The following is a 112,786-nucleotide window of genomic DNA, read 5'->3' on the forward strand; positions in this document are numbered from 1 at the left end:
ACCGCCACTTTCGCAGCAGGTTTGGCGGCGGCCGGCTTGGCCGCAGTCCTGGCAGCAGGCTTCGCAGCGGCAGTCTTGGCAGCAGGTTTTGCTGCTGGTTTCGCTGCTGCTTTGGCAGCAGGTTTGGCGGCTGCGGTTTTCGCCGGTGCAGCTTTGCTCGCGGCCGGTTTTGCAGCGGCTTTGGCAGGAGCGGCTTTCACTGCTGGCTTGGCTGCAGCAGGTTTGGCTGCGGTGGTTTTAGCCGCCGGTTTTGCCGCGCTCGCCGCCGGCTTCTTCGCTGCAGTTTTCGCCGCTGGTTTGGCAGCCGCTTTCACTGGCGCCTTGGCCGCTGGTTTGGTGGCGGTTTTCGCAACAGCAGGTTTCGCCGCAGCGGTCTTCGCCGGGGCTTTGCTTGCAGCAGGTTTAGCAGCGATTTTCTTCGCTGGTGCTGCTGCCGGTTTGGCCGAACGCGACGACAGAACTTTGCCCACTGCTTCCTGAACGCGGCCAACACCCTGGGCCAGTTTCAGGCTTTCCTGAGCATCGCGCTTGAGTTGCAGAATGTAGCTGCGGGTTTCGGACTGACGATCTTTCAAAGCGTCCAGCAGGTCCTCGAGTTCTTTCACGGAAGACTTGGCTTTGTTCTGAGCCTTGGCTTTGCCGGCAGTGGCGGCGTCCTGCAACTTGGTGCGCGATTTGTGCAGTTTTTCCTGCGCCTTGCCACGCTGTTTTTCCAGCTTGGCGAGCAGTTTTTCAGCATCAGCCAAGGCTTGCGAGCAAGCGTTTTCCAAATGCTCGAGCAGGCTGCCCGACAATTGTTGGAGTAAGTGCAACGGAGTATTTACAGGCTTCTTGGTGGCCGACATGGTTTACCTCCTGGCTGACGTGAGTGCGGCTCATACTAGACCTCTGCTGATACCGCCGCTAGGGCATGTTGACAGTATCTGCACCGTTGCGTTGCACCGCAGCCGAAATGTTCTGCGCCGAGGAAAAAGCAGTTCACCGATGCAGACGTTTGCACTGGCATAATCCCCCGCATCTCAGGTCGGAGAGTGCCCATGTCGCGCTACTTTATTTTGTCCCTCTGCGTGTTTTTTTCGGCGGCGTATGCCGATGAAAAAACCACGGCGAACGATGCTCATGATCTGGCTTACAGCCTCGGTGCCAGCCTCGGCGAACGACTGCGCCAAGAGGTGCCGCAGTTGCAGATCCAGGCGCTGATCGAAGGTTTGCAACAGGCATATCAGGGCAAGCCACTGGCGTTGAGTGAAGCGCGCATTGAACAGATTCTGGCCGACCATGAATCGCAAAATGCCGAGCAGGCTTCACGGCAGTCGAGCGATGCTGCGATGGAAAACGAGCAACGCTTTCTCAGCACAGAAAAAGCCAAACCGGGGGTGAAGGAACTGGCCGATGGCATCCTCCTGACTGAACTGGTTCCGGGCACTGGCGCCAAGGCCGGCCCGGACGGCAAAGTGCAGGTGCTGTATGTCGGCAAGCTGCCGGACGGCACCGTGTTCGATCAGAACACCCAGCCGCAATGGTTCAACCTCGACAGCGTGATTGCCGGTTGGCGCACCGCCTTGCAGAACATGCCGGTGGGGGCGAAATGGCGGCTGGTGATTCCATCGGATCAGGCCTATGGTGCCGACGGTGCCGGCGACCTGATTGCGCCGTTCACGCCTCTGGTTTTTGAAGTGGAGTTGCGTGGTGCGACGAGCTGATCAGGCATAAAAAAACGGTGCGCTTGCGGGCGCACCGTTTTTCATGAAGGACGTGGATCAGGCCTGAACCGAATATTCTTCCTTGTGTGCCGTGTGCAGCACTTCGATCAGGCAATCTTCAAGTTCGAAGCGCTCATGCAGCAAGCCGCCCAATTCCTTGAATTTCTCCGCAACGCATTTGCCTTCATCGCACAGATCATTGAACGCGAGCAGCTTCTCGGTAATGACGTCGATGCGCGGATAGATGGTCTCGGCGAGTTCCAGACCGCGCTTGTCGTTGAACGCCTTGGCTTCGCCAGTCAGCTGTTCATAGATTTCGAAGTGCCCCGCCGATACGTAATCGACCAGCACGCCGCAGAATTCCTGCAAAGGCTTGCGGCTCTCGGACAGCGACTCAGGCTGCGCACCGAGCTTGTCGTAGGCGCCGATCAGCTCTTCACGCTCCTGCAACCAGCGGTCGATCAGCAGATGAACCCCACCCCAACGTTCCTGAGCATTCTGACAACTTTCGAGCATGGCGATCTCTCTTCCCTTGTGGGTCATGCTGCTCTACACCCGCGCCCCTGTTCTGATTTGACTGGTGGACGATCGGGCAGAGCGTCATCGAGCAACATAAATCCAATGACACGTGCCGGCCAGATTATGCCCGCACGCCTATGGCTTCAAGGTACGCAGGAGATAAAGTTCATACAAGTGTTTAATCCCTGACCAGCATGTGGTGCGACGCTTCGTCGCTGACAGATCGTTGCAGAGCGCTCCAGGTCAGACGCAACAACTGATAAACCGCAAGGATCGACACGCCGACAAAAAACAGCAGGCTCCATTCCGGGATGCTCAAATCGAACAGTGTCCAGGAGATGTCCGCACAATCGGCGCCGCCGTTGAACATCCGTTGCAAGGCGCAGATCCACGGCAGGTCGCTGAACAGTGACTCCACGGTTGGCGAGCATTTGACCAGTTGCAGCATCGAGTCACTCTGGATCAACACCTGCCGCCACGCAGCGGTGGTTCCCCCCAGACTGGCGCCGAGTGCAAACAGCCAGTACCACCATAAGCCAACGCGCCGGGGGCCATGCACCGCCGCCACGCCGCAGCCAATGCACAGCAATGTGAGGAACAATCGCTGCACCAGGCACAGACTGCAAGGCGTCAGGCCGACCGCGTATTCGAGGTAATAGGAAGCTCCCAGAGCAAAGGCCCCCGCAATGAAAGCCATGAAGAATAAGGAGCGTGAGCAGGCCAACGACATGGCTTTTCCGTAACAGTAGAGACAGACGGTTACGGTAGAGGAAAGCGTGTCAGCCTTTCAAGGCAAGGGCCTGCCGACAGTTCACCACAGGTGTAGGGAAAACCCGACAGGCTCGATAGGAAACGGTGAAGCGCTTTGTAGGACTTTGTCTCTCGAGCGCAAAGAAGGGGAATTTTCGGTCATCGAAGTTCACGAGGGAGCATCCTCCCTCGCTTTTCAGACCTTCGCCGGGACTGGCAGAGGCGCCGCCAGCAGGCGCTCATCAAGCAGCCCCAGACCTTCCTGGAACAACTGATTGCTGCGCTCGGTATCGCCAAGCTGTGCAAGCAGACGGGCCAACTCCGCACAGGTCTCCGGATTGCGCTGCACGCGCAGACTGCTTTCCAGATAGTCACGGGCCTTGCCCCAAAGGCTGGTTTGCAGACACAGGCGTCCAAGGGTCAGCAGCAGGCTCGGATCGGCCGGGTGCTCCTTGAGCCAGCCTTCGGCCGTCTGCAACTGACGCGCAGGATCACTGCCACGAACCAGACCATAAAGCCGCGCCAGATGGCTGTCGTATTTGCGCTTGAGCGCTGCTCGCAGGACCTCTTCGGCCTCGACCTGAGCGCCCAGCTGGCGCAATTGCTCGGCATAGGCCAGTACCAAAGGTGCTTCCTGACGCTGCGCCGAAGTCAGCTGTTCCCACGCCCGCTTGAGCGATTGCAGACCCACCGTACCGTCTTCTTCACGATGCGCTGCCAGCGAGAGATTCTCACCCCAGGCGCGCCGTTCGAGCTCGGCCAGTTCTGCCGGCGGCAGCACTTTGTCCTTGCGCAACTCAGGCAGCAAACGAATCACCGCCGACCATTCGCCACGCTGCTGATGCAGACGTTGCAATTGACGCAACGTCTGCGCGCTGCGCGGATGCCGTTCATGCATTGCCTGCAAGGTCACCAGCGCACCGTCGGTGTCGCCACGGTCGGTTTGCAGTTGGGCGTGACTGAGGGCAATTGCCAATTCGGCTTGCGGCTGACGCTCCAGCGCGCGTTCGAGCAAACGATCACTTTCTTCGTACTGGCCCTGCTCGTTCGCCGCACGTGCGGCGCCGAGGTAATAAAGCAATGGTTGGCGCTCGGCTTCCGCCGCGCGGGTCAGATGCCGTTGCGCACTGGCCCAGCGACCTTCAGCCAGATCCAGCTGCCCGTGCTCGATCGCCACTTGCACGCGGCGGCTGCGATTGCGTCGCGACCACGGATTGACCACGCCGGTGGAGGTCATCACCAGCTCGACCAGCACCTTGATGCCCCAGAACAGCAGCCACAGCACCGCTATCACCGCCAAGGTCGCCCACAGGCTCGATTCGTAGCGGAAGCTCTTGTACGCCACCAGCACGTAACCGGAATGCTCGGCAATCGCCAGGCCCAGCGCTGCCGTCGCGGCGATGACCAGAAACACGATTACATAGAGGCGCTTCATGGGGTCGCCTCCTGCGCAGCATTGGCGGCCGGTTTGGCAAACGGTTTCACCGATTCCTCGGCATTGACGTTACGCCGCTCCAGATACCCCTGCACCGCACTCAAGGTGCCAGTCAGATCCGGCGTCTTGACGGTGACCGGTTCCTTGCTCAGCTCGGAGACCTGTTCCAGCATGACTTTGCTTTGCGGATTGTCCGGGTTGAAATTGCCCTTGAGCACATCGCGTGCCTCGGCCAGCGCCTGGGTGTACACCGCCGCCTGACCGTTGAGCGCCGCCCACTGCGCCTGCTCCAGCGCCAGACTCAGGGCCAGGCGCACCTGGCTCAGGCTTTGCCCGGCCAGCAGCGGTTTGACGTTTTTGTCAGCGTTGAAATCGATGCGGATATAGCGCGACACCTTGTCCCACCACTGCGCCCAGCGACCGGCGCCATCGCCATCGGCGGTCAGCCCCAGCAGGGACTCGCCGCGATCCTTGTACTCCGGCGCCAGCTCGGTGAGGTCGATGACCTGATCGCGCAGCGCGCCGAGACGCAGGAACAGCCCGGTGCGATCCGGCTGTTCGGTGCTGCGCAAGGCGACCAGGGTTTTCGCCACTTGCTCGCGCGCGGCGAAGGAACCCGGATCGTTCTGTTCACGCAGAATTTCATCGGCGCCCTGCACCAGTGCCTGGGCGCTGCTGATGTCCTGCAACGCTGAAAGGCGCAGGCTGGCCAGACGCAGCAAGTGCTCGGCCTCGGCCAGACGCCAGTCCTTGCGGCTGGCGCCGAGGACGGTTTCCAGACGTTGATTGAGGCGCTGCTGATCGCCCTGCAGTTGCGTGACCAGACGCTGGCGCTCGGCGAGCTCGTCAGCACCGGGCAGCTGCGCCAGGCGTTCGGTCAGACGCTGTTCGTTGAGCTTCAGACTCTGCGCCTGATCGTTCAGCGCCTGCACCTGACTCGACTGTTGCTGCGTGTTGTTCTGCAGGTGGCGCACCTGCCAGACACCCCAGCCGCCAATGGCGACACCGGCGGCGCCGAGCAGCAGGGCGACAATTGCCAGTCCATTGCCTCGGCGCGGCTCTTTGGCCGGTGGTGGAGTTTCAACCTGGGCATCGAGCGCAGGCTGGACGTCATCTTTTGGCAAGGCTGTTTCGCTCACGTATCCATCCTTTGCATTAGAAAACGGCACGGGACATTCCCGTAACGCCGTCAGCAAAGCCGCGGCACTCGCGCCGCGGCAATCCACAACTGTTTGAGCCCCGGCGGCACGTGCCAGCTCGGCGACCCTCGGGCTTGGAACAAACAACGGCAACTGCGCAATCTTCGGCCAGGCATCGCCGGCCATCTGCCGCAGGTGCTCGAAACCCTGTCCACTGCTGACCACCAGCCCGTTCAAGCGTTCCGCTTCGATCCGCCGTGGCAGCTCGTTCAGCGGATAGGCTGGCAGTTCACGGCGATACAACTCCAGATACTCGACACTAGCACCAAGCGCGCGCAGGCGCTCGGCGAGCAGTTCACGACCGCCCTCGCCGCGCAGGATCATCACCTGCGCGCCGGGCTGGCTCACCGCCTCGCGCAGACGCGGCAATTGCAGCAAAGCTTCACTGTCATCGCCGTCAACCGGAAAGCTCACATCGAGACCGTGTTCGCGAAGAATGCCTGCGGTCGCCGCGCCGACGCTGAACCACGGCATGCTCAATGGCGGCGCGCCTTCAGACTTGAGCAAGTCCACCGCGATCCGCGCCGCCGGTTTGCTGACCACGATCACTGCGCTGCAAGCGGGCAATCGCGAAATCGCTTGGCGAATAGTGTCAGAGACCGGCAGCGGAACAATGTCCAAAAGCGGCAGACAACTGCTGAAAATCCCGTGCCCGGCCAGCTGTTCGGCCAGCGCCGCGCAGTCGTCTGCCGGGCGCGTCAGCAGCAGGCGCCAGGCTGTCACTCGTGACCCGCCTCGCCGTAGACAGCTTTGAGAATGTCGTCAGCGCCTTGCTTGAGCAAGTCTTCAGCGACCTGCACACCCAAGGTTTCCGCGTCGGCACGCGGCGCCCGGGCTTCGGCACTGAGAAGCTTGCCACCGCTCGGCTCACCGACCAGACCGCGCAACCACAACTGCTCGCCTTCAAGCACGGCGTAGCAGGCGATCGGCACTTGGCAGCCGCCGTTCAAATGTTTGTTGAGGGCGCGTTCCGCATTCACCCGCGAAGCGGTATCGGCGTGATGCAAAGGCGCGAGCAAGGCGTGGATTTCGTGGTCGGCGCTGCGGCATTCGATGCCGACCGCGCCCTGGCCACCGGCCGGCAGGCTGTCATCGACACTGATCGCCGAAGTGATGCGATCTTCGAAACCCAGGCGGATCAGGCCGGCAGCGGCGAGGATGATCGCGTCGTACTCGCCGGCGTCGAGCTTGGCCAGACGGGTGTTGACGTTGCCACGCAGGAACCGGATCTGCAGATCCGGGCGACGCGCCAGCAATTGCGTCTGCCGACGCAGGCTCGAGGTGCCGACGATGGCACCGGCAGGCAGCCCTTCAAGACTGGCGTAGGTGTTGGAGACGAAAGCATCGCGCGGGTCTTCACGCTCGCAGATGCAAAACAGGCCCAAGCCTTGCGGGAAGTCCATCGGCACGTCTTTCATCGAATGCACGGCGATATCGGCTTCGTTTTCCAGCAGCGCGGTTTCCAGTTCCTTGACGAACAGACCCTTGCCGCCGATCTTCGACAGTGGCGAGTCGAGCAACTTGTCACCGCGACTGACCATGGGCACCAGCGTCACCAGCAGGCCCGGGTGGGCCGCCTCGAGACGGGCTTTGACGTATTCGGCCTGCCAGAGGGCCAGCGCACTTTTACGGGTGGCGATGCGGATTTCGCGAGGGGACATGGAACAATCCGTACTGAATAGATACGGCGGATAATAACAGCTCAGTCAATTTCACTTTGACCTGAATCAGAACCGGCGCGGCCTCCCTGGCCTGCCATGCCGGGTAAAAGAACTCGAAAGGCCCGGCGAAGACCGGGTCACAGCCCCTGCATCATCTTGCGCACACCGGCAACATGCCGCCGACTGACAATCAGCGCATCGCCATTGAGGCCTTTGAGGAACAACTGGAAATGTCCCAGTGGGGTGCGTTGCAAGCGCTCGATGCGGTCGCGAGCGACCAGCGCGTTGCGGTGGATACGCACAAAGCGTTCGCCGAATTCGTCTTCAAGGGCTTTGAGGGGTTCGTCGAGCAGCACCTCGCCGGCTTCGTGACGCAGGGTCACGTATTTGTGGTCGGCGATGAAGTAGACCACCTGATCCAGCGGAATCAGCTCGATGCCTTTACGGGTCCGTGCGCTGATGTGGCTGCGTGGGCCGTTGCCACTTTCGGCAGCGGGACGGGTCAGGGCCGAGAGTTGCGCCCGGTTGGGACGTTCAGCCCGCTTCAGGGCTTCATTCAAGTGTTCGGTTCGCACAGGTTTCACCACATAGCCCACGGCGCTGGCCTGCAGGGCTTCCACGGCAAATTCATCGGGACTGGTGCAAAACACCACGGCCGGCGGCGTCTCTCGTTCGCACAGTCGGGCAGCAACCTGCAGGCCATCGAGGCCCGGCATGCGGATATCGAGCAGCACGATATCCGGCTTGTGGCTGTCGATCAGCGCTAACGCCTCCTCGCCATTCGTGGCACTGGGCTCCAGGACTGTGTAACCCTCGAGCTCGCTCACCATACGGCTTAGGCGCTCGCGAGCCAGGGGTTCGTCATCAACGATCAGGACATTCATATTGCGCTGGATTCCTGCGTGAGTCTCGCACAAGGATAGCGTAGACAGGTGTAGTGACCTCCGTCACCGCGATCCACGCTAAGACTAGCCCGAGCGCCAAAAAGTGCCGTACGTCGGCCAGCAATATTTGCCAGCGTCCGGGTCGAACGGCTCAGAGCCCAGTGTTTCCTGCGTTTCTCGCGGTGGGTGACCGTTGTACAACTCACCCGCCCCCTCTTCTTATAGCCAGTGGCCGGACCTTTGCATGATCCGCATTCGCACCGACCCTTATGTCCACTGTAGACGTTCGTCGGAACGATATTGCTCAATCAAAAAATATCCTTTTGTAAATTCCTTGCAGACCGCGCCGGACATGCCTGACACATCCGCGAAAAAACGTATCGACCGGTGTCAGCGACAGGATTGGCAACCCTGTTATTATCCGCGCCAGCGTTTCACGCCATTTCTTCAAGCCGATACGAGCGAATTCATGAGCACTGACAAGACCAATCAGTCCTGGGGCGGCCGCTTCAGTGAACCCGTCGACGCCTTCGTCGCCCGCTTCACCGCCTCCGTCACTTTCGACCAGCGCCTGTATCGCCACGACATCATGGGCTCGATCGCCCACGCCACCATGCTGGCCAAGGTCGGCGTGCTGACCGATGCCGAGCGCGACAGCATCATCGATGGCCTGAAGACCATTCAGGGCGAAATCGAGGCCGGCCAGTTCGACTGGCGCGTCGACCTCGAAGACGTGCACATGAACATCGAAGCACGCCTGACCGACCGCATCGGCGTCACCGGTAAAAAGCTCCACACTGGGCGCAGCCGCAACGACCAGGTCGCCACCGATATCCGCCTGTGGCTGCGCGATGAAATCGACCTGATCCTCGCCGAGATCACCCGCCTGCAAAAAGGCCTGCTGGAGCAAGCCGAGCGTGAGGCCGCAAGCATCATGCCGGGCTTCACCCACTTGCAGACCGCGCAGCCGGTAACTTTCGGGCACCACATGCTGGCCTGGTTCGAAATGCTCAGCCGCGACTACGAGCGTCTGGTCGACTGCCGCAAGCGCACCAACCGCATGCCATTGGGCAGCGCCGCACTGGCCGGCACCACCTACCCGATCGACCGCGAATACACCGCGCAACTGCTCGGCTTCGACGCCGTCGGCGGCAACTCGCTGGACAACGTCTCCGATCGTGACTTCGCCATCGAATTCTGCTCGGCCGCAAGCATCGCGATGATGCACCTGTCGCGCTTCTCCGAAGAGCTGGTGCTGTGGACCAGCGCGCAGTTCCAGTTCATCGATCTGCCGGATCGTTTCTGCACTGGCAGCTCGATCATGCCGCAGAAGAAAAACCCTGACGTGCCCGAACTGGTACGCGGCAAGACCGGCCGCGTCTTCGGCGCGCTGATGGGCCTGCTGACCCTGATGAAGGGCCAGCCGCTGGCCTACAACAAGGACAATCAGGAAGACAAGGAGCCGCTGTTCGACGCCGCCGACACCCTGCGCGATTCGCTGCGCGCGTTTGCCGACATGATCCCGGCGATCAAGCCGAAACACGCGATCATGCGTGAAGCGGCACTGCGCGGTTTCTCCACTGCGACTGACCTGGCGGATTATCTGGTGCGCCGTGGCCTGCCGTTCCGTGATTGCCATGAAATCGTTGGCCACGCGGTGAAATACGGCGTCGACACCGGCAAGGATCTGGCCGAGATGAGCCTCGAAGAACTGCGTCAGTTCAGCGATCAGATCGAGCAGGACGTGTTTGCCGTGCTGACCCTGGAAGGCTCGGTGAATGCCCGCGATCATATCGGCGGGACTGCGCCGGCGCAGGTCAAGGCTGCGGTGGCGCGCGGTCAGGCCCTAATCGCCAGCCGCTAGAAGCATCGCGGGCAAGCCCGCTCCCACAGGGTTCTTCGTGGAACACAATTTTGCGTTCGACCCATAGCCCTGTGGGAGCTGGCTTGCCAGCGATGACTGACTTCTGAGCGCTACAAAATTCACTTCTTGGCAGCAATCATCGCCAAAAACGCCGGCATGGCCGCGTCTTTATCCGCCGCAATCTTCTGCACATGCGGATTCTGCTCTAACCGCTCCAGCAGCGCTTTCGCCTGCGGCATCTCGGCCAGCAGATCAATCCCGAACAGCTTCTGCCCGACCGCACAGGCCAGCGGCACGCTGTAGAGGAAATACAAATCGGCAATGCTCAGGCTGTCACCCGCCACATACGGGGCGAACTGGCCATGACGGCCCAGCGCGGCGAAGCCCAGCAGCAGCTCGGTCCGGGTTTTCTCTTTGATCGGCTCCGGCAATGTCATACCGAAAAACGCCTCGCCATAGCAGGCACGCCCCGGCAACTCGATGTACAACTCGATCTCCTTGGCAATCGCCAATACCTGCGCGCGCTCGAACGGATCGCTGGGCAGGAGCGGCGTGCCCTTTTGTGATTGTTCGAGGTATTCGAGAATGATCGCGGTTTCGTTGATATAACCGGCGTCGACACCCAGCACCGGGACCTTGCCGCGCGGGCTGATCGCCAGTGACTCCGGGGTTTGCGCCGGGTAGAACGTCACCTCTTCGAAGGGCAGGCCTTTTTCCAGCAGCGCCAGTTTGACCATGTTGTAGTAGTTGCTGACAGCAAATCCGTAGAGCTTGAACATCACAGAGCCTCCAGGCCGTGCGGGGTGGGCAGTGCCTGTTTATAGATCGCCGCGACGTTTCCCGCCAGCAGCATCACGCCGCTGAATGCGGGTAAACTGGCGCCTTTCCCTGAGGAGCCTGCCATGAGCGAGCCGACAGATATCGTCAACGATGACGACGAAGAAGCATTCACCGAAGCGACGCTGATCGAAGCCATCGAAAACCAGATCGAAAGCGACAACCCGCCGGCGGCCAAGGCGACATTGAACAAGCTGACCCTGGTCGGCATGGAACGTGAGGAGATCCTCAACCTCATGGCTCACGTGCTTGCCTATGAGATTGACGCGATGCTCGATGAAGACCGCGCGTTCAACACCGAATGGTATGAAGCAGCCTTGCGCGCATTGCCAGAGCTGCCACCGGAAAAGCTCTAAGATCAAAAGATCGCAGCCTTCGGCAGCTCCTGCACCAATCTCCTGTAGGAGCTGCCGAAGGCTGCGATCTTTTTTATGCGGACTACACTGGAATTCGCCTCAAGACAAAATCCCCTGATCCGAGCACTGGACATGCTGCACCAGCGGGTTCACCTTAGAGGCGCTGTCGTCCAATTCCTAGAAAGTCTGGAGTCCTTATGTCGCTTACCCCTGAGTTGGTTGCCGAACTGGAAGTCCTTGCACTCTTCAACCTGGACAGTTCCCAGGAAGGTCTGAAAATTCATCAGACCGCTGCCCCGAAACACATAGCCGCCGCCAAACGCCTCTTCGAAAAAGAACTAACCGACCAGCCCGATGGCGGTTATCTGACCAGCCTCGGCCGCGATGCCGCGCAAAACGTGCAGACCGTACTGACGATTCTGAGAGAGCAGGAAACCGCCTGACTTTTTCCGACTTTGCCCACGGAAACTCCTGCCACGGGATTTCCGCGGGCCAGCCTGATCACTGCCAATGAAAATCTGACGTCAAAAAACAAATTCAGCTTAAACCTCCTGCTGCGCAGAGGCTAAACTGCGGCCATTCCGAGACCCTCTACGTCCGAGCCTGCAAGCCGGTTTGAGCTGACATGACGCGCACCCACGAAATCCGCCCCGACCTGGACGAAGGCATCGACCGCAAGGTACTCAGCCAACTGCGCGCCCGTTTTCTCAAACTCAATGAAGGCCGCCTCGGCCGCGCCCTCGAAGGTTTGTCGACGCGCCAGCAAAGCGTGCTGACGCTGTTGCCGCTGTTCTTTCACGTCAATCATCCGTTGCTGCCCGGCTATGTCTCGGGCAGTACGCCGGCCGGTCTCTCGAATTATGAGCCGGACGCCAATGCGCTGACCGAGGCGCAGCGCCTGACCCGCTCGTTTTCTTACAAACCGCGCCATGGCAGCAACCCGCCGCGACCGATTCACGGTCTGTTCCTGATGGGCAGCCTCGGCACGCTGGCACAGGCCGATCAGAGCGACATGGATGTGTGGGTCTGCCATGCCCCAGATCTGAGCGAAAGCGAACTCGCCGAGCTACGCAAGAAATGCCAGTTGCTGGAAACCTGGGCCGCGAGCCAGGGTGCCGAGGCGCATTTCTTCCTGATCGACCCGGCGCGCTTCGTCAAAGGCGAACGTGATGCTCAGCTCAGTTCGGAAAACTGCGGCAGCACCCAGCACTATCTGCTGCTCGACGAGTTTTATCGCACGGCGATCTGGCTGGCCGGGCGCACGCCGATCTGGTGGCTGGTGCCAGTCTATGAAGAAACAGCCTACGACGCTTACACCCACACCCTGCTGTCCAAACGCTTTATTCGCGCCGATGAAACCCTCGATCTCGGGCCGATGGCGACCATTCCGCCCGGGGAATTCATCGGTGCCGGATTGTGGCAGTTGTTCAAAGGCATCGAGTCGCCCTACAAGTCGGTGCTCAAACTGCTGCTGACCGAGGTGTACGCCAGCGAACATCCGCAAGTGCAGTGCCTGAGCCTGCGCTTCAAGAAAGCCGTGTTCGCCAATCAGCTCGATCTCGATGAGCTTGACCCGTACATGGTCGTGTACCGGCGTATCGAGGAATACCTGCTCGCCCGCAACGAACCGGAGCGTCTTGAGCTGGTGCGCCGCGCGCTGTATCTGAAGGTCAACCGCAAGCTCACCGGCAACAGCCGCAGCCAGGGTTGGCAACGCGCACTGCTCGAACGCCTGGCCGGCGAGTGGCACTGGGATCAGCGGCAACTGGCGCTGCTCGACAGCCGCAGTCAGTGGAAAGTCCGCCAGGTCAGCGCCGAGCGCCGCGCGCTGGTCAACGAACTCAACTACAGCTATCGCTTCCTGACCCAGTTCGCCCGCAGCGAACAGACTGTCAGCCTGATCAACAAGCGCGACCTCAATGTGCTTGGCCGTCGACTCTACGCGGCATTCGAGCGCAAGGCCGACAAGGTCGAGTTCATCAATCCGGGCATCGCCCCGGACCTGGCCGAAGACACCCTGACCCTGGTGCAGTCGCCGAACAAAAAGGAGCCGGGGCAGACCCAGTGGGGTTTGTACAACGGCAGCCTGACGGCGCTGGAGTGGGAACACTTCGCGCCGATCAAGCGCAGTCGCGAGCTGCTTGAACTGCTGACCTGGTGCCACCGCAACGGCGTGATCGACAGCAGCACCCGCCTGGCCCTGCATCCGGGCACCAGCGACTTGAGCGAGTTCGAGCTGTTCAACCTGCTCGGCAGCCTGCAGCAGTGCATCGCCCTGCCCTTGTCCACCGTCGCCGAAGAGCCCTTGCTGCGCGCCGCCGTGCCCAGCGAAGTGCTGCTGCTGATCAACGTCGGCGTCGATCCGCTCAAGCATCACCGTGATCTGAACATTTTGATGACCACCGAGCGCACCGACTCGCTGAGCTATGCCGGTGTGCGCGAGAACCTGGTGCTGACCCTCGATCAGGTCACGCTCAACAGCTGGAACGAAGTGCTGGTCAATCGTTTCGACGGCCCGCATGCGCTGCTCGACTGCCTGCGCGATTACCTCAACAACCTGCCGCGCGGCCCCGTGCAGCCGTCGCTGAAAGTGCGCTGCTTCTGCCACAACCGCGCGCAATTCATTGCCCGCCGCGTCGAGGAAATCGTCGACACCGCGCAGACCCTGTTGCTCAGTGACTTGAATCATCGCTACCTGATTCAGGTGCAGCAGCACTATCACGTGCTGGAGCTGGTGCCGGGTCAGGTCAACCATGTCGCCCTCGCCACCCTGCCGGCGCTGCTCGATTATCTGGGCGAAGAACAACCGCGCTACAGCCCGCTGCACCTCGACCCGATGGCGCTGGAAGATCACGATCTGGCGCTGATCCTGCCGATGGGTCAGCCGGAGTGCATTCAGGTGTTCTATCGCATCAGCGAACAGCAGGCGGAGCTGTACGTGCTGGATGAATTCAATGCGCTGTGGCAACAACATCTGCCGTACCACGACGAGCAGAGTCTGCTGGTGCCGCTGCAACGTTTTCTGCAATCGATCCAGTACCGCCGTGAAGCGCAATTGCCGATGGACGGTGGCCCTGCGGGCAGCCCCGAGACTTTGTATTACCAGCTGTTGCCGTCAGGCCCGGGGCGCTCGCGCAGGGTCGAAACCCGACCAGCACCGCAGACCCCGGTGAACAAACCGTTCTACGACGTGCAGGCAATCATCGGCAAAGCCGCACCCGGCGAAGTGCAGGTCACCTTGTACTGCAATCAGCGGGAATTCAGCGAGCTGGAGCATGGCGACCAGTTGTTCAGCGTGGTCGCCCGGGAGATCGTCGAGCAGCGTCGCGAGACCGATCGTTATCGCTGCTACATCACCGACCTCGACCTGTCGGGTCTGCTCGGTGACGGGCACAGTTCAAGCAATCTGTATCTGCGCCACAAGGCAGACCTGGAGCGCTCGTTGAATGAAGCGCTCGAACAGGTTTGAAGCGGGGATTTATTCGGGAAAGGCGCCGCCGTTGACCGGTTGCGATTCCACTTCCAGCAAGGTCAGTTTCAGCGATTTGCCGCCCGGCGCCGGCCAATCGATATGCTGACCGACCTTCAGGCCCAGCAGCGCACTGCCGACCGGCGCCAGAATGGAAATTTTGCCTTCGTCGGCGTTGGCGTCCTTGGGATAGACCAGCGTCAGGTGGTAATCCTTGCCACTGCCTTCTTCGCGGCAATGCACGCGGGAATTCATGGTCACGACATCGGCGGGCACTTCATCGTGGCCGACCACGGTATCGGCGCGGTCCAGCTCGGTTTGCAGCGCAATCACGCCCGGCGCAGCCTGGTCTTTGTCGCTCAGGCTGTCGATCAGGCGCTCCAGACGTTGCACGTCCAGACGGGTAAGGGTGATGGAAGGTGCGGTCATGATCCAGGCAGACTCCTTTCTTCTGCACAAAAAAAGCAAAACCCCGCCAAAAAAGACGGGGTTTTCACCGTGCCTCGGTGGTTTGAGGCGTTCGCGGACACTATCACAGCTCAAAAAATATACAAGTCACGCCCTTTTTTGCCTGGGTGAAACCCTTGTGGCGAGGGGATTTATCCCCGTTCGGCTGCGCTGCAGCCGTATAGATTTTGGGGCCGCTACGCGACCCAACGGGGATAAATCCCCTCGCCACGATATCAACAGGCTTGGGATTTTCGTGCGGTAGCCTGCTGGCAAATCACCCGGCGCCGCTGATCATCCGCCGAGCGCCACTCGCGAATGTCCTCGACGTGGCGCGCACAGCCGAGACAGACTTTCTGCTCGTCCAGTCGACACACACCCGTGCAGGGCGAAGGCACCGCCGGGCTGACGTTGCTGTAGAGCGGTTTCGGCGGGCGAACAGGCGCGGCATCCGTCACGAATCACAGACCTTCGAAATCGAATTCGGCGCCAGCCTGCTGCTTTACGAGGCGCTGAAGCATTTCGCCCAATTGCTCTTCGCTCTTGTCGCACATCCAGCGCTCGCTTTCTTCGTCGTAGTCGAAGTGGAAACCACCGGACACGGCCGCCAGCCACAGCTGACGCAACGGCTCCTGGCGGCTGAAGATCAGCTGCGAGCCATTTTCGAACTTGACGGTCAAGACACCTGCCGAGCTCTCCAGGTCGATATCCAGGTCGCTGTCATCAAAGATATCTTCCAGCGTCTGCTGGGTAGCATCGACCAGATCGTGGAAACGGGCTTCGGACAAACTCATTGCGGCAACCTCAAAAATGTCTGATCAGGCTCAAGCGCCGAAAGATACGGACGCTGCCGACCGATTGCAAAGATTAACGACCAAGCACCTGTCGGCCCATCCAGCACCGCCCCCGTGGGAGCGAGCCTGCTCGCGAAAGCGGTGTGTCAGGCAACGAGCCTGTTGAATTTGCCGACGCCTTCGCGAGCAGGCTCGCTCCCACAGGGATGATGCGCATCACAGGAGCCCCGCCGGACGGGAACCCCCTCGCATAGGCAAGCTGCCGGGTGGCCGGTATACTCCGGCGCAATTAACGCATTTTCAAGGATTTCGCCATGAAGCGCCTGATCTCTTCCCTTGCTGCGCTCGTCGCGGTTGCCTGCCTCGTTTCGGCCTGTGGTCAAAAAGGCCCGCTGTACCTGCCGGATGACGATCAGGACCCGGCCGAACAAGCCCAGTCTTCGCAGAAGCAGCCATCCAAGGCTCACAAGCACGACGTTTACTAAGGGATCGCCATGGACGCTTTTAACTACCGTGGCGGGGAGCTGTTCGCGGAAGGTGTGGCGCTGTCCGCCATCGCCGACCGCTTCGGCACGCCCACCTATGTCTACTCGCGCGCGCACATCGAAGCGCAGTATCTGGCCTACGCCGATGCGCTGGCCGGCATGCCGCATCTGGTCTGCTTCGCGGTCAAAGCCAACTCCAACCTCGGTGTACTGAATGTCCTGGCCCGTCTCGGCGCCGGTTTCGACATCGTTTCCCGTGGCGAGCTGGAACGTGTACTGGCCGCTGGTGGCAGCGCCGACAAGATCGTTTTCTCCGGCGTCGGCAAGACCCGTGACGACATGCGCCGCGCCCTCGAAGTCGGCGTGCACTGCTTCAACGTCGAATCCACCGACGAGCTCGAGCGCCTGCAAGTAGTCGCCGCCGAGCTGGGTGTTCGCGCCCCGGTTTCGCTGCGCGTGAACCCGGACGTCGATGCCGGCACCCATCCGTACATTTCCACCGGTCTGAAAGAGAACAAGTTCGGCATCGCCATTGCCGATGCCGAAGACGTGTACGTGCGCGCCGCGCATCTGCCGAACCTGGAAGTAGTCGGTGTCGACTGCCACATCGGTTCGCAACTGACCACCCTGCCGCCATTCATTGACGCCCTCGATCGCTTGCTCGATCTGGTCGACCGTCTGGGCGATTGCGGCATTCACCTGCGCCACATCGATCTCGGTGGCGGCCTGGGCGTGCGTTACCGCGATGAGGAGCCGCCGCTGGCTGCCGACTACATCAAAGCCGTGCGCGAGCGTCTCGACGGGCGTGATCTGGCGCTGGTGTTCGAACCGGGTCGCTTCATCGTTGCCAATGGCGGCGTGTTGCTGACGCAGGTCGAATACCTCAAGCACACCGAGCACAAGGATTTCGCCATCGTCGACGCGGCGATGAACGACCTCATCCGTCCGGCGCTGTATCAGGCGTGGATGGACGTCACGGCGGTGAAACCGCGCGACAGCGCTGCACGCAAGTACGACATCGTCGGCCCGATCTGCGAAACCGGCGACTTCCTCGCCAAGGACCGCGAGCTGGCGCTGGAAGAAGGCGATCTGCTGGCGGTGCATTCGGCCGGCGCCTACGGTTTTGTGATGAGCTCCAACTACAACACCCGTGGCCGTGCCGCCGAGGTGCTGGTGGATGGTGATCAGGTTTTTGAAGTGCGTCGCCGCGAAACCGTGGCCGAGCTGTTTGCCGGCGAAAGCCTGCTGCCGGAGTAACCCATGCTGCTGCGTTTTACCAAAATGCACGGCCTGGGCAACGACTTCATGGTCCTCGACCTGGTCAGCCAGCACGCGCACATTCAGCCCAAACACGCCAAGCAATGGGGCGATCGCCACACCGGTATCGGTTTCGACCAGTTGCTGATCGTCGAAGCGCCGAGCAACCCGGACGTGGACTTTCGCTACCGGATCTTCAACTCCGACGGCTCGGAAGTGGAGCAGTGCGGCAACGGTGCGCGCTGCTTCGCCCGCTTCGTGCTCGACAAGCGCCTGACCGCCAAGCGGCAGATCCGCGTCGAGACCAAGGGCGGCATCATCGAACTGGACGTGCGTAACGACGGCCAGATCGGCGTCAACATGGGCGCGCCGCGCCTGGTGCCGGCAGACATTCCATTCCAGGCGCCGGCCCAGGCCAGCAGCTATCAGCTGGAAGTCGATGGCACCACGGTCGAACTGGCCGCCGTGTCGATGGGCAATCCCCATGCGGTCATTCGCGTGGACGACATCAACAGCGCACCGGTGCATGAACTGGGGCCGAAGATCGAACACCACCCGCGCTTTCCGGCGCGGGTCAATGTCGGCTTCCTTCAGGTCATCGATCGCCATCGCGCGCAACTGCGTGTTTGGGAGCGCGGCGCCGGGGAAACCCAGGCCTGCGGCACCGGCGCCTGTGCGGCGGCGGTGGCGGCCATCAGTCAGGGGTGGATGGATTCGCCGCTGTTGATCGACCTGCCCGGCGGGCGTCTGTCCATCGAGTGGGCCGGCCCGGGCGAACCGGTGTTGATGACCGGTCCGGCAGTGCGTGTATACGAAGGACAAGTGCGTCTTTGAGCGAGCAGAAATCATGACCGACAAGCCACAGGTACCCGCCCGACCAGCCGACGAATCAGCGTCCGAGAGCCTCGAGGCAGCCGCGGTTGCCGCCTACCTGGGGGCTCATCCGGACTTTTTCGTCGAGCACGAAGAGCTGCTGCCGTCGTTGCGCATCCCGCACCGACGCGGCGACACCGTGTCGCTGGTCGAACGGCAGATGACCATCCTGCGCGACCGCAACATCGAGATGCGCCATCGCCTTTCGCATCTGATGGACGTGGCCCGCGACAACGATCGCCTGTTTGAAAAGACCCGCCGCCTGATTCTCGCGCTGATGGATGCATCGACCCTGGAAGACGTGGTCATCAGCGTTGAGGACAGCCTGCGTCAGGATTTCCAGGTGCCTTTCGTCAGCCTGATCCTGCTCGGCGACAACCCGGCACCGGTCGGCCGCTGGGTGACTCACGCCGACGCGCAAACCGCGATCGGTGGCCTGCTCACCGAAGGCAAAAGCGTCAGCGGCAGCCTGCGTGAACATGAGCTGGATTTCCTCTTCGGCGAAGAACAGCGCCAGCAGATCGGCTCGACCGCCGTGGTTGCCATCAGCCATCAGGGCATTCACGGCATTCTGGCCATCGCCAGCCGTGACCCGCAGCACTACAAGAGCTCGGTCGGCACCCTGTTCCTGAGCTACATCGCCGAGGTCATGGGCCGCGTGCTGCCACGGGTCAACAGCTCGCTGCGCTCGGTACGCTGACCATGGAACGACAACTGGACGCTTACTGCGAACATCTGCGCAGTGAGCGACAGGTGTCGCCGCACACCCTGTCGGCTTATCGCCGCGACCTCGATAAAGTCCTTGGCTGGTGCATCAAGCAGAACATCGGCAGTTGGGCCGCGCTGGATATCCAGCGCCTGCGCAGCCTGATCGCCCGGTTGCATGCGCAAGGCCAGTCCTCGCGCAGCCTCGCCCGCCTGCTCTCGGCGGTGCGCGGGCTCTATCACTACTTGAATCGCGAAGGCCTGTGCGACCACGACCCGGCCACCGGCCTGGCCCCGCCGAAAGGCGAACGACGCCTGCCGAAAACCCTTGATACCGATCGCGCATTGCAGCTGCTGGAAGGTGCGGTCGAGGACGATTTTCTCGCCCGGCGCGATCAGGCGATTCTGGAGCTGTTCTATTCCTCTGGCCTGCGCCTGTCCGAGCTGACCGGGCTCAATCTCGATCAACTCGACCTCGCCGACGGCATGGTTCAGGTGCTCGGCAAGGGCAGCAAGACCCGGCTGCTGCCAGTCGGCGCCAAGGCCCGCGAAGCCCTCGAACACTGGTTGCCGCTACGCGCAATGACCAACCCGGCAGACGATGCCGTATTTGTCAGCCAGCAGGGCCGACGCCTTGGCCCGCGCGCGATTCAGGTGCGGGTCAAACTGGCTGGCGAGCGCGAACTGGGGCAGAACCTGCACCCGCACATGCTCCGGCACTCCTTCGCCAGCCATTTGCTCGAGTCCTCGCAGGATCTGCGCGCGGTGCAGGAATTGCTCGGCCACTCCGATATCAAAACCACACAGATCTATACCCACCTCGACTTCCAGCATCTGGCGGCGATCTACGACAGCGCCCATCCCCGGGCCAAACGCATGAAAGGCGATGATTCATGAGCATTCAGTTGATCACCTTCGACCTCGACGACACCCTGTGGGACACCGCTCCGGTGATCGCCAGCGCCGAAACCGTGTTGCGCGAATGGCTGAGCGAACATGCCTCGGGTCTGGGCGCGGTGCCGGTGGAGCATTTGTGGTCGATTCGCGAGCGTGTGCTGGCGGGCGAACCGGGGCTCAAGCACCGCATCAGCGCGCTGCGTCGACGTGTGCTGTTCCATGCGCTGGAAGAAGCCGGGTATGCCCACGGCGAGGCCTCGGAGCTGGCTGACAAGGCTTTTGAAGTGTTCCTGCATGCGCGGCATCAGATCGAGGTGTTCCCGGAGGTCGAGCCGCTGCTGGAGCTGCTCGCCAATCATTACGCCCTCGGCGTGGTCACCAATGGCAATGCCGACGTGCGTCGGCTGGGGCTGGCGGATTACTTCAAGTTCGCCTTGTGCGCCGAAGACATCGGCATCGCCAAACCGGATGCGCGGCTGTTTCATGAAGCGTTGCAGCGCGGCGGTGTAAGCCCCGCAGCGGCGGTGCATGTCGGCGATCATCCTGGCGATGACATTGCCGGCGCTCAGCAGGCAGGCTTGCGCGCGGTGTGGTTCAACCCGACGGGCAAGGTCTGGGAAGCGGAGCGCTTGCCGGATGCGGAAATTCGCAGCCTGACCGAATTGCCCGTCGTCCTCTCCCGCTGGAATGCCACCTCGAAATAATCCACAAACCCTGTGGGAGCGAGCCTGCTCGCGAATGCGGTGTGTCATTCAACATGTATGTCGGCTGACATGCCCTCTTCGCGAGCAGGCTCGCTCCCACAGAGGACTGCATTTGCTTTCAACGGATTTATTTCAGGCATAAAAAAGCCCGCAGCGACGGCGGGCTTTTTCAGCAAGCGAGCGACGCGCCTCAGATAGGGCGGCTGCCGTACTTGTTATCCGGCTTCTTGGGCGGATCGGCGACCACGTTGGCCTCCACTTCCTGCACCTTGCCGCCGCGCGCAAGGAATTCTTCCATGGCCTTGGCCAGGGCGTCACGCTCCTTGTTCTTGGCTTCGATGCTCGGCAACTCGTCGACCGAGACCGCAGCCTTGGCTTTGCCTTTGGCAGCCGGGGCCGGCGTGTCGTCACCGCCATCGTCTTCGGTAACGTCTTCCGCTGCCGCTTCCAGGCCTTCCTCGGCCTCGTCTTCGTCGCCTACTTCGAGGTCGTCGTTTTCCAGATCATCGTCGCTCATGTTCTACCTCATGACTTGCCAAAAGCAGATTAGTTATAGACCAGCTTTGGCGGCTGTCGAAGCCGCCGTTGAAAAATCTTCTGCCGCTGCCCGGCAGCGGCTCATGCCTGTTCACCGTGCAAGGTGGCGAGGACTTTACGGGCACCGCCATGATCACGGTGCTCGCCCAGATAAATCCCTTGCCAGGTACCCAGTGCCAGCCGCCCTGCCGCAACCGGCAGACTGATCTGGCAACCGAGCACGCTGGCCTTGAAGTGCGCCGGGAGATCATCCGGGCCTTCGTCGTTGTGCTCGTAGCCGTCTGTTCCTTGTGGGATCAGACGATTGAAAAATCGTTCGAAGTCGCGACGAACTGCCGGATCGGCGTTCTCGTTGATGGTCAACGATGCCGACGTGTGCTGCAGCCACAAATGCAACAGACCGACCCGACAGGTCTTGAGTTCAGGCAAGCCTGCGAGTAACTCGTCCGTCACCAGATGAAAGCCCCGGGGCCTTGCCCGCAGGGTTATCAGAGTCTGTTGCCACATACAGTTCTCCGCTCGTTCGGGGCGCATTCTAGCGTGCTCTGAAAAAAAACAAAGGCCCTAATATTCCTGCAGCGATGTAAGCGATTGCCCGCAGAAAAAGCCTCGTCGTAAAGACGACCAAAGCCGTAAGAAAAATCCTTTCAGCCGCACCTTGAATGACAAATCCCGGACAAAAAAATGCCCGGCGAACCGGGCAATTTTTTTACCGCGCGTACTTACAGGTTGTAGCCGCGTTCGTTGTGTTGTGCCAGATCGAGGCCGACCGACTCTTCTTCCTCGGTTACGCGCAGACCCATGACGGCGTCCAGCACCTTGAGGATGATGAAAGTCACGATCGCGGTGTAGATCACCGTGAAGCCGACGCCTTTGATCTGAATCCAGACCTGCGCGCCGATGTCAGTCACGGTGCCGAAGCCGCCCAGTGCCGGTGCGGCAAACACACCAGTGAGGATCGCGCCGAGGATACCGCCGATACCGTGCACGCCGAAGGCATCCAGGGAGTCGTCATAGCCGAGTTTGCGTTTCAGGGTGGTGGCGCAGAAGAAGCACACCACGCCTGCGGCCAGACCGATCACCAGTGCACCCATCGGGCCTACAGTGCCAGCGGCCGGAGTGATCGCGACCAGACCGGCGACCACGCCCGAAGCAATCCCCAGTGCGCTTGGCTTGCCGTGGGTGACCCACTCGGCAAACATCCAGCCCAGTGCCGCAGCGGCCGTGGCGATCTGGGTAACCAGCATGGCCATACCGGCAGTGCCGTTGGCGGCTGCAGCGGAACCGGCGTTGAAGCCGAACCAGCCGACCCACAGCATCGCCGCGCCCATCAGGGTGTAGCCGAGGTTATGCGGAGCCATCGGTGTGGTCGGGAAGCCTTTGCGCTTGCCCAGTACCAGGCACGCGACCAGGCCGGCGATACCGGCGTTGATGTGCACCACGGTGCCGCCAGCGAAGTCGAGCACGCCCCAGTCCCACATCAGGCCGCCGTTACCGGACCAGACCATGTGCGCGATCGGTGCATAAACCAGCGTGAACCAGATGCCCATGAAGATCAGCATCGCGGAGAACTTCATGCGCTCGGCGAACGCACCGACGATCAGCGCCGGGGTGATGATCGCGAAGGTCATCTGGAAGGTGATGAACACCGCCTCAGGGAACAGCGCCGCCGGGCCGGTGATGCTCGAAGGCGTGACACCAGCGAGGAACGCCTTGCCCATGCCGCCGAAGAACGAATTGAAGTTGACGACGCCCTGTTCCATGCCGGTGGTGTCGAAGGCAATGCTGTAGCCATAAATGACCCACAGGATGCTGATCAGGCCGGTAATGGCGAAGCACTGCATCAGCACGGAAAGAATGTTTTTCGAGCGAACCATACCGCCGTAGAACAGCGCCAGGCCGGGGATGGTCATGAACAGCACGAGCGCTGTCGAGGTGAGCATCCAGGCGGTGTCGCCGGAATTGAGGACTGGCGCTGCCACTTCGTCTGCCGCCATGGCGATGCCGGGCATTACGATGGACAACAGGGCGCCTAGCCCTGCGAATTTACGCAGAGTCATATTGTTTTCTCCTGGGGCGTTGGGTTTGTGGCGGCGCTTAGATCGCGTCGGTATCGGTTTCGCCGGTACGGATGCGGATCGCCTGTTCCAGATTGACCACGAAGATCTTGCCGTCACCGATCTTGCCGGTGTTGGCCGCTTTGGTTATCGCCTCGATAACCCGATCCAGGTCCTTGTCGTCGATGGCCACGTCGATTTTCACCTTGGGCAGAAAATCGACCACATATTCCGCGCCGCGATACAGCTCGGTGTGACCCTTCTGCCGGCCGAAGCCTTTGACTTCAGTGACGGTAATGCCCTGCACGCCGATTTCGGACAGCGACTCGCGCACGTCGTCCAACTTGAACGGCTTGATGATGGCAGTGACTAGCTTCATGAAACTCTCTCCCGAATTGGTGGACTTGCCCCAGGAAAACAAACCCGTCTCAAGTCTAAGCGCAGTGCCTGGCTTTGTAACGCATCGTTGACGCCAGCTAACCGCATCAGACGAAACTCCCCGCTTCGTCTGCCGCACTGCATTCGTCACAGCGACTGCATCAGTGCATGGGTCGAGGGTGACTAAGCAGAAACCTTGCCAGCTCGGCAAAAACCCTGCATTTCAATCGCTTGGCACCTGTTGCAAGCGCTCGGGCAGAAAAGCTTTTGCCGATACGCACAACAACGGTGCGCCACCGTCCGTCCCCCTGCGCGAAAAGCGTGCATCCGTGCAACGGGATTGACTATAGACACTGCGTGATACACTGCCGGCCATTGTTTCCAGGACATTTCCCATGCTCGCGCCCAAAGACTTCCTCGACGCCCTGAGCGGCACCGCCTCCCGCCTCTTCAACGGCGACACCCCGCTGCCGAAAGCCGAAATCGAAAGCCAGTTCAAAATGCTGCTGCAAAGTGCCTTCAGCAAACTTGATCTGGTCAGCCGGGAAGAGTTCGATAGTCAGATGGTAGTGCTGGCGCGTACTCGCGCCCGCCTCGAAAGCCTCGAAGCCAAGGTTGCCGAGATGGAAGCGAAGCTGACACCGCCCGCTGAATAATTCGCGTCCCCTGTAGGAGCTGCCGAAGGCTGCGATCTTTTGATCTTCAGCCCTTCAACCATCCCCGCAACGTCCTACAACCTGCACCACCGCCGTCCGATTGCGCCGAAAAGCCCAAGTTTCTAAGCTCATCCGATGCTGAATGTTCAGCACCGGGTTTGGCGACCTGGATCGAATTTGACGCAATGCAACTAAACTCACACAGAGGTTTTTTCTCTCAACGAGTTATGGCGGCTTTGCGTGGGAGACCTCAGGGTCTGCCGGTTTCGAATTCACCGGTTCGCCAACCCGCGCATAGCTGCCACCCTTTTCGTTTGGCGACGAACAGAAGCAGTTTTCTTCACTTGAATTCGAGAACTGAACCATGGACGAAAACTACCTGACACCTAGCATCTTCACCCGCCACAAACTCCCCCTCAACGCACTCCTCATTCAGAACCAACCCTGGTTCTGCGCCCGAGACCTGAGCCGCCTGCTGCACATCTACCTCAACGAACGCATGCTGCGAAAACTCGACCCCGACCAATACCAAACCCGCAAAACCCTGATCCACAACCAGATCGAAAACACCCTGCTGATCAGCGAATCAGGCATCTACGCCCTCCTCGTCTACCACTACTGTCCCGAATACCGAGCGCTGCGCGAATGGCTCACCCACCAAGTCATCCCCACCCTGCGCGACGCCCAACTCCCCAGCACAAGCGAACGCCCACATCTCAGCTTGCTCAGTTGGCCGGACATGACGTTGAGTTTGCTGCACTGGAATAACCAGCCGTGGATACGGTTGCAGGATGTACCACACATGGTGACGGAGCGAGAACAAGCAAACCGCACGGTTGTGAACTCATGGTGGAGAAAGGCTCTGCAATTGATCTGAATTTTTGCGCTGCAACCTCACCAACGGTCATTTCAGTGATACCACTGAAATGACCTGTTTTGTGTCTTCGTTAACTCGCCCCCCCTACTCCGAAATCCTCCACTCACAGAAGTAACGTCCTACAAAACGCGTCCCCCACGTCTGATTTCGCTGCCCCCTCTCTGCTGGCTATCTTCTGCGACCAGATCCAAACAGATGAAAACAATGAGAAGAAAAGGCAAAGCAACGGATCTTCGCAACCAGACATTCAGATCAAACTCGCGAAAGATCGCCTACAAATTCTTTATAAAGAACATTGCCCCGAGAATCCCAAATATTGATGCAGCAGCGGTCAAGTTTGAGCCAATTACCCCAGCAGCGATAAAGCAATACTTTCTCTGGGAGGGGCCAACAATTTTCCCTTGGGATGACGTTGCAGACTGGAAAAGTAAAGATGCGAAAGGTCTGGATTTGGCGATATGGTTCAAACAGATTCTTTGCGGCATGTGCTATGCGACCCCGCGCGCAAGCTCTATCTGCTTAAAGATTATTCTGTTGGAAGGGCATCCGGACAGGGCGCACCCGCTTCGCGGCAGGATCGCGCCGATTGCTCTGCTTGTCGCAGATCACTATGCGCGAGCGCTAGGATGCAAAGAAATCGAAATTCAGGATCCTGATCCGAATGTTGTCTTTTACTACCGGAAACTGGGGTTCGAATTCGACCATACCAACCGGCTTGTCATTTCTGTGAACGGTCAATAACATCGAAATCAACAACCCAATCGTACGAGGTGCGTATGAGCCCAAAAAAGCGAAAGGCAAAGCTTCTTCAGATTGTTGAACTACATCTCGAAGCACTCCGGTTGGCTGGGGATATGTCAGCCAACCAACGGCGATTTATTGAAGTTGCTGTTACGTGTGGGCCAGAGCTTGAGCCAAGCGGCCCGCTGGCCGGTAGAAGATCCTGAGTCAAAAATAAAAAGGCGTCCATAGGACGCCTTTTTTGTGTTTGGAGGAGTAGTCGCAGCGATTCTTTAGCTCCTGGCTTTGCAACCATGGGTTCAGAATCCGACGAGCTGGCCCGTCGTCACTACTTCAGAGAAACCAGCTTTCTCTGCTGCCAAAAATGCGGGGGAGCTTTTACTGGTGCCCAGTCCCAACGAATGCGCAGTTGCAGTCCTCGAGCGGGAGGATCCGTCAATGCCGAGCGAGAGTCAACGCTCCAATTCAGGCAAGCACTGACAGCCCATCGGGTCTTGATACGTCTTGTAAACCTCTATTTCAGCACTGAAACCCGGCTCAACTATCCTTCAAAAACCCGCAGGAAGCGGCCCCCGATTCAACTCAAGGAACGACCATGTCCCTCTCCATCGTCCACAGTCGCGCCCAGGTTGGCGTGGAAGCCCCCGCTGTTACCGTCGAAGTCCATCTGGCCAACGGTCTGCCGTCGCTGACCATGGTCGGCCTGCCTGAAGCGGCGGTGAAGGAGAGCAAGGATCGCGTACGCAGCGCGATCATCAATTCCGGACTGCAATTTCCGGCGCGGCGGATCACCTTGAATCTGGCGCCGGCGGACCTGCCCAAGGATGGCGGGCGGTTTGATCTGGCGATTGCCTTGGGGATTCTGTCGGCGAGTGTGCAGGTGCCCTGCCTGACCCTGGACGAGGTGGAATGTCTGGGTGAGTTGGCGCTGTCGGGTGCCGTGCGGCCGGTGCGTGGCGTGCTGCCGGCGGCACTGGCGGCGCGCAAGGCCGGACGGGCGTTGGTGGTGCCTCGGGCCAATGCGGAAGAGGCATGCCTGGCCTCGGGCCTCAAGGTGTTTGCCGTCGATCATTTGCTGGAAGCGGTGGCGCATTTCAATGGGCACACGCCGGTGGAGCCTTACGTTTCCGATGGTTTGATGCACGCTGCCAAGCCCTATCCCGACCTCAACGAAGTGCAGGGGCAAACAGCCGCAAAGCGCGCACTGCTGATTGCCGCAGCGGGAGCTCACAATTTGTTGTTCAGCGGGCCACCGGGAACCGGCAAGACATTACTGGCCAGTCGTCTGCCGGGTTTGCTGCCGCCGCTTTCCGAATGCGAGGCGCTGGAAGTGGCAGCGATTCAATCGGTCGCCAGCGGGGTGCCTCTGACTCACTGGCCGCAACGCCCCTTCCGCCAACCACACCATTCGGCTTCAGGGCCGGCATTGGTCGGTGGCAGCTCGAAACCGCAACCCGGCGAGATCACCCTCGCCCACCACGGCGTGCTGTTTCTCGATGAGTTGCCGGAGTTTGATCGCAAGGTGTTGGAAGTTTTACGCGAGCCTTTGGAGTCGGGACATATCGTCATCGCGCGGGCCAAGGATCGCGTACGTTTCCCCGCGCGATTTCAATTGGTTGCCGCGATGAATCCGTGCCCCTGTGGATATCTCGGCGAACCCAGCGGCAAATGCTCGTGCACACCGGATATGGTCCAACGCTATCGCAACAAGCTGTCAGGGCCGCTGCTGGATCGTATCGATCTGCACCTGACCGTGGCGCGGGAGGCAACCGCGTTGAATCCGGCAGCCAAGCCCGGCGAAAACAGCGCCAGCGCTGCGGCTTTGGTGGCCGAGGCTCGCGAACGACAGCAGAAGCGTCAGGGCTGTGCCAATGCGTTTCTCGATCTGCCGGGATTGAAGCGGCACTGCAAGTTATCCACAGCCGATGAGACATGGCTGGAATCAGCCTGTGAACGGCTGACGCTTTCGCTGCGCTCGGCCCATCGCCTGCTCAAGGTCGCCCGCACTCTGGCAGACCTCGAGCAAGTCGATGCAATCAAGCGCGAACACTTGGCCGAGGCACTGCAATACCGGCCGGCGACACCTTAATGCTCGGTCAGATCAACCAGCGGCGTCTGGCGCACTTCGGTGTCGCGCCCGGCCTGAATATCGGTCACACGCTTCAGGGCGTTATCCACCGCAGCTTTATCGGCCAGCAGGCTGTAGCTGATCTGGAACTGCTTGTGTTCTTTTGGGGCGATGGTCGGCACCAGATTCAACGGCCGCTGATAGCGACGGTTGTAGGAAAAACTGGTTCCCGGTTCCAGGCCGGTGACGTAGCCCTGCCCCTGGGTGTCGGTGTTTTTCCACAGCGAGAACACCGGCAACTGCTCGGTGTTGAAGCCTACGGATACGCCGAGACTACCGGCCTTGTTGTGCAACACGGTCAAGGTGTCGCCCTTGGCGTCGGCGTAAGGCACGACGTTGTAGACGGTTTCGTCGTAATCCTTGGTCGGCGCGCGATAGGTCTGCCAGTCGGGCAGATCACCCTTGGCCTTGTCGTTGAACGGCGACACCTGCTTCACCGGCGCAGCGAATTTTGCCCCTTGCTCAAGAAACGGTGTGCTGAAATTGCTGTGATACAGCGCCTGATATTCCTTCGCATAGTCGCCGTTGTTGGTCAGAGTGTCGTTAAGGGCGAAGCTTGCGCTGCCCGGTTCGGTGACCAGTTCGGTCGCTACCGAGAAATCGACTTTCTTGAATGCCTGCTCTTTCAGCTCGCCACGCAGCGTGATGGCATACGGCGGCTTCTCGTCGATGTGCAGAGTGACGGTGCTGGCCGGGATGTTGGCGGCGCGACCGTGCAAGGTCAGCAATTCGCCGTTATCCATGCCGGGATGGCCAACCCACTCGTAACCGCAACGGGTGACCAGCTCATTGAAGCCTTCCAGCCAGCCCAGACCACCGCGACCGTTGAGCTCGATGAACGCCGGGTTGACCACGTCCTTGACCGGCGAATCCCAGCCCATGCGCACGTCGCCCACCGAGGCCTGCAACACGTTCATGCCACGGGTCGGCACCACCGAGAGTTTCATCGTGCCGTTATCGATGTCGACGATGCTGACGCCCTCCTGACGACCGCCATGCAGAGTACGCAGGGTCACGGAAAACGGTTTGGCGGTTTTTACACCGAGTTGCTCGCTGGTGATCGTCCAGTTTTTTGCCGGAGTATTGGCGTCGAGCAGGACATAGTCCCAGGCCATTGCGTGAGAAGCGGCAGAGAATACGCCGAGGGCGACGAGGAGTTTGAGCGGGGTCATGGCAGCAGCCTTTATTGGAGTTGTGCCATTTTTATAGCGCTGCGGAAACGTTTCAGCAAGTGCAAAGAAGCGGTGGGAGAAAAGCATTCGCAAGCAGGCTCGCTCCCACTGGGGTTTCCGGATTTCACAACCTTTGTGAATCACACCGAAAACTGTGGGAGCGAGCCTGCTCGCGGTAGCTGTTTCAAAGACGCATCAACGGAAGCGATCAACCTCGGAACGCAGATCCGCCGCCAGCTTCTCCAGCTCTTTCGCGGTGACAGCCAGGTTCGACACAACCTCACGCTGCTCACTGTTGGCCAGTGCGATGCTCTGCAAATTGCTGCTCAACAGAGTCGCAGTGCTGCTCTGTTCCTGAGTGGCGGTGGTGATCGCGGCGAACTGCTGGCCTGCCGAACGGCTCTGCTCGTCGATCCGCGCCAGCGCCGAGGCGACATTGGCGTTGCGCGACAGGCCTTCCTGCATCAGCACATTGCCCTGTTCCATGGTGCTGATGGCGTTGCCGGTTTCCTGTTGGATGCTGTGGATCATGCTGGAGATTTCGTCGGTCGCCTGACGGGTACGCGAGGCGAGGCTGCGCACTTCGTCCGCGACCACGGCAAAACCGCGACCTTGTTCACCGGCACGAGCGGCTTCGATGGCAGCGTTGAGCGCCAACAGGTTGGTCTGCTCGGCGATCGAGGTGATCACACCGACAATGCCGCCGATTTCCTGAGAACGCTGCCCCAGCGTGTTGATCACGCTGGCGGTGCTGTTCAGCGCACCGGCGATCTGCTCCAGCGACGACGACGCTTCTTCCATCGAGCTTCGGCCGATCTGGGTTTGCTGAGCGTTTTCCTGCGCCAGGCGCTGGGTCGCGCCCATGTTGTCGGCGATGTTCAACGACGTCGCGCTGAACTCTTCCACGGCGCCGGCCATGCTGGTGATTTCGCCCGACTGTTGCTCCATGCCTTCGTAAGCACCACCGGACAAACCGGACAGCGCCTGCGCACGGCTATTGACCTCTTCCGAAGCGCGGCGGATGTGCTCGACCATGGTCGACAGCGCCTGGCTCATCTGGTTGAACGCGCGGGACAGCTGCCCGATTTCATCGTGGCTCGATACGTTCAGACGCACGCTCAGATCACCAGCACCCAAGGCCTCAGCCTGACGCACCAGATCGCCCAACGGCGCGAGTTTGCTGCGCAGCAGCCAGACCACGGAACCGACCGCAAGCAACATCGCCAGCAGGCTGCCGATCGCCAGTTGCGTACCGACGCTCCAGGTCACCGCGCGGATCTCGGCTTTCGGCATGCTCGCCACCACCGACCACGGACCACCTTCAAACGGCACGGCGATGCTGTAGAAGTCCTCGCCCTTGTCGCTCCAGAACTCACCCTTGCCCGGGGTTTTCACCAGGTTGTTGATGGTCGGGGCGGCTTGATCCAGGTTTTCGACGCCGGCAATCGGCACCAGCCATTTGTTCTGCTCGTCGAGCAGGGCCAGCGAGCCGGTCTTGCCAATGCGGAAGCGCTTGAGATTGGCGAACTGCGCGTTCTGCGCGTCGGTGTAATCGAAACCTACGTACAACACGGCGATGATCTTGCCGCCCGCATCGCGCACCGGTGTGTACTGCGACATGTAGTAGCGCTCGAACAGCAGCGAGCGACCGACATAACTCTGCCCCGCCATCAACTTCGCGTAGGCCGGGTTGGCATGATCGAGCACGGTGCCGATGGCACGGGTGCCGTCCTGCTTGCTGACGTTGGTGCTGACGCGAATGAAGTCTTCGCCGCTGCGCACGAATACCGTGGCCACACCGGCGGTCATCTGCTTGAACTCGTCAACTTCCTTGAAGTTGTTGTTCAGCACTTCGTTGCCCAGATGCAGACCCGGGGTCTGCACGCCGGCCACGGTCACTGGCTGATCAGGGTGCACACTCAGGCCACTGCCGAAGCGTTTTTCGAACAGACCGCTCAGGCGCAGGGTGCTTTCGCGCAGCGTACCGTGGAAGGTACTCAGTTGATCGGCCAGCAGCCGGGCCTCACTGGCCAGATGCTCTTCACGGGTGGCGAGGTTGGCGGAATCCAGCGAACGCAAGGCGAACACCGTACTGCCGCTGATGACTATCGCCAGTATCACAGCAAGGGCAAGACCCAGCTGCGAGGCGATCCGAGCACGAGGTTGAGACATGAACAGCTCCTGGCCGAGCCACCGAATCCTCCTTGATCGCGGTAATTGCCCGGAAAATATTCTAATAGTGGGGTGTAACGCGGAACCGGCACGACGGTTCCACATGCTCGTAGTCGGCGGTAAAACCGAATACTTGAGCGGATTGCGTGGGTATGGCGCAGTAGTGGCATTGTGCCGGCTCGAACGTTTCAGCTCAAGCGCTCTACCGCCGGCAATTGCATGGCGCGGACTTCGCCTTGGAGAAAATCGCTGAGGCGGCGCAAACGTTCACCTCCCGGACGCGGTTTCGGCCACACCAGGTAATAATTCAGGCCACTGGCGACGGCGGTCGGCCACGGCAGGCTCAAGCGCCCTTGCGCAACATCTTCGGCAACCATCAACAGATCACCCATCGAAACGCCATAGCCGCGCGCCGCGGCGATCATGCCCAGCTCCAGCGTATCGAACACTTGTCCGCCCTTGAGCGAGACCTGATCGGACAGGCCCATGCGCTCCAGCCAACTGCGCCAATCGCGGCGATCCGGGGTCGGGTGCAGCAGTTCGGCGGTCGCAAGACGCGCTACATCCCAAGGTTGGTCATTGAGCAGGTTCGGCGCTCCGACCGGAATCAATTCCTCGGGAAACAGCAGGCTCGCTTCCCAGTCCGGCGGGAAATGCCCGTCACTGAGCAACACCGCGCAATCGAACGGTTCGTTGTTGAAGTCCACCGAATCAATGTCCATCCACGCGCTGGTCAGTTGCACCTCATTGCCCGGCTGCAAATGGCGGAAGCGACTCAACCGCGCCAGCAGCCAACGCATGGTCAGGGTCGATGGCGCTTTCATGCGCAGGATGTCGTCCTCGGCGCGCAAGGTATTGCAGGCGCGCTCGAGGGCGGCGAAGCCTTCGCGGATACCGGGTAGCAGCAGCCGTGCCGATTCGGTCAGTTGCAGGTTGCGCCCGCTGCGATGAAACAGCCGGCAGGCGAAGTGTTCTTCAAGGGTGCGCATGTGCCGACTGACCGCGCTCTGGGTGATCGACAATTCTTCCGCCGCGCGGGTGAACGAGCTGTGTCGCGCTGCCGCTTCGAATGCGCGCAGGGCATACAACGGCGGAAGGCGTCGGGACATACAAAAAGCTCCAGTAGCGGGGATATAGCCAATCCGGCGGGTACGTTTCAGGATGAGTATTAATCATGCCACCCATCCTTTTTATCCCTTTGTGCAACGCCTGCCAAGCGCCGAGAATCGACGCTCTTCTGTTCCCTCTGAAATTTGGGTGGTGATGACCATGCGGCATCCTGTGCGTACCGAACTCTGGGCCATCCTGCGGCTGGCGGGGCCGCTGATTGCTTCGCAGTTGGCGCACATGCTGATGGTGCTGACCGATACTCTGATGATGGCGCGCCTGAGCCCCGAGGCGCTGGCCGGGGGCGGCCTCGGTGCGGCGAGCTACTCGTTCGTGTCGATTTTCTGCATCGGCGTTATTGCAGCGGTCGGCACTCTGGTGGCGATCCGTCAGGGTGCCGGCGACATCATCGGTGCCGCGCGCCTGACCCAGGCCGGGTTGTGGCTGGCCTGGCTGATGGCCCTCGGCGCCGGGCTGCTGTTGTGGAACCTCAAACCGGTGTTGCTGCTGTTCGGCCAGACCGAAACCAACGTCAACGCCGCCGGGCAATTCCTCATCGCCCTGCCCTTCGCCCTGCCCGGTTATCTGAGCTTCATGGCGCTGCGCGGCTTTACCAGTGCAATCGGCCGGGCGACGCCAGTGATGGTCATCAGCCTCGCCGGCACGGTGGCCAACTTCCTGCTCAACTACGCGCTGATTACCGGCATGTTCGGCCTGCCGCAGCTGGGTCTGACCGGCATCGGTCTGGTCACGGCGATTGTCGCCAACTGCATGGCACTGGCGCTGGCCTGGCATATCCGCCGGCATCCGGCCTATGACGCTTATCCGTTGCGCGCCGGTCTGTCGCGGCCGAACCGGCAATACCTGAAAGAACTCTGGCGCCTGGGCCTGCCGATTGGCGGCACCTATGCGGTGGAAGTCGGGCTGTTTGCCTTTGCCGCGTTGTGCATGGGCACCATGGGCAGTACGCAAATGGGTGCGCATCAGATCGCCCTGCAGATCGTGTCGGTGGCCTTCATGGTCCCGGCCGGGATGTCCTATGCCATCACCATGCGCGTCGGCCAACACTACGGCGCCGGGCAACTGGTCGATGCACGGATGTCCGGGCGTGTCGGTATCGCTTTCGGCGCCGTGGTGATGCTCGGCTTCGCCCTGGTGTTCTGGCTGTGGCCGAACCAGTTGGTCGGCCTGTTCCTGGACCATAATGACCCGGCGTTTGCCGAGGTGATCCGTCTGGCGGTGAGCCTGCTGGCAGTAGCGGCGTGGTTCGAGCTGTTCGACGGCACGCAGACGATTGCCATGGGCTGCATTCGTGGGCTCAAGGATGCCAAAACCACATTTCTGGTCGGACTGGCTTGCTATTGGCTGATTGGCGCACCGGCGGCGTGGTGGATGGCGTTCCATTTGAACTGGGGGCCGACGGGCGTCTGGTGGGGATTGGCGCTGGGCCTGGCGTGTGCGGCGGTGAGTTTGACGCTGGCATTCGAATGGAAGATGCAGCGGATGATTCGGCGCGAGCCGCAAGCTCAAGGTTTCAACATCCCACAGGCCGAATGAGGGTTTCCTTTGTGGGAGCGAGCCTGCTCGCGAAGACCGAGTGTCAGGCCCAGATCATCCAGCTGACATAACGCCTTCGCGAGCAGGCTCGCTCCCACGGGGATTTGCGCCGGCCGCAACAATTGTGATCAACCGACGATTTCCAGGGCCGGCTGCTGGTTCGATCCAGACGTCAGATATTCCACCAGCTCATCCAACGGCAACGGCCGGCTGATCAGATAACCCTGCACCTGATCGCAGCCGAACCCGCGCAACAACTCCAGTTGCTCCGGCGTCTCGACGCCCTCGGCGACCACTTCCAGATGCAGGTTGTGCGCGAGGTTGATCATCGCGTGCACCAGTTTGCGGTTCTCTTCGCGCTGTTCCATGCCGCCGACAAAACTCTTGTCGATCTTCAGCAAGGTGATCGGCAGGCTGTTGAGGTGCACGAACGACGAAAACCCGGTGCCGAAATCGTCCAGGGAGAAGCGCACACCGAGGCGGCCGAGCGCATCCATGGTCTGTTTGACCAGATCGCTGCGCCGCATTACCGCGGTTTCGGTCAGTTCGAATTCCAGCCACTGCGCCTCGACGCCGCGCTCGGCAATCAGACGGCTGAGTGTCGGCAGCAACTGGCTGTCCTGAAACTGGCGGAACGACAGGTTGATCGCCATGTGCAGCGCCGGCAGCCCCTGCTCGCGCAAGGCCTGCATATCGCGCAAGGCGCGAGAAATCACCCAGTAACCCAATGGCACGATCAGACCGCTCTGCTCGGCCAGCGGCACAAATTCACTCGGTGGCAACAGACCGCGCTCGCCATGACGCCAGCGCACCAGCGCTTCGAGGCCGACAATCTGGCCATCCTCAAGATTCAGGCGTGGCTGGTAATGCAGTTCCAGCTCATCGCGGCGCAAGGCCCGGCGCAGCTCGCTTTCGAGGTCGGCCATGCTTCGTGCGTTGCGGTTGATGCGTTCGTTGAAGATATGAAAAGTGCAGCCCTGTGTGCTCTTGGCCTGCTGCATGGCGATGTGCGCGTGCCACATCAATGGATCGGCCCCGCCATTGGCGCGGGCATGGGCGATGCCAAGGCTGGAGCCGATCAGCAGGCTCTCGCCGTCGACCCAATAAGGTTCGGCCAACGCCTCAGTGATGCGTTCGGCCATCCACTCGGCGCGTTGCGGCGCGCGGCGGGTATCGATCAGCAGAGCGAATTCATCGCTGCCCAGCCGTGCCAGTTGATCGCCGGCCTCCAGCTGACTTTTCAGCCGCGCGACGACCTGCAGAATCAGACGATCGCCGGCCTGATGCCCGAGGGCGTCGTTGGCATGGCGAAAATTGTCGAGATCGAGATGGCCGAGGGCGAGACCGCGCCCGTCGCCTTCGGCAAGACGCGCAGTAAGCAGAGTCTGAAAGCCCTGGCGATTGGCGATGCCGGTCAGCGGATCCTGTTCGGCGAGACGCTGGAGAGTGTTTTCCAGCACGCCGCGTTCGCGCACATGGCGCAGGCAACGCTGGAGCATGCCGGCGTCGAGGGCGTCGAATACCAGCCAGTCGCTGACACCGACCGGCGCAGTGGCCGGTTCGTGCTCCAGCAGCAGAACGGTCGGCAGGCTGCAACGACCGGGCGGCGGTTGCAACGCTGGCAGGGTCAGCAGTACCGCGTGGCGGTTGTCTTCGAACAGGCGGCTGACCGAATCCCAGTTCGGCGCGCTGATCAGCACCGCCGCGCTCCCCATCGGAGCCAGACACTCACGCAACAACGCTGTCCACGCTGGCTCTTCGGCCAGTAGCAGCAAACGCAAGGGTTCGACAGGCGTAGACAAGCTGACTCCCTAGACTCTGCAATGATGTAGGCGGGGCATTATGCCGGTGTGCTGAACAATGACCAATGCGTTGTCTGATGACAACGGCCTCGAAACGTTATTTTGTGTCACGAATGAGAACATTAGCCGCAAAATCCCCGCGCATCCTGCGTGAAAGTAACAAAACCGGCAAATTTGAATCGCGTGTTGCGTCACAAGTCGGACAGAGCAGCACAAATCGCTGAGCCTGTTAAAATGCCGGCCCATTTCGTCAACGACTCCCGAATTTTCGTATGTCCCGACTCAATCCCCGGCAGCAAGAAGCCGTGAACTACGTCGGCGGCCCTCTATTGGTGCTCGCCGGTGCTGGCTCCGGCAAGACCAGCGTGATCACGCGCAAGATCGCGCACCTGATTCAGAACTGCGGCATCCGCGCCCAGTACATCGTCGCCATGACCTTTACCAACAAGGCAGCGCGCGAAATGAAAGAGCGGGTCGGCACCCTGTTGCGTGCCGGCGAAGGACGCGGCCTGACCGTCTGCACCTTCCACAACCTGGGCTTGAACATTATCCGCAAGGAGCATGCGCGGCTGGGCTACAAACCCGGTTTCTCGATCTTCGACGAGACCGACGTCAAAGCCCTGATGACCGACATCATGCAGAAGGAATACGCAGGCGACGACGGCGTCGACGAGATCAAGAACATGATCGGCGCCTGGAAAAACGACCTGATCCTGCCCGCCCAGGCCCTGGAAAACGCGCGCAATCCCAAGGAACAGACCGCCGCGATCGTCTACACCCACTACCAGCGCACGCTCAAGGCGTTCAACGCGGTGGACTTCGATGACCTGATCCTGCTGCCAGTAAAGCTCCTCGAAGAACACGCCGACATTCTCGAAAAGTGGCAGAACAAGGTCCGTTACCTGCTCGTCGACGAATACCAGGACACCAACGCCAGTCAGTATCTGTTGGTGAAGATGCTCATCGGCAAGCGCAACCAGTTCACCGTGGTGGGCGACGATGACCAGTCGATCTATGCCTGGCGTGGCGCGCGCCCGGAAAACCTGATGCTGCTCAAGGACGACTACCCGTCCTTGAAAGTGGTCATGCTCGAGCAGAACTACCGCTCCACCAGCCGCATCCTGCGCTGCGCCAACGTGCTGATCTCGAACAATCCGCACGAATTCGAAAAACAGTTGTGGAGCGAGATGGGCCACGGCGACGAGATCCGCGTGATCCGCTGCCGCAACGAGGACGCCGAAGCCGAGCGCGTGGCCATGGAAATCCTCAGCCTGCACTTGCGCACCGACCGCCCGTACAGCGATTTCGCCATTCTCTATCGCGGTAACTACCAGGCCAAGCTGATCGAATTGAAGCTGCAGCACCACCAAGTGCCGTATCGCCTGAGCGGCGGCAACAGCTTCTTCGGTCGTCAGGAAGTGAAGGACCTGATGGCCTACTTCCGCCTGATCGTCAATCCGGATGACGACAACGCCTTCCTGCGCGTGATCAACGTGCCGCGTCGCGAGATCGGCTCGACCACCCTGGAAAAGCTCGGCAACTACGCCACCGAACGCAAGATCTCGATGTACGCCGCCACCGACGAAATTGGCCTGGGCGAACATCTCGACAGCCGCTTTACTGATCGCCTGGCGCGCTTCAAGCGCTTCATGGACAAGGTCCGCGAGCAGTGCGCCGGCGAAGATCCGATTTCGGCGCTGCGCAGCATGGTCATGGACATCGACTACGAGAACTGGCTGCGCACCAACAGCTCCAGCGACAAGGCGGCGGACTACCGCATGGGCAACGTCTGGTTCCTGATCGAGGCGTTGAAAAACACCCTCGAGAAAGACGAAGACGGCGAAATGACCGTCGAAGACGCCATCGGCAAACTGGTGCTGCGTGACATGCTCGAGCGCCAGCAGGAAGAAGAGGACGGTGCCGAAGGTGTGCAGATGATGACGCTGCATGCGTCCAAAGGGCTGGAATTTCCCTACGTGTTCATCATGGGCATGGAAGAGGAAATCCTCCCGCATCGTTCCAGCATCGAAGCCGACACCATCGAAGAAGAGCGTCGCCTGGCCTACGTGGGCATCACCCGCGCCCGCCAGACCCTGGCCTTCACCTTCGCAGCCAAGCGCAAGCAGTACGGCGAAATCATCGACTGCGCGCCGAGCCGCTTCCTCGATGAACTGCCGCCGGACGATCTGGCCTGGGAAGGCAACGACGACACCCCGACTGAAGTCAAAGCCGTGCGTGGCAATAGCGCATTGGCCGATATACGCGCGATGTTAAAGCGCTAGAATCGACTACTTTTTAATCTACCTTCGGCGCCCATCGCGCCAACAGAGGAAGCTGTTGTGGAAGCACTGCACAAAAAAATCCGCGAAGAAGGCATCGTGCTTTCCGATCAGGTCCTGAAAGTCGACGCTTTCCTGAACCACCAGATCGACCCGGCCCTGATGAAGCTCATCGGTGACGAATTCGCCGCGCTGTTCAAGGATTCCGGGATCACCAAGATCGTCACCATCGAGGCCTCAGGCATCGCCCCGGCGATCATGACCGGTCTGAACCTCGGCGTGCCGGTGATCTTCGCCCGCAAGCAACAGTCGCTGACCCTGACTGAAAACCTGCTCTCGGCGACCGTCTACTCGTTCACCAAGAAGACCGAAAGCACCGTGGCCATTTCCCCGCGCCACCTGACCAGCAGCGACCGCGTGCTGATCATCGACGATTTCCTGGCCAACGGTAAGGCCTCGCAAGCGCTGATCTCGATCATCAAACAGGCCGGCGCCACCGTCGCCGGTCTGGGCATCGTCATCGAAAAGTCGTTCCAGGGCGGCCGCGCCGAACTGGACTCGCAGGGCTACCGCGTTGAGTCGCTGGCCCGGGTGCAATCGCTGAAGGATGGCGTCGTTACCTTCATCGAGTAACCAGCGGCACCGAGTTTCCCCTGTGGGAGCGAGCCTGCTCGCGAATGCATTGTGTCAGTCACCCTGTTGAGTGAATGACACACCGCTTTCGCGAGCAGGCTCGCTCCCACAGTGGGTTCTGGTGTGGGCAGTTATTGCGCGGTAGCTTTGAGGCCTGTGAGCAGCAGGCGTTGGAAAAGGTCCTCCTTCAGGCCCTCCGGATTGGTCAGCTGCATCCGCTCAAGGTGTTCCGGGAACGTTGAGGCCTCCGGCGCATCCAGCGCTGCCTTGCCCAATTCCAGAATCTCAGTCAGCTTGAACTTGCTCTTCAGCCAGTTCAGCGCCCGCAGCAGATCACGTTCGATCGCGGTGAAATCACAGCCCAGCGGATACTCCGGAAACAGGTTCGGATGTCGCGCGGCAATCGCCTGCAAGCGTTGCGGTGTGTTATCGGCAAACCGTGGATCGATACGGAAATCCTTTGGCAGCTTGCCGACTTTCTGCGCCTGTTCGATCAGTCCCGGCTGGAAGCGAGAATCGCTGATGTTGAGCAGCGCTTCGATCACCGCTGCGTCGGATTTTCCGCGCAGGTCGGCGATGCCGTACTCGGTGACGACGATGTCGCGCAGGTGCCGCGGGATCGTGCAGTGGCCGTAGTCCCAGACGATATTGGAACTGACCTCGCCGCCCGATTCGCGCCAGCTGCGCAGGATCAACATCGATCGCGCGCCCTCCAGCGCATGGCCCTGAGCAACAAAGTTGTACTGGCCGCCAACCCCGCTGAGCACGCGTCCGTCTGCCAATTGATCAGCCACGCCGGCGCCGAGCAGAGTCATGGTGAACACGGTGTTGATGAAGCGCGCATCGATGCGCTGCAAGCGCTTGAGCTCTTCCTGGCCGTACAGCTCGTTGATGTAGCTGATACGGGTCATGTTGAATTCCAGCAGCTTGCTTTGCGGCAACTCGCGCAGCCGTTCATAAAAGCTGCGCGGCCCGAGGAAGAAGCCGCCGTGGACGCAGATACCGTCAGGCTGTGCCGCTTCATCTAGGCTGCCGGCGTTGGCCTGCTCTTGGGTCGGCACATCCGGATAGACCTTGCGCCGGATGATCCCGGCATCCGCCAAAACCAGCAGCCCGTTGACGAACATCTCGCTGCAACCGTAGAGGCCTTTGGCAAATGGCGCGGTGCCGCCCTCGCGCTGAATCAATTGCGCCCATTGGCTGAGGTTGATGTCATTGAGCACCGCCTGATAGCCGGCGTTATCGGCCTGCCGCGCGAGTAGCGCAGCAGTCAACGCATCCCCCATCGAGCCGATACCAATTTGCAATGTACCGCCATCGCGCACCAGCGCACTGGCGTGCAAGCCAATGAAATGATCCTGAAAGCCCACCGGCATATTCGGCGTGGAAAACAGCGTGCTGCTGTCCTTTTCGTCGATCAGCAGATCAAACGTGTCGATATCGACTTCCGCATCGCCGGGCATGTACGGCAGATCCGTATGGACCTGGCCGACCAGCACAATGGTCTCCCCCGCTTCGCGGCGCTTGGCGATCATCGGCAGCAGGTCGAGGGTGATGTCCGGGTTGCAGCTCAGGCTCAGACGATCGGGATGCTCACTGTTGCTGGCCAGCAGTTGCGCCACAAGGTTCAGGCCCGCCGCATTGATGTCGCGGGCAGCATGGCTGTAATTGCTGCTGACGTAATCCTGCTGCGCCGGCGCGCTGTTGAGCAGACTGCCCGTCTGCATGAAGAACTGTTGGATTCGGATGTTGGCGGGCAGGCTGTCATGCTGGAGATCGGCGAGAAAATCAAACTCCGGATAATCACCAAACACGCGTTCGACGAAAGGCTCGATAAAGCGCTTCTGCAACCCATCGCCCAGATTCGGCCGACCGAGGCACAGCGCGGTATAGATCGTCAGCTGCCGCTCGGGCAGGTCCTTGATGCGCCGGTATAGCGCGTTAACGAAGTGATTCGGCTTGCCCAACCCCAGCGGCAGGCCCATGTGGATGTGCGCAGGCAAACGCGCCAGCACGTCGTCCACCGCCTGTTCGATCGAACACAACTGCACCATCTGAAGCCTCCCGCCCGTTCTATTGATAGGGGTAGACCGAGATTGCCTTGAGTTTGCTGCAAAGGACAGTGTTTGGTTTGGAGGGATCAGGGCCTAAATGAATCGGAAACCAGAAACCACAGACACAAAAAAACCGTCCGAAGACGGTTTTTTTTCAAAGCCGGCGCTGATTACAGACCGGACATCTCTTTGATCGCGCCCTTGAGCTCTTCATCGGAGCAATCGGCGCAGGTGCCTTTTGGCGGCATGGCGTTGATGCCGGTGATGGCCTTGGCGAGGATGCCGTCAAGACCACCCTGATGATCGGCCCGCTCCTTCCAGGCTGCCTTGTCACCGATCTTCGGCGCGCCGAGCAGGCCCGTGCCGTGGCAAGCGTTGCAGTGTTTGGCGATCACGTCTTTAGGTGCCTTCGCCCCGCCGCCACCGCCAGCGGTAGCAGCCACTTCCATACCCTTGCATTCCTGCCCTTGAACACACACCTGGCCGACGGGCTCGAGGCGCTTGGCGATGTCGTCATTTGTCGCAGCTTGAGCGCTGACAGCCCAGAGGGCCAGTACGGTTGCTGGTGCGGCCAGCATTTTCATAATTAGGTTCACGCGTTCACCCTCAATGGTGGCTATTCACGCCTGCGGCCACGGTTCGCAGGCGGGCGCAAGTATAGCGGGTAGGCCGCTGTACTGAAACAACCCCATGGTTAGAGGGGTCTTGTTGCCCATCGGTAAAACGGTTCTGGGGCCTTTGCCGTATTGGCTTGGCGCCTTCTGCTTAGAAATTCGCTGGCGTGGCTGCGCTGATTAGTCGCGCCGGCACGTCAAAAGGATTACGGAAACGATGCGGCTTGGTACTTTCAAAATAGTAGCTGTCGCCGGCTTCGAGGATAAAAGTTTCCAGACCCACCACCAGTTCGAGGCGGCCTTCGACCAGAATTCCGGTTTCCTCGCCCTCGTGGGTGAGCATTTCTTCGCCAGTGTCGGCGCCCGGCGGATAGATTTCGTTGAGGAAGGCGATGGCGCGGCTCGGGTGGGCGCGGCCGACCAGTTTCATGGTCACGGCGCCGTCGGAGATGTCGATCAGCTCATTGGCCTTGTAGACGATCTGGGTCGGCTGGTCCTGCAGGATCTCTTCGGAAAAGAACTCGACCATCGACATGGGAATGCCGCCGAGCACCTTTCTCAGCGAACTGATCGATGGGCTGACGCTGTTCTTTTCGATCATCGAAATGGTGCTGTTGGTGACGCCCGCGCGTTTGGCGAGTTCACGCTGGGAAAGCCCTTTGAGCTTGCGGATCGATTGCAGTCGTTCACCGACGTCCAAGGCGGGAGCCTCCTGATGTTGTAAGAATATTGAGCGTTATCATGGCGACAGCGTTCAGTATTTACAACACTTGGCCCCCGCAGCGGCGTCAACCCTCGGAATAGAGCCTTGGCACACGTTTCAGGTTGCAGAAGATCTGATACGGGATGGTATCGGCCCACTTCGCCACATCGCTGGCGAGGATGTTTTTGCCCCACAGTTCGACGTTGGAACCGAGGCCCGCTTCCGGTATGTCGGTCAGGTCGATGCAGAGCATGTCCATCGACACACGCCCCAGCAGGCGGCTGAGTTTGCCGGCCACCAGCACCGGCGTGCCGGTCGGCGCCTGACGCGGGTAACCGTCGGCGTAACCCATGGCGACCACGCCGATGCGCATCGGCTTGTCGGTGATGAATCTGGCGCCATAACCGATCGGTTCGCCGGCCGGCAATTCACGCACGCTGATGACTTTCGATTCGAGGGTCATCACCGGTTGCAGGCGTTCGGCCACGGCGTTGACTTCTTCGAAGGGGGTCGCGCCGTAGAGCATGATGCCCGGGCGTACCCAGTCGCTTTGGATTTCTGGCCAACCGAGCACGGCTGGCGAGTTGCGTAGGCTGACTTCCGCCGCCAGACCCTGACGCGCCGCTTCGAACACCGCGACCTGCTCGGCGCTGCTTTGCGCATGCAGTTCATCGGCGCGGGCGAAGTGGCTCATCAACACGATTTTCGCGACTTTGCCGCTGGCCAGCAGACGTTGATAGGCCGCCGGATAATCTTTCGGATGCAGGCCGACGCGATGCATGCCGGAATCGAGCTTGAGCCACACCGTGATCGGTTTGCTCAGCACCGCCTGCTCGATCGCTTCGAGCTGCCACAGCGAATGCACCACGCACCAGAAATCATGCTCGACGATCAACGCCAGCTCGTCAGCTTCGAAGAAGCCTTCCAGCAGCAATACCGGTGCGCGAATCCCGGCGGAACGCAGCTCCAGTGCTTCTTCAATGCAGGCCACCGCAAACCCGTCAGCCTCGGCTTCCAGCGCCTGGGCGCAAAGCACCGCGCCATGGCCGTAGGCGTCCGCCTTGATCACGGCGAGCGCCTTGGCGCCGGTGACTTCGCGGGCAATTCGGTAGTTGTGGCGCAGGGCTTGAAGGTCGATCAGGGCACGGGCAGGACGCATGGCGGCAGACTTCTGGGCGGTCATGGGAAGAAAAACCGGCGCTGACTGACGACGCGAACCGTCAACAGCACCGGGAGAGGGATCTGTAAAACGTTATGGCAGCGCGGCGACGATGGATATCTCCACCAGAATGCTTGGCTTGGCCATCTTCGCTTCGACGGTGGCACGGGCCGGTGCGGCGCCTTTTGGCAGCCACTGGTCCCACACCGCGTTCATCCCGGCGAAGTGCGCTTCAATGTCGTTCAGGTAGATCGTCGCCGACAACAGATGCTGCTTGTCCGTCCCGGCCAGATCGAGCAGGCGCTCGATATTGGCGAGCACCTCGCGGGTCTGCTGTTCAATTCCGGCGTCAAAGTCGTCGCCGACCTGCCCGGCCAGATACACGGTGCCATTGTGGCTGACGATCTGACTCATGCGCTCATTGGTGAGCTGGCGCTGGATTGACATGTTTTGCGGACTCCTGGGTCTGGTTGCCGTAACGGGAAATATCGAGGCCTTCGGCGCTGATCTGCGGCTTTTTCTTCGCCATCAGGTCGGCGAGCAAACGGCCGGAACCGCAGGCCATGGTCCAGCCGAGCGTACCGTGACCGGTGTTGAGGAACAGGTTCTTGAACGGCGTGGCGCCAACGATCGGCGTACCGTCCGGCGTGGTCGGACGCAGGCCGGTCCAGAAACTCGCTTCGGCCAGATTGCCGCCCTGAGGATAAAGGTCGTTGACGATCATCTCCAGGGTTTCGCGCCGACGCGGGTTCAGCGACAGGTCAAAACCGGCGATCTCGGCCATGCCGCCGACGCGGATGCGGTTGTCGAAGCGGGTGATCGCGACCTTGTAGGTCTCGTCGAGAATGGTCGAGGTCGGCGCCATGTCCGGATTGGTGATCGGCACGGTCAGCGAGTAGCCCTTGAGCGGATACACCGGGGCCTTGATGCCCAGCGGCTTGAGCAACTGCGGCGAGTAGCTGCCCAGCGCCAGTACGTAGCGATCCGCAGTTTCCAGCTTGCCGTCGATCCACACACCGTTGATGCGGTCACCGGCGTAATCGAGCCTCTGGATGTCCTGGCCGAAACGGAATTCCACACCGAGCTTGCGCGCCATTTCGGCGAGACGGGTGGTGAAGATCTGGCAGTCGCCGGTCTGGTCATTGGGCAGACGCAGCGCGCCAGCGAGAATGTCAGTTACGCCTGCCAGAGCCGGTTCGACGCGGGCAATGCCGGCGCGGTCGAGGACTTCAAAGGGCACGCCGGATTCTTTCAGCACGGCGATGTCTTTGGCGGCGTTATCCAGTTGCGCCTGGGTGCGGAACAACTGCGTGGTGCCGAGGCTGCGGCCTTCGTAGGCGATACCGGTTTCGGCGCGCAATTCATCGAGGCAGTCGCGGCTGTACTCGGACAGACGCACCATGCGCTCCTTGTTCACCGCGTAACGGCTGGCGGTGCAGTTGCGCAGCATTTGCGCCATCCACAGGTATTGGTCGATATCAGCGGTGGCCTTGATCGCCAATGGCGCATGGCGTTGCAGCAACCACTTGATGGCCTTGAGCGGCACGCCCGGCGCGGCCCAGGGCGAGGCGTAACCCGGCGAGACCTGGCCGGCGTTGGCGAAACTGGTCTCCATGGCCGCAGCAGGCTGCCGGTCGACCACCACCACTTCAAACCCGGCACGGGCCAGATAGTAAGCACTGGCGGTACCGATGACGCCGCTACCCAAGACCATGACGCGCATTTTCAATCCCTCATCGCGGCTTTTCGCCGAACTGTTTGTTAGAGCAATGATGGGCGCAGTGTAAAAAAGAAATGCCAGTGCTTTTCACTATATAAGCGCCTATATTTGGCGACAATTCTCGGCAAAAACCCTTTTCACGGAGGCGCATCCCCTATGCGTACCAACACTCAGACCAAACGTGAGCTGGACAAGATCGACCGCAACATCCTGCGCATCCTCCAGGCGGACGGGCGGATTTCCTTTACCGAACTCGGGGAAAAGGTCGGCCTCTCGACCACGCCGTGCACCGAGCGCGTGCGGCGTCTGGAGCGCGAGGGGATCATCATGGGCTACAACGCCCGGCTCAATCCGCAGCATTTGAAGGGTAGCCTGCTGGTGTTCGTCGAGATAAGCCTCGACTACAAATCCGGTGACACATTCGAAGAGTTCCGACGCGCGGTGCTGAAGCTGCCGCATGTGCTGGAGTGCCATTTGGTGTCAGGGGATTTCGACTATCTGGTGAAAGCGCGGATTTCCGAGATGGCCTCGTACCGCAAACTGCTCGGCGACATTCTGTTGAAGCTGCCGCATGTGCGTGAATCGAAGAGCTATATCGTCATGGAAGAGGTGAAAGAGAGCCTTTGCCTGCCGATTCCGGACTGAAATCGGCGGCGTCCCCTTCGCGAGCAGGCTCGCTCCCACATTTGAAATGCAATCTCCTGTGGGAGCGAGCCTGCTCGCGAAGAAGTCGACTCGGTCTGAACTGAACGCAACGGCTAAACCAACACCTGCCGATTCGCCGCCATGTACTCGAAAATCTGCTTCTCGACCCGTGGATGTATCAACTCCACCGGCCGCCGCTCGTTCGGGCACGGCAGGGTCTTGGTCGTACCAAACAATCGACAGATCAGCGGCCGCTCTTCATACACCGTGCAGCCATTCGGCCCCAGGTGCACACAGTTGAGTTCTTCCAGCGCGGCATCCTGCTCGGCGCGGGATTTGCGCGGCAGCCGGGCCATTTCCTCGGGCGACGTGGTCACCGGGCCGCAGCAGTCGTGGCAGCCCGGCACGCAGTCGAACGTGGGGATCTGCTGACGCAGGGTGCGGATTTTCTGACTGTTGCAGCTCATCGAAACGGTGACCAAAGTGGCGGGCTGATGATTGTGCCGCAAAAGTCCGGATCCAGACACCGCAGGCCGACCGATGTTGCCCACGTTCGGGCGCGCGGCTTATGCTCCGTCAAATTTTCTCGACACTCAGCCGTTGGATGATGCCCATGACCGCCCGCGCCCCGACCACCGCGAGCCAACCCCACGTTGCCTCTTATTACGCCGCCAGCAGCCTGCCGCAGCCTGACCATCCCGTGCTGCAAGGCGAGGTGGTGGCGGATGTCTGCGTGGTCGGCGGTGGCTTTTCCGGGTTGAACACGGCGCTGGAACTGGCCGAACGCGGTTTCAGCGTAGTGTTGCTGGAAGCGCACCGGATCGGCTGGGGCGCCAGCGGTCGCAACGGCGGGCAGTTGATTCGCGGTGTCGGTCACGGCCTTGACCAGTTCGCCAATGTCATCGGTGCCGAGGGCGTGCGCGAGATGAAACTCATGGGCCTGGAAGCGGTGGAGATTGTCCGTCGGCGCGTTGAGCGTTTCGGCATTGCCTGCGACCTGACCTGGGGCTACTGCGACCTCGCCAACAAGCCTTCCGATCTCGACGGTTTTGCCGAAGATGCCGAAGAACTCCGCAGCCTGGGTTATCGCTACGAAACCCGTCTGTTGCAGGCCAGTGAAATGCACACCGTGGTCGGTTCCAAGCGCTATGTCGGCGGTTTGATCGACATGGGTTCCGGGCATCTGCACCCGCTGAATCTGGCGCTGGGCGAAGCGGCAGCGGCGCAGCAACTGGGCGTGCAATTGTTCGAGCAATCGGCAGTGACGCGCATCGATTACGGCCCCGAAGTGAAGGTGCACACGGCGCAGGGCTCGGTGCGGGCGAAGACCCTGGTGCTGGGCTGCAATGCCTATCTCAATGACTTGAACCCGCAACTGAGCGGCAAGGTCCTGCCCGCCGGCAGCTACATCATCGCCACCGAACCGCTGAGCGCAGAGCAGGCGCACAACCTGCTGCCGCAGAACATGGCGGTCTGCGACCAGCGGGTGGCGCTCGATTACTACCGGCTCTCGGCGGATCGACGTTTGTTGTTTGGTGGCGCCTGCCATTATTCAGGGCGCGATCCGAAAGACATCGGCGCCTATATGAAACCGAAGATGCTTGAAGTGTTCCCGCAACTGGCCGGGGTGAAAATCGATTATCAGTGGGGCGGGATGATCGGCATCGGTGCCAACCGCTTGCCGCAGATTGGCCGGCTCGCCGACCAGCCGAACGTGTATTACGCCCAGGCCTATTCAGGGCATGGGGTGAATGCCACACACCTGGCCGGCAAGCTGCTGGCCGAGGCGATCAGCGGGCAGCATGGCGGCGGCTTTGATCTGTTCGCCAAGGTGCCGCACATCACCTTCCCCGGCGGTAAGCACTTGCGCTCGCCGTTGTTGGCGTTGGGGATGTTGTGGCATCGGCTGAAAGAGTTGGTCTGACGAATCAGGATCGTTCCCACGCTCCGCGCGGGAATGCATCCAGTGACGCTCTGCGTCACAGCGGACGCAGAGCGTCCGGGCCGGCGTTCCCACGCAGAGCATGGGAACGCTCTGCGGTATTCATATCCGCCAGAACGGCTTCAACCCCTCCTCCCTTGCCTGCTCCCGCGTCAACCCGACATCCTTGAGCTGCTCCGGTGTCAGGCCGAGCAACGCCTTACGCGTGTGCAGACGATGCCAGAACAGATCCCAGCGACTGAGGCCGGACGGCGCGTTACGCAGCAGATTGCGCGCGTTGTCCTTTTGCCCTGCCGCCAGTTCCTGACTGTGTAACGTCAGCCGCACATCGCTCAAGCCGTTCATTTTCGTTGCTCCTGTTTACTTGGGTAGCCAGAGATTCCATGATGCGCGGGCGAGCAAAACCATTACAGACTCAAAGAACCAGTATTAAATCCATACAGATTTGCCGATTCGCCGACTGAATGATTGATTTTTGCCGCATCTGTACTGGTTTTCACCAAGACGCACCGAGGCCACCATGACTCTGTATGTAAACCTCGCCGAATTGCTCGGCACCCGCATCGAACAAGGCTTCTATCGTCCCGGCGACCGCTTGCCGTCGGTGCGCGCCTTGAGCGTCGAACACGGAGTCAGTCTGAGCACGGTGCAGCAGGCCTATCGCGTGCTTGAAGACAGCGGTCTGGCCACGCCAAAACCCAAGTCCGGCTATTTTGTCCCCGTCGGACGCGAGTTGCCGGAGCTGCCCGCAGTAGGCCGCCCCGCGCAACGGCCGGTAGAGATTTCGCAATGGGATCAGGTGCTGGAATTGATCCGCGCCGTACCGCGCAAGGACGTCGTGCAATTGGGACGTGGCATGCCCGATGTTGGCTCACCTACCATGAAGCCGCTGCTGCGCGGGCTGGCGCGAATCAGCCGCCGGCAGGACATGCCTGGTCTGTATTACGACAACATCCACGGCAACCTCGAACTGCGCGAACAGATCGCACGGCTGATGCTCGATTCCGGCTGTCAGTTGAGCGCCAGCGATCTGGTGATCACCACTGGCTGCCACGAAGCGCTGTCCACCAGCATCCATGCGATCTGCGAGCCGGGCGACATCGTCGCGGTGGACTCGCCGAGTTTTCACGGCGCCATGCAGACCCTCAAAGGCCTGGGCATGAAAGCCCTGGAAATCCCCACCGACCCGCTCACCGGGATCAGCCTCGACGCCCTGGAGCTGGCGCTGGAGCAGTGGCCGATCAAAGCCATTCAGCTCACCCCAAACTGCAACAACCCGCTCGGCTACGTCATGCCCGAGTCGCGCAAACGCGCGTTGTTGACGCTCGCCCAGCGTTTCGACGTGGCGATCATCGAAGATGATGTGTATGGCGAGCTGGCCTATACCTACCCGCGCCCGCGTACGATCAAATCCTTCGACGAAGACGGCCGCGTGTTGCTCTGCAGCTCGTTCTCCAAGACCCTGGCGCCAGGGCTGCGCATCGGCTGGGTGGCGCCGGGCCGATATCTGGAGCGAGTGCTGCACATGAAATACATCAGCACCGGCTCCACCGCGCCACAACCGCAGATCGCCATCGCCGAATTCATCAAGGCCGGCCATTTCGAGCCGCACTTGCGGCGTATGCGCATGCAGTACCAACGCAATCGTGACGCGATGATCGACTGGGTGACGCGCTATTTCCCGGCCGGCACCCGCGCCAGTCGCCCGCAGGGCAGCTTCATGCTCTGGGTGGAGCTGCCGGAAGGTTTCGACACGCTGAAACTGAATCGTGCGCTGCACGATCAGGGCGTACAGATTGCCGTTGGCAGCATCTTTTCCGCCTCGGGCAAGTACCGCAATTGTTTGCGGATGAACTACGCTGCCAAACCAACAGCGCAAATCGAAGAAGCGGTGCGCAAGGTCGGTGCTGCGGCAATCAAATTACTCGCCGAGACCGACTGACCTTTTTTGCGCGCCCGGCGTCCAAATTGCCGACCTCAGCCGCCAACCGGAACGACCCTACGTGAGCTTCAGACAGCCCCTACTCGCTTTACTGATACTCGCCTCGTTCCTCAGCGGCTGCGCCAGCCTTGATGTGCCGCGCGAACCAAGCCAGGCCCTGCCGGCGTCGGACTCCAGCTTCGGCCGTTCGATTCAGGCTCAGGCCGCACCCTACAAAGGGCAATCGGGGTTTCGCCTGCTCTCGGACAGTGGCGAGGCCTTTACCGCACGCGCCGAGCTGATTCGCCATGCCCAGGTCAGCCTCGATTTGCAGTACTACATCGTCCACGACGGCATCAGCACGCGAATGCTGGTGGAGGAAGTGTTGAAGGCTGCCGACCGTGGCGTGCGCGTGCGCATCCTGCTCGATGACACCACCAGCGACGGCCTCGACCAGATCATCGCCACCCTTGCGGCACATCCGCAGATCCAGATTCGTTTGTTCAATCCGTTGCACCTGGGACGCAGCACCGGCGTCACGCGTGCGGCCGGGCGACTGTTCAACCTGTCCGTGCAGCACCGGCGCATGCACAACAAACTGTGGCTGGCGGACAACAGCGCGGCTATCGTCGGCGGGCGCAATCTGGGCGATGAATATTTCGATGCCGAAGCCAACCTGAATTTCACCGACATCGACATGCTCAGCATCGGCCCGGTGGCCGAGCAGCTCGGGCACAGTTTCGACCAGTACTGGAACAGCGCGCTGAGCAAGCCGATCGACGAATTCCTCTCCAGCCAACCGACCGCCGCCGACCTGCAAAACACGCGCACGCGCCTGGAAGAGTCGCTGGAAGAAACCCGCAAGCAGAACCACGCGCTGTATCAGCAGTTGATGAAGTTCACCACCGACCCGCGCATGGACATCTGGCGCAGAGAGCTGATCTGGGCCTGGAACCAGGCCTTGTGGGATGCGCCGAGCAAGGTCCTGTCCAAGGGCGAACCCGATCCGCATCTGCTGCTGACCACGCAACTGGCGCCGGAACTGACCGGCGTCAGCAAAGAGCTGATCATGATTTCCGCCTACTTCGTGCCGGGTCAGCCAGGGCTGGTCTATCTGACCGGGCGCGCCGATGCCGGGGTCTCCGTGAGCCTGCTGACCAATTCACTGGAGGCCACTGACGTGCCGGCGGTGCATGGCGGTTACGCGCCCTATCGCAAGGCGTTGCTTGAACACGGGGTGAAACTTTATGAACTGCGCCGCCAGCCTGGGGATAACTACGGCAGCGGGCCGCGAGTGTTCTACAGCAAGTCGTTTCGCGGTTCGGATTCGAGTTTGCACAGCAAGGCGATGATCTTCGACCGGCGCAAATCGTTTATCGGCTCGTTCAATTTCGACCCGCGCTCGGTGCTGTGGAACACCGAGGTCGGCGTCCTGGTCGACAGCCCGGAACTGGCCGAGCATGTGCGCGCACTGGCACTGCAAGGCATGGCGCCAACCTTGAGTTATCAGGCGAAACTCGAGGACGGCAAGGTCGTCTGGGTCACCGAGGACAACGGCCAGATGCATACCCTGACCAAAGAACCGGGGAGCTGGTGGCGGCGCTTCAACTCATGGTTCAGCACCAGCGTCGGCCTGGAGCGGATGCTGTAAAAAGCAAAGATCGCAGCCTTCGACAGCTCCTACAGTTGGAAATGCGTTTGCCCTGTAGGAGCTGCCGAAGGCTGCGATCTTTTTATCTCAAGCAGTCTGGATTTTGCCGAAGGCACCCTGGCGCAACAACAGGATAACCAACCCGAAAGCCCCAGCCGCCATCAACAGTGGCAACGCATGCCCGTTGATCCACTGACTCCCCGCCCCCGCCGCCAACGGCCCGACCAGACAACCGACACCCCACAACTGGGCAATATGCGCATTGGCGCGCACCAGCGCATCGTCACGATAACGCTCGCCAATCAGAATCAGCGACAGGGTAAACAAGCCGCCAGCACTGGCGCCGAACAGCACCCAAAGCGGCCAGATCAGCAGCGTGTCGAGCAGCATTGGAATGGCCAGACTCGACAGCATTAACACTACCGCGCACCCGGCAAACAGCGTGCGCCGCGACAGGTAATCGGCCAACGCGCCGATCGGTAATTGCAGCAGCGCATCGCCGACCACCACGGTGCTGACCATGGCCAGCGCGATTTCGGCGGTGAACCCCTGTTGCAGACAGTACACCGGCAGCAGCGTCAGGATCATCGCCTCGAACGCGGCGAACAATGACACCGCCCAGGCAATCGCCGGCAGCTCACGGGCGAAGCCCCACAGATCACCAAACGTGACGCTGTTGGCCTCGCTGCTCGGCGCGCCGCTGCGCCCCAGCAGCAGGAAAGGCGAGAGCGTCAGCAGACCGGCCCCGACCCAGAAACCGTAATCATGCTCGGTACCCAGCGCACCCAGCAGCAACGGACCGGACAGCTGGCTCAGCGCATAGCTGCTGCCATACAGCGCCACCAGACGCCCGCGCCACTGCTCGACCACCAGCTGATTGATCCAGCTCTCGCCAAGAATGAACACGATGGTCAGGATCACACCGATCAACAACCGCAGCAGCAACCAGATCGGATAACTCGGCAGCAGCGCCAGCAGGCCGATCGACAATGCCCCGGCCCACAGGCACAGGCGCATCAGGTTCGCCGTGCCGAAATACGCAGCGAGATGGCTGGAGACCTTCGCCCCGAGCAGCACGCCGATTGCCGGCATGGCTGCCATCACACCGATGGCGAACGAGCCGTAGCCCCAGCCCTCCAGACGCAACGACACCAGCGGCATGCTGACCCCCAGGGCCAGACCGACACTCAAGACAGACGCCAACACGGCGAAATACGTCGCCCACCGCATGTTCCACGCTCCTGTGGATATTTTTATATGCACCACAAAATCACTGTGGGAGCGAGCCCCTGTGGCGAGGGGATTTATCCCCGTTGGGTCGCGCAGCGGCCCCAAAACCTGCAACCACGATGTACCAGGTACACCGCGTGCAATGGTTTAGCGACTGCTTCGCAGCCAAACGGGGATAAATCCCCTCACCACAGAGGCACGCTCCCACAGGGGATCTCTGTCTGGTTCGGGAGCCTGACTGAATCAGGCTCCTCTTAGCGGTTTACAGCTTGATCCACGTCGCCTTCAGCTCGGTGTACTTGTCGAAGGCGTGCAGCGATTTGTCGCGACCGTTGCCCGACTGCTTGAAGCCACCGAACGGCGCGGTCATGTCGCCACCATCGTACTGGTTGACCCACACGCTACCGGCGCGCAGGGCCTTGGCAGTCAGATGCGCCTTGGAGATGTCCTGGGTCCACACCGCTGCGGCCAGACCGTATGGCGTGTCGTTGGCAATCTGGATGGCTTCTTCGGCGCTGTCGAAAGCGATCACCGACAACACTGGGCCGAAAATCTCTTCCTGAGCAATCTTCATCGCATTGCTCACACCATCGAAAATGGTTGGCTCGACGTAAGTGCCACCGGTCTCCTGGAGGATGCGCTTGCCGCCGGCGACCAGTTTGGCGCCATCGCTATGGCCGGATTCGATGTACGACAGCACGGTGTTCATCTGCTGGGTATCGACCAGCGCACCGACGTTGGTCGCCGGGTCCAGCGGATTGCCGGGCCTCCAGGTTTTCAGCGCCTCGATCACCATCGGCAGGAATTTGTCCTTGATCGAGCGCTCGACCAGCAGACGCGAACCGGCGGTGCAGACTTCGCCCTGGTTGAAGGCGATGGCGCTGGCGGCGGATTCAGCGGCGGCCTGCAGATCCGGCGCATCGGCGAAGACGATGTTCGGGCTCTTGCCGCCGGCTTCCAGCCAGACGCGCTTCATGTTCGATTCGCCGGCGTAGACCATCAGTTGCTTGGCGATCTTGGTCGAGCCGGTGAAGACCAGCGTGTCGACATCATTATGCAGACCCAGCGCCTTGCCGACGGTGTGGCCATAGCCCGGCAGCACATTGAGCACGCCTTTCGGAATACCGGCTTCAATGGCCAGCGCAGCGATACGGATGGCGGTCAGCGGCGACTTTTCCGACGGCTTGAGGATCACCGAGTTACCGGTCGACAGCGCCGGGCCGAGTTTCCAGCAAGCCATCATCAGCGGGAAGTTCCACGGCACGATAGCGCCGACCACGCCCACCGGCTCGCGAGTCACCAAGCCCAGTTGATCATGTGGGGTCGCGGCGACTTCGTCGTAGATCTTGTCGATCGCTTCACCGCTCCAGCTCAGCGCCTGCGCCGCACCCGGCACGTCGATGTACAGCGAATCGCTGATCGGCTTGCCCATGTCGAGGGTTTCCAGCAGCGCGAGTTCTTCGGCGTGCTGTTTCAGCAGGCTGGCGAAGCGGATCATGGTGGCTTTGCGTTTGGTCGGCGCCAGGCGCGACCAGACGCCGGAGTTGAAGGTGGCGCGGGCGTTTTCTACAGCACGGTCAGCATCGGCGGCGTCGCAGCTGGCGATCTTGCCGAGCAAGCGGCCATCGACCGGGCTGATGCATTCGAAGGTTTCGCCGGAAACGGCGTCGGTGTATTCGCCATTCAGGAAGGCGCGGCCTTCGATTTTCAGATCGCGGGCGCGTTGTTCCCAGTCGGCACGAGTCAGGGTGGTCATTCGGGTGTCCTCCTCTTATTGAATACGAGCACCGCAAGCGCTGCGGCGCTGTTCAAGAATTCTGCCCGGCCAGCCTGCACTTTCGGCCCGAGGCACCCGCCACCCTAAACCAGCGACCGGGTTTGTTTCAATATATTTGACATAAGCTGGCCATACGGCCTTGCGGTGTTCATTTTAATAAACATAGACTTTGGCCCATTCCAGCCAACGCGCCGTCATTAACGGAGAAAACAACAATGAACATCCAGAACGTCGTCGACATCAGCCTCGCCAGCAGCGCAGCCGAGCGTTATCGCCCGGACCCGGCGAAAGTGCTCAAAGGCGACCCTGAGCAAGCGGTGTTTCATCAATACGACAGCCCTTGTGGGCAAATGGGCGTTGGTGTGTGGGAAGGCGCGGTGGGCCAGTGGACGGTGAATTACACCGAGAATGAGTACTGCGAGATTCTGCAGGGGGTTTCGGTATTGCGTGACAGCGATGGCAATGCCAAGACCTTGCGCGTTGGCGATCGCTTCGTGATCCCGGCGGGTTTTCGCGGCACCTGGGAAGTGCTGGAGGCTTGCCGCAAGGTTTATGTGATCTTTGAACAGAAGGCTTGAGATGTTTGCTGGCTGATCGGCCCTCATCGCTGGCAAGCCAGCTCCCACAGGTTTTGTGCATGACACAGGTTCTGTGAAGACCGGCAATCAATGTGGGAGCTGGCTTGCCAGCGATAAGGCCCAACCGGTCACCGCAGAATCCAAGGCAAAAAAAAGGCCCGTATCTCACGATACGGGCCTTTTTCGCAGTCAGGAAAAATCAATTACTTGATTTTGCCTTCCTTGTACATCACGTGCTTGCGAACAACCGGATCATATTTCTTGATCTCGATTTTGTCCGGGGTAGTACGCTTGTTCTTGTCGGTAGTGTAGAAGTGACCAGTACCGGCGCTCGAGATCAAACGAATCAATTCACGCATGATTAGCTCCCTTAAATCTTGCCATCGCGGCGAAGTTCGGCGAGCACGACAGTGATGCCACGCTTGTCGATGATACGCATGCCTTTGGCAGATACGCGCAGACGCACAAAACGTTTCTCTTCTTCAACCCAGAAGCGGTGATGCTGCAGGTTCGGCAGGAAACGACGACGGGTTTTGTTGTTTGCGTGGGAAATGTTATTCCCAGTCACCGGACCCTTACCGGTAACTTGACATACTCTCGACATGCCTCAGCCCTCTAAAACCACATGCCCAACCCGGCATGGGTTGGCCGCTTAATCTCTCAGTCATTTGGCGCCAGGCGCCGCGTTTCTTTAGAGGTCTTACCGGCTACACCTACAGTGAAGGAACCGGGCCCCTAGAAAAGAGCGCTGCTTTATACCAGAAAGACCGGGGTGCAACAACAATCGGTGTGCAATCAATCGGCAAAAGGGCGATTTTTTCCGCCGCAGACGCCTTGGACAAAGGCTGCGGCCAGTTTTGACCACTCGTCGCAGAAATCCCGTCCTACAGGCGATTCAGACTTTTCATCGGGCGGCCCACGCTCGAAACCGCGCAAGAGTGCGCCTGAAAATGCAAAAAGGGGATAGTCATTTGCAATTCAGAGCTCTAGGGTAGGACTTTTCCAGACTGCACTTGCAGATGGGCCTTCGATCTGTAAAGGAAACCGACCATGCGCCTCGCTGCCCTACCCCTGTTGCTCGCCCCGCTCCTGCTGACCCCCCTCGCCCAGGCCGCCGCGTTGAGCGTGTGCACCGAGGCCAGCCCTGAAGGGTTCGACGTGGTGCAGTACAACTCACTGACCACCACCAATGCTTCGGCTGACGTATTGATGAACCGCCTGGTGGATTTCGACACCGCCAGCGGCAAGGTCATTCCGAGCCTTGCCGACAGCTGGGAAGTCAGCACCGACGGCCTCACCTATGTGTTCAAACTGCACCCGCAGGTGAAATTTCACACAACCGATTACTTCAAGCCGAGCCGCGAGCTGAGTGCCGAAGACGTAAAATTCAGCTTCGACCGCATGCTCGACCCGGCCAACCCGTGGCACAAAGTCGCGCAGAGCGGCTTCCCCCATGCGCAGTCGATGCAACTGCCAAGCCTGATCAAGAAGATCGACGCCCTCGACCCGCTGACCGTGCGTTTCACGCTTGATCATCCGGATTCGACCTTCCTCGCGACCCTGAGCATGGGTTTCGCCTCGATCTATTCCGCCGAATACGCTGACAAACTGATGAAGGCCGGCGCCACCGACAAACTCAACAGCCAGCCGATCGGCACCGGCCCGTTCGTGTTCAATCGCTTCCAAAAAGATGCAGCGATTCGCTACAAGGCCAATCCGGACTATTTCCGTGGCAAGCCTGCCGTCGACCCGTTGATCTTCGCCATCACGCCGGACGCCAACGTGCGCCTGCAAAAGCTGCGGCGCAATGAATGCCAGATCGCCCTGTCGCCGAAACCATTGGATGTACAGGCCGCGCTGAAGGAACCGACGCTGAAAGTCGAAAAGACTGACGCGTTCATGACCGCTTTCGTGGGCATTAACAGCCAGCATCCGCCGCTGGACAAGCCGGAAGTGCGCCAGGCGATCAACCTCGCTTTCGACAAGGCCAACTACATCAAAGCCGTGTTCGAAGACACCGCCGAGGCAGCCAATGGGCCATACCCACCGAACACTTGGAGCTATGCCAAGAACCTGCCGGGCTATCCGCACGACGTGGCCAAGGCCAAGGCGCTGCTGGCCAAGGCCGGCTTGAAGGACGGCTTCCAGACCACGATCTGGACGCGGCCATCGGGCAGCCTGCTCAACCCGAACCCAAGCCTCGGCGCGCAGATGCTGCAGTCGGATCTGGCCGAGATCGGCATCCAGGCAGAAATTCGTGTGATCGAATGGGGCGAGCTGATTCGTCGCGCCAAGGCCGGCGAACATGATCTGCTGTTCATGGGCTGGGCCGGTGACAACGGCGACCCGGACAACTTCCTCACTCCGCAGTTTTCCTGCGCAGCAGTGAAGTCCGGGACCAACTTCGCGCGGTACTGCAACGCCGATCTGGACAAGCTGATCAGCGCCGGCAAGACCACCAGCGAGCAAGGCGTGCGCACCAAGCTGTATGAGCAGGCACAAGCGCAGATCCAGCAGCAGGCATTGTGGCTGCCACTGGCGCACCCGACGGCCTACGCTTTGACGCGCAAGGATGTTCAGGGTTATTCCGTCAGCCCGTTTGGCCGGCAGGATTATTCCAAGATCAGCCTCAAATAACCTGCCTGACACACCGGTGGATGGAAACAATCTGTGGGAGCGAGCCCGCTCGCGAAAGCGGTCTTTCAGCAAACAATGATGCTGACTGATAAAACGCCTTCGCGAGCAGGCTCGCTCCCACAAGGTCCAGAATCGGCGCCGAGAACTACATCCAACCACACTCCGCCATCGACAGCGGCTCGCCGTCGCCGACGATGAAGTGATCGAGCACTCGCACGTCAATCAGTTCCAGGGTTTTCTGCAGGCGCTTGGTCAGCAGCCGATCTGCCTGACTCGGATCGGTGTTGCCGGACGGATGGTTGTGACACAGGATCACCGCCGCCGCGTTATTGGCCAGCGCCCGCTTCACCACCTCCCGTGGGTGCACGCTGGTGTTGTCGATCGAGCCGCGAAACAGCGCCTCGAAATTAAGCACCTGATGCTTTGAATCGAGAAACAGGCAGCCGAACACCTCGTGCGGCTCATGCCGCAGCATCGCCTTGAGGTAATCGCGGACGACCTGAGGGTTCTCCAGTGCCGGTTTCTGTCGTGAGCGCTCGGCCAGATGGCGCTTGCTCATTTCCTGCGCGGCTTGCAGCTGCGCGAACTTGGCGGGGCCGAGGCCCAGTTGTTTGCTGAATGCGTCCTGATCGGCCTCGAGCAGCAAACGCAGGCCACCGAATTGCGTCAGCAGATGTCTGGCGAGGTCCACAGCGCTTTTTCCGGGCAATCCGGTGCGCAGAAAAATCGCCAACAACTCAGCGTCCGAAAGACTCCCTGCGCCGTGTTCCAACAGCCTTTCCCGAGGCCGTTCCGCCGCCGGCCAATCGCGAATACTCATAGCACCTCCTTGTCTGTGGGCGCCGCTGTTCCGTAGCGGTCGCTGTGATATCGTAGCCCATCTTTTTGGCGGTCGATTCAACCCTGGGGAGGGGTATCGCGCCGCCGTCATCAACGAAATGAAAGGCAGACCTATGCAGCGGCTGTATCGGAAACGCATCGTTCTGGGCGTCGGCGGCGGCATTGCGGCCTACAAGAGCGCCGATCTGGTTCGCCGCCTGATCGACCAGGGTGCCGAAGTGCGCGTGGTCATGACCCATGGCGGCGCCGAATTCATTACCCCGCTGACCATGCAGGCCCTGTCGGGCCACCCGGTTCACCTCGACTTGCTCGACCCTGCCGCCGAAGCCGCCATGGGTCATATCGAGCTGGCGAAATGGGCCGATCTGGTGCTGATCGCCCCGGCCACCGCCGACCTGATCGCCCGTCTGGCCCAAGGCATTGCCAACGATCTGCTGACCACGCTGGTGCTGGCCACTGATGCCGTGGTTGCCGTCGCACCAGCGATGAACCAGGCGATGTGGCGCGACCCGGCGACCCAGGCCAACCTGCAACTGTTGGAGAGCCGTGGCCTGAAGACTTTCGGCCCGGCCTCGGGCAGCCAGGCCTGCGGCGACGTCGGCATGGGCCGCATGATGGAAGCCACCGATCTGGCACTGCTCGCCGCCGATTGCTTCCAGCGCCAGGCCCTGACCGGCAAGCATGTGGTGATCACCGCCGGCCCGACTCAGGAAAACATCGACCCGGTGCGTTACATCACCAACCACAGCTCCGGCAAAATGGGTTTTGCCCTCGCCGAAGCAGCCGTGGAAGCCGGCGCCCGTGTGACGTTGATCAGCGGCCCGGTGCACCTGCCGACGCCGGATCGCGTGACGCGGATCGATGTGGTCAGCGCCCGCGACATGCTCGCCGCCTGCGAATCGGCCATGCCTTGCGATGTGTTCATCTCGTCGGCAGCGGTGGCGGACTACCGCCCGGAAGTAGTAGCTCCGCATAAACTCAAGAAAGATCCTACGAGCGGCGACGGCTTCGTCCTGCAAATGGTGCGTAACCCGGACATCCTGGCCACCATCGCGACCCGTCCCGACCGTCCGTTCAGTGTCGGCTTCGCCGCCGAAACCGAACACCTGCTCGACTACGCTGCACGCAAGCTGAAGGACAAGAATCTCGATCTGATCGTCGCCAACGACGTCGCCAACCCGAGCATCGGTTTCAACAGCGAAGAAAACGCCTGCAGCGTCATCGACCGTGAGCTGCAAGCCACGGTTTTCGCCCAGACCAGCAAGAGCAAGATCGCTCGCCAACTGGTCACTTTTATCGCCGAACGTCTGAACCAGGTTTAATTTACATGCACGCTTTGCAAGCCAAGATCCTCGATCCACGCATCGGCACCGAATTCCCGCTGCCGCAATACGCCACGCCGGGCTCCGCCGGCCTCGACCTGCGCGCCATGCTGGAACAGGACATCGTGATCAAACCGGGTGAAACCGTGCTGATTCCCACCGGCCTGTCGGTGTACATCGGCGACCCGAATCTCGCCGCGCTGATCCTGCCGCGCTCGGGCATGGGCCACAAACATGGCATCGTGCTGGGCAATCTGGTCGGCCTGATCGACTCCGATTACCAGGGCCCGCTGATGGTCTCCTGCTGGAACCGCGGCCAGAGCGACTTCACCATGACCGTCGGCGAACGCCTGGCGCAATTGGTGCTGGTACCGGTGGTGCAGGCGCATTTCGAAATGGTTGAAGAGTTTGTCGAGACCGAGCGCGGTACCGGCGGCTTTGGCCACACTGGCACCAAATAACCGGATAGAAATTATGGGGTGAGGGGATTTATCCCCGTTGGGCTGCGAAGCGGCCCCAAGATTTTGGGTCTGCTGCGCAGCCCATCGGGGATAAATCCCCTCGCCACAAAAAATGCGCTATATCGGCAGCAGGTTTTAACACCGTAAATCAAGGTTTTGCCGGCCGAAAGCCACGCCAGGCGAGGCGTCATGGCCCTTTCATAGCACGAACTCTCTGTGGAAAACGCCGTCATACCCTTCAGTTTGAGCCTGCCGTCGAATCATTCGCCGGTCTGTCCCGCCCTTTTCGAGATGGAGCATGTCCACAAATGAGCACCCCCGCCAAGATCGCCCCGACGCTGCCTGACAGCATTTTCCGCGCCTACGACATTCGTGGCACCGTGCCGGAATTCCTCAACGGTGAAACCGCCTACTGGATCGGTCGCGCCATCGGCTCGCAGAGCCTGGCCCAGGGCGAGCCGAACGTGTCGGTCGGTCGTGACGGTCGCCTGTCCGGCCCGGAGCTGGTCGCGGAACTCATTCGCGGCATCGCCGAGAGCGGTTGCCACGTCAGCGATGTCGGCCTGGTGCCAACGCCGGCACTGTACTACGCCGCCAACGTGCTGGCCGGCAAGTCCGGGGTGATGCTCACCGGTAGCCACAATCCGTCGAACTACAACGGCTTCAAAATCGTCATCGCCGGCGACACCCTCGCCAACGAACAGATTCAGGTGCTCCACGAGCGCATCAAGAACAACGACCTGAGCAGCGGCCAGGGCAGCGTCACCCAGGTCGAAATCCTCGACCGCTACAACACCGAAATCGTCCAGGACATCAAACTGGCCCGCCGCCTGAAAGTCGTGGTCGACTGCGGCAACGGCGCGGCCGGCGTGATCGCCCCGCAACTGATCGAAGCGCTGAACTGCGAAGTCATCCCGCTGTTCTGCGAAGTCGACGGCAACTTCCCGAACCATCACCCGGATCCGGGCAAACCGGAAAACCTCGTAGACCTGATTGCCAAAGTCAAAGAGACCAACGCCGATATCGGCCTGGCCTTCGACGGTGACGGCGACCGCGTTGGCGTGGTGACCAATACCGGCAGCATCGTCTACCCGGATCGCCTACTGATGCTGTTCGCTCGCGACGTAGTGGCGCGCAACCCGGACGCGGAAATCATCTTCGACGTCAAATGCACCCGTCGCCTGGTGCCATTGATCAAGGAATACGGTGGTCGGCCGCTAATGTGGAAGACCGGTCACTCGTTGATCAAAAAGAAAATGAAACAATCCGGCGCGCTGTTGGCCGGCGAAATGAGCGGGCACATCTTCTTCAAGGAGCGCTGGTTCGGTTTCGACGACGGCATTTACAGCGCCGCACGTCTGCTGGAGATCCTCAGCAAGGAAAAATCCACTGCTGAAGAGCTGTTTGCGACCTTTCCGAACGATATTTCCACGCCGGAAATCAATATCCATGTGACCGAAGAGAGCAAATTCAGCATCATTGATGCACTGCACGATGCTCAGTGGGGCGAAGGCGCCGACCTGACCACCATCGACGGCGTGCGTGTCGATTACGCCAAAGGCTGGGGCCTGGTGCGCGCGTCCAACACCACACCGGTGCTGGTGCTGCGCTTCGAGGCCGATGACGAGGCTGAATTGCAGCGCATCAAGGATGTGTTCCACGCCCAACTGAAACGCGTTGCACCTGATCTCCAACTACCGTTCTGATCCACCCGGAGCCCTGAATGACCCTCGAACGCGAAGCCGCCGCCAACACTGCCAAGGTCCTGTCCGAAGCGCTGCCTTACATCCGACGCTATGTCGGCAAGACCCTGGTGATCAAATACGGCGGCAACGCGATGGAAAGCGAGGAGCTGAAAACCGGCTTCGCCCGCGACATCGTGCTGATGAAAGCCGTGGGCATCAACCCGGTGGTCGTGCACGGTGGCGGCCCGCAGATCGGTGATCTGCTCAAGCGCCTGTCGATCGAAAGCCACTTCGTCGACGGCATGCGCGTTACCGACGCGGCGACCATGGACGTGGTGGAAATGGTCCTTGGCGGTCAGGTCAACAAGAGCATCGTCAACCTGATCAACCGCCATGGCGGCAGCGCCATCGGCCTGACCGGTAAGGATGCCGGGCTGATCCGGGCGAAGAAGCTCACCGTCTCCCGTCAGACCCCGGAGATGACCCAGCCGGAAATCATCGACATCGGCCATGTCGGCGAAGTCGTCGGCATCAATACCGAGCTGTTGAATCTGCTGGTCAAAGGCAACTTCATCCCGGTCATCGCGCCGATTGGCGTCGGTGAGAACGGCGAGTCGTACAACATCAACGCCGACCTGGTGGCGGGCAAGGTTGCCGAAGCACTGAAAGCTGAAAAGCTGATGCTGCTGACCAACATTGCCGGCCTGATGGACAAGTCGGGCACCGTGCTGACCGGCCTGAGCACGCAGCAGGTCGACGACCTGATCGCCGATGGCACGATCTACGGCGGCATGCTGCCGAAGATCCGCTGCGCACTGGAAGCGGTTCAGGGTGGCGTAGGTAGTTCGTTGATCATCGACGGTCGTGTGCCGAACGCGATTCTGCTGGAAATCTTCACTGATACTGGCGTGGGTACGCTGATCAGCAATCGCAAGCGTCCTTGATCGCTGATACACCGGAGATCGCAATCTGCGGCAGCGCCTGCAAATTTCGTTGATGCGAAATTTCTGTAGGAGCTGACGAAGGCTGCGATCTTTTTTGTGCGCGCAGGAAACGCCTGACTCGACACAGCGAAACGTCCGACATCCCTTCAGAACAAATCTCCATAGGATCTTCCCCTCATCCAACGGAGATCTTCCCATGCAAAAAAACAGCGTTCCTTACGGCAGTGACATTTCGGCTGGCACTTACGCCTGCGTGGACTGCGGCCGAGAGTATTCAGCCCCTTCGCAGACTTCGATGCCGCCCTGCCCTGACTTCACCGAAGCCTCTCACCCACTCAAGGGCTGGAAAGTGCTCACCGGCCAAGGAGATGCACCCCAGGATCCCTACCCAGCCGCCAGCGACAAATAACCGGAGCGGCGACTCATGCAGATCTCGTTCACGATCGACGCCGATGCTTTCGAGCAGGAACAAAAGGAACCGGTAAAAAAGACCTTGCGCATCGGCGACGCTGAAATCGCCCATGCCCTGGAGCGCATCGCCAAAGCCAGCCTGACCGAATACCTGAAAATGCTGGTTGAGGGCGGCATGCCCAGCCGGGCGGACGAAGCCAAACAGGATCGCCTGCTGTATCTGATTCAGAGTTACTTTGGGCAAACCCTGCCGACCGAATCGCAGATCTCGACGATCTTTCAACTGACACAGAGCCAAAGCAAAACCCTGCTGAAAAACACCGTTTCGCGTTTTCGCAACCAGCTCGACGACATCCTGCAGCACAGCATGCGCGCCGTAATCCAGTCCGCCGAGCATGCGCAAAACGTGTTTCTGGTGGTGATCAGCTCGGACGTGATCCGCGATGAATTGAACATGCTCATCACCCAGAACGAGCCGACCTTCAAACCCATCACCAAACGCAAGGGCAGCGCCGGGCAATTCGAGATCAGCGAAGATTCCCACGCATTGCTCTGTGCAACGCTGGGTCTGAATGCCGTTCAGTGACATCGTCGCGGTCAGTGGCTTGCTGCTGACCCTGACCACGTTCATGTTCAATCTGGCATGGCCGGCGCTTAATGCAGCGTTGGCTGAGGATGAATTTCAAAAAGGTTCGCAGGGCCGAAAGCGCAGTCGAGACAAGGTGATGGCTGCTTTCTGCTGGCAAGCAGTGCCACTGACGTGCGCGTTTGTGGCGCTGTTTTACGTCAACTTGCCGGCTGCGGTTAGCATCATCGACAGCAGCACGCTGGATTTGTGGGATTTCGATGTGGATCGCACGTTGTACGTGATGGTGGTTGTAGCGCTGCTGGTGTTTGCGCTGGTCAATGCGGGACTGGCGCTGAGACTGCTGATCAAATGGCAAAAACTGCGTAGACCACTGTAGGAGCTGCCGAAGGCTCGGGCCGCGATCGGACGATCTTTTGATCTTGATCCTGAAAAACAAGATCAAAAGATCGCAGCCTTCGGCAGCTCCTACAGGTGCGTATCACACGCCAAATTGGGCGCGGTACGCTTCCACGGCTGGGAGGTGTTGCTTGAGCTGCGGATCGTCGGCGAGGAACTCCAACACCTGATTCAGCGAGACGATGCTGATCACCGGAATGCCGAAGTCGCGCTCGACTTCCTGGATGGCCGACAATTCGCCGTTGCCACGCTCCTGGCGGTTCAGCGCGATCAGCACACCGGCGGCTTTGGCGCCGTCTTGAGAAGCGATGATCTGCATCACTTCACGAATGGCGGTGCCGGCGGTGATCACGTCGTCGATGATCAAGACTTCGCCAGTCAGCGGCGCGCCAACCAGGCTGCCGCCCTCGCCGTGGGCCTTGGCTTCCTTACGGTTGAAGCACCACGGCAGATCACGATCGTGATGCTCGGCCAGCGCAACGGCGGTCGTGGCCGCCAGCGGAATACCTTTATAAGCCGGGCCAAACAGAACGTCGAAGGGGATGCCGCTCTCGGTGATGGCCGCAGCGTAGAAACGTCCCAGCTGGGCAAGGGCCGAACCCGAATTGAACAGGCCGGCATTGAAGAAGTAGGGACTGGTGCGCCCGGACTTCAGGGTGAACTCACCGAAGCGCAAAACGCCGCGATCGATGGCAAAACGAATGAAATCGCGCTGATACGCTTGCATGAAAAAAACCCCAAATACCACGGATTTAGCTAATTAGCTTGACGCCGTGTATCATACACGCACGCGATTTTTGGGGCCATTTATGCGGATCATCAGTGTGAACGTCAATGGTATTCAGGCGGCAGTCGAGCGCGGTTTGCTCAGTTGGCTGCAAGCCCAGAATGCCGACGTCATCTGCCTGCAGGACACCCGTGCCTCCGCCTTTGAACTGGATGACCCAGCCTTCCAACTGGATGGCTACTTCCTTTATGCCTGCGATGCTGAAGTCCCTGCCCAAGGCGGCGTGGCTTTGTATTCGCGGTTGCAACCGAAGGCTGTCATCAGCGGTCTCGGTTTCGAGACGGCCGACCGCTACGGGCGCTACCTGCAAGCAGATTTCGACAAAGTCAGTATTGCCACCTTGCTGTTTCCTTCGGGGATGAACGGCGATGAGGACTTGAACCAGAAGTTCAAGCTCATGGACGATTTCGGCAAGTACCTGGACAAACAGCGACGCAAACGTCGCGAGTACATTTATTGTGGCTCGCTGTACGTTGCGCAGCAGAAACTCGACATCAAGAACTGGCGCGACAGCCAGCAATCTCCAGGCTTCCTGGCGCCGGAACGCGCCTGGATGGACGAGATTGTCGGCAACATGGGCTATGTCGATGCGCTGCGCGAAGTCAGCCGCGAAGGCGATCAGTACAGCTGGTGGCCGGATAACGAACAGGCCGAGATGCTCAATCTGGGCTGGCGTTTCGATTATCAGATCCTGACCCCGGGCCTGCGTCGCTCGGTGCGCAGTGCACGCCTGCCGCGTCAGCCACGGTTTTCGCAGCACGCGCCGCTGATCGTCGACTACGACTGGACGCTGACCATCTAAGCGTCGTATCGCAGCCAAAGAAAATGCCCGCATCGTGAGATGCGGGCATTTTTTATGCGCCGTGCTTCCTAAACCGCAGCGAAGAATGGCAAGGCCAGGTACAGCTTGATCACGATGACGTTAACGATATCGATGAAGAACGCTCCTACCATCGGCACCACCAGAAACGCGATTTGCGAAGGGCCATAGCGCTGCGTCACCGCTTGCATGTTGGCAATGGCCGTAGGCGTGGCACCCAGACCGAAGCCGCAATGTCCCGCGGCCAGCACTGCGGCATCGTAGTTGGCGCCCATCACCCGGAACGTTACGAAAATCGCGAACAGCGCCATGACCAGCGCCTGCACGGCCAGAATGATGAAGATCGGCAATGCCAACGCCGCCAGATCCCAAAGCTTCAGCGACATCAGCGCGATCGCCAGAAACAGCGAGAGGCTGACATTGCCGAGCACGGAAACTTCACGTTCGAACACCTGATACAAGCCAAGTGCTGACAGACTGTTGCGCAACACCACACCTACAAACAGCACGCAAACAAACGTCGGCAGTTCGAACGCAGTGCCATGCAGAACGCCATTCAGAAGGTTGCCCGCGAGCAGGCTGACGGCAATCAGCGCCAGCGTTTCGACGAACGAAAACGGCGTGATCGAGCGTTCCTTGTTTGGCTGCTCAAAACCTCTTGGCAGTCGCGGCGCTTGTTGCGGATTGCAACCCGGCACTTGCACGCGCTTGATCAGCAACCGGGCAACGGGCCCACCGATCAGACCACCCAGCACCAGACCGAACGTCGCTGAGGCCAGCGCCAGCTCTGAAGCCGACGCCAGGCCATATTTCTCGCTGAACACCGCGCCCCATGCCGCGCCAGTGCCGTGGCCGCCGGCCAGCGTGATCGAGCCCGTCAGCAAGCCCATCAAAGGGTCGAGCCCGAGCAGGGTTGCCAAGCCGATACCCATGGCATTTTGCACCACCAGCAAGCCAATGACCGCCAGCAGGAAGATACCGACTATGCGGCCGCCCTTCTTCAGACTGGCAAGGTCAGCACTCAAGCCAATGGTGGCAAAGAAAGCCAACATCAGGGGGGTTTGCAATGATGTATCGAAGCGCACTTCAATGTCGAAAGTGCGCAATATCAACAGGAGCACGGCAACCACCAGGCCACCCGCTACCGGTTCAGGAATATTGTAACTTCGCAGAAAGCCGACACGCGTAACAAGTCCGCGTCCGAGCAGCAGTACTAAAGAAGCGGCCACGAGCGTGCCGTAGAAATCGAGCTCAATCATGTGGATTATTCTTGGCTAAGTATTCACGAGGCGAGCGTTTACCTGGGCTCGACGGGTGAACCGGCTGATTTTCTCAACACTGATTACTGGGGAATTCAAGTGCCATCGATGGCTTGAACATATCGGAATGTTTCAACCGAAACATTACATCGGGCAACTTTAACAACCAGCTCGCGCCAATAACAAGAACGGGAATAAGCACTGGACCGATCAGTTGTGACCAAAGATGTAATAGAGGAACATCAGCAAATAAATGCCAAACCGCACATCGTTAACAGACTAGTCCTACAACAAAAACCAATTATTAAGTTGCACAAATAAAAATACCCCGATAAGTCGGGGTATTTTCATATTGCGACACAACAGACTTTCACTTGATCAATCGCCAGGTGAACGGATATCTGTATGGGAAACCTTCGTTGGCTTTGACCCCTGCAATGATCGTCAGGACCAGTGCGGCGATCGCCAACAAACCAAACAGGAAGAAACCAATGATCAGCAGCATGAGCAGGAAGCAGATCATTGAGGCTATCGCCACCGTGATCTGAAAATTCAGCGCCTCTTTGCCCTGTGCATCGATAAAAGGGTCTTTCTCGCGCTTCATCTGCCATAGGATCAACGGCCCGATCAGATTGCCGAACGGAATCCAGATCCCCAGCAAGGCGGACAGGTGACAGAACATTGCCCACTGGCGAACCTCCTGGCTCGGTTTGGGCAGCAACTCTTGCTCGTCACTCATCATGTCCTCCTTGTGGTCGAAAACCTCAGTCGGCCAGTGCAGCCTTCTGCAGTTCGAAGATCTCGGTCATGCCTTTCTTCGCCAGTTCCAGCATGGCGTTCAAGTCTTCAGGCTGGAACGGCGCGCCTTCAGCAGTGCCCTGCACTTCGATGAAACCGCCGGTGCTGGTCATCACTACGTTCAGGTCGGTTTCAGCAGCGGAATCTTCAAGATAGTCCAGATCCAGCACCGGCTCGCCCTGGTACATGCCCACCGAGACTGCACCGATCATCTGCTTGAGCGGGTCACCGCCTTTCAGGCCGCCGCGCTTCTTGATCACTTTCAGGGCATCGACCAGCGCAACCATGGCGCCGGTGATGGACGCGGTGCGAGTACCGCCATCGGCCTGGATCACGTCGCAATCGACATACAGGGTCACGTCGCCAAGCTTGGACATATCCAGCGCCGCGCGCAGGGAGCGGCCGATCAGACGCTGGATTTCGAGAGTACGACCGCCCTGCTTGCCACGGCTGGCCTCACGCTGGTTACGCTCACCGGTGGCGCGCGGCAGCATGCCGTACTCGGCAGTCAACCAGCCCTGGCCCTGGCCTTTGAGGAAGCGCGGCACGCCATTTTCGACGCTGACGGTGCAGATGACTTTGGTATCACCGAATTCGACCAGTACGGATCCCTCGGCGTGTTTGGTGTAGTTGCGGGTGATGCGGATCGAGCGGAGCTGATCGGCAGCGCGACCACTTGGACGTTTCATAGGGATACCTGTACTGAGGACGGAAAACTGCCGAGCATTATAGAGCCCTGCACCGCGAGTGGGCACTGGTTAAAACCGCCGGCCGACGACCGAAGCCCCTCAAGCGCGCATAACCGACGGGCTGCAGCGCTTTGTCACACCGTGTGTTTGGGCGCATTCGCCGCACTGCGCTACAATCCTGCGCCTTTGCTGCCAGTCGGCTTAAATTCATTGAAATCGCGCCTGCGAAACAGCGTTTCGCGCCGATCTGCATTGCGAGGTCACCGCCATGGTGCACAGCATGACCGCCTTCGCCCGCGTCGAGAAAGCCGGCGTTCAGGGCACCCTGAGCTGGGAACTGCGCTCGGTCAACAGCCGCTATCTGGAACCGCACCTGCGCTTGCCCGAATCGTTTCGCGACCTCGAAGGCGCCGTGCGTGAAGCACTGCGTCAGGGCCTGTCGCGGGGCAAACTGGAATGTACGCTGCGCTTCACCGAAGAAAGCACTGGCAAACCGCTGCAAGTGGACCGCGAGCGCGCCGCGCAACTGGTGGCCGCTGCGGAAACCGTTGCCGGTCTGATCAAGAATCCTGCTGCGCTGAATCCGCTGGAAGTGCTGGCCTGGCCCGGCGTGCTGGTGGCCGATGCGACCGACCCGCAAGCGCTGAACGCCGAAGCGCTGGCGCTGTTCAATCAGGGCTTGAAGGATCTTAAGGCTGGCCGCGAGCGCGAAGGCGCGGAGCTGGCTCGTCTGATCAACGACCGCCTGACCTCCATCGAAGAGGACGTGGTGACCCTGCGTGAACTGGTGCCGCAGATGCTCGCCACCCAGCGCCAGAAGGTCCTCGATCGCTTCGCCGACATGAAGGCCGAGCTCGACCCGCAGCGCCTGGAACAGGAAATGGTCATCCTCGCGCAAAAAAGCGACGTGGCCGAAGAACTGGATCGCCTGAGCACTCACATCATCGAAGTCCGCCGGGTGCTCAAGTCCGGTGGTGCCGCCGGGCGGCGTCTGGACTTCCTGATGCAGGAGCTCAACCGCGAAGCCAACACACTCGGCTCCAAAGCCTTCGACCCGCGCAGCACCCAGGCCGCCGTCAACCTCAAGGTGTTGATCGAGCAGATGCGCGAACAAGTGCAGAATATTGAGTAAGGCTACCCTGACATGACCCAACACACCGGCACCCTGTACATCATTTCCGCGCCATCGGGCGCGGGCAAGAGCAGTCTGGTCAAGGCGTTGACCGACGCCGACCCGGAGATCCGCGTTTCGGTCTCGCACACCACCCGCGCCATGCGCCCGGGCGAAGTGGATGGCGTGAACTACCATTTCGTGACCCGCGAAGAGTTCGTGAAGATGGGCGAGCACGGCGACTTTCTTGAACGCGCCGAGGTCTTCGGCAACTTCTACGGCACCTCGCAAAGCCGCCTGCAGCAGACGCTGGACGAAGGTCACGACCTGATTCTGGAAATCGACTGGCAAGGCGCCGAGCAAGTGCGCAAGCTGATGCCGCAAGCACGCTCGATCTTCATCCTGCCGCCATCGCTGCAAGCCCTGCACCAGCGCCTGACCAACCGCGGCCAGGACAGCGACGAGATCATCGACGGCCGCATGCGCGAAGCGGTCAGCGAGATGAGCCATTACGTCGATTACGATTACCTGATCATCAACGACGATTTCGCCCACGCGCTGGACGATCTGAAAGCGATTTTCCGCGCCAATCAGCTGCAACAGAAACGCCAGCAAGTGCGTTTCGGCAAATTGCTGGCTGAGTTGCTCGGCTAAAACAGCACTTCCCAAAATGCCTGCAAGCGCTTTACATTGGTGCTTGCAGCGCGTTGAAGGGTCTGGTCAAAAAATCAGCGCTTCCCTAATCGCTGGTGATTTTTTAAACTGCTCAGTCCGCTCGCCCAACCGGGCAGCGCGCATATTGCATTCGCTCCGAGGAATACCATGGCCCGCGTAACCGTTGAAGACTGCCTAGAACACGTGGAAAACCGCTTTGAGCTGGTCATGCTCTCTACCAAGCGTGCCCGTCAACTGGCCACCGGCGGCAAAGAGCCATTGGTGCAGTGGGAAAACGACAAGCCGACCGTTGTCGCGCTGCGTGAAATTGCTGAAGGCCTGATGAGCTACGAGTTCATCGCCGAGCAGGAAATCGTCCAGGATGAACCGCTGTTCGCAGCGTTCGAGGACGAGTCGAACGAGGCCGTCTAAGCCTATGCCTGGTCGACGTAGCACGGCGCGGGGTCACAGCTTTCGGCAGGAATCATCATGCCGAGCATAGACGCCCTCGCCGATCGCTTATCGACCTACCTCGGCAACGACCAGGTCAACCTGGTCCGCCGAGCGTATTTCTACGCCGAACAAGCCCATGACGGTCAACGCCGTCGCAGCGGCGAGGCGTATGTCACGCATCCTCTTGCCGTGGCCAATATTCTTGCCGACATGCACATGGACCATCAGAGCCTGATGGCCGCGATGCTGCATGACGTGATCGAAGACACCGGTATCGCCAAGGAAGCGCTGCAAGCGCAGTTTGGTGAAACCGTGGCCGAACTGGTCGACGGGGTCAGCAAACTGACCCAGATGAATTTCGAGACCAAGGCCGAAGCGCAGGCGGAAAACTTCCAGAAAATGGCCATGGCCATGGCGCGCGACATCCGGGTGATCCTGGTCAAGCTCGCCGACCGTCTGCACAACATGCGCACGCTGGAAGTGCTGTCCGGCGAAAAACGCCGGCGTATCGCCAAGGAAACCCTCGAGATCTACGCACCCATCGCCAACCGGCTGGGCATGCACGCGATCCGCATCGAATTCGAAGACCTCGGCTTCAAGGCCATGCACCCGATGCGTTCCGCGCGGATCTACCAGGCGGTCAAGCGCGCCCGGGGCAACCGCAAGGAAATCGTCAACAAGATCGAAGAGTCCCTCGGTCACTGCCTCGCCATCGACGGCATCCAGGGCGAAGTCAGCGGTCGCCAGAAACACCTCTACGGCATCTACAAGAAAATGCGCGGCAAGCGTCGGGCCTTCAACGAAATCATGGACGTTTACGCGTTCCGGATCATCGTCGACAAGGTCGATACCTGCTACCGCGTATTGGGTGCTGTGCATAATTTGTACAAACCGTTGCCAGGGCGCTTCAAGGATTACATCGCGATCCCCAAGGCCAACGGCTATCAGTCGCTGCACACCACGTTGTTCGGCATGCACGGTGTACCGATCGAGATCCAGATCCGCACCCGCGAAATGGAAGAAATGGCCAACAACGGCATCGCCGCCCATTGGCTGTACAAATCCAGCGGTGACGAGCAACCGAAAGGCACGCACGCCCGCGCTCGCCAGTGGGTCAAAGGCGTGCTGGAAATGCAGCAACGCGCCGGCAACTCGCTGGAATTCATCGAAAGCGTGAAGATCGACCTGTTCCCGGACGAGGTTTACGTGTTCACGCCCAAAGGCCGGATCATGGAGCTGCCAAAAGGCTCCACGGCGGTCGACTTTGCCTACGCAGTGCACACCGATGTCGGCAACAGCTGCATCGCCTGCCGGATCAACCGTCGTCTCGCGCCGCTGTCGGAACCGCTGCAAAGCGGCTCCACGGTCGAAATCGTCAGCGCCCCCGGCGCACGGCCGAACCCGGCGTGGCTCAACTTCGTGGTCACCGGCAAGGCACGCACACATATTCGTCATGCGCTGAAGCTGCAGCGCCGCTCCGAGTCCATCAGCCTCGGCGAACGCCTGCTGAACAAGGTGCTCAACGGTTTCGATAGCGCGCTGGAAAAGATTCCGGCGGAACGCGTCAAGGCGATGCTCACCGAGTACCGCCTCGAACTGATCGAAGACCTGCTCGAAGACATCGGCCTGGGCAACCGTATGGCGTACGTGGTCGCCCGTCGCCTGCTTGGCGAAGGCGAGCAGCTGCCGAGTCCGGAAGGTCCGCTGGCGATTCGCGGTACCGAAGGCCTGGTGCTCAGCTACGCCAAATGCTGCACGCCGATCCCGGGCGACCCGATTGTCGGGCACCTGTCGGCGGGCAAAGGCATGGTCGTGCACCTGGATAACTGCCGCAACATCAGCGAAATCAGGCACAACCCGGAAAAATGCATCCAGCTCTCGTGGGCCAAGGATGTCACCGGCGAATTCAACGTCGAGCTGCGCGTCGAGCTGGAACACCAGCGTGGCCTGATCGCCCTGCTGGCCAGCAGCGTCAACGCGGCCGACGGCAATATCGAGAAAATCAGCATGGACGAACGCGATGGTCGCATCAGCGTCGTGCAGTTGGTGGTCAGCGTCCACGACCGTGTGCACCTGGCCCGCGTGATCAAGAAACTGCGCGCCTTGACCGGGGTGATCCGCATCACCCGCATGCGCGCATAACCTGCCTATTACAAGGAGTCCTACATGACCAAAACCGTCATCACCAGCGACAAGGCCCCGGCCGCCATCGGTACTTACTCCCAGGCGATCAAGGCAGGCAACACCGTTTACATGTCGGGCCAGATTCCTCTGGACCCAAAAACCATGGAACTGGTTGAGGGCTTCGAAACCCAGACCGTCCAGGTCTTCGAGAACCTCAAAGCCGTGGCCGAAGCTGCCGGCGGTTCGTTCAAGGACATCGTCAAACTGAACATCTTCCTCACCGACCTGAGCCACTTCGCCAAGGTCAACGAGATCATGGGCAAGTACTTCGACCAGCCATACCCGGCCCGCGCCGCCATTGGCGTGGCCGCCCTGCCGAAGGGTGCGCAGGTTGAAATGGATGCCATTCTGGTCATCGAGTGATGCGCACGGCGCGGCCTTCACGCCGCGCCGACTGCTGCAAGAAAAGGTTTTGAAAGGATTTCACCATGCGCAAAGCGCTAGCTCTCTCGCTGCTCGCCCTGTTTCTCGGCGGCTGCGCCAGCGACCCTGCCGACCGTGACATCAGCGGCACCTGGATCAACCAGGTGGCGATCGATGCCGCCGCCAAGGGCGGTCCCCTGCGTGAAGCGCTGCAGGCTTACGGCCCGAATCTGGAGTGGGACGTCAACACCAAGGCCGGCCAGGCCCGCTATACCAACGGTTTTGAGAACGTCGAAGGACGGCTGCTGGGCGAAGAGTCCGGCGCCTGGAAAGTCGACTTCTATGGCAGCTCCGCCAGCGAACTGAAACGCGATGGCGGGCGCCTGCAGCAAGCTGCCAGCGACAACGAACCCGAACAAGTCTTCGATCGCGCACAGATCCCCGTGCCGGAAGGCGCGCCAATCGGTGCCAGCTTCGAACGCGCGCTCTACTCAGCATACCTGGGCGGCAACTGGATCATCGCCAGTGGCCAGGGTGAAGGCGGCACCGTGCAGTTCCAGGCCGACGGCCAGGTGACCGGCCTGCCGGGCGTTGACCGTTATGCCTTGTGTCTGGCCGGCGATTGCGCGTCGATGAGCAATGGCAACGACAGCATGTGGCTGCAACTCAATGGCCAGGGCAATAACTGGATCTTTGTGCGCAAGGGCAAGGAGCTGGAGATTTTGCAAGCAGTCAACGCTGCGCTGGCGGATGAGCAACCGCAGTTTGCCGCGGGTGAGCGCAAGTGGTTGCTGGAAAAACAGTAACCTGCTTCCGAAACCTCAGAAGATCAAATGTGGGAGCGAGCCTGCTCGCGAACGCGGTGGGTCAGTCGAACTGATAATGACTGACATACCGCATTCGCGAGCAGGCTCGCTCCCACAGTGGTTTTTGTGTTGCTGAAAATTCAGCACTTACCTTTAAGAATCGCTGCATAGCCTTCGCGGTAACTTGGATACTTCGGCACCCACCCCAACGCTTTCGCCCGCGCATTGCTGCAACGCTTGCTGCCGGTGCGCCGCACACTGGCGTCGTCCGCCCATTCAGTCACACCCAGGTACTCGCGCAACCAGCCCACCACTTCGGCCAATGGCGCAGGCGCGTCATCCACACCGATATAGAGCTCGTCCAGCTTGACGCCCTCGCGGTCTTTTTCCAGCAAGAACGCCAGCAGCCCCGCTGCATCATCGGCATGAATACGATTGCCATACAGCGGTGGCTCCGTAGCTACGCGATACCCGCGACGCACCTGAGTCAGCAGCCACTCGCGGCCCGGGCCGTAAATGCCGGTCAGGCGCAGCACGCTTGCCGGAATGCCGCTATTGAGCGCGACCTGCTCGGCTTCGAGCATCAAGCGACCTGAATATCCGGCCGCGACAGTCTCGGAGGTCTCATCCACCCATGCTCCATCCTGCTGGCCGTACACGCTGCTGCTGGACACGAAGATCAGCCGCTCAGGCACTTGCCCATAGTCACCCAGCCAGCTCAGCACATTCTGCAAACCCTGCACGTAAGCTTTGCGATAGCCCTCTTCGTCGTGATCGGTGGCCGCCGCGCAATACACCAGATAATCGACAGCGCCTACCGGCCAGGTCGCCGGACACTCTTCGCCGAACAGGTCGCCGGCGACGCCGATGACACCCTCCGGCAGCTTGGAAACGTCGCGGCGCAGGCCATGAACTTGCCAGCCAGCCGCCAGCAATTGCGTGGCCAAACGACTGCCGACATCACCACAACCGGCAATCAAAACAGAAGGCGCGGACATCAGAAAACTCCCATCAGAAAGGCACAGACTAGCTCTGGCGCAGGACGAACGGCTAGCAATGAAGGAAAAAAAGTTACTCTATTACTTTTGTTAACAAGAATTACTTGCAATAATGCACGCCACTTTTGTTCTCGGCCTCACGAGGCCTGGAAGAGCAACAACGTTTTTCTATCTCAGGTCCGGCCAGCATGACACGTAATCAAACTCCCGCTTCGCCAACCACTCGACCTCGCGCCTGGAGCGCCGTCGCGGCTCTGTTGCTCAGCCTGATGCTGGCACCGACCGCCGCCTTCGCCGACGCTCAAGCACCCGCCACCCCAGCCGCCACCGAGCAGAGCGCACCCGCTGCCGCTCCGGCTGCACCAGCCGCCACCGATCCGGTGCAGGCTGTCGACGCCGCCGACGCACCTGAAGCCCTCGAAGCCGACAACACCTTGGGCATGGCCCACGACCTTTCGCCGTGGGGTATGTACCAGAACGCCGACATCATCGTGAAAATCGTGATGATCGGTCTGGCCATCGCTTCGATCATCACCTGGACTATCTGGATCGCCAAAGGCTTCGAGCTGATGGGCGCCAAGCGTCGTCTGCGTGGCGAAATCGCTGCACTGAAAAAAGCCACCACCCTCAAGGAAGCCAGCGCCACGGCTGGCAAGGAAGGCACCCTCGCCAACCTGCTGGTGCATGACGCGCTTGAAGAGATGCGCCTGTCGGTCAACAGCCGCGAGAAAGAAGGCATCAAGGAACGCGTCAGCTTCCGCCTCGAGCGCCTCGTTGCTGCCTGCGGTCGCAACATGAGCAGCGGCACCGGCGTCCTCGCCACCATCGGTTCGACCGCACCGTTCGTAGGTCTGTTCGGTACCGTGTGGGGCATCATGAACTCGTTCATCGGCATCGCCAAAACCCAGACGACCAACCTTGCAGTTGTCGCACCGGGTATCGCTGAAGCGCTGCTGGCCACTGCACTGGGTCTGGTTGCGGCGATTCCTGCTGTGGTGATCTACAACGTCTTCGCCCGTTCCATCGCCGGTTACAAGGCGCAGGTCTCCGATGCCTCGGCAGAAGTCCTGTTGCTGGTCAGCCGCGATCTCGACCACCAGCCTGAGCGCAGCTCGCAGCCGCACATGGTTAAAGTGGGGTAATCGGCCATGGGCCTGCATTTGAAAGAAGGCGCAGACGACGATCTGGCCGAGAACCACGAAATCAACGTCACGCCGTTCATCGACGTGATGCTGGTGCTGTTGATCATATTCATGGTGGCCGCGCCGTTGGCCACTGTGGACATCAAAGTCGACCTGCCGGCCTCGACCGCCAAACCGGCGCCGCGGCCAGAGAAACCGGTGTTCCTCAGTGTGAAAGCGGACCAGCGCCTGTTCCTCGGTGACGACGAAGTGAAAGCCGAAACCCTCGGCGCTACCCTCGACGCCAAGACCCAGGGCAAGAAAGACACCACCATCTTCTTCCAGGCTGACAAAGGCGTGGATTACGGTGACCTGATGAGCGTGATGGACAGCCTGCGCGCCGCCGGTTACCTGAAGGTCGGTCTGGTCGGACTTGAGACGGCAGCCAAGAAATGATCACGACGCGCCATAAGCTGACGCGTTACAGCGGTAGCCTGGCCGTGGTGCTGGGCGTGCACGCGCTGGCCATCGCGCTGGCGCTGAACTGGACCGCCCGCCCGCCCATCGAATTGCCGCCGCAGGCAATGATGGTCGAGCTGGCCCCGTTGCCTGCCCCGCCACCGCCGGCTCCGCCGAAAGTCGTCACACCGCCGCAGCCACCGGCTCCGGTGGAAGAATTGCCGATTCCGAAACTGGCTGAAGCACCAAAAGCGGAAATCGCGGTACCCAAACCCAAGCCGAAGCCCAAGCCAAAACCGCCGAAGCCGGTCGAGAAAAAGCTGCCCGAGCCGCCGAAGGAGAAACCTTCCGAGGAGAAACCGGCCGATACCCAGCCGACCCAGGCACCGACGGAGAAATCCGCCCAGCCTGCACCAGGTCCGTCGCCGGCTCAGTTGGCGGCCAAGGCCAGTTGGCAAGGCACTCTGCTCGCGCATCTGCAGAAGTACAAGAAGTACCCGCAGAGTGCGCAGTCGCGGGGCAAGGAAGGCTTGAATCGTCTGCGTTTCGTGGTCGATGGCGAAGGTAATGTGCTGTCGTTCGAACTGGTGGGCCGCTCTGGCAACGCTGATCTGGACCGGGCCACCCTGGACATGATCCGCCGCGCGCAACCGCTGCCCAAGCCGCCGGCCGACATGCTCAACAACGGCTCGATCGAAATTGTTGCGCCGTTTGTTTATTCGCTGGAACGCCGCCGCTAAGCAACACCGCAATACCTGTGGGAGCTGGCTTGCCAGCTCCCACAAGGTTCTCCGCCAGCCGAGAGAACCAAGCCAAGAGGCACCGAAAGGTGCCTTTTGCATATCTGCCAGCGGCAAACCGACCTCGACCGGTGTCGCACTCAGCCCGCAGTCTGATAACGTGCGTCTATCGATTGCAGCCGGTATGCTTGGCGCGCATCTTCATGGACGCTTGCTATGACCCTCACAGAATTACGCTACATCGTTACCCTCGCCCAAGAGCAGCATTTCGGCCATGCCGCCGAGCGTTGCCACGTCAGTCAGCCGACGCTGTCGGTGGGCGTGAAAAAACTTGAAGACGAACTCGGTGTGCTGATTTTCGAGCGCAGCAAAAGCGCCGTGCGCCTGACCCCGGTCGGCGAGGGCATCGTCGCCCAGGCGCAGAAAGTCCTCGAACAAGCCCAGGGCATCCGTGAACTGGCCCAGGCCGGCAAGAACCAGCTGACCGCACCGCTGAAAGTCGGCGCCATCTACACCGTCGGCCCGTACCTGTTCCCGCATCTGATTCCACAACTGCACCGGGTCGCCCCGCAGATGCCGTTGTACATCGAAGAAAACTTTACCCACGTGCTGCGCGACAAACTGCGCAACGGCGAGCTCGACGCGATCATCATCGCCCTGCCGTTCAATGAAGCCGACGTGCTGACCCTGCCGCTTTACGACGAGCCGTTCTACGTGCTCATGCCGGCCCAGCATCCGTGGACCAAGAAAGAATCCATCGACGCCGGCCTGCTCAACGACAAGAGCCTGCTGCTGCTCGGTGAAGGTCACTGTTTCCGCGATCAGGTGCTCGAAGCCTGCCCGACCCTGACCAAAGGCAACGACGGCGCCAAGCACACCACGGTAGAATCCAGCTCGCTGGAAACCATTCGCCACATGGTCGCGTCCGGCCTGGGCATCTCGATCCTGCCGCTGTCGGCGGTGGACAGCCATCACTACGCCCCCGGCGTGATCGAAGTGCGCCCACTGACCGCGCCGGTGCCGTTCCGCACCGTGGCGATCGCCTGGCGCGCCAGCTTCCCACGGCCGAAAGCCATCGAGATCCTCGCCGACTCCATTCGCCTGTGCTCGGTGGCCAAGCCAGCGGCGCCGGTCACGGCCGGTTAAGCGAGCGTCATGACGGAGCTGTCGCAAGTGTCGGTGACGGCACTCAAGGGTGTCGGCGAAGCCATGGCCGAGAAACTGGCTAAGGTCGGCCTCGAGAGTCTGCAGGACGTGCTCTTCCACTTGCCGCTGCGTTATCAGGATCGCACCCGCGTGGTGCCGATCGGCGCATTGCGACCGGGGCAGGACGCCGTGGTCGAAGGCACCGTCAGCGGTGCCGACGTGGTCATGGGTCGCCGCCGCAGTCTGGTCGTGCGCTTGCAGGACGGCACCGGCGGGCTGAGCCTGCGCTTCTACCATTTCAGCAATGCGCAGAAAGAAGGCCTCAAGCGTGGCACGCGGGTTCGCTGCTACGGTGAAGCCCGGCCCGGCGCCTCAGGCCTGGAAATCTACCACCCCGAATACCGCGCCATCACCGGCGACGAACCGCCGCCAGTGGATGAAACCCTGACCCCGGTCTACCCGCTCACCGAAGGGCTGACCCAGCAGCGCCTGCGCCAGTTGTGCATGCAGACCTTGACGCTGCTCAAGCCGAGCACCCTGCCGGACTGGCTGCCGACCGAACTGGCCCGCGACTACCAACTGGCGCCGCTGGCCGACGCGATCCGTTACCTGCACAACCCGCCCGCCGATGCCGACGTCGATGAACTCGCCCTTGGCCATCACTGGGCGCAGCATCGCCTGGCTTTCGAAGAACTGCTCACGCATCAACTGTCGCAACAGCGTCTGCGCGAAAGCATGCGTTCACTGCGCGCGCCGGCGATGCCGAAAGCCACAAAGCTGCCACCGAAATATCTGAAAAACCTCGGCTTCAACCCGACCGGCGCGCAACAGCGCGTCGGCAACGAAATCGCCTACGACCTCAGTCAGCACGAACCGATGTTGCGCCTGATTCAGGGTGACGTTGGCGCGGGGAAGACCGTGGTTGCCGCCCTCGCCGCCCTGCAAGCGCTGGAGGCCGGTTACCAGGTTGCATTGATGGCGCCGACCGAGATCCTCGCCGAACAACACTTCATCACCTTCAAGCGCTGGCTCGAACCGCTGGGCATTGAAGTCGCGTGGCTGGCCGGCAAGCTCAAAGGCAAAAACCGCGTCGCCGCGCTGGAGCAGATCGCCAGCGGCACACCAATGGTGGTCGGCACCCACGCGCTGTTCCAGGACGAAGTGCAGTTCAAGAATCTGGCGCTGGTGATCATCGACGAACAGCACCGCTTCGGCGTGCAACAGCGTCTGGCGCTGCGGCAGAAAGGCGTTGGCGGGCGCATGTGCCCGCACCAACTGATCATGACCGCCACACCGATTCCACGGACGCTGGCGATGAGCGCCTACGCCGACCTCGACACCTCGATCCTCGATGAATTGCCGCCCGGGCGTACCCCGGTCAACACCGTGCTGGTCACCGACACCCGCCGCGTCGAAGTCATCGAACGGGTGCGCAGCGCCTGTGCCGAAGGTCGTCAGGCCTATTGGGTGTGTACGCTGATTGAAGAATCGGAAGAGCTGACCTGTCAGGCCGCCGAAACCACGTTCGAAGACCTCACTGCCGCCCTCGGCGAATTGAAAGTCGGGCTGATTCACGGCCGCATGAAACCGGTCGAAAAAGCTGCGGTGATGGCCGAGTTCAAGGCCGGCAACCTGCAACTGCTGGTGGCGACCACGGTGATCGAAGTCGGCGTCGACGTGCCCAACGCCAGCCTGATGATCATCGAAAACCCCGAGCGCCTCGGCCTCGCGCAGCTGCACCAGTTGCGCGGTCGCGTCGGCCGGGGCAGCGCCGCCAGCCATTGCGTACTGCTCTACCATCCGCCGCTGTCGCAGATCGGTCGCCAGCGCCTGGGCATCATGCGCGAGACCAACGACGGTTTCGTCATCGCCGAAAAGGACCTCGAACTGCGCGGCCCCGGGGAAATGCTCGGCACCCGCCAGACCGGCCTGCTGCAATTCAAGGTCGCCGACCTGATGCGCGACGCCGATTTATTGCCCGCCGTGCGCGATGCAGCCCAGGCTTTGCTGGAGCGCTGGCCGACCCACGTCAGCCCATTGCTTGACCGTTGGCTGCGGCATGGGCAGCAATACGGCCAAGTGTGAGCACCGTCGCAGTTTGTGCAGGATCGTTCCTACAGAGCTGGTTATACTCCTGCCATTGTTTCAAAAACGGATACAGACCATGACCGAAGCTGCTCTCGTCCCCGAATCTCCGCAAGCTCCGTCTGTTATTCGGCTGCTGCTCAACAAGCTGGGCGTTGCCTACGAAGAAGTGCTCGACCACCACGGCCTCAATGCCTCGCGCAAAGTGCAGGCCGTGTTGCTGGACGACGCCGTGGGCGCGTTGATGGTGCTGTTTCCACAGAGCCAGTTGCTGGATCTCAATCGCCTCGCCGAACTCACTGGTCGCCGACTCACAGCCGTGTCCACCGAACGCCTGGAAAAGATGCTCGGCAAACACAATCTGAGCCTGCTCCCAGGCCTGCCGGCGCTAACCAGTTCGCCGTGCCTCTACGAAGAAAGCCTGCTGCGCGAGCCGAAGCTGCTGATCAACTCCGGCGAGCCGGGCCTGCTGCTGGAAATCAGCAGCGAAGACTTCAAATCGATGCTGACCAAGGCCAGCGCCGCCAACTTCGGCGAAGCCCTGAGCAGCATCCGCCCGAACCTCGACCGCCCGGACGATGACCGCGAGGAAATCACCCAGGCCGTGCAGGCGTTCACCGCGCGGCGCATTCAGCAGCGTCTGGAAGCGACCATCGAGATTCCGCCGCTGGCCGAAACCGCGCAAAAAATCATCAAGCTGCGCGTTGACCCCAATGCCACCATCGACGACATCACCGGCGTGGTTGAAACCGACCCGGCGCTGGCCGCGCAAGTGGTGAGCTGGGCGGCGTCGCCGTACTACGCCTCGCCGGGCAAGATTCGTTCGGTGGAAGACGCGATCGTCCGCGTGCTGGGCTTCGATCTGGTGATCAACCTCGCGCTGGGCCTGGCCCTCGGCAAGACCCTGAGCCTGCCCAAAGACCACCCGCAACACACCACGCCGTACTGGCAGCAGTCGATCTACACCGCCGCCGTCATCGAAGGCCTGACCCGCGCCATGCCGCGCGCCCAGCGCCCGGAAGCCGGCCTGACGTATCTGGCCGGTCTGCTGCATAACTTCGGTTACCTGCTGCTGGCCCACGTGTTTCCGCCGCACTTCTCGCTGATCTGCCGCCACCTGGAGGTCAACCCGCACCTTTGCCACAGCTACATCGAGCAACACCTGCTCGGTATCAGCCGTGAACAGATCGGCTCGTGGCTGATGCGCTACTGGGACATGCCGGATGAACTGGCCACCGCCCTGCGCTTCCAGCACGACCCAAGCTACGACGGCGCCTACGCCGAATACCCGAACCTCGTCTGCCTGGCCGTACGCCTGCTACGCAGCCGCGGGATTGGCTCCGGGCCGGATGAAGATATTCCGGATGCCCTGCTTGAACGCGTCGGCCTGAGCCGTGACAAAGCCAACGATGTCGTCAGCAAAGTGCTTGAGGCTGAAGTGCTGCTGCGTGAACTGGCTTCGCAGTTCAGCCAGGCATAAACAATCCGCTCTCACGAGATCATTTCAAATCGGTGAGAGCGGGCTTTCATCAGTGCTTATCAAGAAAAGTAGCGCGCTATCCACCCGCCAACAGGAAGGCTAAGCTCGTCTTTATAAAGTTCACCGCAGATGGCAATTTTGCCTTGGGACGTGATCACTGCATCCAGGGCAGACGCCATTCGATCGGGCTGACTAAAAGCCAACCAGCCCTTATCAGTGTTGAATGACTTATCGAGCGTACCGGTGAGTAAGTAACGTGCGCACACTGCCTGCGTATCGTAAAAAATATCTCCGCTGCCACTTGTGCCGGCAACGATCAACTTACTGTCCTCCGCTCCGCCAAACGCGCAAGATTGCCACTGCTGACCTTTCTCAGGTGATAGCTTGGAATACAACGGTTTACCTTCGTTGAACACTAGATTCGGTGAGCCGTTCTCGTTGAGCACGACAATTACACCTGTACCCTCGGGAAAATTGTCTTCGAATTGACCTCCTACTATGGCAATCATCCCGTCCTTTGTTCTGACGGCAATATCGCGAAAACGGGGCATATAACGGGACGTAAGCACCACATCGGGAAATTCCTCGTCCCGCACTCCATCCTCTTTGAAACGCACAACATAGGTACCAAAGGTACCTGCATCAAAGTAATCGCCAATTACTACTAAACTACCGTCCGCCTGTGCAGCCACTCCACGCGCGGCATTATCACCAGCAATTCCCAACTCAACCCAGGTCGAACCGGTCTTGTTAAAGGTTTTGTCTAATGTTCCATCAGGATTGAGTCGTATAACCGAACCCTTGGTTTGCGAAGAAGAAGGATCGTAAGTAAAAGTAGCCAGGACAATTTTGCCGCCTGGCAACTCGATGCCGCGTACTCCAGAATTGTCGCCGCCCTGAACAACTGACACGGCATCCAGGCCCGCACTTCGCCGGGCAGTACGCAACGCTCCTCTGCTAAGAGTTGCGGGCACCGCACGGTCTGGAAGAACAAGGACTCCGCCCTTGCCAAACTTGTCGTTGAGACTGCCATCGTCCAGAAGTCGAACAACCAAAAGACCGTTTTCATTAGGTCGCCATGAGTACTCCAAGACGATCAGGAATCCGCCATCACTGAGTAGGCTGGAGCCTAAAATGCTAACAATGTGTTTCTCAGGAATCGTAATGCGCGCAAAACCCCGCTGTTCCACCCCGAAGCCGGTGCCTGCATCGAGTTGCCCTTTTTCAGTGAGTCGCACGATCACGAAGCCGCGGGGATAACCCGGCTCATTCGCCACCGCAACCAGCCTGCCATCGGGCAGAGAAACAATGGCATGGGGAGCGATGCTGGCGAATTCAGGGAAATCCCAAATGCGTGCTCCGTTGTTACCAAACTCAAGATCGGGCGTGCCAGACTTGGTAGTCATGATAGTTATTCTCCAACAGGTTCAGTCCCTTTACCGCTGGACCATCTCCTCATGAAGCACCAAGACGCCAGTAAAAGCACCTGTCACTTCTGACAGGTGCTTATGGTATTTAGAGACAAATGACCGACTTGGCGAGCCAGCGACCAATATCAGGCCTTATTCGGTTTAGCCTTGCGCGGCTTCAAATACTTCATCAAGCCCTGAAACCACATCACCAGCGCCGGATTGCCCTTGAGCTGGATCGACTTGTCCTGAATCCCCTGCATAAACGCCAACTGCTTGTTCTTCGCCTGCATTGTGGCAAAGCCATAACCGGCATCTTTAAACGCAATCGCAAACGCCGGCTCCGGCACCACGCCAGACTTGCTGGTGATGCGCTGATCCTTGACCACGAAATGCCGCGCCACTTTCCCGTCCAGCGTCTGCAGCTGAAACACCAGATCCTTGTCACCCAACTGCTGCTGGAACGCAGGATTTGTCCGGCTGGCCTTACCCATCAACAAACCCATCATCCACAGGAGAAAACGAAATTTCATGCGCACAGCCTCAAAAGGAAAATGAACGGCCGGGGCAGTGTAAGGGATTCGGACGATAACGCCAGTATCTCACACTGTTGGAAGAGGATGCAGACCATTTCCCGCACGATGACCACCAAGTCACGATTCAGCGCTCGCCCACTGATCGTTCCCCCGCTCCGCGTGGGAATGCATCCCGAGACGCTCCGCGTCTCACCACTCACCTTTCCTACACCTGTTGAAACACATCCCTGTAGGAGCCGGCGAAGCCTGCGATCTTTTGATCTTCCGGCCCGCGAATCCATGGGAAATTTCCTGCAAAGTGCGGGGCTGTCCATGAACTAGGCGAGCTTGAAGATCACCGATAGGCTTCCTGCGTCATCGGGTATTCGGTGACCGGATGTGCAAGTCCGAATTCGGGAGCAATTTCTTCTTACTCCAAGGGATTTACACCGATGACCAATTCAACTACCAGCACCGAGGACACCTCCCCCTACGAATCCTTCGATTCAAGAAAACTACATGAAGCCGCCAAACGCGCCCTTGATCACCACTTCGGCAAATCTGATCTCTCTCAGGCCCCACGCCGTGAAGGCTTGTTCAGCCTGAACCAGGACATCGACGCCGAAGCCCTCTTGGCCAACGCCTCGGAAGACCTGCTGTCCATCAGCATCATCGCTGCGGATCTTGCGGACGACATAGATGGCTCACGCCGCTCGGTTGCATTGGCATTGAGTAGGATGGCGGACGGGGTGAGATTGATGGTGGAAGGGACGCTCGACCAGATTGAAGTGCGAAGCGTGGCGGCCAAGTTTTAGTGAGATTCGCGGATGAAAAAGAGGGGGCGTTGAGTCCCCTTTCTCGATGATCCCTGTTTTACCACCGACAGCCTGTCTCTGGAGATGCATCCATGGTGATGTCTTGTTCAAATGAATACTTCTTTCCGGATTTGTAGTTCGTGTAAGTCATCCCGTAAATTCGAGCACCCTGGCTGACCATTTCATATTCGCCTGTCAGCGAGTCTTCGGTCACTTCTACCCAAGTTGTCGTGAACTGAGAAGGCCGCCCCTCTGCCATGACTTCCTCTTCGACACTCCGATAGACAAGGGGAAGGACCTTTCGGGACTTCGTGTACTTGACCCCTGCTCCGCTCCACCGTGAGACGATGTCGTAATAGGATCGAAACTCGAAATTGATGTTCTTGCCTTCCAACGAACGGAAGCAGGAAACCTCGGTGGTAACCTCACCTAGGGCGGTCAGCGGTATTAGAAGAAGCGCAGAAATAAACGCAAACGACGATTTCAAACCGATCATTCCTTAGCGACTTATGGGCAATTGAAAGTGCATTTCTGCGAACTTTACGGGAATAGGGCCCGAATCATTTCTTGGAGACTCCAGCACTGCGCTCACCCACCCTCGCCGGGATCTTCGAAACCTTCCCCGCTTCAGACATTCGCGATGCGTATTGCTTGTACGCCGCCACCGCCCGCTCTTTATCGTTCACGGCCCAATAACTGTCAGCGAGATTCAGGTAAGCAACCGTCCTGTTTGGGTGGTTGGCAATCACTGCATTGAGCAACTCAATCGACTCAGCGTAGTAACCCGCCTCGCCGAGCAGAAAACCGAGGTCGTTGGACCAGCCGGGACGCTGCGGGTAGTAGTACTTTGCGACGATATAGCTATCCGGGGGACAAGTGTCATGCGAGCCACCGCCCATCAACGCGTAGCTCATCGTATCCTTGAAGGAAGAGTCATCACCCTTTCGGTAGGCTGCCAGCGCCATATCCAGCAAATCAGCCGAATTGACGGTCATCAATTTCTTTCTAACGCCCTCAATACTGCCAGTACGAGCAACCTGCAGCTTCTGCAGCACTTCACGCCCATCGAAAGAAGCGAGAGTGATGGGGCCCAGTGTCTGCACCGGCAACTCCACTGCGCTAACAAGCGACCGGTCACAGGAGTCGTTATTCGCCACCTCCAGCAGAGCTTTCAGCTCAAACTGCTTTGAACCTCTGTTGAAGGCGAACAACAGGTTGAAGTTGTAAACCGCGTTATCTTCCTCGCTGGTTACCAGCGCGATGTAATCCCCAGCCTCAACGAACGGTTGCTTGACCACAGCTTCCTCAGCCTGTGGATCAATGACGGTCATGACGCCAGGGCGACCTTTGAGTACATGGACGCTGAAGACACCCTGAAGCGCAGACGAGTACTGACTCTTGATCAGAGGCAGCGCCTTCGACGTATCGAGCAAGATGTCCTCATCACGCGCTTGTTCCGGCGCAATCGACAATCGGTTAGAAACTTCGTCCGCATCACCCGCCAGCACAAACACCTTTTGCCGTGATGCATCACCCAGCAAGCTAGCCGGAATTTCCTTGAGGACTTGTGGGGCAGCGAGTGCGGGAGAACCCGGTACAGCGACACAACAAGTTAGAGCGCAGAGAACGCTCTGCAATACGCGTTTCACTTTCTTCAATCCTTGATTCAATCAAATGATGTCCAAATACGTCCCAATTGAGCCCCGATTAGGCACCGGGTTCAGGCGCGCCGCATTTCAGCTCTTTGATTTGCTCGTTCTTGATCGGAATCACACAAGCGAGGCGCTTTTCTCCGAGCCCACGAAGCTCCGTCAAACTGAGCGTCACGTGCAACCCATCGTCGGCAAACGCATGATCCTCAAACCCGGCATCGGCATAGTCCGTCCAAAAAGCCTTGCCCTCGAAATTGCAAAACCGCTTGGAAGACAGCACTCTCCAACCGCCGTTGGGCGCCAGTATCTGGACCGTCAGACATGGGCTGCCAAAGGTGCTGACATAACGTGCCACAATATCGCCGAAGCGCTGAGAGCCGGACAGGTACACCTTGTTGAGATCGACCACATTACCCGGCTCATCAGCGACGATTGTGTTCAGGTAGGCCGCACGCTCCAGACTCAGTCTGGCCATGCAGTTGTTAACCGTTGTGACATGCGCTGCCACCCCAGGCTCGATTTCCGTGGCTTCAAGTGGGCAGGTGGTGTCGCGCAGCTTGATCCAGGCGCGCTGGGACTCTCTGGCCATTGCGACCAGCGCCTTACCCTGCTCAGGGTCACGCCGTTGTTGAGTCTCAAACCGTCCCAGCAGTTTCTTGTAGCTGGCATTGAGTTGCGTGTCGGCTTCTTTGCGAGCTGCCTCCACACACCGATCGACCTGAGCACTCACGGTGATTTCTTTGCAGTCGTCCTCGGCCATCGCAAAAGAGGCAAACAGGCATCCAAAGGACAACGCGATAAAACGCGCAAACATGTTCAATTTTTCATTCCCTGAATGACGGATCGCTCAACTACGCGTTGTGGAGTTTTCTGCGCCTTGCCGTCGGCGCTCATCGCGTCGCGGTACTGGCTGTAATAGCGCTGCGCTTCGTCTTTGCGATCGAGACGCCAGAGTGAATCGGCGATGTTCAACATCAGTACCGTGCGTTTACCAACGGCCTCAACGCCGCGATAAAACTTCAGCGCCAGCTCATCGTTGCCGCCCTCGGCCAAGTAGAAAGCCAAGTCGTTAAAAGCTTGAACATTGCGCGCCGGTGGGTGACAAGCCATATAGGACTCTGGACTTATAGTGCGAAGATTGAATGCGAGTTCTTCCACGCGAGATTGCGGCATCTCAATATTTGAGACCTGCTTCAATAAGTCCTTTGGAGACGGCGTCTGCATGACGAGGTCAGGCGCATCCTCTTCCCCGGAAGTCCACCGATTGCCCTCCCACTTGCCGTAGCAAAACCTGGCTGCAGGCTGACTGAGCACGCAACCGGTCTCCATCGAAATGACCCCGCAACCAGTTTCCTCTGTTGGGATTTCTTCACCCTCCTGGCCAATGACAACGCCATACAGAGTCTGAAGGAGGAGCAATGTTTTCTTGTCGGGACTTAACCAAGCCTCATGCGTTTCAGTACCCACCGCGGGTACATAGAGGGGAAACGTTTTTCCATTGGCGGTAAACGAGGCAACCGCCGCCTCCGCAGCAGGCCTGCCCCATGTCTTGTCCTTCAATGTCACTAAGTGCCCGCCAACCCCCACGATCTGAATATTTTCAGACAAGGCATTGGCTGAAGCTGTCAGGCTCATGACAATCATCAACCACTTAAGGCTGCCCGCGAGAAGACGGTTCATCCACTCACTCCTCATCCATCGGCGACGATTCCACGTCGGTCATGCTCAGCAGCCGGAATTCGTTGTTCACAAATTCGTAGTAACGGTCCCGGTTGCCGCTTTCCAAAGCATTCCCCTGCGCATCTTCTTCGCCGTCGAGCGTGATGCCGGACACGATGATCAAACGGCTGTCGGGCTGGTAAACCATGCCGAACGTGCTGCCGTCGTAAGCATTCGGCAGACCGCCAACCACTTCACCGGTCTGGGCGTCCAGCACTTCGCCGCATATAGCGCTACCGCCACAGCCGAGCCTACGAAGGATGTAATGGCCGGCGAAGTTGACCTTGCCTTTCAGGGCTTGCACCCGTGCCTGATCCATCATTGGGCTGCTGTTTTCTTGGGGCACCAGCTTATGGTTGGGGCCGGTGAAAACTGGCGTGACGGTGTAATCCTTGAAGGTTGGATCGGCAGCGAATGCCATGGACGCGGCAGCCAATATCAAGCTGCCGAGAAGAACCGAAAATCCTTTCACGTAGTAACTCCGTAAATGCAGCGGGGACCGTCGGCTTACTCAGCCTGCCCTTCGTAACGCTGTGTCTGCGGGTCGAATTGCCACAGATGTGGCCGGGTCATGGCCTTTTCACCCTTGTAGCGAATCCGCCCGCGCTTGTCCCTGATGTAGGAGTAGATCTCGATGTCCTTGAACTCACCTCCCCCCTTGGCTGGGCCGTCCAGAACTTTGACCCCGGCGAAGTAACCGCCGCCCGAATACCTCAAATAACCACGGCACTGGATCAGGAAGGCGAATGTGCTATCCATTGATGAGCCAATGCCGACGCGGGAATTGAAGATGAAGTCTTCGATGCCATCGCCATTTAGATCGCCGCGAAAAACCACGTGGCCCGGATCGATAGAAAATTCTTTTCCATCGAGACTGGAAAGTATGTCTTCCGGATGTTCACTGCTCTGCGACCATTGCGATAAGAAATATTTTGAGTCAGCTTCCTGATTGCAAACATCTGCCGCCATAACCGCTATCGGCAACCAGCTCACACATAACACCAGCAATCGTTTCACTTCGTATCCTTCGAATTGATCAATTCCAACTCACCATCCCGATACAACACCTCACACCCCACCCACGCCGGATCAACCTGCGGCATCACCGCCGACGGCTTGCGCAATTCGCGTAGCAACGTCGAACCATGCGACAAGCGCCCGCCCATTCGCGCAATCACCGCCCGCGCGGTTTGGTAGTGTGCATGCCGCCCGGGATCGAGTGTGTCTTCGAGCAAAATATCCTCGCCCAGAATGCCCTGCACTTGCCCCGGATAAATCATGAACCCGGTGGCCTGCTCCGCACCTTCGCGACCGTCCTGCCAGAAGCTGCCGTCTCGGGTGCGAACATCGGGATGCGGTGCAAACCAGTGCTCGCGATCCGACAGCGGCATCGCGTGGTGCAGGCGGAAGAAGATGCGCATCAGGTTGTCGCGATACCACTCGCGTACTTGCAGGTAGTAACCGCGTAGGCCCGGCAGGCCGGTCGAATGCGCTAGGCGGATCAGCCCTGACCATTGCGGGAATGCTTGTAACGGCAGCTCAGTCGCCGTAGGTCGAGGCGTAGCGGGATCGGTTTCCCACGGCAATCGATGCGGGCTGTTTTGGAGGTTGTCGTACGCGGTCGGCGGGCGGCCCAGCCAGTCGCCGCCACTGCTGGCCAGCGCCGTGGCGATGCACAGATTGCCTTGCACCACGAACACGTAAAACCGGGTGAACCAGTCCGCAAGTTGTTGGCCATTGGCACTCTGGGCGAAGAGTTCGGCCAGCTCCCGATCAAAGCGCTGCAAGCCATTTTCAAGGCTCAGCAAATGGCTGCGAGCCTTGCGTTGCATGCGCAAAAACAGCGGCAACGAACGCAACATCTTCAGTGGCTGCCACGGCAAATGCGGCGTCGCACCACCGACTTCACCAGCGTAGTTATCGGCGCTGATGCCCCAGTCGGCCAGCCGGGCGAGGAACAGGTCGTTGTTGATGTAGGAAGCGCCGCCGAACACGGCGGTGAACGGCTCGTTGTCCTGCAACACCCGCGCATCCCAACGCGCCATGATCGCCGGGATACTTGCCGCTGCCCGGCGCTGGGCGTACTCCACAAAAACGCTCGGTTGCGGCGGCAGGATCTCGGCGATGTTGGCGGCAGTCAGGTGTCGGCGCCAGCCGTAGTCGCTGATCGGCCGGTATTGCAGCAGCCAGAGTTGCGAGCCATCCCAGGCCCATTCGACGTCGCCGGGCACGTAATGGAACACGCGCAACACGTCTTGCAGAAAGCGCCAGAGCAGGTCTTCGGTCAATCCATGGGACGGCGTGAACGTGCCGCTTCGCCACGCATCGCCGAGCCGCGAAAGCGTTGCTCGCGAAGGGCTGACGTGACCGTCGGCCAGCGATTCGAGATGGCCTTCAACCCACTCAAGTTCTACCGAGAGATGGCGCACGAACGCGATGCCGGAAACGACCGGCGTGATGAAGCGCTGCACCACCACTTCCTCGACGCCTTCGGCCGTCAGTTCGGCGATGCGTTTCGGCACGTTGGCGGTCGGCTCGCGCAGATAGGTGGTGCTCAAACCGGCATTCGCCGAATCGGCCTGATCCTCACCGTAACTGGAGGAGCGCACCGCCCAGGTCACATCAGGTTGGGCGGCGAGAAATGCCGGCAGACGCGGATCGCTGCAATCGTTGAGCGTCAGCGCCGCCGGCACCGCTTGCCGCGCCAGTTCGGCCAGGCGCAAACGCCCGCCCTTGGTGTGGGCGACAAACCCGCGCTCGCCCGACTCCAGCCACTCGGCGAATTCGGCGGGCGAGTCGATCCACGGGTAATGGCCCCAACCGGGTTTCAGGCTGATGGTCAGATCTGCGCGGGCGAGAATCGCCGACCACGCTGCCGCTTGCTCGATACCGAGCACAGCGTCCTGATCGCCCCAAACCACCTCGACCGGATCGGTGATCCACTCCAGCAGCGGCAACGCGGTGTCGGCGCGAATCAGATCCCAGTGCGGCACAAACGCACGGCAGCGCGCATAGCCGGCGCCCATGCGCTGGTACTGCGCGGGCGTCCAGGTCTGGTTAGAGAACTTGCGCGCGAACAGCGTGGGTTTGTTCGACAGCAGCCAGTGGATGGTCTTGCGGATCGGCAGCGGCGACATTAATGCCGGCAAGCGACGCTGCCACAAAAACGCCCCAACCGGCGCCAACAGAACACTACGCGAAAAGTGCCCGGGCCGACGTTGCAACGCGTGCAGCACCAGCAACGCGTTGACCCCGACCGCCATGATCGCGCTGCCCTGCTTCGTCATCGCCAGCAAGGTTTGCGCGTAGTCCGCCAGATCCTCGCAGGGCGGTTGCGGATTGGCGCCGAAGCCCGGCAACTCCAGTGGCACCAAGTCGTAGCGCTGAAAGTGCGGCAGCGCATCGTCCCACCAATCAGCGGCGCTGCCGTTGCCGGCCAGCAGGTACATCAACGGCTTGCTCATGAGCGATCCTCAGGTCAGATCGCGCAGAGCGGCGTCGAGAGTTGGATAACGGAATGTGTAGCCGGCCTCGGTCAAACGCTGCGGCACCACGCGCTGACCGTCGAAAAACAACTGCGCCATCTCCCCCGCCATTGCACGCACTGGCGCGGCGGGAATGTGCAACCACACCGGACGCTTGAGGACCTTGCCGGCCTGCTCGGCAAACGCTGCCTGACTGACCGTCTCGGGCGCGACCATGTTGTAGGTGCCACGCAGATTTTCGTCGTTGAAAGCCCGCGCGATCACCTGAAGCACATCGTCGCGATGCACCCAGCTCATGATCTGCCGACCGTCACCCATGCGCCCGCCGAAACCCAGGCGGAATGGCAGCAGCAACGGCGTCAACGCACCGCCGGGGCCGAACACCACGCCGAGACGCAGCACTACCTGACGCACGCCAAACTCGGTGGCCGGTTGCGCGGCGGCTTCCCAACGCGCGCAGAGTTCGGCCATGAAGCCGTCGCCCTTGCTGGCGTGTTCGTCGAGGCTTTCGCTGGCATCGCGCACGCCGTAGAAACCGATGGCCGAGGCTTGAATCCATAGCGAGGGTTTCTGCTTGGTGTTCTTCAGCCAGGTCATCAACGCTTCGGTGGTGCCGACTCGGCTGGCGAGCAGTTGTGCCTGACGCTTGGGAGTCCAGCGTGGGCCGGCGACAGGCGCGCCGGCGAGATTGATCACTACGTCGAAGGTGTCGTCGTGGCTGAGTTCGCTGAGCGAATGCACACAGCGGACGCGGCCATTGAATAGATTGGCCGCGTTCAACGGATCGCGCGTCAGTATGCTGACCGAGTGGCCGGCGTCGAGTAATTGATTGACCAAGGCTTCACCGATGAACCCGGTGCCGCCGGTGATTAGCACTCGCTTGTAGGCGCCATCGGCAAACGGGTTGGATTGGCTCGGTGCCTTTACTGAAGAAGCCTTTCGGCGGTCATGCCGATACAGCCAAAATAGCGGCGGCAACAACACCAGCAACGCAAATCCATCAAGCCACACGTGCGACCAGACCTGCTGTTGCGCCGAGAGCCACATGTCCTGCGGCGCCCATAACAGGATGCCGGCGATCAACCATCCCCAGACTGCCGGCACCTTGAGGCGATTGCCCAGATGCACCAATGCGAGCATATACAGCGAATAACTTTGCAGCGTCGCGCCGAACAGCGCGAGCCACCAGACTTGTTGTTCGTGGCCGGCAGCAGGTACGGCATCGGCGCCCCAGAACGACAGTTCGAGGACTTGCAGGTAGCCATCGAGCACGCCGGAGTCACCGGCCCAGGTCAGGGTAAAACCGGCGAGGATGTGCGTGATCGCAGCGGCATATAGCCAAAGCACCAACGCTGGGCGAAGCGAGGAAGAAGAGGCTGGCATTCCGTGTCCTGAGCGCGTTCCTTGGGGGTGGGGAGTTTAAAGGAAAATCGGGGGAGTCAGATGCTCAAGCGTTAAACGTTTTAGCGTGAGGGATTCAGACAAAACTTTTGCAAAAACCGCTTCAAACAGCCCCTCGAAATTCAAATGCAGTGGCTGGCTTTGATCGGCGCCGTGGCTGACGATCCCAATCGCCCCACGTTGAAGAGGCCCAGCTGATCACCTTTGTCAGCCGCCATTTGATAACAGGCTAACGCTCGAGATATATCCTTCGTTCCCAACTCCCCACCCTCAAAGGTAGAGGCCAGGTAATTCATCGCGTCCGTAGAGCCCATGATAATCGCTCGAATAACCTGCTCTTCTGCCTGCTTGGGATGAAGGCAAGGGCCGTTATAGTCAGTGGAGTTTCCCGAACAAAGAAACGTCGCATAGCCCATCGCACCCTTTGGTATTTTCGAAGCCGCTTTGAACAAAGCCTCAACCTTAGGGGTTTCCAACTGAGATGCCATTTGCGAAAGACTCAGGCTCGCCGCCGACAGGCTGGCCTGTGCATCACCTGACTCTGCAGCACACACAAAATTTTCCAGCGACGCTTCAATCAGCTCCGCAGTCAGCCGGTATTGCTCAAGAGACCCCAGCCCACCCAACGCTTCTGCACGCTGATAACAAAAGTTTTCGGCGCGGCTCATTCCCGGGTTATCCGTTGCGACAAGATCCTTTTCGCTGATCGACCAATCCTCAATCCCCTCAAGCACCCAGCACGCCTGACGAGAGAAGTTGAAAATCTTGATATTGCTGTTGCCCGCCCGTTTGTCCACAACGTTGACGTGACTGTCATCGACCTCTTCGATCTCGACTCCAGGTGTCTTGCCGGGTGTGATTGCAGCCATCAGCGGATAGGTGAAGGTTGTTCCACTGACACCCGAGGTCGAAGGCTCGAAGGTACTTCGATCCTTCCCCGCTACCGGTTTCAACACCAGCGACTTGACCGTCATCGCAGTGAGCCGACGTTGTGATTCGCTGTTGGCGGAAAACGCTGTCAGGAAAGGAGCGAACTCCTCCGAGGGGCAAGCGTCATTGGTCGGTGCCGTCGAAGCGCTCTTGTCGAATGCAAGAGCAGGGGCGATCTTCTCCAGATACGCCGAGCGCTCGCGACTCATTCTGGCGATACACGAGTTAACGGCAAACACATGCGCTGACATCCCAGTCTCGATTTCGAATGCCTCCAACGGACAATTCGCATCGCGCAATTTCAGCCACGCACGTTGCGACTCTTTAACCTTCGCCGCGTACTCCGCACCCAACGCCGGATTTGCCCGATAGTCAGACTCAAGCCGCGACATCAGTTGCTTGTAGCTGACATTCAACTGCGTATCGGCAGCCTTCTTCGCCGCCTCCGAGCACGGCACCATTTCCAGACTTGAGGTGACTTGGCTGCAGTCGTCCTGCGCATAGGCAGCTGAAGCCGGCAGCATTACGGCCAGCAGGGTTAAAACAAAACGGTTCACTGTGTTCATCTTTGAGTCATTCAGGTTTTGCGTTTGGTGAATCGGGTGATGCATTGCTTGGGTATGTTCATTTCCCAGTAAGTGCTGAGCAACGCTTTGCGTTTTTTGTCGACGCGCAGGTTAACGAAGCCATCGCCGCAGTCCGGCTACCACTCTTCGAACACACCGGTTTTGGTCCTTTTCAATGTCTGCTTTTGTCCGGTGCCAAAGCCAATTGGCGAGTACGCTCTATCGTCGCGCGAATTAGGCAGGCATCGGACCACTCACCGAAAACTGATTTATGCAATTTCGGGTCGGCCTGGCACTCCGCATCTCGAAATTTCATCCAGGCTCTTTGAGTTTCTCTCAGTGCTTTCTGACCGCTTTCGTCCAGCCGACTCATACGATCCCGAAATACAGAATTCAACAATGCATCCGCGTCAGGAACCATCAGATCAAGAACGCCATTTCCCGAGGGAAACCACTCAACGTCCGCCAATGCCTGTTCGCTCTCATTGTTCCAATTGTAGAGGCCGTTTTCTTCGATCTTCAGTGTGGCGGATCGCTGATGGTGATTCGTCGGATCGCTTTCGCTGACCTCTGAGCGATAAACAATTTCCAAATAGATAGGGTCGGTTGTGCGCTGAGGATCATTCAATAGCGTTTGCCGAACAATGGCCCGTTGCTTATTGCTCTCAGTGATCTCTATCGAAAAGCACGGATCCGGCCCAGGACGTTCTGCGAACGCCTTCCTCTCCAGGCATTGAGTACGAACCGCCATGGAAGGGGTATCCGAACCGCCACCCACATCAACGACTCTGACAAGCAACCGGACTTCCGGATCCTTGGAAAAGTCGGCCTGAAGGATGGTGGCAATCATCGTGCCCTCAGCCATGACCACAGGCGACAGTATTGAAAGTAAAAAAATGAGGCTGAATCTGAAAATCTGCATTCCTTGGCGTCCGTAAAAACTCAGTGATCCGTTCAATTCTGAACGGGCCTGCGACAGAAGATAGAGTCAGAACCGAAAAACGGGCCAGATCTATTTAAGTTCTCAACCAAATTCAAAGCGATCGAACGCAACCAATAAATCCGTCCACTTTGATTCGTCCCCTTTGATTATTAAAAAATTCAGATGAAAACAAATCCTTCCTCTACCTTAGAGCCTCACTCAACAAACTCAATAGTTTCAACCATCTTAATAACCTCCTTCAACGCAGAACCATTTAGATCATTCAAGTAGGCCACACTTCCACCTCCACAAAGTGCAGCAGATCCATGGGGGATGCAGAATCCAAACCCACGCGTTCGATCCTCTTCTTCACCATTTGTAACATCCTGAGATATCGCGGGACCTTCCCAGTTCTTCCCTTTTAATACATAAAAAGTATTATGCATGGACGTGTCAGCCTCAACATCTGGATCCAAACTCATTACCCATCCTTTGTCAGTCATTTTCCCACCCGAAAAGTTAGCAAAAGTTTGGGCATCGGCGGGATCCACACATCGTAATTTCAAATCGACTTCTATCGGCCGCCTAGAATTAGGCTTAATAATCTTCGAATAAAATAAGAGCGCAGGCACTTCTTCCTTATCCACCACATAATCACCTCCGTACAAATTATTCATTTTAAATTTGCACGCATTGATATCTGCAAATATGACCGACGACTTCACATTCGCTTCATTAGCGAACGAAACCGACGAAATTGAAAGAACCAAAATAATCAACCAAACCTTCATCACTGTCTCCTCGCCTTAAACAGATCTGGGAGCTTAAGAAAAAAGGGGACAGAAAAAAGGGAAAAATGGGACAGACCACGTTTTGTGGGTAATTACTCAAACCGTGGTCTGTTCCCATTCCCCTGCAACAGTTAAATAAGCTTCACTTAATAGCTAAGGAGCTGACATACCGCAAAGCAGCTTCCATAGTGAGCAATCCTTGACCCTGTAAACTGAATACCAAAGCAGGTGTCACACAACCAGTGTTCCGGACCCACTCCGCGGGACTTTCTTTCTCCAACTCATCAGAGATTTTCATCAGAGAATCCCCTCCTAGCTCTTGAACACACGTGCCAAACGCAGAAGAAAATAACTTCTTTGCATCGCCATCGTTCTCGAGAAACTTTTGATAGGTTAGATCACTCAGAGGCGTGGCAGGGCGTTGGTAAAAAACGTCACGCGTTATCGTTTTTTCAGCTGAAGCGACAACTTCTTCACGAGAAAACAAAAAGCTTCCATCCTTATAAGTGCCCACAACATTTCTGCTGTAGCAAACACTGGTTGATGGCTCACAGAAGTGATACTGAATTACCAAATTTCCGTCTATTACAGATAGACCATGCGATACATCCAGCCCCCCGCTATTGTTCATTTTTTTCGTTGGTACAAGACTGTTATTTTCAAGAACATCTTTTCCGCCAGAAGTGACCACGAGATCATAAAAATCAGGCCCGCCCTCGGACAACTTTATAACGTCTGCTTGCCCATCCCCCGTCACATCAGCATTAATGACAAGATAATCCCCTGCACTGACCCTAGCAGCGAAGCAAAAAATAAATAAGCCCAAAAACAAACTATCTAAAAATTTTTTCATTTTCCCATATCCTTGTAAATTGAGCTCGACGCTCAGCATAACTACTCGTGTACAGATTTATGACTTTCGTAATATCATTAACAAAGGATCCAGAGTCTCCCTTATCCGCAATATTATACAGCTCATTTTTTAACCAAAAATAGACTGCTGACCTAGCAGCATACTTTGGCTGCTCCAATAAAGCTGGATTATTTATAAAATTCAAATTTTCACCAGGCCAAAGCCCTGGGTACTTATTAGTAAAATCATTGTAGTTGTATCGCCCAGTTAACTGTTTCAGACCACGACCTCGATATTTCCAACCATCTCCACTTGCAATATTCCCATTACCTAGATCAGAGTTTCCAGTAATTCCATTATATGCTCTGTTGGCGATTTCAACTTGATTCGCACTTTGCACATTAGGTTTAAACCCATACAGATCAGCTTCGTCTGGCCTGTTTCTGAAATAAACAAATTTATCAATCAACACTTGAGGCCGGTATTTAAGCGACTCCACAAGAGCATAGCTATCGCCAACCTCGACGCGCACTTGTGCAAAAAAATGACTTAACCGTAGAGGGGTATCGAGTTTATACTCTGAAAGCCTTGGATTTAATTCATCCGCTAAAAGCTGCAATTGGGAGGAATCATCAGCACTTTTGAAAACCGCCTTAAGCATCGCCAAAGTAATAATCATAGAGCTTTGCGCTTTGGCGTTCGCAATGAATTCAACAGGGTGAAAATGCCAAATCATGCCGGTACTTATGGAAGCTTTTGCTCTCAACTCATCCCAAAAAACATAGTTATTTATTCTTTCTTTTTCATGCTTTAGAGTTTTGGGCGAATGTACCAGCTCTGTATCCAGTTTGCTCCACTTAGGTGCATCTGCCTTGTCTTTCCATTCGGTCGGATGATGGGCTACCAATTTTGACCACTGCATTCTCGTATCAGGATTTTTCAAAGCGTCAGTCAATTCATCCGGTTCGACTTCACCATTGCCGCTTTTATCGACCTTATTAAAAAGATCCTGAAAGAACTGAGGCATATCCTTATGATCAAGAAACCCATCCGCTGCTGCATTGGTTTCCTCTACAATCTTGAAACCAAGCTTTTCCCAGTCGTGTTGCGTGATAATCTGCGCGCCTGCTTTTTTTACCAGCCCGCTGACTGCCCCCTCTTTTTCGGCAACGGTGATTTCATAATACTCATCATTACCTTCTTTAATAATAGGTGCAATGTTCAAATCAACCGAGTGCTCTAGCTTCAACACTGAACTGCCAGTTACAGGAGATTTTTTCTTTAATTCACTTTCAGCGGGCAAATACAAGTACTGCTTGCCGACCTTCAACCCAGCCGTATTCTTCAGAAAATCTTGAACATCAGCCTCAGCGGTAAAAATTTCAACATGAACTTGGTGCTTACTCGCGACGCCTCCATCTTCGCCAGTCAGGTTTTCAGTCAATCCTAGATATCCTATCGGGTCACCAGCCTTGATCCCGCTATTGGCTGGCTCTACCGAATCAAAACTAGCAGGGATTACCTCCCAGGCAACGAACTCATTTTCTACAATTGCCCAGAAGCTGGGAGGGAGGTTGCCCGCCCCAGCCAAGCTACCACTGCTGGTACATTTCGCCATACTGCGAGTCGAACCAGAGACATTGAGGTTCAAAACGTCCTTGCTTTCGAATTCTACAATACTGCCCTGTGTAAGCTGCATCGTCCCCATTTTCGCGCCAGCAGGCTGACCATTCTGCGGTGAAGCGGGGTCCTGATAGAGATCCAGCTTTTTGACTGCAGTACCCTTCACCTTACCTTGCCAATATTTGGGCTTGGATCGCTCCGGGATCGGGTCTTCCAGCCATATACGAGCAGGTTTGGAGTTTTTGTAGGGCTCTCCATCTTTCAGATAGACGAACCAGACTTCTTGCCCGACTTCCCTCACCTTATGCGAATTTTTCTTCACACTACCCGACAAGATCTTTCCTTTGGCGTAGGTGAGGTTAACTACATCCTTCTGCTCTAAGATCTCGAGCTTCGTACCGGCGACTAATTTCCCTACATTCTCAACACTACTGGTTGCGGGAAAATCATCGTAAGCCTTGAAGTCACTAACCTTCATGGTTACTTTTGTTTTGGGTCTTTCGTTATCGGACAAGGGGTAACGTTTGAAGGGAAGCAAATGCATGTAAAGACTGAAAAAGGTCAGCTTGTTTTGTTTGCCCTTATTAGGCCCTTCCTCCGGATTCGGCGCAGATTTGTACTCATGCCGTACCAGACAGAACGAGTTGGAATACTTCAGTTTTTTCTCGTTATCACCGAACGTCGACTCCAGATAGTCTTCGTTAAGTCGATAGGCCACCACCTCGCCGTCGGCCATGCAGCGGATCGGTTCGTTCAAGATGCACTGGGGAGCGCTGGCATTGCTGATATGAATGCCACCATGCCAGAACTTATTACTGCCGAGGAGATAGTGACCCGAAGTTTCTTTTTCTAACGCCTTATATATTTCATCGGCACTCTCAAACTGCTTCCCATCCGCCTTTCTGAATGGGTATTGGAAACTCATGAGCGGCGACCCCGCTGGAGCAGGGGTCGGTGCAGGCGCGGGAGCAGGCGCCGGTTGCGCACCGCTTTTGTACTCTGCTTTCGGCCGCAAGTACTTGTCAGGCATCGGCCAGTAACCGCTACCGGCACCGTACTTTGCGGACTTCGGCCCAGTCGAGCTCTGTGAGCCGAAGAAGTTACCCTTGGTCCGGTGGACGTCCATATCCTCGATCACACCGGTATGGTGCATTCCTGTCCAAAGCGCAATATCACCCGGCTGAACACTGTTGAGGGGTATGACTTCGAAGTGCGTGGTGTCTGTCGCGAGTTGGCGTGTGGTGCGGTACGGAATGTTGTACCCCGCATCACCGAGCATGAGATTGAGTAAGTGAGAACAATCGATTTCCTTCCGGCCGTCACTGTCTTCGTCCGCAGTTCCACCCTTACCGTAACCGTATTCGTATCCGCTGCTGGGGTAGTTGACCCGCTGCTCGAGTAGTCCTGTGCTCATCGATAGCATCCTGCTTTAAAGGCAATGAATTGAATTATTTGCGGTAATGCCTTGGGTGCTTAGTCGTTCAACGCCTCTTGCACCTGCCTCATTGCCTTTCTTGTCGGCCTCTTGATAACAGGCCATCGCCCGGGGCAAATCACCAGAGACGATGGCGCCGGCCTCATAGGCGCCTCCTAGTTGAATCAGTGCATCCGGGGAGCCGAGCCGGGCAGAGTTCACAAGAGCGCCCAATGATTTTTCTGGACTGACACAGGCTCGTGTCTCTTCGTAATTGCCTTCGTCGCAATAGAAATCGGCAAGGGCGACCCCTGCTTCAGGCACGTTTATGGCAGCTGATTCCAGGAGCTGAAGGATCTTTCCATTTTCCAACCGTGGTGCTTGACCTGAAAGGCTGATCCCCGCCGCTGCGAAGGCCGCCTCTGCTGAGCCTTGATCTGCCCCATTCAAGTAACTATTCAGAGCGGAAATGTACAACTGGCTGGCAGAAGATGAGTCGGTATCAATACCCAGCTGGTTATACAATGCCCCTCTTTTTAATGCGCGCTGACCCGACGAGTTTTTTAACTTCGGGTATTGAGCATCAAGTACTGCCTCAAGCGACCAGTCTTCAATACGGGTCAATACCCAGCAGTCGTTATGTTTGAAAACAAAGATCTTCAGCACTTCACCGTTGTGATCGCGAACAATCACTTGGTTTGGCAACTGGACTTGCATGCTCAACTCAGACTTCGCGATGCTGTCCGGAGCAAGCATCACTAGCGACTGGAGGTCTAACACCTTCGACTTCCGCTCCAACACTCGCGGCTTCGAGTCGGTGACGGCTACCGTCTGCTCGATCACGGGCGAGGCAATAAACGCTTGCTGCACCTCCGGCTTGGCCGAGAATTCTTTTACGAAATCTGCGAAGTTATCACTCGGGCATTGCACTGTGCTCGATTGCGCAGCAAAGGCTCCTGAACACGCCCCGAACGCCAGCAGCGCCAGACATTTCAGCTTGAATTGACGCACTCGGTTGTTCTTTCTCATCACGAACTCATCACTCAGAAAACACAAAAAAAGCCTTCGGCTTAACCTTCTCAGGCGGCGAATTCGCCAACGCCTGATCCATCAAACTCCCCGCCTTATCCTTATCCGCCGCCCCCGGCAGCACCGGCGGTTTAATCCCGATCCCCGTGCCGGAGCCAGCCGAGCCACCGGCATTGATCTTGATCACCGGCCCAACCACCGTAACCCCACCGCCATCCAGCTTGATAAAGCTCCCTCCCCCAAGAATGGTCAGCTCCGTCCCCGCCTCGATAACAATCTTGTCCCCAGCCTTGAGGTGAATCTCTTTCCCCACACTGGTGAGCTGCGCAGTCCCCAACTTCACATGCTGGTTCTGCCCAACCGTCAGATGATCATCCAGCTTCGCTTCAATCTTGCGGTCGCTGATAGTGGTGCGGTGTTCTTCAGCCTTCAGCTCGGTGTAGGTGTTCTTCACCACCGTGTCGTGGCGTTCATTCCCGACCCGAATCTTCTGATCATGCTCTACGTTTTCATCCCAATCGCGCTGCGCATGAATGTAGATCTGCTCCGCGCCTTTTTTGTCTTCAATGCGCAGTTCGTTATACCCACCGCCACCTGGGGAGCTAAGCGTTTTGAACACGCTGCGAGTCTTGTTCGCCGGCAGTGCGTACGGCACCGGGTTTTCCTTGTGGTACAGGCAGCCGGTGACAAGCGGTTGGTCGGGGTCGCCTTCGAGGAAGGTGACGAGGACTTCCATGCCGATGCGCGGGATGCTGATAGCGCCGTAGCGGTCGCCGGCCCAGGAGCTGGAGACGCGTAGCCAGCAGCTGGTTTTGTCGTCGGCCAGGCCTTCGCGGTCCCAGTGGAATTGCACTTTGATGCGGCCGTATTGGTCGCAGTGGATTTCTTCGCCTTTGGGGCCGGTGACCATGGCGGTCTGGCTGCCGAGCACGCGTGGTTTGGGGTGTTCGAGGGCCGGGCGGTAGAACACGTCCCACGGGGTGGCGAGGAAGGTGTTGCGGTAGCCCTGGTGGAAGTCGTCCTTGTTGTCGGTGGTGTCGCTGGTCACGCCTTCTTCGAGGACTTGCGGCTGCTTGCCTTCGTGGAAGATTTCGGTGAGCAGCCACAGGTCGTTCCACTCGCTGCGCGGGTGGTCGGACATTTCCATGAAGTGACCGCTGACCAGTTTTGTCTGATCGCCACGACCTTCGGCCTGGCGGTAGTCGGCGCGGTGGCGTTCGAGGGCGCGCTGGCTGAGGAACTTGCCGCGCGCGCGGTCGATGAAGCGGCCCGGATAGTCGTAATCTTCGAGATCCGGCTCAGTGCTGTCGCCGTCCGGTTTGTATGCGGCTTCCATTCGCAGGCGCGGTTTTTCGAAATCGTAGTCGCGGCGCGTGGTGCGCGTGGTGCGGGTTTCCAGACGCAGTTTGAAGGCTTTGATCACCGGCTCGTCGGCGACCATGCCGCTACCCTGCACGTACGCAGTCGGCTGACCGAGATTCTGGAACACGGTCTGGTCGTCGCCGAAGACCAGCAGGTGGGCTTTTTCGCTGTGCTGGAAGTGGTAGTGAATGCCCTCTTCTTCGCACAGACGCTGGACGAAATGCAGGTCGGTTTCGTCGTACTGCACGCAGTAGTCGCGATCCGGGCACGGCTGGCTAAGCTGGAAGCTGTAGGCGTTGCTCTTGATGCCGTGCTCTTCGAGGATCAGCGCAATGATTTTCGGCGCGGACATCTGCTGGTAGATACGCTGGTTGGTGCGGTGATGCAGGTATTGCAGTTGCGGCACGATCGAGACTTTGTAGCGGGTCAGGCGCTTGCCGGCATCGCCCTGGGCGACGCGGTAGATCTGCCCGTGAATGCCCGAGCCCTGTGGATCGAATGCCAGAAACGCCTGCTTGTGCAGCAGTTGTTCAAGGTCCAGATCGGGGTTTTCGCTGACCAGTTCGAGGTCGAAGCGATACGCCTGGCTGATGCCTTCGGTGCCGGTGAAGGACAGCACTTGCAGGTCGCCGACGTAGTCTTCGACCTTGAGGCTGAAGTGGGTTTCGTTAGCTGAGTTGAACATCGTGTGCTCCCTGTTCGAATGTCATCCGTTACGCCCGAAGTCGCAGACGTTGCAGCCAGGACGAAGTGGCGCCCAAGGCGTCACGCAATTGTTGGGCAGTGATGGTGCGTTCTGCCGGGTTGAAGCTCAGCGCGGTTCGCAGCGCTTGCCAGCCGTGCTGGGGTAAATTCGCTGGGGCGCGCAGCTCGCGCTCCAGATGCTCGTCGCGGGCCTGGGTCGAGGGCAAGCGGCGGAACGGGTGTTTGCCGCCCGCCAGTTCATAGATCACGCAGGCCACGCCGTATACGTCCGCGCTGGCCGACAACGGTTGGCCCTCAAGCAGTTCGGGGGCGGCGTAGCCCGGGGTCCAGGCGTTGAAGCGCTCGCGGCTCAGGTGTGGCAGGCCGGGCAAGATGCCCTCCTCTGCCTGCCCCAGACCGAAGTCGAACAGGCGCAGGCCGTCTTCGCTGAGCATGACGTTGCTCGGTTTCAGGTCACCGTGCAGCACGCCGCGACCGTGGGCGTAGGCCAACGTGTCGAGCAGCGGCAGGACGATGTCGCGCAGTTCTTTCCACGGTAGGCCGAGGGGCCGTTCGCAGAGCAATTTGTCCAGGGTCAGGCCACGCATGTATTCCATGGTGATAAAGGCCCGCTGGCAGTCGGTGTCGACTTCAAAGGTGTGTGCACGCACGACGTTGTCGTGGCGCAGGCGTCGGGTCAGGGCGAACTCGCTGTAGAGCAAGGCACTGGCGTCCGGCGATTCGGCAAATTCTTCGCTGAGGATTTTCAGCGCAACGTAAGGGTCGGGATCGCCGAACTGCTCATGCAGCAGATCCCGCGCCCGGTAAACGGCGCCCATGCCACCGGCCCCGAGCAGACGCTCGAGGTGGTAGCGACCGGCGAGTACATCTGGCAGCGCACCGATGCTGGCCTTGGTCGGCGCCAGCAACGGTTCGGCCTGGTTGCCCTTCGCGAAGGCGAAGTAGGTCAGATTGTTGGCCTGCTCTTCGCTGATCAGCAGGTCATCGATGGGCGATTCGAGTTCACTCATTGGCGGATCACCACGGCAGTCAGGTTGTCCCGCGCAGCGCCACGCAGGGCGCCGTCGAACAAACGTTCCAGCGCCACGTGCGGCGCGCTGAGGCTGAGGGCGTTGCCGAGGGCATCGCTGCTCAGGCCCTGATACAAACCATCGCTGCAGAGCAAAAACACATCGCCCGGATAGACCTCGAGTTCCAGCACATCCAGGGTCAGTGTGTCGGCGGCGCCGACGGCTCGGGTGAGTGCCTGAGCCGCCGGGTGCGCTGCCGCCTGTTCGACGCTCATTTGCTGCTCGTCGATCAGTTGCTGTTGCAGCGAATGGTCCTTGGACAGCTGATACAGCCGCTGCCCGCGCCACATGTAGCAACGGCTGTCGCCGGCCCAGATGCAGGCCGCGCGATTGCCTTCCACCAGCAGCGCGACGACGGTGCTGCCCATGATGCTGTCGTGGCGTCCGGCAGTGACGGTCAACTCCTGCCCCAAGCGCCGGTTCAACCAGTGCAGGCACTGGCGGATGGCTTTGAGGCGTTCGTCGAAGTCCTCGTGTTGCGGCAACTCAGCCAGGCTGGCGACGATCAACTGGCTGGCGATGTCGCCACCCTGATGACCGCCCATGCCGTCCGCGACCACCCACAGCCCATGCTGCGGGGAATCGAGGAAGGCATCTTCGTTGCGCGCCCGCACCTTGCCCGGGTCGGTACGCGCCGCGCTGCGCCAGGGACTGGCCACCAGCATCAGAGCTGCACCGGCATACGGAAGGTGCGCAGTACGCCCATGTCGAACGGGTTCGGCGTGCGCTGGCTGGTCAGCAGGTAGTTGGCGCGCAGGCCGCCCACGTCGGCTTTCAGTACCAGCACGTCACGACCGTTCAGGTACTCGGTCTGCATCAGGTCGAACAGACGGAACAGCGACCATGGGCCGGAGTTCTTCTCGATACCGATCGGACGCCCGGCCATCTTGTCCATGACCAGGCTGGTGCGACCGTCTTCAGCATCGGTCGGCCACTTGAAGGTCATTGGCAGGATCGGGCCGTGACGGTATTCCATGGTCTTGTCGCCGAACTTGAATTCGGAACGGCTGACCGCCGGATCGAGGGTGTACGGCTCGAGCTTGAACTGCACGGTCGGCTCGGCCGGGTTGATCGAGAAGAAGCTCTGGCGAATGGTCTGCGCCGCCGCCATCTGATCGAGGTAGACCTTCGATACCGGCAGGCTGTGACCGTCGACGCTGCGCATGCGGTAGTTGCCCGGATCGCCGCTGACGAACGGACGCATGTAGCTGTCGAAGAAGCGGTCGACGGTACCTTGAGCACGGAAGAACTCGCGGAAGTCGCTGATCGCCACGTCGCTGGTGCTGCTGGCGCTGAACGGATAGCGCTTGCTGATGGTTTTGCCATACACGCTGTACAGCTCGTTCTGATAACGGCCGTTCAGGTATTGGTAGGCATCGTTGAGCACCAGGCGCCATGAGTCTTCGGCCAGCACGTTGAACCACACGCTCAGGGGACGTGGCAGACGACCGGAGGCATTGCGCAGGTTGGTCAGCGCATCACGCTGGCCGCTCATGCGCGTCTTGGCCATCTCGAACGCGGCTTGCTCCGGCGTGCTGGAACGGGCCAGACCGGCCAGTTGCAGTTGCAGGTCGTTGAGCGCGCTGAACGCTGGCGTCAGATCAGCGCCCGGGCCGTTGTTGTCGTCGAGCAGACGATGCAGCGGTTCGAAGCGGCGTTGCAGGGATTTCTTCGCGGTGTCCGGCAGGTTCTTCGCCACGTTCAGCGCCGAAGCCTTGTCGGCGGCAGCGGCGGCGAGTTTGCCGACCTTGCCCAGTTTGCCTTTCTGCCCGGCCAGCGCATCGGCGGCTTCGCCGGCTTCATCGACCGGATCAGCCGCGGCTTCGAAGCGGGTGTTTTCACGCACTTCGGTGAGCAGCGCGAGGACCGGCGAATTGGCCGAAGTCAGGCCCGCCAGTTGCTCGGCGCCTTCGCCAGCGTCGCTGATCGGTGGCAGTGCGACCTGGCCAACGGCTTCGCTCCAGTAGTTGGCGTAGTCGCGGAAGTACAGCTGCTCGAGCTCGACCATCAGGCGACGCAAGTCCATGTCGCTGATGCCCGCGCCTTCGCCCAAGACCCAGTTGTCACGCAGGATATCGGTGACCAGCGCGGCGCCCTGCACCGAGAAATACTGCTGATAACCCTGCTGGGTGTAGAAACCCGGGATCACGTATTCAGTGCCGATGAACAGCGAGCCCTGCGGGCCGAGGTGTTGGCTGAAGCGGTAGTCCGGCAGGTTGCGCGCCTGCTCGCGGAGCATGCGGTAAACCACGTTGGCCAACGATTCGCTGCGCAGGACCTGACGCGCCTGCGTCACCAGTTGATCGTTCAGCGGGTAGATGAACGGCTGCTTGAGCAAGCGCTCAAGGTGCGTGTTCAGACCATTCTGCACCGCAGTGTTACCGGTGTAGCGCTGCGACCAGTCAGTGGCGACCCAGTCCTTGAGCCACGCCGCGTCGCGACGATCCTTCATGTTCAGCATCAGGTACGCGCGCAGGCTGTTGAGCAGCCGATCGCGGTCCTTCATGTTGGCGCGGATCTGCCCTTCGAGCATGGTCGCCACCCGTGGCAGCAACTGCGCTTCAAGCTCACGCTCGTAGGCGGTTTTCACCACCGGGTTGATCTCTTCGCCTTGATACAGGCCGCCACGCTCGTGGTAAGAGACGTCGCCCTTACTCGGGAACACCTGGGTCGCGGCGTAGCTGGTGTCGAGAACTTTCAGCACACCCATGGCGTCATCGCGCGGCGTTACGGCCGAACGTTGCTGGGTCCAGTTCTGTGCCAGCGTGCGCAGGTTTTCCAGACGCTCGTAGTTGGCCGAAAAACCACCGGCCCAGAGCATGCCGAACAGTGCCAGTGCTGCCAGTGCGCCGACGTACAGCGCACGCTGGCCCCAATGAATGCGGCTGCGCTCGCGCTTGTCCAGACCGGCCAGATCGGCCTCGGGGAAAATCACTTGGCTGAGCAAGTGGTGGATGAATCGCGAACGACCGCTGCGCAGAGTCGGCAGCACGCCGGCGTTCATGCCCAGGCTGGCGCCGATGCCGGCGGTGGTCGTATCCATTTCCTGGGTCAGGTGCGGCGCGCTGGTCAGGTAGAAACCGCGCAGTTGCGTGGCGCGCTGATAGCGGTTGCCGGTGAACGCCATGTCGACGAACAGGCACAGGCGCTCGCCGATCTGCCCGAGCTGATGCGGGAAGTCGAGGATGCGGCCACGGCGCTGAGTGTCGCGCTCGGAGTGCATGCGCATGATCACTTGGCTGTTCAGGCGGCGCAGCAGCTCTTCGAACTCGTTGCGCAGGACCGTGACGTCGGTGCCGACCTGATCCTTGCGGAAACTGGTGCCGAGCACCTGATCGCTTTCTTCGCGGGTCAGTTGGTCGAAGAACTCGTCGAAGCCGAGCAGCTTGTCAGCCTTGCTCAGGACCAGATACACCGGCACGTCGACGTGCAGCTTCTGATGCACGTCCTGCAAACGGCTGCGCACCTGCCGCGCGAGTGTCTCGATGTCCTGCTCGCTACCGCCGGTGAGGGTTTCCACCGGAATGGTCACCAGCACGCCGTTCAACGGACGACCGCGACGACGCTTGCGCAGCAGCTCCAGCAGGGTTGTCCAGGCGTTGCCGTCGACTTCGGCGTCCGGTTGAGTGGTGTAACGCCCGGCGGTGTCGATCAGTACACCGTGATCGGCGAAATACCAGTCGCAATGACGGGTGCCGAGGGTGTCGCGGGTCAGCTTGCGGTCGATCTTGTTGATCGGAAATTCCAGACCGGAAAAGTCCAGCAGGCTGGTCTTGCCGGAGGCCTGCGGACCGATCAGCAGGTACCACGGCAAGTCACTGCGCCAGCGCTCGCTGCGACCGCGATACAGGCTCGACGTCTTCAGGGTTTTCAGCGCGTCCTTGAACCGCGCCTTCAACTCTTTCTGTTCTTCGTCGATCAGCTCTTCGCGGCGAATGCGGTCCTGACCGTCCTCGCTTTCTTCCTCGGCTTTCTTGCGGATACCCGCGCGCCAGCTGACGAAGACCATGGTCAGGCCCCAGATCAGGAACAGCACGCTGATGGTCAGCAGGCGCGAGGTCGCGCTTTCCCAGAACTTGTAATCATCGACCGCCAACAACGGGCCGACGAACCACACCAGCAGCGCCACGAACAGCACCAGCAGCAGAGTCCAGACCCAGGTCTGGCGCAGGAAGGCGCCGACTTTCTTGAAAAACTTTTTCATCACACGTCCCTGTTTTACGGCTGCGCCTGCGGTTGCACCGCGGCTGGATCAAGCGGCTGATAAGGATGCAGAACGGTGTCGCGTTGTTCGCTCAGGACCCAGGCGAAGCCCGAATACATCACCACCAGACAGACCAGAGTAAAGAGCACCACCATCCACGCCGGCACGATGCGCACCAGGTTGCGGCGCTGATCGTTGAGACCTTCCCAGTGCGGCGACAACTCGCGCGGCACGTCGCCACGCAACTGACGGATCTGCCGGTACAAGGCGTCGCGGATGCCTTCAAGCTCAAGCATGCCGCGCGCCTGCACGCGGTACTTGCCCTCGAAACCGAGGGACAGGCACAGGTACATCAGTTCGAGCATCGGCAGGTGCTTGACCGGGTTTTTCGACAGCCGATCGAGCAGCTGGAAAAACTTCTCGCCGCCGAAGGTTTCGTTGTGGAAGCTGCTCAGCAGGCTCATCTGCGACCACTCGCTTTCGTTGCCCCACGGCGTGGTCACGACGGCTTCGTCGACCACGGTGCAGAGCACGTAACGCGCGGCCATCACCTGGCTGCTTTCGGCGCCGTTGTGCAGGGCGCGTACTTCGAACAACTTCAGCCCGGCGGTCAGACGCTCATTGAGAGCGTACAGATCTTCACGGGTTTCGCTGTGCTTGAGGCGCACCACTTCCGAGAGCAGGTCGGACGAGGCCGCGACCAGCGAGTTGAGGCTGATATTGAACGCCTCCGCCGGACGCAGGCGCGCGGCGTAGATCATGCGTTCTTCCAGTTGCTCGAAACGCGGCGGCGCGGCGAAGTCGGTCAGCGGACTCGATGCCGGTCCGTGGCCCTGACGGTCGAGCAGGACGGTTTTGTCGTCCTGGTTGTAATCCGTTTCCTTGATCATGTCGGTCAGTTCCTGATGGCCCAGAATTTCAGTTCAAGCTCGGCGAATTCGCCGGACACGTGGAACGCGAAACCGCCGGAGCGCTCGAGTTGTGCCAGGTCTTCGGAACTGAGTTCGAGGATGAAATAGGTTTTGTTCGAATGGAACGCGATCTGCCGTGGGGCCACCGGCAACGGTTTGACCTTGATCCCCGGCAAGTGCAGGTTGACCAGTTGGCGGATGCGCTCCACCGGGCCGACCTTGAGGTGCTGCGGCAAGCGCTGACGCAGTTCTTCGGAGTCGCAGTTGGCACTGGCTGCCAGCACGAACGAGGCCGAGCCGAGCAGTTTGTGGTCGTGCAACGGCGAGACGATGATGCCGTACTGACGCGCCTGCAGGATCAGTTCGATGGCGTGCTGTTCGAGCACCATCGACAGCACCTGACGGATCGCTTCCATCAGTTTGCGAAAGCTCGCGCCCTGATCGGCGTGGGAGTAGCGGCTGTCCAGACGCGGGCGTTTGCTCTCGCCGGAGAAGGTCGCCAGATCGCCGAGCATGGTCAGCAGCGTGCGATACAACTCTTCCGGGTGAACCTGCTCAAGACCGAGGTAATGGCGCAGCAGCAGTTCGGTACGGTTGATCAGTTGCAGCATCATGAAGTCGCCGACTTCAGCGCCGCCGACCTTGCCGTTGGAGCGAATCCGCTCGGCGATGGTGTCGCCACGGTGGCTGAGCATGCTGATGACTTCTTTCAGGCACGACAGCAGGTAGCTGGAGGCGTGGGCCTGAATGTAGGTCGGGACGAAATCCGGGTCGAGGCTGATCACGCCGTCGGGCGTGGTGTCGAGCACGTCGCAGATTTTCAGCTTCACGTAGGCCTGATCGCTCTGCTGCTCGCCGAGCAACAGTTTGAAGTCCGGACGACCGCAGCTGACCTGGCTGGCGGAATCGTCGCCGGCGTTGGAGTCGGCGACTTCCGCGTCATACGCGGTGTAGCGCGCGAGCACGTCGGATTGCTCCGGGCGCCGGGCCTCGATGTGGTTGCCGGTGACCAGCGGCAGCGCCAGATAGATCGGCGTATTGCCGGTGTTCGGCGGCACGTCCAGCGCCAGCGGCTCGGTGTTGCCGCCGAGTTCGAACAGGCTGCCGTCCGGCAGAATCCCCGAGGCTTCACTGATCACCAGTTTGCCCATGTTGAGGAACTGCAAGTCGATTTCCAGATTGAGAAAACCCCAGGTGTAGCCACCGAGCAATTGCGTGCGGGTTTTCATCTGGTGATCGTAATAACGATCGTTGTGCTGGAAGTGCTGCGGTCGAAGCAGCATGCCTTCCTGCCAAATGACTTTATGGGTGTTCATGATCAGTCATCCGCCTTGGCGAGCACTTGTTGGGTATTGCGGATACCGGCCTGATCGAGGGTCAGATCAGCCTCGGTGAGTTCCAGCGGAGTGATCTGCACGGTGTGGCGCCACTGGGTATCCGGCAGGTCGCGATAGGCAGCAAGGATGCCCACGTAACGGCTGCCCTCCTCCACGCTGAGTTTCAGTTCCACGGTTTCACCGGGGCGCAGTTCGAGTTCTTCGCTGGCCACCAGGTCCGGGTTGAGGGATTCCTTGGCGCGCTCGTAGAGGCTGAAGAAATCAGCGTTCTCGAAGGTCACCGGGTGCTTGAGTTCGAACAGGCGCACGACGATCGGCGACGGCCGCCCGTTGAGGTCCGGATTGAGCTGATCGCTGCCGGTCAGCTTGAGGTTGATCTTGGTCACTTTCGAGTACGGCGACAGCGACGAGCAACCAGCGAGCAGCACCAGCACGGTGAGCGCAGTCAGCGTCTTGAAAAAAGCGGTCGAGCGGCGAGACATGCGCATCATCCTTGGTGGTCGGTGTGGAGGGTGGAGATCAGGCGGATCTGTTCTTCGTAGGCCTGGGCAAAGTCGCGGGCCAGCAGACGCTCGCTCCAGTCATCGTCCTGACGCAGTGCCTGGTGATAGCGGCCGAACGCTCTCCAGCGCCCACCCGATGTTGCAATCAATGGCTTGCTGTCGCGCTCGAAACGCAGGGTCAGTTGCTCTGGCGAGAAGTGCTCCAGCGTGCCGCGTACGGCAGCGCGACTGGCAGTCAGCAGCGCCACTTGGTGCGCCTGCAAATCACGGAATGCACGGGAGATCGCCTGCTCGGCCGGCAGGTGTCCAGGCTTGCTTGGCTGCAACAGAATCTGTAGCGCTTCGCTCGGGTCGACGGCGAATTTCAGCGGGTTCTTGTTGGTGCCCTGCACGGTGGTCTGGGCCAGACGCAGCTCGTTTTTCAGCTCCGAGCGGGTGCGCAGGCTCTGCTGCAAACCACCGATGCTCTGGCGCAGCAGGCGCGCAGCGTTCAGCGCCAACGCTTCGCGTTCGTCGTGGCTGAGGCCTTTTACGTCGACGCCCAGCGCCGCGCCGAAGTGCTCCCAGAATCCTTCGCTCTGACGCTCGACGGCTTTCGGTGCAGGCGCCGGCTCAGGTTCGACCGGGGCGGCAATCAGCTCCGGGACCATCAGGCTTTCCATATCGATGCGCGCGTAGTCGGCACGCTGACGGGAATCTTCCGGCTTGGCGGTAGGCGACAGCAGTTCGTCGATTTCCGAGTACACGCGCTCTTGCTGTTCGAGGGCGTTGAGCGGGTCGAGGTCGAGGAACGCGTCGTCCGGAATGATGCTGCCAGCGGCGCGCGGGCGGCCGACTTCGCCGTCGAAGGTCGCCGGATCACGAACCAGCCGCGCACGGATCTCGAAGTCGCCGAGAATGTAGGTGCTGCCGTGCTCGATGCGCACCGGCTCGCCCTTGTGCAGGCGTGCGCCACTGCTGCCGTCCTGGACACCGTTGCTGCTGGTGTCGGTGAGGAAGAACGAGCCCTCGCGGTAGCTGACAATCGCGTGATGATTGGACAGGTGCCGCTTGCGGTCAGGGATTATCCAGTCGCAGTCCTCGCCGCGCCCGATCACGCCGCCGGCCTGCTTGAAGGTCCGCTGGCACAGCTCGGTGGGCACGAACTGCTTGGTGTTCAGCATTTCGAAAACCAATTCCATGTTTGATGCTCCTTGCGGTCACTTGCCGCGATTGACCGCTTGCGGATCACCCAACGGGCGATAGTCGTTGTCGTTGAATTTGTAATTGCCGCTACAGCCGCCAAGGCCGCATAGAACGACGAGGGTCAGCAGGACAGCGTGCCAGTGACGAACAGACATCAGAGGGTCTCCAGGTGTAGACAAAGCACAAAGCGCCGACCCTTGCGGGCGGCGCTGAAATAA

Annotated in this window: 107 protein-coding genes and 3 pseudogenes (1 of these 110 running past the window's edge); 45 read left to right on the top strand and 65 right to left on the bottom strand. The window is 59.6% G+C overall.

From position 1 onward, the window contains the following. Positions 1-845 carry the 5' portion of an AlgP family protein gene (locus AC0Z5Z_RS01780; protein ID WP_485610629.1) on the bottom strand. It extends 334 nt beyond the left edge of the window, so 845 of the gene's 1,179 nt are visible here — the first part of the coding sequence; it begins with the start codon at positions 843-845; its stop codon lies beyond the left edge, outside the window. Between the two features lie 192 nt (positions 846-1,037). On the opposite strand from AC0Z5Z_RS01780, the gene AC0Z5Z_RS01785 reads away from it, so the two are divergent. Continuing rightward, positions 1,038-1,703: an FKBP-type peptidyl-prolyl cis-trans isomerase gene (locus AC0Z5Z_RS01785; RefSeq protein WP_150742929.1), complete on the top strand. Its 666-nt coding sequence runs from the start codon at positions 1,038-1,040 to the stop codon at positions 1,701-1,703. Between the two features lie 57 nt (positions 1,704-1,760). Here the strand turns inward: AC0Z5Z_RS01785 and rsd are convergent, their stop codons facing one another. The 8 genes and pseudogenes from rsd to AC0Z5Z_RS01825 form a co-directional block, all read right to left on the bottom strand. After that, complete coding sequence (gene rsd, locus AC0Z5Z_RS01790) at positions 1,761-2,219, bottom strand: sigma D regulator (protein WP_095181261.1); 459 nt, start codon at positions 2,217-2,219, stop codon at positions 1,761-1,763. Positions 2,220-2,400: 181 nt separating this feature from the next. Next, positions 2,401-2,952 (bottom strand): disulfide bond formation protein B, encoded by a 552-nt coding sequence (locus AC0Z5Z_RS01795; protein ID WP_305381736.1) that lies wholly within the window; start codon positions 2,950-2,952, stop codon positions 2,401-2,403. 216 nt (positions 2,953-3,168) lie between these two features. Then, positions 3,169-4,407 (bottom strand): heme biosynthesis protein HemY, encoded by a 1,239-nt coding sequence (locus tag AC0Z5Z_RS01800; RefSeq protein ID WP_041476923.1) that lies wholly within the window; start codon positions 4,405-4,407, stop codon positions 3,169-3,171. Next, positions 4,404-5,546: a uroporphyrinogen-III C-methyltransferase gene (locus AC0Z5Z_RS01805; RefSeq protein ID WP_056791721.1), complete on the bottom strand. Its 1,143-nt coding sequence runs from the start codon at positions 5,544-5,546 to the stop codon at positions 4,404-4,406. Before AC0Z5Z_RS01805 ends, AC0Z5Z_RS01800 begins: the two co-directional genes overlap by 4 nt. Positions 5,547-5,582: 36 nt before the next feature. Then, a pseudogene (locus AC0Z5Z_RS01810) lies at positions 5,583-6,329 on the bottom strand (uroporphyrinogen-III synthase); the annotation flags it as partial. Further along, a complete protein-coding gene (gene hemC, locus AC0Z5Z_RS01815) occupies positions 6,326-7,267 on the bottom strand; it encodes a hydroxymethylbilane synthase (RefSeq protein WP_323619857.1) in 942 nt (313 codons plus the stop codon). The pseudogene AC0Z5Z_RS01810 and the gene hemC, both read right to left, overlap by 4 nt. 137 nt (positions 7,268-7,404) lie before the next feature. Next, positions 7,405-8,151 (bottom strand): LytR/AlgR family response regulator transcription factor, encoded by a 747-nt coding sequence (locus tag AC0Z5Z_RS01820; RefSeq protein ID WP_016772598.1) that lies wholly within the window; start codon positions 8,149-8,151, stop codon positions 7,405-7,407. Next, positions 8,148-8,303: pseudogene (locus AC0Z5Z_RS01825) on the bottom strand (sensor histidine kinase); the annotation flags it as partial. The pseudogene AC0Z5Z_RS01825 and the gene AC0Z5Z_RS01820, both read right to left, overlap by 4 nt. Before the next feature lie 317 nt (positions 8,304-8,620). On the opposite strand from AC0Z5Z_RS01825, the gene argH reads away from it, so the two are divergent. Beyond that, complete coding sequence (gene argH, locus AC0Z5Z_RS01830) at positions 8,621-10,015, top strand: argininosuccinate lyase (RefSeq protein ID WP_039757402.1); 1,395 nt, start codon at positions 8,621-8,623, stop codon at positions 10,013-10,015. Positions 10,016-10,134: 119 nt separating this feature from the next. Here the strand turns inward: argH and AC0Z5Z_RS01835 are convergent, their stop codons facing one another. Beyond that, entirely contained in the window at positions 10,135-10,794 is a 660-nt protein-coding gene (locus AC0Z5Z_RS01835; protein ID WP_150742927.1) for a glutathione S-transferase family protein, read from the bottom strand. Beyond that, positions 10,794-10,919: a hypothetical protein gene (locus tag AC0Z5Z_RS01840; protein ID WP_263596261.1), complete on the bottom strand. Its 126-nt coding sequence runs from the start codon at positions 10,917-10,919 to the stop codon at positions 10,794-10,796. Before AC0Z5Z_RS01840 ends, AC0Z5Z_RS01835 begins: the two co-directional genes overlap by 1 nt. Between AC0Z5Z_RS01840 and AC0Z5Z_RS01845 the strand changes: the two genes are divergently transcribed. From AC0Z5Z_RS01845 to AC0Z5Z_RS01855, 3 genes are all read left to right on the top strand, one after another. Next, positions 10,918-11,208 (top strand): hypothetical protein, encoded by a 291-nt coding sequence (locus AC0Z5Z_RS01845; protein WP_150637099.1) that lies wholly within the window; start codon positions 10,918-10,920, stop codon positions 11,206-11,208. The genes AC0Z5Z_RS01840 and AC0Z5Z_RS01845 overlap by 2 nt on opposite strands. Positions 11,209-11,405: 197 nt before the next feature. Beyond that, a complete protein-coding gene (locus AC0Z5Z_RS01850; RefSeq protein WP_003229392.1) occupies positions 11,406-11,651 on the top strand; it encodes a TIGR02647 family protein in 246 nt (81 codons plus the stop codon). A 182-nt stretch (positions 11,652-11,833) separates the two neighbouring features. Beyond that, positions 11,834-14,677 (top strand): class I adenylate cyclase, encoded by a 2,844-nt coding sequence (locus tag AC0Z5Z_RS01855; RefSeq protein ID WP_485610630.1) that lies wholly within the window; start codon positions 11,834-11,836, stop codon positions 14,675-14,677. Between the two features lie 9 nt (positions 14,678-14,686). On the opposite strand, the gene rnk is transcribed toward AC0Z5Z_RS01855, so the two are convergent. The 3 genes from rnk to cyaY form a co-directional block, all read right to left on the bottom strand. Next, entirely contained in the window at positions 14,687-15,106 is a 420-nt protein-coding gene (rnk, locus tag AC0Z5Z_RS01860; protein WP_024014769.1) for a nucleoside diphosphate kinase regulator, read from the bottom strand. Between the two features lie 254 nt (positions 15,107-15,360). Further along, entirely contained in the window at positions 15,361-15,582 is a 222-nt protein-coding gene (locus AC0Z5Z_RS01865) for a DUF1289 domain-containing protein (RefSeq protein ID WP_076564524.1), read from the bottom strand. A gap of 3 nt (positions 15,583-15,585) precedes the next feature. Continuing rightward, positions 15,586-15,918 (bottom strand): iron donor protein CyaY, encoded by a 333-nt coding sequence (gene cyaY / locus AC0Z5Z_RS01870; RefSeq protein ID WP_056791639.1) that lies wholly within the window; start codon positions 15,916-15,918, stop codon positions 15,586-15,588. Between the two features lie 314 nt (positions 15,919-16,232). On the opposite strand from cyaY, the gene lptM reads away from it, so the two are divergent. From lptM to AC0Z5Z_RS01900, 6 genes are read left to right on the top strand one after another with little or no spacing between them, the layout of a single operon-like run. After that, complete coding sequence (lptM, locus tag AC0Z5Z_RS01875; RefSeq protein WP_016772589.1) at positions 16,233-16,403, top strand: LPS translocon maturation chaperone LptM; 171 nt, start codon at positions 16,233-16,235, stop codon at positions 16,401-16,403. 9 nt (positions 16,404-16,412) lie between these two features. After that, positions 16,413-17,660, top strand: coding sequence for a diaminopimelate decarboxylase (gene lysA, locus AC0Z5Z_RS01880; RefSeq protein WP_056791636.1), 1,248 nt, complete (start codon positions 16,413-16,415; stop codon positions 17,658-17,660). A gap of 3 nt (positions 17,661-17,663) precedes the next feature. Then, positions 17,664-18,494 carry a diaminopimelate epimerase gene (gene dapF, locus AC0Z5Z_RS01885; protein WP_041476933.1) on the top strand — a complete coding sequence of 277 codons (831 nt, stop codon included), beginning with the start codon at positions 17,664-17,666 and terminating at the stop codon, positions 18,492-18,494. Positions 18,495-18,507: 13 nt separating this feature from the next. Next, positions 18,508-19,233 carry a DUF484 family protein gene (locus AC0Z5Z_RS01890; protein ID WP_315434573.1) on the top strand — a complete coding sequence of 242 codons (726 nt, stop codon included), beginning with the start codon at positions 18,508-18,510 and terminating at the stop codon, positions 19,231-19,233. A gap of 2 nt (positions 19,234-19,235) precedes the next feature. Next, the gene (gene xerC, locus AC0Z5Z_RS01895; protein ID WP_252877097.1) at positions 19,236-20,135 is read left to right on the top strand and encodes a tyrosine recombinase XerC; all 900 of its coding nucleotides are present in this window, start codon (positions 19,236-19,238) and stop codon (positions 20,133-20,135) included. Continuing rightward, a complete protein-coding gene (locus tag AC0Z5Z_RS01900; RefSeq protein ID WP_056791630.1) occupies positions 20,132-20,839 on the top strand; it encodes an HAD family hydrolase in 708 nt (235 codons plus the stop codon). The genes xerC and AC0Z5Z_RS01900 overlap by 4 nt, the downstream gene beginning before the upstream one ends. 190 nt (positions 20,840-21,029) lie before the next feature. Here the strand turns inward: AC0Z5Z_RS01900 and sutA are convergent, their stop codons facing one another. The 4 genes from sutA to glnK all read right to left on the bottom strand — a co-directional run bounded on the left by sutA (position 21,030) and on the right by glnK (position 23,812). After that, a complete protein-coding gene (gene sutA, locus AC0Z5Z_RS01905; RefSeq protein WP_056791627.1) occupies positions 21,030-21,356 on the bottom strand; it encodes a transcriptional regulator SutA in 327 nt (108 codons plus the stop codon). 101 nt (positions 21,357-21,457) lie between these two features. After that, positions 21,458-21,883: a secondary thiamine-phosphate synthase enzyme YjbQ gene (locus tag AC0Z5Z_RS01910; RefSeq protein WP_024014775.1), complete on the bottom strand. Its 426-nt coding sequence runs from the start codon at positions 21,881-21,883 to the stop codon at positions 21,458-21,460. A gap of 215 nt (positions 21,884-22,098) precedes the next feature. Next, positions 22,099-23,436 (bottom strand): ammonium transporter, encoded by a 1,338-nt coding sequence (locus AC0Z5Z_RS01915; RefSeq protein ID WP_041476939.1) that lies wholly within the window; start codon positions 23,434-23,436, stop codon positions 22,099-22,101. Between the two features lie 37 nt (positions 23,437-23,473). Next, positions 23,474-23,812, bottom strand: coding sequence for a P-II family nitrogen regulator (gene glnK / locus AC0Z5Z_RS01920; protein ID WP_002555808.1), 339 nt, complete (start codon positions 23,810-23,812; stop codon positions 23,474-23,476). A 394-nt stretch (positions 23,813-24,206) separates the two neighbouring features. On the opposite strand from glnK, the gene AC0Z5Z_RS01925 reads away from it, so the two are divergent. The 4 genes from AC0Z5Z_RS01925 to AC0Z5Z_RS01940 all read left to right on the top strand — a co-directional run bounded on the left by AC0Z5Z_RS01925 (position 24,207) and on the right by AC0Z5Z_RS01940 (position 28,174). Next, a complete protein-coding gene (locus tag AC0Z5Z_RS01925) occupies positions 24,207-24,467 on the top strand; it encodes an accessory factor UbiK family protein (RefSeq protein WP_008086041.1) in 261 nt (86 codons plus the stop codon). 364 nt (positions 24,468-24,831) lie between these two features. After that, complete coding sequence (locus AC0Z5Z_RS01930; protein ID WP_252877099.1) at positions 24,832-25,344, top strand: BRO-N domain-containing protein; 513 nt, start codon at positions 24,832-24,834, stop codon at positions 25,342-25,344. A gap of 195 nt (positions 25,345-25,539) precedes the next feature. Then, positions 25,540-26,085: an N-acetyltransferase gene (locus AC0Z5Z_RS01935; RefSeq protein WP_457264931.1), complete on the top strand. Its 546-nt coding sequence runs from the start codon at positions 25,540-25,542 to the stop codon at positions 26,083-26,085. Positions 26,086-26,680: 595 nt separating this feature from the next. Beyond that, positions 26,681-28,174, top strand: a complete 1,494-nt coding sequence (locus tag AC0Z5Z_RS01940) for a YifB family Mg chelatase-like AAA ATPase (protein WP_485610631.1) — start codon at positions 26,681-26,683, stop codon at positions 28,172-28,174. Here AC0Z5Z_RS01940 and AC0Z5Z_RS01945 read toward each other — a convergent pair. The 3 genes from AC0Z5Z_RS01945 to AC0Z5Z_RS01955 form a co-directional block, all read right to left on the bottom strand. Continuing rightward, positions 28,171-29,385 carry an aldose 1-epimerase family protein gene (locus AC0Z5Z_RS01945; RefSeq protein ID WP_485610632.1) on the bottom strand — a complete coding sequence of 405 codons (1,215 nt, stop codon included), beginning with the start codon at positions 29,383-29,385 and terminating at the stop codon, positions 28,171-28,173. The genes AC0Z5Z_RS01940 and AC0Z5Z_RS01945 overlap by 4 nt on opposite strands. A gap of 195 nt (positions 29,386-29,580) precedes the next feature. Continuing rightward, positions 29,581-31,557: a methyl-accepting chemotaxis protein gene (locus AC0Z5Z_RS01950; RefSeq protein ID WP_016772578.1), complete on the bottom strand. Its 1,977-nt coding sequence runs from the start codon at positions 31,555-31,557 to the stop codon at positions 29,581-29,583. A gap of 188 nt (positions 31,558-31,745) precedes the next feature. Beyond that, positions 31,746-32,666, bottom strand: a complete 921-nt coding sequence (locus AC0Z5Z_RS01955) for a LysR substrate-binding domain-containing protein (RefSeq protein ID WP_024014781.1) — start codon at positions 32,664-32,666, stop codon at positions 31,746-31,748. A gap of 160 nt (positions 32,667-32,826) precedes the next feature. Here AC0Z5Z_RS01955 and AC0Z5Z_RS01960 point away from each other — a divergent pair, with 160 nt between their 5' ends. After that, entirely contained in the window at positions 32,827-34,221 is a 1,395-nt protein-coding gene (locus AC0Z5Z_RS01960) for a NorM family multidrug efflux MATE transporter (RefSeq protein WP_150637108.1), read from the top strand. 128 nt (positions 34,222-34,349) lie between these two features. Here AC0Z5Z_RS01960 and AC0Z5Z_RS01965 read toward each other — a convergent pair whose 3' ends face one another. Continuing rightward, positions 34,350-36,023, bottom strand: a complete 1,674-nt coding sequence (locus AC0Z5Z_RS01965) for a putative bifunctional diguanylate cyclase/phosphodiesterase (RefSeq protein WP_056791613.1) — start codon at positions 36,021-36,023, stop codon at positions 34,350-34,352. Positions 36,024-36,295: 272 nt separating this feature from the next. Between AC0Z5Z_RS01965 and rep the strand changes: the two genes are divergently transcribed. Both rep and AC0Z5Z_RS01975 read left to right on the top strand, forming a co-directional pair. Beyond that, positions 36,296-38,305 carry a DNA helicase Rep gene (gene rep, locus AC0Z5Z_RS01970; protein WP_280038047.1) on the top strand — a complete coding sequence of 670 codons (2,010 nt, stop codon included), beginning with the start codon at positions 36,296-36,298 and terminating at the stop codon, positions 38,303-38,305. A 57-nt stretch (positions 38,306-38,362) separates the two neighbouring features. Beyond that, positions 38,363-38,935: a xanthine phosphoribosyltransferase gene (locus AC0Z5Z_RS01975; RefSeq protein WP_016772573.1), complete on the top strand. Its 573-nt coding sequence runs from the start codon at positions 38,363-38,365 to the stop codon at positions 38,933-38,935. Positions 38,936-39,066: 131 nt separating this feature from the next. On the opposite strand, the gene AC0Z5Z_RS01980 is transcribed toward AC0Z5Z_RS01975, so the two are convergent. From AC0Z5Z_RS01980 to dadA, 6 genes are all read right to left on the bottom strand, one after another. Then, complete coding sequence (locus AC0Z5Z_RS01980; protein ID WP_485610633.1) at positions 39,067-40,989, bottom strand: acetyl-CoA hydrolase/transferase C-terminal domain-containing protein; 1,923 nt, start codon at positions 40,987-40,989, stop codon at positions 39,067-39,069. Between the two features lie 170 nt (positions 40,990-41,159). Then, complete coding sequence (locus AC0Z5Z_RS01985; protein ID WP_039757383.1) at positions 41,160-41,573, bottom strand: c-type cytochrome; 414 nt, start codon at positions 41,571-41,573, stop codon at positions 41,160-41,162. A gap of 181 nt (positions 41,574-41,754) precedes the next feature. Continuing rightward, on the bottom strand, positions 41,755-42,303 hold the full coding sequence (locus tag AC0Z5Z_RS01990; protein WP_016772566.1) for a cupin domain-containing protein: 549 nt from the start codon (positions 42,301-42,303) through the stop codon (positions 41,755-41,757). Positions 42,304-42,391: 88 nt separating this feature from the next. Continuing rightward, positions 42,392-43,465 (bottom strand): alanine racemase, encoded by a 1,074-nt coding sequence (gene alr / locus AC0Z5Z_RS01995; protein WP_041476646.1) that lies wholly within the window; start codon positions 43,463-43,465, stop codon positions 42,392-42,394. A gap of 93 nt (positions 43,466-43,558) precedes the next feature. After that, complete coding sequence (locus AC0Z5Z_RS02000; protein ID WP_041476645.1) at positions 43,559-43,912, bottom strand: RidA family protein; 354 nt, start codon at positions 43,910-43,912, stop codon at positions 43,559-43,561. After that, positions 43,884-45,188: a D-amino acid dehydrogenase gene (dadA, locus tag AC0Z5Z_RS02005; protein WP_056791607.1), complete on the bottom strand. Its 1,305-nt coding sequence runs from the start codon at positions 45,186-45,188 to the stop codon at positions 43,884-43,886. The genes AC0Z5Z_RS02000 and dadA overlap by 29 nt, the downstream gene beginning before the upstream one ends. Before the next feature lie 153 nt (positions 45,189-45,341). Here dadA and AC0Z5Z_RS02010 point away from each other — a divergent pair, with 153 nt between their 5' ends. Continuing rightward, positions 45,342-45,830: an Lrp/AsnC ligand binding domain-containing protein gene (locus AC0Z5Z_RS02010; protein WP_010465173.1), complete on the top strand. Its 489-nt coding sequence runs from the start codon at positions 45,342-45,344 to the stop codon at positions 45,828-45,830. Positions 45,831-45,943: 113 nt separating this feature from the next. Here AC0Z5Z_RS02010 and AC0Z5Z_RS02015 read toward each other — a convergent pair whose 3' ends face one another. Then, positions 45,944-46,297, bottom strand: coding sequence for a YkgJ family cysteine cluster protein (locus tag AC0Z5Z_RS02015; RefSeq protein WP_041476668.1), 354 nt, complete (start codon positions 46,295-46,297; stop codon positions 45,944-45,946). A gap of 146 nt (positions 46,298-46,443) precedes the next feature. Between AC0Z5Z_RS02015 and AC0Z5Z_RS02020 the strand changes: the two genes are divergently transcribed. Next, on the top strand, positions 46,444-47,754 hold the full coding sequence (locus AC0Z5Z_RS02020) for an NAD(P)/FAD-dependent oxidoreductase (RefSeq protein WP_485610634.1): 1,311 nt from the start codon (positions 46,444-46,446) through the stop codon (positions 47,752-47,754). Between the two features lie 120 nt (positions 47,755-47,874). On the opposite strand, the gene AC0Z5Z_RS02025 is transcribed toward AC0Z5Z_RS02020, so the two are convergent. Further along, positions 47,875-48,117 (bottom strand): DUF1127 domain-containing protein, encoded by a 243-nt coding sequence (locus AC0Z5Z_RS02025; protein WP_041476642.1) that lies wholly within the window; start codon positions 48,115-48,117, stop codon positions 47,875-47,877. Positions 48,118-48,292: 175 nt separating this feature from the next. Here AC0Z5Z_RS02025 and AC0Z5Z_RS02030 point away from each other — a divergent pair, with 175 nt between their 5' ends. Together AC0Z5Z_RS02030 and AC0Z5Z_RS02035 are read left to right on the top strand one after the other, a co-directional pair. Further along, on the top strand, positions 48,293-49,714 hold the full coding sequence (locus tag AC0Z5Z_RS02030; RefSeq protein WP_041476641.1) for an aminotransferase-like domain-containing protein: 1,422 nt from the start codon (positions 48,293-48,295) through the stop codon (positions 49,712-49,714). A gap of 61 nt (positions 49,715-49,775) precedes the next feature. Continuing rightward, positions 49,776-51,344, top strand: a complete 1,569-nt coding sequence (locus AC0Z5Z_RS02035) for a phospholipase D family protein (RefSeq protein WP_217864871.1) — start codon at positions 49,776-49,778, stop codon at positions 51,342-51,344. An 87-nt stretch (positions 51,345-51,431) separates the two neighbouring features. On the opposite strand, the gene AC0Z5Z_RS02040 is transcribed toward AC0Z5Z_RS02035, so the two are convergent. Together AC0Z5Z_RS02040 and AC0Z5Z_RS02045 are read right to left on the bottom strand one after the other, a co-directional pair. Next, on the bottom strand, positions 51,432-52,574 hold the full coding sequence (locus tag AC0Z5Z_RS02040) for an MFS transporter (RefSeq protein ID WP_041476639.1): 1,143 nt from the start codon (positions 52,572-52,574) through the stop codon (positions 51,432-51,434). Between the two features lie 262 nt (positions 52,575-52,836). Further along, positions 52,837-54,330, bottom strand: coding sequence for an aldehyde dehydrogenase (locus AC0Z5Z_RS02045; RefSeq protein WP_485610635.1), 1,494 nt, complete (start codon positions 54,328-54,330; stop codon positions 52,837-52,839). A gap of 236 nt (positions 54,331-54,566) precedes the next feature. On the opposite strand from AC0Z5Z_RS02045, the gene AC0Z5Z_RS02050 reads away from it, so the two are divergent. Then, on the top strand, positions 54,567-54,929 hold the full coding sequence (locus AC0Z5Z_RS02050; protein ID WP_056791593.1) for a cupin domain-containing protein: 363 nt from the start codon (positions 54,567-54,569) through the stop codon (positions 54,927-54,929). Positions 54,930-55,132: 203 nt separating this feature from the next. Here the strand turns inward: AC0Z5Z_RS02050 and rpmG are convergent, their stop codons facing one another. Both rpmG and rpmB read right to left on the bottom strand, forming a co-directional pair. Then, entirely contained in the window at positions 55,133-55,288 is a 156-nt protein-coding gene (gene rpmG, locus AC0Z5Z_RS02055) for a 50S ribosomal protein L33 (RefSeq protein WP_016772554.1), read from the bottom strand. An 11-nt stretch (positions 55,289-55,299) separates the two neighbouring features. After that, positions 55,300-55,533: a 50S ribosomal protein L28 gene (gene rpmB, locus AC0Z5Z_RS02060; protein ID WP_007920377.1), complete on the bottom strand. Its 234-nt coding sequence runs from the start codon at positions 55,531-55,533 to the stop codon at positions 55,300-55,302. Positions 55,534-55,979: 446 nt separating this feature from the next. Between rpmB and AC0Z5Z_RS02065 the strand changes: the two genes are divergently transcribed. Continuing rightward, on the top strand, positions 55,980-57,566 hold the full coding sequence (locus tag AC0Z5Z_RS02065; protein ID WP_485610636.1) for an ABC transporter substrate-binding protein: 1,587 nt from the start codon (positions 55,980-55,982) through the stop codon (positions 57,564-57,566). Between the two features lie 145 nt (positions 57,567-57,711). On the opposite strand, the gene radC is transcribed toward AC0Z5Z_RS02065, so the two are convergent. Further along, on the bottom strand, positions 57,712-58,386 hold the full coding sequence (gene radC / locus AC0Z5Z_RS02070) for a RadC family protein (RefSeq protein WP_095181239.1): 675 nt from the start codon (positions 58,384-58,386) through the stop codon (positions 57,712-57,714). Positions 58,387-58,519: 133 nt separating this feature from the next. On the opposite strand from radC, the gene coaBC reads away from it, so the two are divergent. The 7 genes and pseudogenes from coaBC (at position 58,520) to AC0Z5Z_RS02105 (ending at position 64,194) form a co-directional block, all read left to right on the top strand. Continuing rightward, positions 58,520-59,728, top strand: coding sequence for a bifunctional phosphopantothenoylcysteine decarboxylase/phosphopantothenate--cysteine ligase CoaBC (gene coaBC / locus AC0Z5Z_RS02075; protein ID WP_485610637.1), 1,209 nt, complete (start codon positions 58,520-58,522; stop codon positions 59,726-59,728). 5 nt (positions 59,729-59,733) lie between these two features. Continuing rightward, a complete protein-coding gene (dut, locus tag AC0Z5Z_RS02080) occupies positions 59,734-60,189 on the top strand; it encodes a dUTP diphosphatase (protein ID WP_016772550.1) in 456 nt (151 codons plus the stop codon). Between the two features lie 302 nt (positions 60,190-60,491). Continuing rightward, a pseudogene (locus AC0Z5Z_RS02085) lies at positions 60,492-61,895 on the top strand (phosphomannomutase/phosphoglucomutase); the annotation flags it as partial. Between the two features lie 17 nt (positions 61,896-61,912). Further along, positions 61,913-62,818 (top strand): acetylglutamate kinase, encoded by a 906-nt coding sequence (gene argB, locus AC0Z5Z_RS02090; RefSeq protein ID WP_016772548.1) that lies wholly within the window; start codon positions 61,913-61,915, stop codon positions 62,816-62,818. A gap of 196 nt (positions 62,819-63,014) precedes the next feature. Continuing rightward, positions 63,015-63,227, top strand: coding sequence for a hypothetical protein (locus tag AC0Z5Z_RS02095; protein WP_056791581.1), 213 nt, complete (start codon positions 63,015-63,017; stop codon positions 63,225-63,227). 15 nt (positions 63,228-63,242) lie between these two features. Next, positions 63,243-63,815 carry a hypothetical protein gene (locus tag AC0Z5Z_RS02100; RefSeq protein ID WP_016772546.1) on the top strand — a complete coding sequence of 191 codons (573 nt, stop codon included), beginning with the start codon at positions 63,243-63,245 and terminating at the stop codon, positions 63,813-63,815. Beyond that, entirely contained in the window at positions 63,802-64,194 is a 393-nt protein-coding gene (locus AC0Z5Z_RS02105) for a hypothetical protein (RefSeq protein ID WP_095181238.1), read from the top strand. The genes AC0Z5Z_RS02100 and AC0Z5Z_RS02105 overlap by 14 nt, the downstream gene beginning before the upstream one ends. Positions 64,195-64,296: 102 nt before the next feature. Here the strand turns inward: AC0Z5Z_RS02105 and pyrE are convergent, their stop codons facing one another. Continuing rightward, positions 64,297-64,941: an orotate phosphoribosyltransferase gene (pyrE, locus tag AC0Z5Z_RS02110; RefSeq protein ID WP_056791572.1), complete on the bottom strand. Its 645-nt coding sequence runs from the start codon at positions 64,939-64,941 to the stop codon at positions 64,297-64,299. Between the two features lie 82 nt (positions 64,942-65,023). On the opposite strand from pyrE, the gene AC0Z5Z_RS02115 reads away from it, so the two are divergent. Then, positions 65,024-65,803: an exodeoxyribonuclease III gene (locus tag AC0Z5Z_RS02115; protein WP_016772543.1), complete on the top strand. Its 780-nt coding sequence runs from the start codon at positions 65,024-65,026 to the stop codon at positions 65,801-65,803. Between the two features lie 68 nt (positions 65,804-65,871). Here the strand turns inward: AC0Z5Z_RS02115 and gltS are convergent, their stop codons facing one another. From gltS to rph, 3 genes are all read right to left on the bottom strand, one after another. After that, positions 65,872-67,080: a sodium/glutamate symporter gene (gene gltS, locus AC0Z5Z_RS02120; RefSeq protein ID WP_150742911.1), complete on the bottom strand. Its 1,209-nt coding sequence runs from the start codon at positions 67,078-67,080 to the stop codon at positions 65,872-65,874. 370 nt (positions 67,081-67,450) lie between these two features. Beyond that, positions 67,451-67,819: a DUF4870 domain-containing protein gene (locus tag AC0Z5Z_RS02125; RefSeq protein WP_016772541.1), complete on the bottom strand. Its 369-nt coding sequence runs from the start codon at positions 67,817-67,819 to the stop codon at positions 67,451-67,453. A 25-nt stretch (positions 67,820-67,844) separates the two neighbouring features. Then, positions 67,845-68,567 carry a ribonuclease PH gene (gene rph / locus AC0Z5Z_RS02130; protein ID WP_150742910.1) on the bottom strand — a complete coding sequence of 241 codons (723 nt, stop codon included), beginning with the start codon at positions 68,565-68,567 and terminating at the stop codon, positions 67,845-67,847. 268 nt (positions 68,568-68,835) lie between these two features. On the opposite strand from rph, the gene AC0Z5Z_RS02135 reads away from it, so the two are divergent. The 6 genes from AC0Z5Z_RS02135 to AC0Z5Z_RS02160 all read left to right on the top strand — a co-directional run bounded on the left by AC0Z5Z_RS02135 (position 68,836) and on the right by AC0Z5Z_RS02160 (position 74,138). Next, on the top strand, positions 68,836-69,699 hold the full coding sequence (locus AC0Z5Z_RS02135) for a YicC/YloC family endoribonuclease (protein WP_016770639.1): 864 nt from the start codon (positions 68,836-68,838) through the stop codon (positions 69,697-69,699). A gap of 12 nt (positions 69,700-69,711) precedes the next feature. After that, positions 69,712-70,332 carry a guanylate kinase gene (gene gmk / locus AC0Z5Z_RS02140; RefSeq protein WP_039757364.1) on the top strand — a complete coding sequence of 207 codons (621 nt, stop codon included), beginning with the start codon at positions 69,712-69,714 and terminating at the stop codon, positions 70,330-70,332. Positions 70,333-70,500: 168 nt separating this feature from the next. Beyond that, positions 70,501-70,764 (top strand): DNA-directed RNA polymerase subunit omega, encoded by a 264-nt coding sequence (gene rpoZ / locus AC0Z5Z_RS02145; RefSeq protein ID WP_008030604.1) that lies wholly within the window; start codon positions 70,501-70,503, stop codon positions 70,762-70,764. Positions 70,765-70,821: 57 nt separating this feature from the next. Beyond that, positions 70,822-72,927, top strand: a complete 2,106-nt coding sequence (spoT, locus tag AC0Z5Z_RS02150) for a bifunctional GTP diphosphokinase/guanosine-3',5'-bis pyrophosphate 3'-pyrophosphohydrolase (protein WP_064589822.1) — start codon at positions 70,822-70,824, stop codon at positions 72,925-72,927. Positions 72,928-72,951: 24 nt separating this feature from the next. Next, complete coding sequence (locus AC0Z5Z_RS02155; protein WP_150742909.1) at positions 72,952-73,332, top strand: RidA family protein; 381 nt, start codon at positions 72,952-72,954, stop codon at positions 73,330-73,332. A 65-nt stretch (positions 73,333-73,397) separates the two neighbouring features. After that, positions 73,398-74,138 (top strand): hypothetical protein, encoded by a 741-nt coding sequence (locus AC0Z5Z_RS02160; protein WP_016772538.1) that lies wholly within the window; start codon positions 73,398-73,400, stop codon positions 74,136-74,138. A 140-nt stretch (positions 74,139-74,278) separates the two neighbouring features. Here AC0Z5Z_RS02160 and AC0Z5Z_RS02165 read toward each other — a convergent pair whose 3' ends face one another. Next, complete coding sequence (locus tag AC0Z5Z_RS02165; protein ID WP_485610638.1) at positions 74,279-75,136, bottom strand: SDR family oxidoreductase; 858 nt, start codon at positions 75,134-75,136, stop codon at positions 74,279-74,281. Between the two features lie 188 nt (positions 75,137-75,324). On the opposite strand from AC0Z5Z_RS02165, the gene exbB reads away from it, so the two are divergent. From exbB to AC0Z5Z_RS02195, 6 genes are all read left to right on the top strand, one after another. After that, positions 75,325-76,278 carry a tonB-system energizer ExbB gene (exbB, locus tag AC0Z5Z_RS02170; protein WP_041476629.1) on the top strand — a complete coding sequence of 318 codons (954 nt, stop codon included), beginning with the start codon at positions 75,325-75,327 and terminating at the stop codon, positions 76,276-76,278. Between the two features lie 6 nt (positions 76,279-76,284). Beyond that, a complete protein-coding gene (gene exbD / locus AC0Z5Z_RS02175; protein ID WP_016772535.1) occupies positions 76,285-76,713 on the top strand; it encodes a TonB system transport protein ExbD in 429 nt (142 codons plus the stop codon). Continuing rightward, positions 76,710-77,456 carry a TonB family protein gene (locus AC0Z5Z_RS02180; RefSeq protein WP_042608108.1) on the top strand — a complete coding sequence of 249 codons (747 nt, stop codon included), beginning with the start codon at positions 76,710-76,712 and terminating at the stop codon, positions 77,454-77,456. The genes exbD and AC0Z5Z_RS02180 overlap by 4 nt, the downstream gene beginning before the upstream one ends. A gap of 216 nt (positions 77,457-77,672) precedes the next feature. Continuing rightward, complete coding sequence (locus tag AC0Z5Z_RS02185) at positions 77,673-78,602, top strand: hydrogen peroxide-inducible genes activator (protein ID WP_024014805.1); 930 nt, start codon at positions 77,673-77,675, stop codon at positions 78,600-78,602. A gap of 9 nt (positions 78,603-78,611) precedes the next feature. Further along, positions 78,612-80,687 carry an ATP-dependent DNA helicase RecG gene (gene recG, locus AC0Z5Z_RS02190; RefSeq protein ID WP_485610639.1) on the top strand — a complete coding sequence of 692 codons (2,076 nt, stop codon included), beginning with the start codon at positions 78,612-78,614 and terminating at the stop codon, positions 80,685-80,687. Between the two features lie 79 nt (positions 80,688-80,766). Next, positions 80,767-82,167 (top strand): aminoacyl-tRNA deacylase and HDOD domain-containing protein, encoded by a 1,401-nt coding sequence (locus AC0Z5Z_RS02195; protein ID WP_041476626.1) that lies wholly within the window; start codon positions 80,767-80,769, stop codon positions 82,165-82,167. A 59-nt stretch (positions 82,168-82,226) separates the two neighbouring features. Here the strand turns inward: AC0Z5Z_RS02195 and AC0Z5Z_RS02200 are convergent, their stop codons facing one another. Together AC0Z5Z_RS02200 and AC0Z5Z_RS02205 are read right to left on the bottom strand one after the other, a co-directional pair. Further along, the gene (locus tag AC0Z5Z_RS02200) at positions 82,227-83,573 is read right to left on the bottom strand and encodes a delta-60 repeat domain-containing protein (protein ID WP_463559552.1); all 1,347 of its coding nucleotides are present in this window, start codon (positions 83,571-83,573) and stop codon (positions 82,227-82,229) included. Between the two features lie 149 nt (positions 83,574-83,722). Then, positions 83,723-84,109 (bottom strand): SCP2 sterol-binding domain-containing protein, encoded by a 387-nt coding sequence (locus AC0Z5Z_RS02205; RefSeq protein WP_252879099.1) that lies wholly within the window; start codon positions 84,107-84,109, stop codon positions 83,723-83,725. 434 nt (positions 84,110-84,543) lie between these two features. Here AC0Z5Z_RS02205 and AC0Z5Z_RS02210 point away from each other — a divergent pair, with 434 nt between their 5' ends. Then, positions 84,544-84,906 (top strand): DUF6124 family protein, encoded by a 363-nt coding sequence (locus AC0Z5Z_RS02210; RefSeq protein ID WP_485610640.1) that lies wholly within the window; start codon positions 84,544-84,546, stop codon positions 84,904-84,906. Between the two features lie 58 nt (positions 84,907-84,964). Here AC0Z5Z_RS02210 and AC0Z5Z_RS02215 read toward each other — a convergent pair whose 3' ends face one another. The 23 genes from AC0Z5Z_RS02215 to AC0Z5Z_RS02325 form a co-directional block, all read right to left on the bottom strand. Next, positions 84,965-85,393: a hypothetical protein gene (locus AC0Z5Z_RS02215; RefSeq protein WP_485610641.1), complete on the bottom strand. Its 429-nt coding sequence runs from the start codon at positions 85,391-85,393 to the stop codon at positions 84,965-84,967. A gap of 73 nt (positions 85,394-85,466) precedes the next feature. Continuing rightward, on the bottom strand, positions 85,467-86,555 hold the full coding sequence (locus AC0Z5Z_RS02220) for a tetratricopeptide repeat protein (RefSeq protein WP_485610642.1): 1,089 nt from the start codon (positions 86,553-86,555) through the stop codon (positions 85,467-85,469). 58 nt (positions 86,556-86,613) lie between these two features. Beyond that, a complete protein-coding gene (locus tag AC0Z5Z_RS02225; protein ID WP_252882871.1) occupies positions 86,614-87,372 on the bottom strand; it encodes a lysozyme inhibitor LprI family protein in 759 nt (252 codons plus the stop codon). Positions 87,373-87,374: 2 nt separating this feature from the next. Then, on the bottom strand, positions 87,375-88,238 hold the full coding sequence (locus AC0Z5Z_RS02230) for a tetratricopeptide repeat protein (RefSeq protein WP_150742899.1): 864 nt from the start codon (positions 88,236-88,238) through the stop codon (positions 87,375-87,377). Positions 88,239-88,242: 4 nt separating this feature from the next. Next, positions 88,243-88,698, bottom strand: coding sequence for a hypothetical protein (locus tag AC0Z5Z_RS02235; protein WP_150742969.1), 456 nt, complete (start codon positions 88,696-88,698; stop codon positions 88,243-88,245). Between the two features lie 86 nt (positions 88,699-88,784). Then, complete coding sequence (locus AC0Z5Z_RS02240; protein ID WP_150742898.1) at positions 88,785-89,294, bottom strand: hypothetical protein; 510 nt, start codon at positions 89,292-89,294, stop codon at positions 88,785-88,787. Then, complete coding sequence (locus AC0Z5Z_RS02245) at positions 89,291-91,741, bottom strand: alpha/beta fold hydrolase (RefSeq protein ID WP_252882872.1); 2,451 nt, start codon at positions 91,739-91,741, stop codon at positions 89,291-89,293. Before AC0Z5Z_RS02245 ends, AC0Z5Z_RS02240 begins: the two co-directional genes overlap by 4 nt. Before the next feature lie 9 nt (positions 91,742-91,750). Continuing rightward, positions 91,751-93,145, bottom strand: coding sequence for a TIGR01777 family oxidoreductase (locus tag AC0Z5Z_RS02250; protein ID WP_252882873.1), 1,395 nt, complete (start codon positions 93,143-93,145; stop codon positions 91,751-91,753). Between the two features lie 140 nt (positions 93,146-93,285). Continuing rightward, positions 93,286-94,650: a lysozyme inhibitor LprI family protein gene (locus tag AC0Z5Z_RS02255; protein WP_252883906.1), complete on the bottom strand. Its 1,365-nt coding sequence runs from the start codon at positions 94,648-94,650 to the stop codon at positions 93,286-93,288. A gap of 181 nt (positions 94,651-94,831) precedes the next feature. Next, complete coding sequence (locus tag AC0Z5Z_RS02260) at positions 94,832-95,581, bottom strand: lysozyme inhibitor LprI family protein (RefSeq protein ID WP_252882874.1); 750 nt, start codon at positions 95,579-95,581, stop codon at positions 94,832-94,834. A 215-nt stretch (positions 95,582-95,796) separates the two neighbouring features. Then, positions 95,797-96,372: a hypothetical protein gene (locus AC0Z5Z_RS02265; protein ID WP_252882875.1), complete on the bottom strand. Its 576-nt coding sequence runs from the start codon at positions 96,370-96,372 to the stop codon at positions 95,797-95,799. A gap of 142 nt (positions 96,373-96,514) precedes the next feature. Beyond that, positions 96,515-97,225, bottom strand: coding sequence for a hypothetical protein (locus tag AC0Z5Z_RS02270; protein WP_217864852.1), 711 nt, complete (start codon positions 97,223-97,225; stop codon positions 96,515-96,517). After that, complete coding sequence (locus tag AC0Z5Z_RS02275; RefSeq protein ID WP_225926699.1) at positions 97,206-100,262, bottom strand: glycoside hydrolase family 19 protein; 3,057 nt, start codon at positions 100,260-100,262, stop codon at positions 97,206-97,208. Before AC0Z5Z_RS02275 ends, AC0Z5Z_RS02270 begins: the two co-directional genes overlap by 20 nt. 15 nt (positions 100,263-100,277) lie before the next feature. Continuing rightward, complete coding sequence (locus AC0Z5Z_RS02280; RefSeq protein WP_485610643.1) at positions 100,278-101,291, bottom strand: SEL1-like repeat protein; 1,014 nt, start codon at positions 101,289-101,291, stop codon at positions 100,278-100,280. 10 nt (positions 101,292-101,301) lie between these two features. Continuing rightward, the gene (locus tag AC0Z5Z_RS02285) at positions 101,302-103,338 is read right to left on the bottom strand and encodes a type VI secretion system Vgr family protein (RefSeq protein ID WP_485610644.1); all 2,037 of its coding nucleotides are present in this window, start codon (positions 103,336-103,338) and stop codon (positions 101,302-101,304) included. Between the two features lie 28 nt (positions 103,339-103,366). Then, on the bottom strand, positions 103,367-104,368 hold the full coding sequence (locus AC0Z5Z_RS02290) for a serine/threonine-protein kinase (protein ID WP_150742890.1): 1,002 nt from the start codon (positions 104,366-104,368) through the stop codon (positions 103,367-103,369). After that, a complete protein-coding gene (locus AC0Z5Z_RS02295; protein WP_041476618.1) occupies positions 104,365-105,093 on the bottom strand; it encodes a PP2C family protein-serine/threonine phosphatase in 729 nt (242 codons plus the stop codon). Before AC0Z5Z_RS02295 ends, AC0Z5Z_RS02290 begins: the two co-directional genes overlap by 4 nt. Next, the gene (gene tssM, locus AC0Z5Z_RS02300; RefSeq protein WP_485610645.1) at positions 105,093-108,632 is read right to left on the bottom strand and encodes a type VI secretion system membrane subunit TssM; all 3,540 of its coding nucleotides are present in this window, start codon (positions 108,630-108,632) and stop codon (positions 105,093-105,095) included. The genes AC0Z5Z_RS02295 and tssM overlap by 1 nt, the downstream gene beginning before the upstream one ends. Before the next feature lie 14 nt (positions 108,633-108,646). Beyond that, positions 108,647-109,522 (bottom strand): type IVB secretion system protein IcmH/DotU, encoded by an 876-nt coding sequence (icmH, locus tag AC0Z5Z_RS02305; protein WP_016772511.1) that lies wholly within the window; start codon positions 109,520-109,522, stop codon positions 108,647-108,649. Between the two features lie 5 nt (positions 109,523-109,527). Continuing rightward, positions 109,528-110,859, bottom strand: a complete 1,332-nt coding sequence (gene tssK, locus AC0Z5Z_RS02310; protein ID WP_016772510.1) for a type VI secretion system baseplate subunit TssK — start codon at positions 110,857-110,859, stop codon at positions 109,528-109,530. A 2-nt stretch (positions 110,860-110,861) separates the two neighbouring features. Further along, complete coding sequence (tssJ, locus tag AC0Z5Z_RS02315; RefSeq protein ID WP_016772509.1) at positions 110,862-111,362, bottom strand: type VI secretion system lipoprotein TssJ; 501 nt, start codon at positions 111,360-111,362, stop codon at positions 110,862-110,864. A 5-nt stretch (positions 111,363-111,367) separates the two neighbouring features. Continuing rightward, complete coding sequence (gene tagH / locus AC0Z5Z_RS02320; protein ID WP_016772508.1) at positions 111,368-112,564, bottom strand: type VI secretion system-associated FHA domain protein TagH; 1,197 nt, start codon at positions 112,562-112,564, stop codon at positions 111,368-111,370. An 18-nt stretch (positions 112,565-112,582) separates the two neighbouring features. Next, positions 112,583-112,723, bottom strand: a complete 141-nt coding sequence (locus AC0Z5Z_RS02325; RefSeq protein ID WP_003229566.1) for a hypothetical protein — start codon at positions 112,721-112,723, stop codon at positions 112,583-112,585. Positions 112,724-112,786: the final 63 nt, after the last annotated feature.

This window comes from Pseudomonas sp. 1L-E-NC-VB-C3, assembly GCF_057291535.1.

Excerpts from the sequence above, each read along its gene's own strand:
- AC0Z5Z_RS01785 (WP_150742929.1), top strand. The coding sequence starts at position 1,038 with ATGTCGCGCTACTTTATTTTGTCCCTCTGCGTGTTTTTTTCGGCGGCG.
- rsd (WP_095181261.1), bottom strand. The coding sequence starts at position 2,219 with ATGCTCGAAAGTTGTCAGAATGCTCAGGAACGTTGGGGTGGGGTTCAT.
- AC0Z5Z_RS01795 (WP_305381736.1), bottom strand. The coding sequence starts at position 2,952 with ATGTCGTTGGCCTGCTCACGCTCCTTATTCTTCATGGCTTTCATTGCG.
- AC0Z5Z_RS01800 (WP_041476923.1), bottom strand. The coding sequence starts at position 4,407 with ATGAAGCGCCTCTATGTAATCGTGTTTCTGGTCATCGCCGCGACGGCA.
- hemC (WP_323619857.1), bottom strand. The coding sequence starts at position 7,267 with ATGTCCCCTCGCGAAATCCGCATCGCCACCCGTAAAAGTGCGCTGGCC.
- AC0Z5Z_RS01820 (WP_016772598.1), bottom strand. The coding sequence starts at position 8,151 with ATGAATGTCCTGATCGTTGATGACGAACCCCTGGCTCGCGAGCGCCTA.
- argH (WP_039757402.1), top strand. The coding sequence starts at position 8,621 with ATGAGCACTGACAAGACCAATCAGTCCTGGGGCGGCCGCTTCAGTGAA.
- AC0Z5Z_RS01835 (WP_150742927.1), bottom strand. The coding sequence starts at position 10,794 with ATGTTCAAGCTCTACGGATTTGCTGTCAGCAACTACTACAACATGGTC.
- AC0Z5Z_RS01845 (WP_150637099.1), top strand. The coding sequence starts at position 10,918 with ATGAGCGAGCCGACAGATATCGTCAACGATGACGACGAAGAAGCATTC.
- AC0Z5Z_RS01840 (WP_263596261.1), bottom strand. The coding sequence starts at position 10,919 with ATGGCAGGCTCCTCAGGGAAAGGCGCCAGTTTACCCGCATTCAGCGGC.
- AC0Z5Z_RS01850 (WP_003229392.1), top strand. The coding sequence starts at position 11,406 with ATGTCGCTTACCCCTGAGTTGGTTGCCGAACTGGAAGTCCTTGCACTC.
- AC0Z5Z_RS01855 (WP_485610630.1), top strand. The coding sequence starts at position 11,834 with ATGACGCGCACCCACGAAATCCGCCCCGACCTGGACGAAGGCATCGAC.
- rnk (WP_024014769.1), bottom strand. The coding sequence starts at position 15,106 with ATGACCGCACCTTCCATCACCCTTACCCGTCTGGACGTGCAACGTCTG.
- cyaY (WP_056791639.1), bottom strand. The coding sequence starts at position 15,918 with ATGAGTTTGTCCGAAGCCCGTTTCCACGATCTGGTCGATGCTACCCAG.
- lptM (WP_016772589.1), top strand. The coding sequence starts at position 16,233 with ATGAAGCGCCTGATCTCTTCCCTTGCTGCGCTCGTCGCGGTTGCCTGC.
- lysA (WP_056791636.1), top strand. The coding sequence starts at position 16,413 with ATGGACGCTTTTAACTACCGTGGCGGGGAGCTGTTCGCGGAAGGTGTG.
- dapF (WP_041476933.1), top strand. The coding sequence starts at position 17,664 with ATGCTGCTGCGTTTTACCAAAATGCACGGCCTGGGCAACGACTTCATG.
- AC0Z5Z_RS01890 (WP_315434573.1), top strand. The coding sequence starts at position 18,508 with ATGACCGACAAGCCACAGGTACCCGCCCGACCAGCCGACGAATCAGCG.
- xerC (WP_252877097.1), top strand. The coding sequence starts at position 19,236 with ATGGAACGACAACTGGACGCTTACTGCGAACATCTGCGCAGTGAGCGA.
- AC0Z5Z_RS01900 (WP_056791630.1), top strand. The coding sequence starts at position 20,132 with ATGAGCATTCAGTTGATCACCTTCGACCTCGACGACACCCTGTGGGAC.
- sutA (WP_056791627.1), bottom strand. The coding sequence starts at position 21,356 with ATGAGCGACGATGATCTGGAAAACGACGACCTCGAAGTAGGCGACGAA.
- AC0Z5Z_RS01910 (WP_024014775.1), bottom strand. The coding sequence starts at position 21,883 with ATGTGGCAACAGACTCTGATAACCCTGCGGGCAAGGCCCCGGGGCTTT.
- AC0Z5Z_RS01915 (WP_041476939.1), bottom strand. The coding sequence starts at position 23,436 with ATGACTCTGCGTAAATTCGCAGGGCTAGGCGCCCTGTTGTCCATCGTA.
- glnK (WP_002555808.1), bottom strand. The coding sequence starts at position 23,812 with ATGAAGCTAGTCACTGCCATCATCAAGCCGTTCAAGTTGGACGACGTG.
- AC0Z5Z_RS01925 (WP_008086041.1), top strand. The coding sequence starts at position 24,207 with ATGCTCGCGCCCAAAGACTTCCTCGACGCCCTGAGCGGCACCGCCTCC.
- AC0Z5Z_RS01930 (WP_252877099.1), top strand. The coding sequence starts at position 24,832 with ATGGACGAAAACTACCTGACACCTAGCATCTTCACCCGCCACAAACTC.
- AC0Z5Z_RS01935 (WP_457264931.1), top strand. The coding sequence starts at position 25,540 with ATGAAAACAATGAGAAGAAAAGGCAAAGCAACGGATCTTCGCAACCAG.
- AC0Z5Z_RS01940 (WP_485610631.1), top strand. The coding sequence starts at position 26,681 with ATGTCCCTCTCCATCGTCCACAGTCGCGCCCAGGTTGGCGTGGAAGCC.
- AC0Z5Z_RS01945 (WP_485610632.1), bottom strand. The coding sequence starts at position 29,385 with ATGACCCCGCTCAAACTCCTCGTCGCCCTCGGCGTATTCTCTGCCGCT.
- AC0Z5Z_RS01950 (WP_016772578.1), bottom strand. The coding sequence starts at position 31,557 with ATGTCTCAACCTCGTGCTCGGATCGCCTCGCAGCTGGGTCTTGCCCTT.
- AC0Z5Z_RS01955 (WP_024014781.1), bottom strand. The coding sequence starts at position 32,666 with ATGTCCCGACGCCTTCCGCCGTTGTATGCCCTGCGCGCATTCGAAGCG.
- AC0Z5Z_RS01960 (WP_150637108.1), top strand. The coding sequence starts at position 32,827 with ATGCGGCATCCTGTGCGTACCGAACTCTGGGCCATCCTGCGGCTGGCG.
- rep (WP_280038047.1), top strand. The coding sequence starts at position 36,296 with ATGTCCCGACTCAATCCCCGGCAGCAAGAAGCCGTGAACTACGTCGGC.
- AC0Z5Z_RS01980 (WP_485610633.1), bottom strand. The coding sequence starts at position 40,989 with ATGGTGCAGTTGTGTTCGATCGAACAGGCGGTGGACGACGTGCTGGCG.
- AC0Z5Z_RS01985 (WP_039757383.1), bottom strand. The coding sequence starts at position 41,573 with ATGAAAATGCTGGCCGCACCAGCAACCGTACTGGCCCTCTGGGCTGTC.
- alr (WP_041476646.1), bottom strand. The coding sequence starts at position 43,465 with ATGCGTCCTGCCCGTGCCCTGATCGACCTTCAAGCCCTGCGCCACAAC.
- AC0Z5Z_RS02000 (WP_041476645.1), bottom strand. The coding sequence starts at position 43,912 with ATGTCAATCCAGCGCCAGCTCACCAATGAGCGCATGAGTCAGATCGTC.
- dadA (WP_056791607.1), bottom strand. The coding sequence starts at position 45,188 with ATGCGCGTCATGGTCTTGGGTAGCGGCGTCATCGGTACCGCCAGTGCT.
- AC0Z5Z_RS02010 (WP_010465173.1), top strand. The coding sequence starts at position 45,342 with ATGCGTACCAACACTCAGACCAAACGTGAGCTGGACAAGATCGACCGC.
- AC0Z5Z_RS02015 (WP_041476668.1), bottom strand. The coding sequence starts at position 46,297 with ATGAGCTGCAACAGTCAGAAAATCCGCACCCTGCGTCAGCAGATCCCC.
- AC0Z5Z_RS02020 (WP_485610634.1), top strand. The coding sequence starts at position 46,444 with ATGACCGCCCGCGCCCCGACCACCGCGAGCCAACCCCACGTTGCCTCT.
- AC0Z5Z_RS02025 (WP_041476642.1), bottom strand. The coding sequence starts at position 48,117 with ATGAACGGCTTGAGCGATGTGCGGCTGACGTTACACAGTCAGGAACTG.
- AC0Z5Z_RS02030 (WP_041476641.1), top strand. The coding sequence starts at position 48,293 with ATGACTCTGTATGTAAACCTCGCCGAATTGCTCGGCACCCGCATCGAA.
- AC0Z5Z_RS02040 (WP_041476639.1), bottom strand. The coding sequence starts at position 52,574 with ATGCGGTGGGCGACGTATTTCGCCGTGTTGGCGTCTGTCTTGAGTGTC.
- AC0Z5Z_RS02045 (WP_485610635.1), bottom strand. The coding sequence starts at position 54,330 with ATGACCACCCTGACTCGTGCCGACTGGGAACAACGCGCCCGCGATCTG.
- AC0Z5Z_RS02050 (WP_056791593.1), top strand. The coding sequence starts at position 54,567 with ATGAACATCCAGAACGTCGTCGACATCAGCCTCGCCAGCAGCGCAGCC.
- rpmG (WP_016772554.1), bottom strand. The coding sequence starts at position 55,288 with ATGCGTGAATTGATTCGTTTGATCTCGAGCGCCGGTACTGGTCACTTC.
- rpmB (WP_007920377.1), bottom strand. The coding sequence starts at position 55,533 with ATGTCGAGAGTATGTCAAGTTACCGGTAAGGGTCCGGTGACTGGGAAT.
- AC0Z5Z_RS02065 (WP_485610636.1), top strand. The coding sequence starts at position 55,980 with ATGCGCCTCGCTGCCCTACCCCTGTTGCTCGCCCCGCTCCTGCTGACC.
- radC (WP_095181239.1), bottom strand. The coding sequence starts at position 58,386 with ATGAGTATTCGCGATTGGCCGGCGGCGGAACGGCCTCGGGAAAGGCTG.
- coaBC (WP_485610637.1), top strand. The coding sequence starts at position 58,520 with ATGCAGCGGCTGTATCGGAAACGCATCGTTCTGGGCGTCGGCGGCGGC.
- dut (WP_016772550.1), top strand. The coding sequence starts at position 59,734 with ATGCACGCTTTGCAAGCCAAGATCCTCGATCCACGCATCGGCACCGAA.
- argB (WP_016772548.1), top strand. The coding sequence starts at position 61,913 with ATGACCCTCGAACGCGAAGCCGCCGCCAACACTGCCAAGGTCCTGTCC.
- AC0Z5Z_RS02095 (WP_056791581.1), top strand. The coding sequence starts at position 63,015 with ATGCAAAAAAACAGCGTTCCTTACGGCAGTGACATTTCGGCTGGCACT.
- AC0Z5Z_RS02100 (WP_016772546.1), top strand. The coding sequence starts at position 63,243 with ATGCAGATCTCGTTCACGATCGACGCCGATGCTTTCGAGCAGGAACAA.
- AC0Z5Z_RS02105 (WP_095181238.1), top strand. The coding sequence starts at position 63,802 with ATGCCGTTCAGTGACATCGTCGCGGTCAGTGGCTTGCTGCTGACCCTG.
- pyrE (WP_056791572.1), bottom strand. The coding sequence starts at position 64,941 with ATGCAAGCGTATCAGCGCGATTTCATTCGTTTTGCCATCGATCGCGGC.
- AC0Z5Z_RS02115 (WP_016772543.1), top strand. The coding sequence starts at position 65,024 with ATGCGGATCATCAGTGTGAACGTCAATGGTATTCAGGCGGCAGTCGAG.
- gltS (WP_150742911.1), bottom strand. The coding sequence starts at position 67,080 with ATGATTGAGCTCGATTTCTACGGCACGCTCGTGGCCGCTTCTTTAGTA.
- AC0Z5Z_RS02125 (WP_016772541.1), bottom strand. The coding sequence starts at position 67,819 with ATGAGTGACGAGCAAGAGTTGCTGCCCAAACCGAGCCAGGAGGTTCGC.
- rph (WP_150742910.1), bottom strand. The coding sequence starts at position 68,567 with ATGAAACGTCCAAGTGGTCGCGCTGCCGATCAGCTCCGCTCGATCCGC.
- AC0Z5Z_RS02135 (WP_016770639.1), top strand. The coding sequence starts at position 68,836 with ATGGTGCACAGCATGACCGCCTTCGCCCGCGTCGAGAAAGCCGGCGTT.
- gmk (WP_039757364.1), top strand. The coding sequence starts at position 69,712 with ATGACCCAACACACCGGCACCCTGTACATCATTTCCGCGCCATCGGGC.
- rpoZ (WP_008030604.1), top strand. The coding sequence starts at position 70,501 with ATGGCCCGCGTAACCGTTGAAGACTGCCTAGAACACGTGGAAAACCGC.
- spoT (WP_064589822.1), top strand. The coding sequence starts at position 70,822 with ATGCCGAGCATAGACGCCCTCGCCGATCGCTTATCGACCTACCTCGGC.
- AC0Z5Z_RS02155 (WP_150742909.1), top strand. The coding sequence starts at position 72,952 with ATGACCAAAACCGTCATCACCAGCGACAAGGCCCCGGCCGCCATCGGT.
- AC0Z5Z_RS02160 (WP_016772538.1), top strand. The coding sequence starts at position 73,398 with ATGCGCAAAGCGCTAGCTCTCTCGCTGCTCGCCCTGTTTCTCGGCGGC.
- AC0Z5Z_RS02165 (WP_485610638.1), bottom strand. The coding sequence starts at position 75,136 with ATGTCCGCGCCTTCTGTTTTGATTGCCGGTTGTGGTGATGTCGGCAGT.
- exbB (WP_041476629.1), top strand. The coding sequence starts at position 75,325 with ATGACACGTAATCAAACTCCCGCTTCGCCAACCACTCGACCTCGCGCC.
- exbD (WP_016772535.1), top strand. The coding sequence starts at position 76,285 with ATGGGCCTGCATTTGAAAGAAGGCGCAGACGACGATCTGGCCGAGAAC.
- AC0Z5Z_RS02180 (WP_042608108.1), top strand. The coding sequence starts at position 76,710 with ATGATCACGACGCGCCATAAGCTGACGCGTTACAGCGGTAGCCTGGCC.
- AC0Z5Z_RS02185 (WP_024014805.1), top strand. The coding sequence starts at position 77,673 with ATGACCCTCACAGAATTACGCTACATCGTTACCCTCGCCCAAGAGCAG.
- recG (WP_485610639.1), top strand. The coding sequence starts at position 78,612 with ATGACGGAGCTGTCGCAAGTGTCGGTGACGGCACTCAAGGGTGTCGGC.
- AC0Z5Z_RS02195 (WP_041476626.1), top strand. The coding sequence starts at position 80,767 with ATGACCGAAGCTGCTCTCGTCCCCGAATCTCCGCAAGCTCCGTCTGTT.
- AC0Z5Z_RS02200 (WP_463559552.1), bottom strand. The coding sequence starts at position 83,573 with ATGACTACCAAGTCTGGCACGCCCGATCTTGAGTTTGGTAACAACGGA.
- AC0Z5Z_RS02205 (WP_252879099.1), bottom strand. The coding sequence starts at position 84,109 with ATGAAATTTCGTTTTCTCCTGTGGATGATGGGTTTGTTGATGGGTAAG.
- AC0Z5Z_RS02210 (WP_485610640.1), top strand. The coding sequence starts at position 84,544 with ATGACCAATTCAACTACCAGCACCGAGGACACCTCCCCCTACGAATCC.
- AC0Z5Z_RS02225 (WP_252882871.1), bottom strand. The coding sequence starts at position 87,372 with ATGTTTGCGCGTTTTATCGCGTTGTCCTTTGGATGCCTGTTTGCCTCT.
- AC0Z5Z_RS02230 (WP_150742899.1), bottom strand. The coding sequence starts at position 88,238 with ATGAACCGTCTTCTCGCGGGCAGCCTTAAGTGGTTGATGATTGTCATG.
- AC0Z5Z_RS02235 (WP_150742969.1), bottom strand. The coding sequence starts at position 88,698 with ATGGCATTCGCTGCCGATCCAACCTTCAAGGATTACACCGTCACGCCA.
- AC0Z5Z_RS02245 (WP_252882872.1), bottom strand. The coding sequence starts at position 91,741 with ATGAGCAAGCCGTTGATGTACCTGCTGGCCGGCAACGGCAGCGCCGCT.
- AC0Z5Z_RS02250 (WP_252882873.1), bottom strand. The coding sequence starts at position 93,145 with ATGCCAGCCTCTTCTTCCTCGCTTCGCCCAGCGTTGGTGCTTTGGCTA.
- AC0Z5Z_RS02260 (WP_252882874.1), bottom strand. The coding sequence starts at position 95,581 with ATGCAGATTTTCAGATTCAGCCTCATTTTTTTACTTTCAATACTGTCG.
- AC0Z5Z_RS02265 (WP_252882875.1), bottom strand. The coding sequence starts at position 96,372 with ATGAAGGTTTGGTTGATTATTTTGGTTCTTTCAATTTCGTCGGTTTCG.
- AC0Z5Z_RS02270 (WP_217864852.1), bottom strand. The coding sequence starts at position 97,225 with ATGAAAAAATTTTTAGATAGTTTGTTTTTGGGCTTATTTATTTTTTGC.
- AC0Z5Z_RS02275 (WP_225926699.1), bottom strand. The coding sequence starts at position 100,262 with ATGAGCACAGGACTACTCGAGCAGCGGGTCAACTACCCCAGCAGCGGA.
- AC0Z5Z_RS02280 (WP_485610643.1), bottom strand. The coding sequence starts at position 101,291 with ATGAGAAAGAACAACCGAGTGCGTCAATTCAAGCTGAAATGTCTGGCG.
- AC0Z5Z_RS02285 (WP_485610644.1), bottom strand. The coding sequence starts at position 103,338 with ATGTTCAACTCAGCTAACGAAACCCACTTCAGCCTCAAGGTCGAAGAC.
- AC0Z5Z_RS02290 (WP_150742890.1), bottom strand. The coding sequence starts at position 104,368 with ATGAGTGAACTCGAATCGCCCATCGATGACCTGCTGATCAGCGAAGAG.
- AC0Z5Z_RS02295 (WP_041476618.1), bottom strand. The coding sequence starts at position 105,093 with ATGCTGGTGGCCAGTCCCTGGCGCAGCGCGGCGCGTACCGACCCGGGC.
- tssM (WP_485610645.1), bottom strand. The coding sequence starts at position 108,632 with ATGAAAAAGTTTTTCAAGAAAGTCGGCGCCTTCCTGCGCCAGACCTGG.
- icmH (WP_016772511.1), bottom strand. The coding sequence starts at position 109,522 with ATGATCAAGGAAACGGATTACAACCAGGACGACAAAACCGTCCTGCTC.
- tssK (WP_016772510.1), bottom strand. The coding sequence starts at position 110,859 with ATGAACACCCATAAAGTCATTTGGCAGGAAGGCATGCTGCTTCGACCG.
- tssJ (WP_016772509.1), bottom strand. The coding sequence starts at position 111,362 with ATGTCTCGCCGCTCGACCGCTTTTTTCAAGACGCTGACTGCGCTCACC.
- tagH (WP_016772508.1), bottom strand. The coding sequence starts at position 112,564 with ATGGAATTGGTTTTCGAAATGCTGAACACCAAGCAGTTCGTGCCCACC.
- AC0Z5Z_RS02325 (WP_003229566.1), bottom strand. The coding sequence starts at position 112,723 with ATGTCTGTTCGTCACTGGCACGCTGTCCTGCTGACCCTCGTCGTTCTA.